The organism is Bacillus sp. MYb78, assembly GCF_002975115.1.
Taxonomy (GTDB): Bacteria; Bacillota; Bacilli; order Bacillales; family Bacillaceae_G; genus Bacillus_A; species Bacillus_A cereus.
Genome location: NZ_PCOB01000002.1, coordinates 57672 through 172338 on the forward strand (window position 1 = coordinate 57672; position 114667 = coordinate 172338).

The following is a 114667-nucleotide window of genomic DNA, read 5'->3' on the forward strand; positions in this document are numbered from 1 at the left end:
TGAGCTTGTCTAGCATCGCGCTTCGGAATATAAAACGGAATTTTAAAGATTATTTTATATACTTTGCTTCCATGATTTTTAGCATCGTCATTTATTTTACGTTTAAGGCGCTGCAATACAATTCACAAATAAGCGAAGCTGGAGATAATATTGGACGAGGATTCCAGCTTGCGAGTGTAATGCTCATTATTTTCGTTGCGATATTTATTATATATTCGAATGGTTTCTTTACACGAAAGCGTAAGAAAGAAATAGGTCTTTATTCTTTACTTGGTATTCGAAAAAAAGAAATAGGTAAAATGCTTTTTTATGAAAATATGTTAATGGGTTTATCATCGTTAGTAATCGGAATTGTAATTGGTAGTTTACTTTCAAAAGGATTCCTAAAGCTACTTTTAAATATGTTAGAGCTACATGTAAATGTTCATTTTGAAGTGCCAATTGGAGCGATTATAGATACAGCAGTTATTTTTTGTTTCATTATTTTATATACATCATTTAAAGGATACCGTGTTATTTATCAATTTAAGTTAATCGAGCTATTCCGTGCAGATAACGAAGGCAAAGTCATGCCAAAAGGTTCAAAAATAATGGCTATCATTTCTTTATTATTAATTGGTTCGGGTTATTTCTTGTCAGTAACGGCTATTAAAAATGTGAGCAGCGATAAATTTATGCCACTTGCACTTTATATTATATTGGCCACGGTACTTGGAACGTATTTATTATTTAAATTCTTTACTGTTTTTGTATTAAAAAGAGTGCGAAATAAAAAATCTTCATTTTATAACGGAATGAAAATTGTAACGACATCTCAGTTACTATACCGCATTAAAGGAAATGCAAAATCGTTAGCAACAATTGCAGTATTAAGCGCAGTAACGTTAACGGCAGTTGGCACTTCTGTAACAATGTATTACAACACATATATGCAAGCAAAAAAATATAAGCCAGTTAGTTATTCATATGAAAAGGCAGATATGGAATTGGATCGTAAAGTGAGTGAGATTTTAAAAGAAGGAAAGAATGAAGTCATTCATCAATATGAGTTAGAGACGGTAAAAGTGATAGGTGAATACGGGGATGATATTTCAAATAAAGATGGTTTACATTCAAGAACAACTGAAATTATCGCACAGTCATCATTTAATAAAATTGCAAAATATTTAAATGAAGAAACCGTTTCTTTAAAAAACAACGAATTGTATGCATTTGATGGTATGTACAGTGAAGGTAAGAGGGATAGCGGCGTATATAAAAATCGAAAAGCTATATTTCAAATTGGAGAAGTAGCACCAGTACAAGTGAAAGATGTACAAGCAAAAAACATTACAAACTTATATGAACTTCTAGTTGTCGTTCCGGATGAAGTGTATGAGCAAGCGAAGAAGACAATTGGAGCTCATACTGTGAAAAATATTGATGTGAAAGATGAAAGAAATAGTAAAGTATTAACAGAAAAACTAAAGAAATTAATACCGGAAGAAGATACAGAAGGTAAAGAACAATTCAGTGATTTCTATACTATTTTCCGTGATGGTATTGAAATATCAGGTTTAATGATGTTTAGTGGTATGTTCTTAGGGCTTGTATTTTTGCTCGCAACAGGGTCTATTATTTATTTCAAACAATTAACAGAAGCACATGCAGATCGTGAGCGTTACAGCGTTCTTCGAAAACTAGGTGTCACGAAAAAAGAAATGAAAAAAGCGATCGCAAAACAAATGAGATTTATTTTCTTCATTCCTTTAGTAGTTGGTATATTACACACTTTATTTGCGCTAACAGGATTAGCGACAGTACTTCCGTATGAAATTGCATTTCCGTTACTAATTAGCATCGGTGTGTATAGTGTTATTTATATTGGTTATTATTTGTTGACGGTTCGTTCTTATTTTAGGATTGTTAGTAAATAAAAATGGTAATAAGGTCTTTCGTTTTTATTAGTTAAAATTAGGTGTGCATAACTAGGGTTTGATAAGGGTAATTTGAAACAGAAAAGAGATGGCAAAACCATCTCTTTTCTGTTTCAATGTTCTACGCTATTATCTATTTTCTTTCGATTCACATATAGGAAATACATCTTGTAGATAAGGAGAAAGATAATCCTTTATTTTAATAATTAAAGTGGAGAAAAGTAGGAATTAGAGCTTTTGTAATAAACGCTCGCTACTATTCATATCATTTTTGCATAATGGACATTTTGGTTCTTCTTCTAATGAAAAATTTTTACGCATCCATCCAAGGCAGTCTTCTGCCGTACATTCCCATACAGCTATTGCTTCGGGATCTTCTACAGGCTTATCATTTTTTCTCCAATACATGTGATCGCTCCTCTAAAGTGAAAAGTTTTTTTAAAAAATAAAAAGGTTGTTAACGTTTTTTGTTAACAACCTTTTACTTATTAATTATACTGTATTTTTCGCAAAAATACGAAGTTTAGTAATTATTAAAGTATAATAAAGTGTTGATTATACAACCGCAGGATTATAAATCATCGTAAAGTGTCCTGGTAATAATTCAATGTGACAAGGTGTATGAAGCGAGCTTTCTCCATCTGTATCTACTTCTTTTTCTTCTTTCGTTTCAATATGAATGGATTTCGCTTTTACGTGGAAGATGTCATTTTCATTTGAGTCTTCAAATAGTTTCTTTCCGATGTAATCTTTAAATGCTTGAATACCTGTTGATTTGACTACGAAAATATCAAGTGTTCCATCATCACATTTTACGTTCGGAATAAAGGATGGAATACCACCAAGATATTCACCATTTCCAACCATGACAAGGACAGCTTCGTCTTCATATACTTGTCCGTCATAAGTAATTTTTACCGGGAATGTTTCAGCATTTTTTACAGTTCGAATTGTGCTTAAATAGTAACCGATTTTACCAAGCTTTGCTTTTTCTTCTGCATCGATATTGTTTGATACTTCAGATACGAGTCCAATGCCCCAGAAGTTTAAGAAATGTTGTTCATTTGCTTTTGCAACGTCAACTGGTTTTACGTGTTCCTTTGTGATAAGTTTTGCTGCTTCTGCAATGTTTTGCGGAACACCAAGTGTGCGAGAGAAGTCATTGCAAGTTCCACCTGGAATGATTGCAAGTGTAGGTCTAGTTTCGAGAGGTGCTAAGCCATTTGTGCATTCAAATACTGTTCCATCACCACCAAAGACGATAATTAAATCTACTTTACTAGCAAACTCTTGGCAATATTTTGTTGCATCACCTTGTTTTTTCGTATGAAGGATATGTAGATCAGGAAAAGCTGCGGCAAGAGGTGGTACGATTTTCGTTAAATTTGTATGTAAGTCACCTTGACCAGCTTTCGGATTTACGATGAGGAGTACTTTTTTAAATTTTTTCTTTGTCATATTTCATCTCTCCCTGTAGTTTGTAAATGGAAAGAAAGGAGCTGTTCCCATGTATTTTAGAACAGCTTCTCCCTATTAATTGGGTGCTAACATTGTCAGTTATTGTCGGTAAGTCGATATATTTAAAAAATCGCCGATATAATTTGAGTTACGGTCGATATATTTTGAAAATCGCCGATATACATTTTATGTACCATTTTATGTACTATCGATTTTTTAAGTTATACGATTATTCCGTTACAACTGAAGCAATGAATGGTAAGTTACGATATTTTTCCGCACAGTCGATACCGTATCCAACGATGAATTCGTCTGGAATTTGGAAGCCAACATACTCAGCTGTTAAGTCTACTTTACGACGTTCTGGCTTATCAAGTAATGTACAGAACTTGAGTGCCTTTGGTTTATGCATAAAGAAGTGGTCTTTTAGAAAATGAAGTGTTAAACCAGAATCGATAATATCTTCTACAACAATTACGTTTTTCCCAGTAATGTTTACGTCGATATCTTTTAGTAGTTTCACTTTTCCTGTTGTTTCTGTTTGATTTCCGTAGCTAGATGCAGAAATAAAGTCAATTGTTACATCATTTTTGATGTGACGAATTAAATCAGCAGCAAATACGAATGAACCTTTTAATACTGCGATAACTACGATTTCTTCTCCTTCAAAATCACGTTCGATTTGAAGTGCTAATTCTTTAACTTTTGCTTGTAATTGTTCTTCAGAAATTAAAGTGTCTTTTATTTTAATATTCATTGTAATCCTCCTACAGTGTAAAACTTGCGAACATTTCGACTGTAAAGGATAGAATAGAAAAAGTCAAAGGAGATAGTAATTTTTTACAAAGATAACGCCAAAATCATCTGATGATATGATATACTAAGTGTATTAAGAAAACGCTTCCATAAAGGGTGAATATGATGAAGAAGAAACAGTACACAAGTGTAACATTTATAAAAGCATTACTTTTAACAATTGTTCTTGGCCTGTTGGCTTACGTAATTGATGTACCTGCGATTCGTATTTCATTAATTGGAATGACTTTAGTGTTAGGAGCAATTTCGCACGGTATGATGTCGCAGCTAAAAGAAGCTGGACTTGATGATATGAGAGATCATATAGATAAAAAGTAAGAAACCTTCATTATATAGAGTGAAGGTTTTTTTGTTTCTTACAAAAATGTAAGGTAGTTGTAAGGCAAATCGATAGTTGCATAATAGCATTTTGGATAAACTATGGGTGTAAGGTAAAAGGCAAGCATATTTTAGGTAAATTAAGTTTTAGGCACTCTATATGTGAAAAAGGAGTAGGAGGGCATGGAGAAACGTTGGACGACCTTTTCTTTTTTAGCGACTAGTAACACCGTAATGCTAGATGGAAAAATGGATTTTTTGCACTTGTTTGATCGTGAAGATGATCATTCTTCTTCTAAATTTACAATGAAATGGAATAAATGGAGCGAGAGTTGTAGGTTTGAAGAAGAGACCCCTAACGAAGAGCAAAAGATTATTTTAACAAACCCTATTAAAGCGTGGGTTGTTCAACGTCGTAAGTGTAACGTCAAAAATCACTTCAAGAAAACTGAGCCGAGACAATTAGTTATCGCTCCGGCCCGTTCTACTTCCAAATCACGCGAAAGTAACATGTAAATAATTGAGACACACACCCGAAAAAACATCGTACATATTGCGATGTTTTTTTCTTTTTCTACAATGAAATCTTTAAATGAAATATATTTCATCTGCATCTTATATTTATATCTCTTGCTTATTCTAGTAATACATCCGATGCGAGTTGATGTGAATAAAATATAAGGAGAGAATGAAAATGAAAAAGAGACTATTACCAATTTGTGCAATGGCACTTTTAGCAGTAGGATATTCTTCAGTAGCGAGTGCAGATACTGGAACAGTAACAAAGGAAGAAGCGCAAGTGCAACAAGATAAAGCTAAAAAAGAAGAAGCAATTAAGGAACAGCAAAAAAGTGAAGTAGAGAAAAAGCAAGCGACACAAGTACAAGAAAAAAATGATATGGCTAAAAAAGAAGAAGCAATAAAAGCTGAGAAAAAAAGTGAAGAAGAGAAAAAGAGAATAGCGCAAGAACAGTTAAAAAACGATATGGCCAAAAAAGAAGCAGCGATAAAAGCCGAGCAAAAGAATGAAGTAGCTAAAAAAGAAGAAGCAAAGCCAGTTGTACAAGGTGAAAAATTACCAAATACAGCATCAAATAATGTAGCAATGATGGGATTAAGTGCATGTCTTGTAGCGGTAGGTACATTATTTGGTTTGAATCGTCGCAATAAGATTAAAGCGTAAATAAAATATTTCCCTATAAAGAATAGGATAATTTCATATATTAAAAATGGTAGGTTACTCCTACCATTTTTGGCATGGAGGAATGAAGAATGAAGTTACTCAATTATATCGGTATCATATTGATGGCTATAGGGCTATTCATGGGATCCTATTATGCTGTGGAATGGTATAAAGGAAGAAGCTCTGCCGGGCAATTAACGGCAGAAGAAATAAAGAGTCTTAAAAATATACAATATACTCAACTTTCTCGTGAAACACCTGTAACTTCTCAAGTGCCTTCTTCTCAAACAGAACATAAAGAAGGAGAAAAGGTAGCGATGTTAAACATACCAAAAATAAAGAAGAAGTTTTCTATATATTGGGGAGCGGATGATACGACTTTGAAAAAAGGAGTGGGTATGTTCGTTAGTAATTTAACGACAACCCCATCTGGAGGGGGACATACTGTACTGAGTGGACATCGAGATACTGTATTTACAGATTTAGGGGAGTTGAAAGAAAAGGATACCCTTGTTTTAGAGTATGATAATAAAACGTACACATATGAAATTCAAAAGACATGGATTACTCATGCGGATGATCGTACTGTTATTATAAAAAAAGAAGAACCGATATTAACACTGACAACTTGTTACCCATTTGATTATATAGGGGATGCACCAGATAGATATATTATCGAGGCGAAGTTAACTGGCAGTTATTCAAAATGAAATTATAGTTTTTGAAAGCAGGAGGGGGATATATCAGTTATGTCAAAAAACATTTTAATTGTTGAAGATGAAGACATATTACGTGAAATATTAAAAGATTATTTTTTAAGTGAACAATATGTAGTGTTTGAAGCGAGGGACGGGAAAGAGGCTTTAGTTGTATTTGAAGAAGAAGAGGTTGATTTGGTTATTTTAGATATTATGTTGCCAGAACTCGATGGATGGTCTGTTTGCCGAAGAATTAGGAAGACGTCTGAGGTGCCTATTATTATGCTGACGGCGCGCGTAGATGAAGACGATACGTTACTTGGTTTTGAACTTGGGGCAAATGACTATGTGACGAAGCCGTATAGTCCGCCAATTTTATTAGCAAGAGCGAAAAGGTTGTTAGAAAGCAGAAAAGTGACAAAGCAACTTTTAGAGAATGAAGATGATACATTATCAATCCACGATATTCACGTTCATTTTCCGTCGCGCACTGTTACGGTAAATCGAACTGATATTAATTTAACGCATACAGAATTTGAAATATTAGCGTATTTCATGAAAAATCAAGGAATCGTTTTAACGCGAGAACAACTCATTTCAAGAATTTGGGGATATGAATTTGCTGGCGATGATCGAACGGTTAATAGTCATATTCGTAATTTAAGAAATAAATTAGGAGAGAAAGCAAAGTATATTACAACTGTAGTACGAACTGGTTATAAATTTGAGGGGAATATATGAGAAAAGGAATTGTACTAAAATTATTTACTCTTACAACAGCATTATGTATGTTGATTTTAGCGACGATATTTATTGGACAAACGATATTTTTTAAACAATATTATGCGAATCGAAAAGTGGAAGATATTAAAGTAAATTTAAATTCCTTTGAGAAGAATTATTTAAACTACACAGGAAACGTAGAAGGAATTCAGAAACTTGAGCAAGACTTTTTAAGAGAAAATAATACGTGGATTACGACATTAGATAACAACGGGAATTTAAAACATGCAGATGATTTTTATTTTGAAGTAACGATAGATCGTAGGCAACAAAAGAGCTTTGGACAACAAATATTCAAAATTCCTTTATACAATCTCGTCAATATAGAAGAGATTGATAATAAATCATCAGATCAGTTTCTAGGCCAAGGAATTTATTTTTCTGGAGTGAAAAAAGGAGATAGTTTTATTCCATTCTCTTTCTCGTTATCTAAGCAGAATTTAAGTGGATCTAATAAACCGTTAGAAAAAGCATTTAAGGAGAAAATGAGTAAATTAGATGAGGAGAAAAAGAAAGCAGCTGAGGAACAAGTAAGTAAGGAAAAGAAGCCGGCTGTTCAGGAGCAAGCTGCCCAAGAACCAGATGCTTACATAGGTGGGTTTGTTACAAAAGTACAGTTTCCAGATGTAAAAGGTCCTGTGAATCCAATTTATAAAAATACTTTATTTTTGGATAGTATAAAAGAATTTCAAACGGATGTATTACTAAAAGAGAGTAATCAAATAGAGTATTCAACAAAGACAATGGACTATGAAAAGAATGATATAAAATATAAATTATTAATGAAACCAATAAAAGAAAAAGATGGATCAGTAACATATATTTATGCGATGGCTTCTTTACAGCCCGTAGATGAAGCTGTACAAATGGTGCAAGATTATTACATCTATATCATTGCATTTGTAGTCGTTCTTATTTTTTTAGCTTCGTTTTATTATTCAAAACAAATTGCAAAACCATTATTAAAAATAAATGATACGACGAAGAAAATAGCACAATTAGATTTTACAGAAAAAATACCCATTACTTCAAAAGATGAAATTGGAGATTTATCGAAAAATATTAATGTGCTATCAAATAAACTCCATTCGCATATTGGGCAGTTAGAAGAAGATATTGAAAAGGAAAGAAAGTTAGAAAAGACGCGAAAAGAATTCATTTCTGGTGTTTCACATGAATTAAAAACACCGCTAAGTATTATGAAAAGCTGTATTTCTATTTTAAAAGACGGGGTAGCTGAGCATAAAAAGGATTATTATTTTCAGGCGATGGAGAGAGAAGTAGACAAAATGGATACGTTAATTTTGGATATGCTTGAGTTAGCTAAATTTGAATCTGGTACATATAAAATGAAAAAGGATTCGTTTTATATTGATACAGTAATTGAAGACATATGTGAACATCTATCTGTGGAAATAGAGAAAAAAGAGCTTCGTGTTCATAAAAATATATGTTCATTTGAAGTGATTGCAAATCAAGGCCGGATTGAACAAGTCATCGTGAATTTCATTACGAATGCCATACGTTATACACCAAATAAAGAAGATATTATTATTTCTACAATAGATGAGAAGGATCGTATAAAAGTGTGCATTGAAAATAAAGGTACTCACATTGAAGAAGAACAATTAGATAAAATTTGGGATCGTTTTTATCGAGTGGATACAGCTCGTCAGCGTTCACAAGGTGGGACGGGGCTTGGGCTTGCCATTTCAAAGAATATTTTAGAACTACATGATACTGAATATGGGGCAGGAAATACAGAAGATGGTGTGTTATTTTATTTCTATTTACCGAAAAAAGCGTAGAAAATATGATCTACGTTTTTTTAAATTATTTTCATATTATCTTTACCTAATCTTTATTTTTAATCAGTATAATTTGTTTAGAATATGAGGTTATGTAAGGAGTCGATGAACCGTGCATAGCAATTGGCTAAGTATAATGGTATTTATTTTCTTTTGCGCATTTATTGTATTTTTAATTGATATTACGATATGAAAAAAGAGCGCTCATTAAGCGCCCTTTTTTTGTGTATTCATTTGATAAGCACTGATGCTTTTGAATAAGCGTGGTGAAGTGATAAATAAAAATATAAGTAAAACGGTACATAGAATATAGGAACCAATCATTGTACTACCGTTAAATATTAAAGAATATAGGAAAGCCGATTGGCCTTTTGGTGCATATTGTCCCCAGAAAATGATACCAGCGATAAAGTGACAGAAGTAACGAGCTAGACTACCGATAAAAGTAGCGACGATAATGTATCCAATTACTTTCTTTCCTTGGTTTGGTTTTGATGAAGGTTTGTCTTTACGGCTACCTAAATTTGATTGTTCTTCGCTATTTTCATTTGACGCTAAAAGCGCCTTTTGAATTGGACGATAGAATAAACCAGCAAATCCAATGAATGCGAAAGCAACAAAGTATTCAATTAATACTTGAATTGGTGTGACGATAATGGCATCGCCTACGACAATTTGTAATAATCCCCAAATTAAGCCTCCTAAGAAAGCCATTTTGAAGCCCCAGCGGTATGCGATAATAAAAATAGGAATCATAGCAAATGAAATGGAACCGCCTGTTGCTGATATTTTGATTGAAAGTGGTAAAATGTCGATGACCAAGGCGAAGGCTGCAAGAATAGCAGATTCGATCATCGCTTGTAAATTGGTGTTACGCATGTTGTCTCCCCCTAAATCCAAGTTGTACAAAAAAGAATAGATATCATAGGAGGATACGAAATACGTAAATAAAAATGAGGTATGTATTTCGGACGTTTGCACAATCCCTGCGTTAGCATTAACTAACAGGTTCGAAGGGTCGGAACGAAGTGTTCCCTCTCAGCGACATGGCTCCCCCAGTGATAACGAGATTCTTTATTTGCTATTGTTTATTGTAAGCGAAATGGATGAGAATGGCAAACAAATGCTGTATGACAATAATTGAAATAGAATTGTAGCGAAATGTTAATAAATATGAAGCAAAAGGGTATAGTACAAGAGAAATTGGGTGTGGTATAATTTTTTTGAAAATAATTATCATTCTCTTCTGAGGGGGAAGGTTATGAGCTTAGTAGATATTAAAATTGGAGAGAAAGTGTTAGTAAAAAGTATTCAGTCTTTAGATCAGCTATTAAAGCGTAGACTAGCTGCTTTCGGTCTTGCGGAAGGAAGCGAACTTCGCTTGAAACAGAAAGCGATGTTCAAAGGTCCTTGTACATTGGAGTGTCGTGGACAGTTAATTAGTATTCGTCATTGTGACGCGAAAATGATAAAGGTGGAATTAGCGTGAATAAGGTAGCTTTGCTAGGGAATCCGAATACAGGGAAGACATCATTATTTAATGCACTTACTGGTTCTTATGAATACGTAGGAAACTGGAGCGGTGTAACAGTAGAAAAAAAGGTTGGTAAATTAAAAGATAGACAAGGAACATTAATTGATTTACCAGGTGTGTATGATTTAAATCCAGTTTCACGTGATGAAGGTGTTGTAACAAACTTTCTATTAACAGAAGAATTTAATCATATGTTAAATATCGTAGATTCTTCGCAGTTTGAGAGAAATATGCATTTAACGTTGCAATTACTTGAATTTGGTAAGCCGGTCTCAATTGGTTTAAATATGGTTGATGTGGCGAAGCAAAGAGGAATTGTCATTGATGTAAAACGATTATCAGAACTATTAGGTGTAACAGTCGTTCCTGTCGTTGCAAGAAGTGGAAAAGGTTGTGAAGAACTACTTGCGACTCTTAAAGAAAATGACAAAAAGGAGAAAAAGCCATTCCTTATTTCATATGGTGTACAAATGGATGAAGGAATTGGAGAAGTAATTGCTCTTTTAGAGACAGCGAATTATGAGCATCCGAGATGGTTAGCACTTCAATTTTTAAGCAATAACGAAGTAGTAGAAAAAGAAATGAAAGCATTACCAATTTATAAGGAACTCATAGCCATTCGATCTCGCTTAGAAGGAAAACTTGATTGTACGTTAGAAGAGCACATTTACAAAACTCGTGAAGCGTATATTGAAAAGTTAAAAACAAATGTTATGAAGCATGAGAAAGAAGGAAAAATTCCTTTTTCAGAAAAAATTGATAGATTAATTACACATAAAATTTTAGGACTTCCAATCTTTTTAGCAGTTATGTTTTTTATTTTTCAGGTTACGTTTACGTGGATTGGTACACCTTTATCGGATATGTTAGATGAGTTTTTTGGTGGTCAGCTTACGGATTGGGTGACGGCTGGACTTACAAGTATTGGAGCTTCTGATTTTATTCAAGCACTCGTTACAGAAGGTATTATTGCCGGTGTTGGTGCTGTATTAGTATTCGTACCACAAATCTTTGCACTATTCTTTTTCATTTCATTATTAGAAGACTCAGGATATATGGCGCGAATTGCAGTTGTTATGGATAGAATTATGGAGTTCTTTGGCTTAAACGGTAAAGCTTTTATTCCGATGATTATTGGTTTTGGATGTAACGTTCCAGGTATTATGGCAGCGAGAACGATTGAACAGGAGAAAGAGCGCTTACTTACAATTTTAGTAACACCGTTTATGTCTTGTTCAGCACGATTACCTGTATATGCATTATTTGCGGGCGTATTCTTCCCTAATAGTCAGGCGACTGTTGTATTTTCTTTATATGTCGCAGGTATTGTTCTTGCGTTATTAGTTACAAAAATTATGTCTCTTACGATTTTGAAAGCGGAAAAGTCTATTTTCGTAATTGAATTACCGCCTTACCGTGTGCCACAAGCGAAAACATTATGGCTGAGCACGTGGGAGAAAGGAAAAGGATTTGTTCGTAAAGCTGGTACATTCATCTTTGGTGGTTCGGTTGTCATTTGGTTATTAAACTATGCAGGTCCATCAGGATTTGGTGTTGATATGGGAGACAGCTACTTAGCGATGATTGGTGGATTTATCGCACCGCTATTTGCACCGCTCGGCTTCGGAACGTGGCAAGCTGCAGCAGCCCTTTTAACAGGATTTTTAGCGAAGGAAGTTGTCGTTTCTACAATGGCAATTATTTATGCAGTTAAAGAAGATGTGCTTGGAAATGTAATGGGAGCACATTATTCAGCATTATCAGCTTATGCATTTATGTTCTTTATTTTATTATATGTTCCGTGTTTAGCCACGGTAGCTGTTATTAAACGTGAAACAGGATCAGCGAAGTGGACGATTTTCTCAGTCGTTTATCCACTCGTAGTTGCTTATGTATTAACGCTCATTATATACCAAGTTGGATCCTTACTCGGATTCTAGAAGGAGATGTATTGTGATGATGGTCAATATTATAATTGGAGCTATCATTTTTGGTTATGCAGCATACACGTTAGTTAATTTTGTAAAGAGAAGTAAAAAAGGAAAATGCGCAGCATGTTCTTTAAATAAGTCATGTCAGTCGAATACTTGTAGTCCGGATATGGAACAAGTTGCTCATAAATAGAAAAAAGCTTTGCGAATTTCGCAAAGCTTTTTTGTTTTACTTTTTAATTTTTACAAGTTGAGAAGCTTCTACGCCTTTGTAACCAGGGAATTCTTTACTCGGGTCTTTATCAAATTTTAATACACCTACAGATTTTTCATCACCTTTTACATTGCTGTAAGTTGCGTCATCAACAATCGCATACATATCTGTATATGCACGGCCACTTCCGATAATTGTGTTGCCTTCATATTTTAATCTCGCTCCGTCAAGTGTAGCATTTTCTACTTTCTCTTTTGCGAATAATACACCTTGTTCTGTTGTTACAGCTGGTAATTTATCAAGTGGTTTCGTGTTGTCTTTTTCATCAACTTTGCTAAGTAACTCTTTTTTCACTAGTTCTTCACCAGTTTTCTTATCCATTACAAGAACTTTTTTACCATCTAATGTTGTCATTTTCATTTTATAGAAGTCTTTTTCTTTCACTTCTTTTTTGTTTTTATCTGTAATTTGTTGAACTTGTTCTTCTGAGCCGTACAGTACAAAACCGTTCGCTTTCTCTCCTAATAAAGAACAACCTGATAATGCTCCAAATGAAATTGCTGCTGCTAATCCGATTCCTACTAATTTTTTCATGATGATTTCTCCTTTTATATGTTTTATAGTAAATACATTTTTGTATTAGTTCCGAAATGATGAGAAGCTTGTTTGCTGCTTCTGGTATTAGTGTATAAGAAATATGGAAACGTAACTATCGAGTTAGCTTACAGTAACATTACACTTATGTAATTTAGTGAAAGTGCGCAAAAGTAAGTTAATTTCAAAGAGGGATAATGAGAATATATTAGAAATACAATATTGTATATAGAATGTCATATTATAATGGATGTATTTTGGAAATAACATGTAAGGACATATTAGTTTTGTTATAATAAACACATAGCCTGTAAAATGAATATTCTTTACTGTAAAGGGAGATTTTTCAGTTTTCCAAGTAGTGAATTTGAAATATGAGGTATATCATAGGAGGAATTTAAATGTCTGTATTTAAACGATTAAGAGATTTAACAATGTCAAATGTGTATTCGTTAATTGAAAAAGCGGAAGATCCAGTTAAGATGACTGATCAATATTTACGTGATATGCAAGCGGATGTACAAGAAGCAGAGAAAAGTGTAGCGGCTCAAATCGCGCTTGAGAAGAAATTCAAAATATTATTTGAAGAGCAAGAAGCACTTGTGAAAAAACGTGAAGAGCAAGCTCATATGGCTGTTCAAGCTAATAACTTAGATCTTGCGCGTCGTGCTCTTGAAGAAAAACAAAACGCAGAACAAAAGATGAATGAGTATAAAGCAAGCTATGAGCAAAACAAAGCTGCTGCTGATAATCTGCGCCTTAAGCTAGAAGAAATGCGCAAGCAATTAAATGAGCTGAAAAATAAACGTGAAACACTTGTAGCACGTGTAAATGCAGCGAAAGCACAGAAAAATATTAATCAGGCGATGTCTGGATTTGATTCAAATTCAGCAAAAGCTGGTTTAAGCCGTATGGAAGAGAAAGCTCTTCAATTAGAGGCTGAAGCGGAAGCAAGCGGTGAAGTTTATAAGAAAGAAAAGTCATTAGATGATGAATTCGCAAGCTTAAACAAAAATTCTGCTGTTGACGATGAATTAGCTCGTATTATGAAGCAGTATGAGAAATAATATAGAATAGAGACAAATGAACCGACATGTCTAAATATATTCATGTCGGTTTTCTATTATATTTTAGAGGAGGTTTTGCAATGACATGGATGAATGTAGTTGCCATGCTTGTATGGACTGGAGCGAGTGCAGTACTTTTATTTGCAATTATGTGGGTTGATTCAATTTTTACAAAATACAATGATTTAAAAGAAATCAAAAATGGGAATACAGCTGTAACAACTCGTTTTATTATGAAATTATTTGCACAGGGGTACATTTTATCCCAATCGATAACGAAAGCAAATGATTTATGGCAAGCGCTACTTGCATCAGCAGTTTCTTTCGTTATTTTATTAGTGGTAGAAATGTTTATCGAATTTGTGTTAAAGAAAATGTCTGGCTTAGATTTAGAAGAAGGTACGAAAGAAGGCAGCGTTGCACATGCGATGTTAGCTGGATCATTACATATTGTTGGTGCACTAATTTTAGGTGCTTGTTTATAAAGAGAAAAGGAGGGGTAGATCATGAGTTTATTTAAACGAATTAAAAATATAATGAAAAGCCCAGAGCCACCGAAGCCGGAAAAGAGTCTTTTAACGTTAGCTCCTGGTGATATGATTGAAGTTTCATTAGTCATGTACGAATTAACTGGGAAAACGAGTATGCATTCTCGCAAGGAAATTGTTTTAACACTGCAAGACGGGAAAGACATTCGTTATTTAAAAATTGAAGATCGTGAAAATACGTATTACAAATTATATACACCAATTGATGGTCGCTTAGATTCAATTGAGGAAATTCCGACGACAATTGAAATGGATGATACTGAGTATCATATGGAAGAACAATATAACGGACGTGTTGTTGTGATGGGGAAAACACCATTCTCCGCTTCAGAGGAACAGTACGTATGGGAATTCCAATCAGATAATCGAAAATTATTGCGTATTGAATGGCAAAATGGTCGCACAATGATGTATGAGGGAGAAGCAATCATTCCTGCTGATGTACAAATTATAAGAGCAACGTAAGGGGGCGTAATCATGTCAAACCGATTGTTTACCATGATTAAATCGTTTGTGATCCCTATACTTGCTATCGTTATATTACTTGTTGTTGCTGGTTATGCCTTATCAGGTTGTCAAGGCGGGCAGACAAAGTCGATTCAAGACCGTTATCCGCTTGAGTCTGTCGCAAAGGAAGGTAAACAAGAATCTTACGTGTATAGGGCCGCCAATCGGTCAGTTCCTGAAGTCGCGAAGGAACTTATAGCCGAAAGGAAACCGAAACAAGCATCTAAAGAAGACGAAAATCAAATGTTTCTCGTTTATTCGGATAAAATGTATAACCTTCAAAAGGATAAAGAGAAACCATCCGATACGTTAATTGAAGTAAGTAATGAGGAATTTGTCCGTCAAAACTACCAACCGTCCTTCTTGCAAGGATATATTATGGGTAGCATATTAAACGATATATTCGGTTCACGAAAATCATCATACGGTGATTATCAAGGATATAACGACAGACAAAATCATAAACCAGTCATTCCAGAGAGACCACCTACGAAAGAAGAAAAGAAAACCCCACCTCCAATTACGAAGGAAGGGAAAGGGTCTATCATTAAGCGAGGCGATAATGTAGATTCGAAACCATCAGTAGGTGATAAGGGAAGTATTACTGAAAAAGGAAGTAATACGACGCCTCCACCTTCTACTGGAAGCAAAGGTACAATTACAAAAACACCAGGTGGTTCGAGTGGATCAGATGTGAAGCCGAAATCATCTATTAAAACTCCGCCAAAGAATACATCACCCCCGAAAACGAGGGTTGGTGGTTCAGGGAAAATTACGAAGAGAAGATAGTGTAGAGACCGAAAAGTGTAAATTGCTTTTTGGTCTTTTTCCTTGTTATAAGAACTAATTCCTTTCAGGTGGTGTAATTTAGGCATAAGGGGGCGAGTAAAAATATATCAGCGATTATTAGAATATATCGACCGTAATTCAAAATATATCAGCGATTATTGGAATATATCGACCACAGCTCAAAATATATCAGCGATTATTGAAATATATCGACTTACCGACAAAAACTGACAACGATAGCAACTTAATAATAAAAAGAGGGTGTGCCAAATTGTTGGCACACCCTCTTTTTCATAACGATTAATGAATATCGCGTTTCTTGAAATTACCGCCTTTTACTTCTGCTACATCATAAACGGTAATAAAGGCATTAGGATCGATTTCATTAATAAGTTCTTTCATTTTACTTTCTTCTAAACGGTTAATTACGCAAGAAATTTCTTTGAATTTCTCTCTTGAATAACCACCGTATACTTCGTTATATGTTGCACTTCGGCCTAAACGATCGCGAATTGTTTCTACCATTAATTCAGGCTCTTTTGTGATAATTTTAAATGCTTTTGAACCACTTAAACCAACTTCAACGATATGAATCACTTTCGAAGCGATAAAGTAAGCAATTGCCGAAAGGATAGCTCCTTGAAGACCGAATACCGTTGATACGAAAATAAATACGAACATGTTTAAGAATAAAATAAGGTCACTCGTTCCAAATGGTAACTTACGAGAAAGCAATACAGCAAGCATATCGATTCCATCTAATGCTCCACCGTTACGCAATGCTAGTCCCATACCAAAACCGATGATAATACCACCAACAACTGTAACTAATAATGTATCGCCTTCAATAATAGCTGGTATTCCGTGCATGACAACGGTACCTATTGCTAATGAAGCAATCCCGATAATAGAATAAATCGCGAAGCTTTTACCGATTTGCTTATATCCTAACCAAACGAAAGGAATGTTAATAACTGCGATTAGAGCTCCTAATGGCAATCCAAATAATCTTGAACTAACGATACTTAAACCAGTCACACCACCATCTGATACGTTATTTGGAATTAATACTGCTTCTAATCCGTACGCTGTGATAAATGCCCCAATAATAATCATCAAAGCTTTCGAAGCAAATTTTAGCTTATTGGGCTTGTTTTTGATACTTTTCTCCATATAATTTCCTCGTTTCAAACTAGTTTCTTGTTTGTTACATAATTTACACCTAAATTTTATTTTAACATTTAATTTGAAAAATTTCTCCTTTAATGGATGTATGCAGGGAATATTATGACCATATTATCTTTAAAATATTTTTGAAATAAGTATAAGAAATCCCATCCTTTCAAAGGATGGGATGCTATTAAGAAAATATAAAACTAAGTACTGATACGAATACAGCGAAGCCTAAAATAGTTCCACATATTTTCATATGGCGCTTACGTCCCATTACGACAATCGCAACATATTCACGGATCATTGCGTTAGGCCAGTAATAAAATGCAGTTTTTGATCCAATACCTTGGCTGTTAAGACCAGCTTGTCTTGCATATATACCAGCACGGAAAAGGTGGAAATTATTCGTTGTAAAAATACTTTTATATTTACCTTCTGGTTTTAAAGAATCCATAATTTCTTTAGAGAACAGCATATTTTGATATGTGTTTACAGAGCGATTTTCCTGGACTGTATGTTCAAGAGGAATTCCTTTTTCAACAGCGTAACTTTGCATCGCTTCCGCTTCTGGAAGACCTTCATCTGGACCTTGTCCACCAGAAAAAATAATTGTTGGTGGTGTATTCACAGCGGCTTGTTTCCAATAGAAGTCGATCGCTTTATTAATGCGGCTTGCAAGTAAAGGTGGTACTTTATCATTAATTAAGCCGCTACCAAGAACGATGATGAAATCTTGATTACGTCTTGGTCTGTTGAATTGGTATAAAAAATATGCGCTTAAGAAGTTAGATAAGTGTATAAAGAAATAGAAGCTTATAAGAGAAATAGCTGCAAAAATAGGCTCTAAATGCGATGAGACCAAACTTGCTGGGTTTATAATAGGGAGTAACATAAAGAATAACATCCCTAAAGCAGCAAGGAGTGTTAAACAGTTGGTGAACCGTCTTCCTTCTCGCTTCATTAAAATTCTAGCATTAAGAAATAGCCCAAACATTAAAGCAACAATACCGAAAGGAAGCATAATAAGAAGTGCTAAAATAGGTAAAATTATAATATAGCGTAGGACATCACTACTTGAATTCACAGATATAATCACACAAAAAAGAAGGAAAAAACAGACAAAGGCATTAAATAAAAAGCCGTTTATTATTTTCCGCGGATCTTTTAAATATGAGATAAGAAAAATAATAAACAATATAAGAGGAATAATTCCAAAATACAGCATAAATATAGTACACCTCAACTTGTATAAGAATTTGACATACCTTTTATATTACATGATTTTATAAGTAAAAATGAAAGAAAAAATGATTTTGAATTTTCTCAATAAAATATATAGATACGTATGTTACAATATATTCAAAGCGATATATTAAAAGTAAAATGGTTGAAAAGGCACTCAGTAGAGTGCTTTTTCTTTTTGTATGCAATTGTGCATATTATATTTTTTTTCAAATGAAGAGGATTACAATATAAGTTGTAGACAGACTTTATAAAGCAGAATTTCATACAAACATTTCCCTCTACTTTTTGTATCTAACAATCGTATAACAATAAATAATTCTGTTTTATAGTGTCTGTTTTTGAAAGGTGGCTTCTTTGAAGGCACCTTTTTTTATTAGTATAGATAGTTTTCACTGTTAGCATAGTGTAAACTATCTATACTAAACATTAGCAATCTTCCGTATAAATATTATCAATTTACTATATATTCCAGTGGTGTTAACCTACATATGAAAGGCTTTCTTTTTCAAAATATTACCCCTAATAAAATTTTGAAGAAGTCAACTGTCTCCAAACTTGTCTTTATGCTTAAAGAAAAAGCACTCAAATTGAGTGCTTTTTCTTATTGAAACATGCTATTTTTCTAGGCGATTTTCATAAAATAAAAGTAAAGAAATGAAAGTGGGTGACAAAATGCCAGCAGTTGTGGAAGGTGTTATTATTGAAAACTGCAATGGAACAATTAATGTAGGTGACAAGTATAACGTACAGCCGATTGAAAAGACGAAGGCTTATAATGGATCGGGATCATCAAATACAGGAATGAAAGTACAAACGTTTAGCGGGATTAGTACGGCGGATGTAAGGGATAATGATGCATATGATCAAGTTATTCAATCAACGTTATAATTTTAAAATGCAAAATTGAATAAAGTAACATGTTTGTTGTATGTTACACTTTAGCTGTGAGCTGTTAATGATTCTTCTGTAGTATAGTTGTTAGATTAGAAATATAACATCTTATCGAAAATCATACGTACAAGAAAGACACTTCAAACGAAGTGTCTTTTTCACTTTAGTGATACCCTTTAGCAGAGTCTTTATGAATTTTATTTTTAAAGATACTGTAGCTCCAAAGTTGATATCCAATAACGATTGGTACCATGACCATTGCAACGAAGAACATAATTTTTAAGTTTAATTGACTACCAGCTGCGTTGTATAACGTTGTACTGTATGCATCGTTAATACGAGATGGTAACATTCTTGGGAACATACCTGCAAAGCCAGTTGTCATAAACATTGCGATTGTTAGGCAAACGAATGTAAATGCAAGGCCAATTTTATGTTTGTACACCATAATTAGTGCGAGTACACTCATTAGCATTGCAAGTACTGGAAGAATGAATAGTACCGGATATTCCGTAAAGTTTTGGAATAAGTTTGTTCGATTAGCAGTTGCTACATAGAAGATAGCTAAAATAATAGCTGCTGCCATTGAAAATGGTCTTGCGATTTTATAAGCACGGTCGGATACTTCACCAGTCGTTTTAATCATGACCCAAAGGGCACCGGATACGACAAATATAGCAGTGAAGAACAACCCTCCTAAAATACCGTAATGGTTTAGTAAGCTAAGTAAATTTCCTTCATAACCATTTTTTCCGATTTGTAGTCCGTAATAAAGATTAGCGAACGTAACACCGAATAGGAAAGCAATTAAAAAACTGCCAATTGCAAATGCCCATTTACAAGTTTTTTGCCAAATCGGTGAATCATCTTTATGCATGAATTCCAGTCCAGCGGCACGAGCAAACAGTGCAAGTAATACTAAGAATAACGGTGTATATAGATAACTAAACATATTTGCATATGTGACTGGGAAGGCAGCAAATGTTGCGCCACCAGCTGTAATTAACCACACTTCATTACCGCCCCAGAATGGGCCAATTGCTTCTTGTAATTGATTTCGTTCTTGTCGATCTTTCGTAACGAAAGGAAAGATCATTCCGTTACCAAGTGCATACCCGTCAAGGATGAAGTAAACTGTCCAAATCACGCCCCATAAACCGAACCAGATGATTGCAAGCATATCATGAGACATGGGCCACGCCTCCCTCAGTAGCAGGATCTTCTAATGCTGCAGGTCCTTTTTTCGCGAACTTCAGCATTAAGTATACGTCTGCGATTAAAAGTAAAGTGTAGAACAAAATTAAACTAATTAATGAGAACCAAATTTGTGGAACAGATATAGGTGATACAGATTCTGCGGTACGCATTAGTTTATATACTGTCCAAGGTTGACGCCCTACTTCAGCGACAATCCAGCCAGCATTAATCGCAATGTATGGAAGTAAGACAGACCATATTGTAATTTTTAAATAACGTTTTGAGTTCTCTAGTTTTCCTTTTCGGTTTAAATAGAAGCCATACCAAGTTAATGCCATAAAGAACATACCAAGTGCAACCATTAAGCGGAAGCTATAATACACGAGGTTAACATTTGGACGTTCATCTTTTGGAATATCTTTTAAACCAACAATTTCGCCATCAAATGAGTTTGTATAGAAGAAGCTTCCGAGTTTTGGAATCGTAAGGAATTCAAAGTTTCTCTCATTTTTCACATCAGGAATTTGAACAATTGAGAAGCCTTGTCCTTTTCCAGTTTCCCAAACTGCTTCCATCGCAGCTCCTTTTGCTGGTTGATATTTAGCTGCTGATACACCAGATTGATGTCCCATAAACGGTGTAATTGTTGCGGCGAATAAGCCTAACATTAAACCAAACTTAAATGATTTTTTGAAGAATTCCACTTCATTTTTACGTAATAAGTGATAGGCACTAATTGCCATAACGAAGAAAGCACCTACGATATAACAACCAATGACAGTATGGAAGAACATATTCCAAGCATATGGATTTGTAACGAGTGCCCAGAAATCATTTAATTCAGCGCGGCCATTACGTACTACGTAGCCAACAGGGTTTTGCATAAATCCGTTTGCTGTAATAATCCAAAGTGCGGAAATGTTTGTTCCAAGTGCAACCATCCACATACAGAAGGCACGGAACTTTGGTGAAATTTTGTCTTTACCGAATAACCATATTCCCATGAAAGTAGATTCTAAGAAGAAGGCAACGAGTGCTTCGATTGCGAGAGGTGATCCGAAAATATCTCCCATATATTTGGAGTATTCAGACCAGTTCGTTCCAAATTGGAATTCCATCGTAATCCCAGTTATAATCCCCATTACGAAGTTAATTGTAAATAATTTACCCCAGAAATTTGCCATTTTACGGTATGTTGGATTCAATGTGCGGGCGTATTGAGTTTCCATACATGCTACTAAAATGACAAGTCCGATTGTCAAAGGTACAAATAAAAAGTGATAAAAAATAGTAATTGCAAATTGAAAACGACTCAGTAACAGAACGTCGGACATAATAAATATTCACTCCTTTTTTACATTATCTACAATCAGTTTATAGTGAAAATACGTTTAAAGTATGTGAGACTTGTAACAAAGCTGTGTGTATATTTTGAAAGAATTATGTCGATTATCTGAAAATATCTTATTTTTACTATAAAGCGATATCCTTTTTGAGTTTTTCATATTTTGGTACACTATATAAGTAATGTAAATGAGAGAAAAGAGGGTTTTTTACTATGAAGTCATTAGAAGAGATTTTACAATACAATGAAAAATTTGTTGAAGAGAAAAGATTCGAAGAGTATGAAACGGGAAAATTCCCGAATAAAAAAATGGTAATTATCTCTTGTATGGATACTCGTCTTGTTGAATTATTACCAAAAGCAATGAATATGCGTAACGGTGATGTGAAAATTATTAAAGTAGCAGGAGCTGTTATCTCACATCCATTCGGAAGTATTATGCGTAGTATTTTAGTTGCTGTATATGAACTTGGTGCTGATGAAGTTTGTGTAGTTGGTCACCACGATTGCGGTATGGCAAAAATTCAAGCAAGCAGTACAATTGAGAAGATGAAAGAGCGGGGGATAACAAATGAGAAATTAGATACACTCCGTTATTCTGGAATCGATTTAGAAAGATTCCTACAAGGGTTCTCTAGTGTAGAAGAAAGTGTAGAACATAGCGTATCGATACTTCGCAACCATCCATTACTTCCAGAAGAAGTACCTGTTCACGGTCTTGTTATAGATCCTGATACAGGAAAATTAGATTTAGTTGTGAATGGTTACGACAATTAAGAATTTACTTTGTCATCCTTTTTATCTGGGACAGGATCAAATCCTCCCGGGTGGAAAGGGTGACATTTTAATATACGCTTACAAGTAAGCCAAAAGCCTTTGAGGGCACCATGTTTTTGAAACGCCTCTAATCCGTAATGAGAACAAGTCGGATAAAAGCGGCAAGTTGGTGGTGTCATCGGAGAAATGAACTTTTGATAAAAGCGTATAATCCCAATAAAAATCTGTTTCATAATGGTCTCCTTTTCAGCATAGTCTTAAAGTATTATAGCACGACTGTACATAATACTTTACTAATGTGCATTTCCGTTATATCATATTGGATATAACGGAATTAAATTAAAAGCGGGAGAGATGTTGTATGCCATCAGTAGAAAGCTTTGAATTAGATCATACGATTGTAAAGGCACCTTATGTAAGACATTGCGGAGTTCACAATGTAGGTAGTGACGGTATTGTAAATAAATTTGATATTCGTTTTTGCCAACCGAATAAACAAGCAATGAAACCAGATGTTATTCATACGTTAGAACATTTATTAGCATTTAATTTACGTAAATATATTGATCGTTATCCGCATTTTGATATTATCGATATTTCACCGATGGGCTGCCAAACAGGATATTATCTTGTAGTAAGCGGAACACCGACAGTACGAGAAATCATTGATTTATTAGAATTAACATTAAAAGATGCGGTTCAAATTACAGAAATTCCAGCTGCAAATGAAACACAATGTGGTCAAGCGAAGCTTCACGACTTAGAAGGAGCACAACGCTTAATGAACTTCTGGTTAAGCCAAGATAAAGATGAACTTGAGAAAGTGTTTGGATAAGAAGAAAAACTGCCTGTGAAAGGGCAGTTTTTTTATTTGTAAAAGAGAAAAGTACAAGTTTTATAGAAAAACAATGAGTTTCACTTATGAGCATTTTTAAGAAATGAAAGGCAGTAGGTGAATATATTAATGAGAGCTCCTGTTTGAAAAACAGGAGTTTTTTGTGTGAATGGAGTATTGACTTTAACGTATACGTCAAAGTTTATAGTGAAGATAAATAAGGCGTGAGGAGGAAACGATGGATAAGTATAGCATTGGTGAAATTTCAAAAGAAACGAATGTAACGACGAGAACACTTAGATATTATGAGGAAATTGGATTATTAAAACCGTCGTACGTTGCTGAGTCAGGATATCGTTACTATTCAAAAGATGATGTAATTACATTGCAACAAATAACAACGTTTAAAAAGCTTGGTTTTAAGCTTTCGGAAATAAAAAAAGTGTTAAAAGAGGAAAAGGGGAATTCAGAAGAAAGATGGAAAAGTGCAATTCAAAATGAAATTCAAACAATACAAGCGGAAGTAAAAAGATTACAGGACTTAGAAAAACTATTATATACAGCATTTCATTCCATTGAATTAACTGGAGAGCTTAAAACAGAAGATTTAATGTTATTCATAAAATCAGTACAGGGAATTGAGCAGAGAGAAAATTTCCGACAAAAATATTTTACGGAGGAAGAACAGAAGGTTATAGAGGATTTACCAACACTTGAAGAAAACAATGAAAGAACAAAAGAATGGTTACAAGTATTAAGAGCAATTCGTCAGCGTATAAATGAACCAGTAGATTCACCGGAAATTCAAAAATTAGCGGAAAGGGTAGTGGCTTTTTCAATGCACGTATTTCATGAAGATGAACAATTAATAAATAAGTATTGGGATTTAATTAAACCTGAAGAGGGAGAGATTGCAAAAGTATATGGACTTGATTCGGAAACAATGAAGTATATAGATGAAATGGTGGAGTATTATTTGAAAAAGGAGGAAGATAAATGACAGCCACGCAAAAAGAAAAGCTATATGGAAAGGAGCACGCACGATTAGAGCGGCAATACTTTTATAAACATGTGGGGATTTTCATTTTTGCACAGCTTCTATTTATTTTTATAGTAGGGCTTGTACCAGCTCAAGAGTTGCCAAGCGGTTCCTATTTCCTTCATATGAAAGAGTGGATTTTAAATAAACAAATTGGATTTTATAAAAATGAAACGATTAATACGATTACAAGTGTCTGGACATCAGTGCTTATTATTCATTTTATATGGGCGATGTCTTACATTCTTTTTCCGAAAAAGAAGCGTAATTCTTCGAAACAAGAAACAAGAGAAGAGATAAAAGAAGAAGTGAAAAAGAAAAAGGAGATTAGCATAAATAGGGCGTGGATGTATTTAGTATTTGGGGGCTTAATTGAAATATATTGGGCGACAGGATTAAAAACAAATTCAATGAGTATTTTGACACTCATTGCAATTTTAGTGAGCTTTCAACTACTAATTGAAGCAACTAAAAAAATTCCAATTGGTACGGCATATGCAGTATTTACTGGAATTGGTACAGTTGGAACGATATTGGTAGATATTTTATATTTCAAAGAACCATTTTCGCTCATCAAAATTTTCCTCGTTTGCTTATTGGCACTATTTATTATCGGATTGAAATTTAGTGGGAATAAGGAAGAGGTGAAATAAAGTGGCATGGATCTATTTAATTATAGCTGGGCTCTTTGAAATTGTCGGTGTAATTGGGATAAAGAAAGTAGCCAAAAATAATAGTTGGACGAATAATATTATTTTAATAGGTGGTTTTATTATTAGTTTTCAATTTTTAACGATGGCGCTTCAAGAAATTCAGTTATCGATCGCATATGCAGTTTGGACTGGAATCGGAACGCTCGGGGCAGCAGTTGTCGGTATTTTATTTTTTCAAGAACCTAAAAACGCTTTTCGGATTATTTGTATTGTTGGGATTATGGGGACGATTATTGGATTGAAAGTAGTGAGTTAAAGAAGAGCACACAAGCTCTTCTTTTTTATGGAAGTATGTCAGAAATCCCAACGAAGAAAGTGATTATCCCAACTATAAAACAAAAGATAGCTTTCGATTTTTGCTTTTGTTGTATTTCAGCAACTCCCGAAAGAATAAATGTGATGCTTAAAAGGATAAATACATAAGAGAAAAGAATAGAAATTCGTGTAAAAAGACTAAAAAAAGAAAGAATAAAAGCAATAGCAGATAGTAAGATTCGAAGGTTTGTTAGCATAGTATCCTCCAATTTATTAACTGTTTAAAAAATCCAAATTAGTGAGAGGTAATGGTCAGTAGGTGATTGGAAATTATATGTTATCTTTAGTGAAAGTAGTTCGATATTACAATGAAGAGCATAAGACTAGAAACGAAAAAATGCGAGATACCCATTGATTTTCTTCCGGATTTCAGTTCATTAATTCCTAGAAGAATAAAGAAACAACTGAGAGCAAATTGCATGTATGGGAGAAGTGTGAAGTTGTCGGTAGCAAGAGAATAAGTGCAAAGAGAGAGTGTGAGAAGCATGAAAAAATAGCGTAATCCAGTTAGCATTGTATACCTCCTTTAAAGAGACTATTTATCGAAATATTTCTGAGAAGCCAAGAAATAAAGCACCAGCTCCCGCTAACAGAGCAAGTATACTACCACCTTTTTGCTGTTTTAAGATTTCCTCTATACTAATAACGAAAGCCATCATCCCTAAAAAGATGAACATATAAGGCATAATTTCTCTATTACTAGTAAAGAAACTATAGATTGCTATACATAAAGCAATAAGTGATAAAGTAATCCGTACTCCTTTTAGCATGCATGTACCTCCTTTTATTTGATATAGCTAATGATGAGAACAATCCAAATGAAAGCACCGGAAATAATACAAATAAATCCAGTTGCTGCCTCCTTTTTCTTTATTTGTTCAAATGCGATGAGAAACATTAAAGCCCCTAATAGAAATTGTGAAAGAGGTAAAAAATTATTTTGACCTGTATATAATCCAATTGCCGACATAACGATCACAGTGAGTGCTGCTATGATGCGGAGTATACGAAGCATATTAGGAATTCTCCTTATGCTTTTTTGTATAAGGATTGTCTTCTAGTTTATCGACGGAATGTTTATAAGCATAGCCTTTATTAATTGTCATGATGGAGAGTACGAGGATGATTAGGACGATGATAATACCGATAATTAATATTTTGAACATAAAATCCCTCCTTTTCTTTATTTTACATAATTTTGTAATTGATGAAAACAATAGAAAATAAAAGGATGAAAGAAGGGTGTTACATGGAGACGAAAAAAACATATTATATATCAATAGGAAATGGTCAAATTTCACAAGTGAAGACGGCGGATACGTATAATTTTGAGATTTCCGCAAATGATGAGGAAATTACGGAATTAAGAGAGCACTTTGATCAAGCATATGTAGAAGATTTAGGGTCATTTGTACGCTCCCACGTTCCATTTGTTGAGTATCATCACGATTCAAATAATGACCGATATGATGAACAACTACAAAAAGCATATAAAATGATTTACGATTTAGGAAATCATGAGACGAAAGAATTAGTCGCGCAAATGGGAATAATCAATGGATTGTAATTGGATAATATTATGCAGAAAAGCGAGAATATGCTACAATTTGTGGTAGGAAAAACTTGTAACCATCAATAGGGGAGTAATGGCATGTACAAATTTAAAGATTATTACCACAACACTGTACAATTATCGTTTGAACGTTATCCATTTTCTCCTGAGCCAAAGCATGTTTGGGTTGTATGCCGGTACGGGGATCAATGGTTATTAACACATCATTTACGTCGCGGTCTTGAATTTCCAGGTGGTAAAGTAGAAATAGGGGAAACACCGGAAGAAGCGGCAGTTCGAGAGGTTCATGAAGAAACCGGCGGCATAGTTTCTGATTTAACTTACTTAGGACAATACAAAGTATCTGGAAAAGACAAAATAATCATTAAAAACATTTATTTTGCAACAATTAGTGCGGTAGAAGAACATACGCATTACGAAGAAACGAAAGGGTCTGTTTTATTAAAAGACATTCCTGACAACATTAAAACGAATAGAAAATTTAGCTTTATAATGCGCGATGACGTATTAGCGCGTACGATGAAACATATAGAAGAAATCGGCTGTTTTACGAAGTAAAGTGGCCGGTTTCTTTTTTTTGTATGTAAGAATAAATGTAAATATATCTTTACATTTTAGGAGGGGGAAGATGGATAAAAGAAAAGAAACGACTGTTACTGTTTCGATGGTTAAATTAAACTTTTCTTTATTTTTTATAATAATTGCTTTGTCGTTTGGAATTGGTTATTTGCATATATTTCTTTCAGGTGGGGTTCAAGTTGAAGTTACATTATTAACGATGTTTCTTTTTATTATCGCAATGATTGTTCTCGTTTGTATTCATGAAGCGATACATTTAATTGGCTTTCGCTATATCGGAGGTGTTCCGTGGAGTGAACTAAAATGGGGCGTTAATTGGAAATTAGGTGTTGCATATGCTCATTCTAAACAGGCGGTTACAGTAAAGCAAATGAAGAAAGTGTTAATGCTTCCGTTTTTACCAACTGGAATTTTGCCAATTGTATTGGGATTAGCTATGAATCTGGAGCCACTCTCATTTTTAGGAATTCTACTAACAGGAGGTTGTATCGGTGACATTGCCGTATATCAAAAAGTTTCAAAGTTTCCAGATGATGCGCTAGTAAAAGATCATCCGAGTAAACCTCAGTTTACAGTGTATGAATAATAAAGGAAGAGGAGGCGTTTTTGAACAACTGCCTCCTCTTATTATTTTTTGTCGGTGAATCAAGATATCGTGAAAATTGTTGATATAATTTAATTACTATTATTGTGTTTTTATCTCCACCTCTAAAAACAAAAGCACCTCCAACAAATCATCTACGATACGTGAATGCTTAAAATCACCCCAAAACGAATCTTTTTTCCAAACACCAAGAATTCCTACTTGTTCAGAACCAAGCACATCGTTTTCTGGATGATCTCCAACATAAAGACATTCTTCTGCCTTAACATCTAGTCTTTGCAAAGCACGTTCGAAAATTTCAGGGTGAGGTTTTTTAATTCCTTCAGCTTCTGAAACGAGAATGGTGTTTGTATACGTATGTATATGTAGTGCTCGAAGGTTGCTCATCTGAAATTCAGTAAAACCATTTGTGATAATACCAATTTTAATGTTTCGCTGTTTTAACTGTTGAAGTAGTTCATGCGTGTTTTTGAAAGGAATACAATGATGTTGGAAGTTTGTAATATAGTCGTGTAGCAGTTGCTCTTGCGTTAAAGTAGTAATGTTGTATTCGGAAAGGAGAGTAGCATATACTTTATCCTTCCACGTATAGCCATTATTATCGAGTTCAAGAAATCGAGAACAATACTCTGATTTCTCTATACTCATCAAATGTGAGGAGAAGCGATTATATTGCTCACAAATAAATTGTTCTAAAGATTGGCGCCGATCTAATAGTGTTCCATCTAAGTCGAATAAGATTGCACGAATCATGAGAAGCCTCCTTGCAGTTTTTATAATTAATTATCGCATATTCGTAAAAAATGATTATGATATTTTGTAGAATGGAATAATGGGGGATTGTATGAAGAAATTGTATGGCAAGTTAGTGTGTTGTATTATAGCAAGCAGTTTAGTTGCAGGATGCGATAGTGCTATCGAGGTTACGAAAGAAAAAGAAAAAGAAATTTGTAAAACAGAAGAAGAGTGCACGCAAATAGGAGATAAAACATTACAAAAAGTATATAAAAAGATAGAGGGACTTTCAGAACTTGAAAAAGTAGAGGATTATGACATAGGAGAGTATGAAAGTATGAATATGAAAGAGGCGGAAAAGAAAAAAGAAGAGGATGACAATTATTTCTTTTTAGCTTCTTATTATATCGATGGTGATGGAATTGTAGATCCTTATTTTGAGAAATTGGATCGTAAGAGATTGAATAAAGCTTTTGCAGATGACGAAGTAGCAAAAGATGATTTGTTAAGCCAACGGCAAGATAGAGAGTATCATGAAACTTTATGGGATATGTATCGCACTCTCATTCCAGTGAAATATCGTGAGAATATAACAGGGTTTGATCTAATAACGGATGGTTATGATGGCGTTGTTGCTCATGTCATGCCAAGTATGGATGACCCGAGAGATTGGTTGCTTAGTTTAGACGTGCTCGATTCTGGGGTGAATATAGATGAAGTGATGAAAACATTAATTCATGAAACGGCTCACGTATTAACGATTGGGCATAAACAAGTACCAGTGGATAGGAAATATTTAGAGGCGTTTGATGAAGAGAAAGACATTTCATCATATCGAAATAAATGTAAAACGGTGTTCTTGAAAAATGGATGTGCGAGAAAAACTTCGTATATTAACCAATTTTATAATGAATTTTGGAAACCAATTGAGCAAGAGTGGACAGAAAAGAAAGTAGAAGAAAGTGAAGAGGCACAAATTAAATTTTATAAAGAAAAGCATGATGAGTTTGTATCGTTGTATGGAACAACAAATGTAACGGAAGATATCGCAGATACATTTACAGCGTTCATTTTACAAGATTCAAAAAAAGTGAAAGAAGGAACAGAGTTAAAATATAAGAAAATTGCTTTCTTCTATCAGTTCCCTGAGCTTGTAAAAATGAGAGCGGAAGTGCTGTCAGGATTATATGATGTTTCGAAAACGATAGAACAACAAAGTGGAGACTAATGTAAGTTATGTGTTCGATATAGTTTCGTTAAAGTAAAGCGTGAAGAATTTTTAATTCTTTGCGTTTTTTCATGTTGATAAAATTGAAAATTCTGTATTTTTCTTTAAAAGAAGAAGGAACTGGAGGTATAAAATAGAATTAGTATAAAAACGTCACAATTTAGACACAATTATAATGCGCGTGTTGTAGGGACTATAAGTTTACTCTCGAGGAGGTAATGAAACGTATGAAAACGATTCTTGCTGTTGCTGGTCTCATTTGGGTAATGTCTCACGGTTTTCCGATTTTTGAAGGGGAGCAAATTCGTAGTGCTTTGAATGAAAAGTTTAATGATTATCATGTGATAGATCGAAAAGATAATGTCGTTACAGTACGTGTGAAAGACTGTTTCCATACAGTTACGGTTGCGGATGGAAACATTACAAATGAAACGAAAATGTGTGATAAAAGGTAAAAGAAAGAAGCTGACTATAGCGCACTGTTTTGAGTCAGCTTCTTTTTCTTTTTCCAATTAGAATTTTTTCAAATGCCTCAACAAATACATACATAAGAGTTGCAAGAACACATGTGAGTAGTACGCTAAGTAAGACGAGTGTGAAGTTAAAGACTTGGAATCCGTAGCTAATTAAGTAGCCAAGTCCTTGTTTGGAAACGAGAAGTTCTCCGAAAATAACACCGACCCAGGATAAACCAACGTTTACTTTTAACGTTGAGATAATTGCTGGAAAGGATGCAGGGAGAACGACTTGCTTATAACATTGCCATTTATTTGCACCAAATGTGTCCATCACTTTTATATAGTTAGAATCGACTTCTTGAAATGCACTGTAAATAACGAGAATGGTAATGATGATGGAAATGATTACTCCCATTGCGATAGAAGATGAAATGTTTGGACCGAAAATAACGATGATGATTGGACCGAGTGCAACTTTTGGCATTGCATTTAGGACGACGAGATAAGGATCAAGTACGCGGGCTAGAAGTGGCATCCACCAAAGGAACGTGGCAATAATAGCACCAAGTACTGTTCCGAGAATGAAGCCTACTCCTGTTTCCAGTAATGTCGTCCATATGTGGACCCAAAGTGAACCATCGATCCATTTCGTTAAGAAGAGATCCCAAATACTCGAAGGAGAGCTAAAGAGTAAAGGATCAATCCATTCTTTTTTACTAGCTATTTCCCATAGTGCAAAGAAAAGAATAAGTAGTAAAAGTTGTAGCGAGCGAGCAATCCAAGCGCGTCTGCGTTCGTTCTTTCGAAATTGTTCATGTAGTTGTTTTATATTATCCAAGTCGTTCCAGCTCCTTCCATATATCTTGAAAGAGGGCTGGGAAATCGTAGTGGTGGCGTGCTTCTAACGGTGATAAAGAACGGATACTTTCCGGGACGATAAAGGTTTTTGCGATTTTTCCGGGATTCGCTTGCAGTAAATAAATACGATCACTCATCGCGATCGCTTCTTCAATATCATGAGTAACAAGTAGTGATGTTTTCTTATATTTATTTAGTAAGTTGAAAACGAGTTCTTCTAGTTTTAACTTCGTTTGATAATCGAGTGCGGAGAATGGTTCATCTAGTAATAAAATTTTCGGATCAGTCGCTAATGTTCGAACGAGAGCGGCACGTTGACGCATACCGCCGGATAGTTCACGAGGATATTGTTCTTCTACACCATGCAGACCGACTTGTTTTAAAAGGTTTAAAGTATGTTCTTTCATCTGCTCATCATAAATCTTTCGAATATGAAGTCCAAGCATAATATTTTCTTCAATCGTTTTCCAAGGGAATAAGTAATCTTGTTGCAACATATATCCCATAGATGATGTTTTCGTTGTAATCGGTTCACCATCTAAAAAGACGATACCGTCAATTGGATCAAGTAGTCCAGCAATGATTGAGAGGAGCGTTGTTTTACCGCAACCACTTGGACCGAGTATAGAAATAAATTCGCCTTCTTCCACTTGTAAGCTCATATCTTCGAGAATAAGTTTGGCATTCTCTTTTGCAAAAAAACAGTGAGAAACGTTACGTATTTGTAAAAAACTCATACCCTTCGCCTCTATTTCTTAATAACGCTTTCGGCAATTTTTGTATTGACGAGCGCTTCATGTGGGACTTCTTTTTGTAATTCGCCAGCGTCTTTCATAATAGTTTGGAGCTGTTTCCATTCTTCCGCATCTAATAGTGGATTTGTCGCATAAGAATGTTGCTTTTTGTACCGTTCAATTACTTTTACTGTTATGTCTTTTGAAGTGTCTTTAAATAGCGGAGAAACGGCATCAGCAATTTCTTCTGGACTATGTGTATCAACCCATTGCTGTGCTTTATAGAGAGCACGTGTGAACTTTTCGGCAGCAGCTTTATCTTTCTTTAAGAAACTTTCTTTTGCCATGAACGTTGTATAAGGAACAGTACCAGATTCATTTCCGAATGAAGCGACGATATAACCTTTACCTTCTTTCTCAAGTATACTTGCAGTCGGTTCAAAGAGCTGTACAAACTCTCCAGTACCAGATGCGAAGGCATTTGCAATATTAGCAAACTCGATATTTTGAATTAAGTTTGTATCTTTATGAGGATCAATGCCATTTTTCTTTAAAACGTATTCTCCAACCATTTGCGGCATGCCGCCTTTACGCTGTCCTAAAAATGTAACACCTTTTACGTCATTCCAATTAAAAGAGTCTAGTTTTTTACGTGAAACTAAAAATGTCCCATCTGTTTGTGTAAGCTGTGCAAAGTTAATGACAGGGTCTTTCGCTCCTTGTTGATGAACGTAAATAGACGTTTCAGAACCGACGAGAGCAATATCAATTCCGCCAGATAATAGGGCGGTCATCGTTTTATCGCCACCAGCTGTTGTTTGTAGGTCAATATTTAGTCCTTCATCTTTAAAAAATCCTTTTTCAATCCCAACATATAATGGGGCATAGAAGAGAGAATGGGTAACTTCGCCGACGCGAATGTTTTGAGTTTGTTCTTTCGTACCTTCTTTTTTACTACTACAAGCAGCAAAAGTAAAAACAGCTAGTAACATGATGCAAAAAATCGCGATTAATTTTTTCACTATATAACACCTCCTAGAAGTCACTCTACAAGCATGATATGTAGGTAATCGCCCATATGTGAGTGTAGATAGCAGGAATTTTTTTGGTGGTAAAGAAGTACAAATATAAGGGGTGATAAAATGGAGTACGAATACGATGATAGCGTACATTTACATCTTGATTATTTCGGGACAGAATGTGATATGGAATCGATTGCTTATAAGAGAAAGAATGAAGACGTATGGGATGTGTATTTTAATTTTGGAGTATACGGTATTCAGAAAGACGATGTAGAGTTAGGGAGATTTATGGACGAATATGCTGGTCATTACGTTTTTTCTGTACATGCTCGCGATCTTAGCTGGGAATTTGGAAGTGCCCAGTTTGAAGAGTGGGTTTTGAAAAATCGGATAGTAGAAAAAACGCTACAAAAATAGGAGGAATTTTGTGATTGGATTTCTCATCTTATTATTTATTTTTGTGGCCGGATTTTTTATCATGCAAATGCTTATTTACCGATTTGCAAAGAAAAACATCCATAAATATACAAAAATAAAGTGGTTTCATATGTGGCTACATATGAATATGAAAAAAGGTCCGAGATTAGATTTTTTTGATTTTGTAATTATAGTACTCGTATGTATCGTATGGAAAATATGGCTGCTTCCTTTTATATAATACACATGCTAATCATTTTCTCTTTTATCATAAAATAACGAAAAGAACCTGTCTTGTGGCAGGTTCTTTTCGTTATAGTAATAGTTGTAAAAAACTTGCATTTATACATAAAACAGTGAGTGGTGTTGTGAAAGATATTTTGACAAATACAGAAACACATACATACGGAATTAAAGTGTGGGGAATAAGAAAGAGGTCGTCCAACGGTGGACGACCTCTTTCTTATTATGCTTGGTTAGTGCGGAAGAATGGAAGTTTCTGCACAATGTGAATTAATCCGTATGCAAGAATTAAGCACATAAGAGGATTAATGAAAAATCCATAGCGATTAATTGCTAAGAATAAGTTTGAGAAGATAATGTAAATAATAGAACTTGCTACTAGCATCATAACGCGTTTATGTTTAAATGAATTTAGCATGAAGCAGAAGCTGCTCAAGAATGTACCGATGATAAACACTCTATGACATAGTTGCATAAAGTTGTGAATACGGTATTGGTCTACAGCAGGAGCTGTTTTGAATAATTCAATTGTTTTACCGACAGTGAACCAAGAGAACCAATAAGTGAAGTCCGTCTTAAATCCGTTCTTGATTAATTCTTTTGCGTATGCACCTTTGTCATCTAAGCCTTTAGCTCTCATTTCATTTACTATATTTTCATATCCAATTTTATTAAATGGATCTGCACCGGCAATTAGTGGATCTGCACCTTGGGTTGAGAATAAAATAAATTGGTTGAGTGCTAAGTAGTTACGAACAACCCATGCGCCAATAATAAAGAAAGGTCCGATAAACCATAACAATCCGATTCGAATGGAGTCTTTAAATCCATATGTAAATAACACAACAAGAACAGGAATGAGCATCATTGGAGCTGGATTTGGACGGAACATGAGTAAAATTGAAACGACAATTCCAAACCATATATGGAATTTCACTTTATTGTATTTCCATGCGAGAACAAATACATATACACATAACGCCAATAAGAATATGGATGGAACTTCTGTTAGCAATGTACGGAAGTATGTATAGTTACTTGGATAAATAGCATATAAAATACTTGCAACAATTCCATAAATGTTTTTTTCGAACAATTCTTTTCCTATTAAGAATACTAATAGCACTGTGCAAAGGTTCATGATCATGTTAATAACAGTTGCTACGTAATAGTAAGGAATTGATGTAATATCAGAAATAATCATAGCGCCAGCTAATAGTAATGGCTGACCTGGTGTAATATATGCATTTTTTCCTGGAACTTCACTAGGTTCTAAATACACATAACCAAATACACCATGTTTTAATAGTTGTTCAGCTGTTAACGAATAGTTAAAGGCATCATTTGCACCATATGTTACTTTGACTAACTCTCCATCTAATCCTGGCTGTTTTACTAAACAAAAAACGTGCAACAGGAAAGAAAGTGCCAAAATTACATATACCGCTTTAGGCAAACTCTTAAACTTAGTAAGCAAAAATGAGCAACTCCTTTTTTATTAATTCTTTCGTATTTTTATGTGAAATCTTTAATAGTATTAAGGATTTCCAAAACATAGTTATTATATCATAAAGTGGAGTGCTGAAATTAAGCTTTTCAAGAATGAGTAATTTGTATACCATAATTTAACGGTTGATTAAGGGAATATTAAGACAAAACATTTATGATAGAAGCAAGTATGCAGACGAAATATGTAATATATGTTATTTTAATAGAAATAGTTCTTTCGATGCGGGGGAAATTAAGACATAGAAACGAGGGAATGAATTGAAGTATGGTTCTACACTTTTTCATCTTCCAAAAAGAAATATATTAATTTCTAGCATTATAAGTAGTATGGTGACTTTATTAGTAATAACTATGCTGTTTATGATTTTAAAGGTTTTTAATTTAGACATGATGAAAGATCATTTAAATCAAAAGCTTGTTTTAAGTGTTATGATTATTTTCATATGGGGCATAACGTTTTATATTACGCATTTCAATAAAAAAGAGATGTCTATACTTAGAGCATCCCTGCGAGTGCATTTTATATTACTTTTACTAGCTCATACAGTAGCGTTATTTTATATTGTCATGCAAGTTAATATGAGTTTCATAGAGGCAATGAATTGGATTTACTTTTATAATATGCAGTTTATATTAAGTTTTGTAGTAATTTATGCAATATATATTCTTGTATATAATTTAATAGGTAAGGTTTTTCTAAGTATGGTTTTAACGAGCTGTACGTTAGTCATTTTAGGTATTGTGAATTATTTAAAGCTTATTTTCAGAGGCGATCCGTTATATCCTTCTGATTTCACACAAATTACGCATATGCAATCTGTTATACCGATGGTGATGGACTATTTTAGCTGGAGCTATATTTTTGTCATTATCTTAAGTATCGTAGCTTGTATTGCTGCAGGGATATATATGAGAAGCAATATTCAAAATGTAAAGATTCATCTAGGAATAAGAGCCTTATTAGTAGTAGGATCTATTTTTGTTCTATATGCGTATGGTAATTTTGCGAATACATTTATGAATAAAGTATTTCAAAAATCAGGTGTAGATTTTGTTTTGTGGAATCAAAATGAGAACTATGCTTCAAATGGTTTTGTACTTGGGTTTATTAGCAATTTAGATACAACAGTTATGGAAAAACCAAAAAATTATTCTAAAGAAAATATGCTTCAAATAGCAAACGATATAAAAAAACAATATAGTGGAAATATAGGGAGCCAAAAGAAAAAAGAGAAACCGAATATTATTTTTGTAATGAGTGAATCGTTTTGGGATCCGACGAAAGTAACTAACCTTTCTTTTAGTGAAGATCCTGTACCAAATTTACATCATTATATAGAAAACTTTCCTGGTGGACAAACTATTTCTCCTACATTTGGGGGAAATACGGCGAACGTTGAATTTGAGGCATTAACAAGTTATTCAATGAGTTTGTTAAAGCCAGGTTCTATACCATATCAGCAGGTTATTACAAATAAGAAAGAAATTCCATCAATCCCTACGGCATTGAAAAAAGAAGGTTATTATACAAGTGCAATTCATTCATTTGGTCGCACATTCTTTAAACGTGACGATGTATATAAGGTGTTAGGATTTGATAAGTTTAATGCAGAGGACACGATGGAAAATGTGGATATTGATGGAGATTATATTAGTGATTTAGCGATGAGTAAAGAGATAATTGCTGAGTTAGAGGAACAAAAACAGCCAACATTTATTCATGCAGTTACGATGCAAAATCATTTTCCATTTACAGAAGGCCGATTTGGTGAAAACCTAATAGAAATTAGCGGTCTAGAAAATGAAGAATCAAAGGGAGAATTAGAGACGTATACAGAAGGATTAAGACGTTCAGATGAGGCTCTTCAATATTTAATAGAGCAACTAGATAATTTAGATAGACCTACATTATTAGTATTCTTTGGAGATCATCTTCCATCATTAGGAACAAATAAATCTTTTTATAAAGAAAATGGGTATATAACGAATGAAAAAACACCGAGCGAACGTTTAGCGATGGCGCAAACGCCGTTATTAATGTATGCAAACTTTGATATGCCAAATGATAATTTAGGTTTAGTAAGCCCAATTCATTTTTCTAATCTTATTTTTGATTATGCAGGATTAAATAAATCCTTATTTTATCAATTTTTATCGGAACTTTACAAGGAAATACCAGTGCTTAGAGATGAATTAAAAGTTGATAAAAATGGAGAAGTAATCAATGATTTAACAAAGAAACAAAAAGAAATGTTAGAGCAATATAAAATGCTTCAATACGATTTACTCGTTGGAAATCAATATAGTAAAGATATCCTCTTTAAATAAAAGAAACAAAAAGAACTTGTATAACGATACAAGTTCTTTTTTCATAGTATTTAACGGGGTAACCAGACAAGCTGGGTTTAGGGAGTATTACTTGTACATTTAGTATATATGAAAATGTAATCGTTTTATTTGTGTATTTGTGAGAAATATGTGAATTTTATGTTTTGTGAAAAATCGATTATATTAACTTTCGTTCTTGTATTGCAGTTGTTATGTCTGTAAAAATTTTATCAGTTCTTTATTTAATTCATCCGCTTGATCGATTGGTGAACCATGACCACTATTTGTAAGAGCATGTAACTGAGAATTTTTAATTCGTTGTTGCGTAAGTTCAGCACTTTTGTAAGGAATTAGTTGGTCATGAACGCCGTGGAAGATTTTTGTTGGGACGTTAATTTTATTTAAATCTTTCGTTACATCTTCATTTGCAGCTGCTTGTAAAATTTTGATAAGGGCATAAGAAGCGGACTGCATACCGAGATAAGAAAACCATTCAAGGGTTGCAGCTCCTAAGTTTCTATTGAAAAAGGATAAAGATACATCATTTAAAAATTTTGGTAAATTAGCATACATTTGATTAATGAGAGCATCTGCTTGTTCTTTCGGTACACCGTAAGGGGACTCTTGATTTTTAACGAAAGAGGGAGAGACAGCGTCAATTAATGCGAGCTTAGAAATGCGGCGCCCATTATAGCGAGACATATATCGAATAGAAAGAGCACCACCAACTGAGAAACCGACTAACGTAGCGTTCTCTACTTGGAGTGCTTCTAGAACAATTGCGATATCATCGGCTAATCGATCATACGTGTAACCAGTCCATGGCTTATCAGATTGTCCATTCCCTCGTATATCCATGGCGATACAGCGAAAGCCATGCTCTGGTAAAAAATTGAGTTGATATTGATACATTTGATGATTTAAAGGCCATCCGTGAACGAAGAAAACAGTCTTACTACCTGGACCAGGATTAACGTCTTGCACAAAAATATGCACATCTTTCTCGACAGTAACAAACATAAATTCCCCCCTATTTTATGAATATGCTCTTTCCCAAAAGCGTTGTTTTGTCATAGCTTTAATAAATTCATTTGCTAGCCGCGTAGGGTCTTGTTCTATTAAAACACCAGGCTTTCCTTCGATATTTAAAGATTGAATAATAGAAGAGCCGTTTTGGAAGGAGCCAATCGGCTTAAAGTGATTATATGATTCTACGACAAATGAACTTGCTTTGTTAAGAAAATGATCATCCATCTTTCCGCCGATAAGAAGTAATCCATCATAAAGGAGTGGTGAGCCTGTTAAGAAAGTATCATTTACTTCCCATTGTCCATTTGGCGTTCCCTGCACTATGCCTAATCGTTCGGAAACGATCACTGGTTGAAGACCTACTTGTTTGAACTGATTTATTATATATTGTGCGCTTGGCCCATCATATCCATTTGCAACAATGACACCTACTCGTAATGTATTAGGGCTAAAGGTCGTATTTGCCATACTTAGTGCTGGAGATGATTTTGTAACGTTGGATTCTTGCACATTTGGGACTTTTGCTCCGAGAGCTTCTGCAACTAAAGTAGCCAATTCTGTACTAATATGTCCAATCATATCAACGACTTGTTGGCGGACAGATTTACTTTTGACTTTTCCTAATTCAAAGGAGAAAGCCTGCATAATGTGGATTTTTTCGACGTGACTCATACTATTCCAAAATAAACGAGCTTGAGAGAAGTGGTCTTTGAAGCTAGCGGCAGTTTCCCTTGTTTTATGACCAGATACAGTAGAAGGATATGTAACGAATCCCCCCTTTGTTCCAGGTACAGTATAAGGAGAATTATTTGCTAAGGAATTGTTATGGTAGGCAACTTTTCCTTTGTCGATTATATATTTAGACGCACCATCTCTTTGGTTGTTATGAAATGGGCATATTGGACGGTTAATCGGTAGTTCTTGATAATTTGTACCAACGCGTGCTAATTGTGTGTCTGTATAAGAAAAGAGTCTACCTTGTAAGAGAGGGTCATTGGTAAAGTCAATACCACGGACGATACTTCCAGGGTGTAGTGCCACTTGTTCAGTTTCAGCAAATACATTATCTACATTGCGATTTAAGGTCATTTTCCCAATGATTTTAACGGGGAAATCTTCTTCAGGCCAAATTTTCGTTGCATCTAATATATCGAAGTCGTATTTAAATTCGTCCTCTTCTTCTAAAATTTGAATGCCAAGTTCGTACTCAGGATAGTTTCCAGCATTAATATTTTCCCACAAATCACGGCGATGGTAATCTGGGTCAGCACCACCTAGTTTTTGTGCTTCATCCCAAATTAACGAATGAACGCCAAGCTTTGGCTTCCAGTGGAATTTCACGAATCGTGACTTTCCATTTTTATTAACTAGACGAAATGTATGAACGCCAAATCCTTGCATCATTCGAAAGCTTCTTGGAATTGCACGATCGGACATAATCCACATCATCATTGCAGCTGATTCTTGATTGTTGGCGATGAAGTCCCAAAAAGTATCATGTGCTGTTTGACCCTGTGGAATTTCATTATGTGGCTCTGGTTTAAGGGCGTGAATAAGATCAGGAAATTTAATGCCATCTTGAATAAAGAAAATGGGAATATTATTTCCTACTAAATCAAAATTTCCTTCTTCTGTATAAAATTTAACGGCGAATCCTCTTACATCTCGATTCGTTTCATTTGCTCCTTTTGATCCAGCTACTTCAGAGAAACGAATAAAAAGCGGTGTTTTTTTTGAAGGGTCTTGTAGAAAGTGGGTCATTGTTAGCTCTTCTAAAGATTCATATAACTCAAAAATGCCATGTGCTCCGTATCCTCGTGCGTGAACGACTCGTTCTGGAATTCGTTCACGGTCAAAGTGAGAAAGTTTTTCTCGCATAAGGAAATCTTCTAGAAGGGTAGGGCCACGATCACTGGCAGTTAAAGAGTTTTCATCATTTGAAATTTTAACACCTGTATTTGTTGTCATCTCCTTTCCTTCATTTTCACGCGTGAAAGATTGGAGTTGTTCTGTCTTTTTATTTTTTTTGCCGTCCATAAAAAACACCTCCCATAATATACGTATTATTGTTTATGTTTTTTATGCTTGTATATAGCATGAAGATGTTGCGTCGTTGGGATGATTTTCCTCAAATGTTCGATTTATCTTTGTTTGTCTATGAAAATCATTTATTATAATAAATGGTATTCTTCGAGATATTATTTTGAAGGGGTGTTGAAGTGAAAGAAAGTTTTCTATCATATAAAGAAGAAGAAAAGAATGCAAAAATCCTTTTATGGGTGTTATATGTCATTGTTATTGTATATCAAATTTTCTATGCAATCGTATTAGACGATAAATCAATAATGGATAAGGGATACAAAATAGTATGGCAAGTTATTTGCGGAGTAGCAATACTGTGCGTGAATATATATTTAATGAAAAAAGAGAAGGCAAAACTTGTTAAATATGCATGGATATTTGCATACATAGGGATAGAAATCGCTAATATATTTTCATATATTTTTTATAATAAGGCGGCGTTTGATGCGACAAATATAATAGAAATTATTCTCATTTTCTTTGTACCCATATTTTTAAATAAAAAATTCTATGTGTTTTTACTTTCCTCTATTGTAGGAAAATATTTAATTTATTTATTTGTATTAGAGGAAGTAAAAGCATTTATGTTCCTTATTATGTGTACACTTATGTTAATAGCTGCATATATCATTTTAAACCGATTTTTACAATATCTTTCAGCTGTAAAGGAAAGTATAGCGATTGCTAGTGAATCACAGAAATTAGCAGTAATCGGAAAAATGGCAGCGACGGTTGGACATGAAATTAAAAATCCACTCGCTTCATTAAAAGGATTTACGCAATTACAACGAGAGAAGCATGAAGAGGATCCTACTTATAAACGTATGATTTTTGAAATAGAAAATATGAATAATATGATAAGCGAGTTAATGGAAGTTGCTACATGCAAACCTTCTATTTATAAGAAACATGATGTAGGAAAAATTGTATTACAAGTAATAACAAGTCTTCGCGAAAAAATGAATGAATTAAACGTGCAGTTTATTTCGAATGTGGAAGAAAAAACAATAGAAGTTGAATGTGATGAACGAAAAATAAGAGGAGTCTTTTTATATACGATAAAAAATGCTTTAGAGGCAATGGAACAAGATGGCATATTACATGTAAGATTAGAAAATAAAGGGAAAGAGTATGTAATGATCAGCGTGATTGATAATGGTCATGGTATTAAGCAAGAAAACTTAATTCGTGTTACAGAGGCCTTTTATACAACGAAACAAGATAAAATTGGTCTGGGACTTACGGTAGCGAATCGAATTGTCGCCGAGCACCTTGGTGAGCTGCATATTTCAAGTGAAAGAGATACTGGAACGAGAATAGACATCATTCTCCCAAAGAAGTGTAGAAATACTGAAATCCAAGTGGAAGAAAAGCTAGGAGTTACCATATGAATAAAGGCTATATATTTAAAAACGAAGAAATAAAGGCGCTGAAAGCATTTTTAAGTTTATTTTTCATTATATTTTTTGTATATGATCTTGCCTATGAATGTATCGTACCGTTAATCGGTGGAGAGCAAGAAGGTGTAGGAGAGTTTGAAGATGGTTTAGGTTTATGGCTTTACTTTTTGATGGTAGTATTGTTTTGCGTTGGGATATACTTTATGAAATGGAAGAATGCTTTTGCGGTAAAGTATATTATTCTAATTGGCTATAATGTATTAGATTTTATCCATAACATTATGATTTATTATGGTAGCGATGCAGAATTTGACGGTGGAAATATAGTAGAAGGATTTTTTATTTTGTTTGCACCAATCTTTGTGAATAAAAGATATTTCTGGTTAGTTCCAGCGATACTTGTCGGAAAGTATGCTCTTACAGGAATCATTATTCAATCTTCTCTCGTTTTAATCCCAATGGCATTATATAGCGTATTTACTATCATATGTTGGATTATATTTTTGAGGGTTCAGTCTTATGTTCGTACGCTTGAGATGATGGACAAAGAAATAAAACAGACAGAAAAACTAGCAGCTGTTGGAAAGATGGCAACGGTTATTGGTTATAAGATTAGAAGACCTTTAGCAAACTTAAAAAAACTTGTGAATAAACAAGCAGACAAGCATCCAGAGGATAAAATTTATAGTGATATTATGAAACAAGAAGTAGATCGGATTCATATAATTGCTACAGAACTTAGTGGATTTGAGAAATCTAAATCACTAGAATCAGAAACTCATAACATACAAGAAATTATCTCTTATGTTATTCGAGTTATGGAAAAGCCTGCTTTAAAACAAGGAGTCTACATACAAGGTATTTACAGTAAAGACTTACCATCAATTTCATGTGATGAAAAACGATTAAAACAGGTCTTTTTTAATTTAATTAAAAATGCAATTGAAGCAATGTCAGTTGGCGGAACAATTACGATTAAAGTTACTGTAAAAGATGGAATCATCATTCAAGTGAAAGATGAGGGATGCGGCATTCCGAAAGATAAAATTCCAAAGTTAAATGAAGCCTTTTATACAACGAAAGAAACAGGAACTGGTCTAGGTTTAGTAGTTACAGAAAAAATTATTAAAGACCACGACGGTAAAATGAGTTTTGAAAGTGAAGTTGGGGTTGGAACGACGGTTGAGGTTATGTTACCACTGCATTAAATAGAAAAAACATCACTTCCAAATAAGTGATGTTTTTCTATTTTATCTTGCTATTTATGGATAGTAAAAATCTCATTTTATCGATAAAGAATGTATGATGTATTTCTAAGATCAAAATGTTTTTTTAAGTTTTTATTATGGATTTTCCAGTGGAAAATTTAGACTATAAAAATTAATTGTTTTTTTCTAAAAAAACTATTTTCTTTTTTGGGTTTTAATGGTATATTCAAAACACGATAAATAAATACCTATTTTTGGCACACTATTCGAAAGGATAGGTCGCAAAGCTAAGAGTCTAAAGTAATGAAAATTACTATGATAGTCTGGTTGCAGTTTGGATTTTCACACATAGTTGTATGTATGAAAATCGAAGAGGCAACCGGATTTTTTATTGTCTCAAAAAGAAAAAATAAATGGGCACACTATTCGAAAGGATAGGTCGCAAAGCTAAGAGTCTAAGGTAATGAAAATTACTATGATAGTCTGGTTGCAGTTTGGATTTTCACACATGTTGTGATGTATGAAAATCGAAAAGGCAACCAGATTTTTTATTGTCTCAAAAAGAAAAAATAAATGGGCACACTGTTCGAAAGGATAGGTCGCAAAGCTAAGAGTCTAAGGTAATGAAAATTACTATGATAGTCTGGTTGCAGTTTGGATTTTCACACATGTTGTGATGTATGAAAATCGAAAAGGCAACCAGGCTTTTTATTTTCTAGGAATACACATTATGATTGTAAATTTAGCTGAATAATAAATTTAATGTTCGAAATATTCGGTTCATAAGAAGTGAGGGAGGGAAGTACATTGCAAAATCAAATAGGTAAATTTGGGCGTATACTTCTCGCTGGAGGAATATTATTTACGCAAGTTGGTGTGCTAGATTACTCTGCAACGAAAGTTTATGCGGTTACAAACGACGAGCAAGGACGTTTTATCGTTCATATGGATAAACAAGAAATAAAAGTTGATGAAAATGTAGTATTAAAGATTACAAATACAAATAAACAAGATGCTAATATCGAGCTGAAATTATCTAATGAACAGCTGTTCAATGAAGCAGAAACGAAAAAAATGAACGAAAACAATAAAGCGATTCAAAACATTTCAGTAACAGAAGATCACATTGTAAAAATTGAAAAGAATGAACAAAGTAATTTTATCGGTGACGTATATGTAGTCATTCAAATGAAAAAAGCTGGAGAGTACAAATTTGAACCGATAGTGAAGTTTGAAGGGAATGAAAAGAAAATTGAATCTCCTTCTCTACATGTTGTAGAGAAAAAAGAGGCTTTAAATGTAGCTATTTCTGATGAAAATCCAAAGGCTTCAGAGGAAGTTATGAAAAAAGAAATAAGTGAAAAAGTGAAAGTATCGGAAGAAAATAAAAAACAAGAAATAAATTCTACTAATGCTGAAGTTCCAAAAGAAACGAAGACTTTAGCGAAAGAAAAGGTTAATGAAGAACTCGTATCAAAGGAAAATGAATTAAAAGAGAGCAATAAGGTAAACGAAAATAATCAGGAATTACCTGCTATTCAAGCTGAGAAGGTATTAAAGAGCCAATCTCTACTAGCTGCTAGTCCTGTTACAAGTATTCTTAAATATCCAAATGTAAAGGTAATAAATAATAGAACAGGTGAAGGGCCTTCTATCTCGGGTAAATATGCTTTTAGATTTGTTTGGAGCCCACAAGTAACATATGAGGTAAAGGGTAGTAGCAATGACAGAACTGGTCAAAGTCAATATACATTTAGAAATTCAAATAGAGAACAGTACGTATTAGTAAAAAAAGCTGGTGAATATCAAGGGAAATGGATTGATGTCCGTATTAATATTCACTCTATGACAGCTTCATCTGTAGATGTTAAAACACCAATAACTAAAGGTGATGCAAAAAACTTTTTACAATTATATGGGAACGGAAGGTCAGGACAAACTTATAATGCTTCCTTTGAATTTTATGAACACGGAACAAGTAAAAAAGTACCATTAACGGCAATGTGGAATTTCAAAAGGATAAATAGTTATAAAAATGTAACGTTACGTAATGATGGTAGTCATTTAACGAATTTATACGTGTATGATACGAGTTCAATTAGGTATCAAGACAAAGGGAATAATAAAATCGAGTTTTCTGGAACAGCAGGTCCAGTAGCTACTCCAGAAGCAGATATGACAATTACATTTGATAATTTAACAGAATTACCGCTAGAAGTTAGATTAAATGCTTCAGGTGTTAATGTATCATACGACCAATTAGCGATTGCACAAATTGAAATTCCAGCTCCAAGTGTAATAGGAGATATTGTGGAAGATAATTCCCGTCAACTTTCTTATAAGGTATATCAAAATATGCCTGCTCAATCGAAAGAGATTCACTATGCGAAATCTTTTGTATTAGAAAGTGAAGTGAATAAGGATTTTACTGTGAATGATGTTTCCATTCAAGATGTGGAGAGTGGAGATGATGTAAGTAGCTTCTTTGATATTAGCAGGACAAACAATAAAGTCACTGCGGTTGCGAAAGTAAATGCGCTAAAAACAGAAGAATTCAACGGGAAAATTTATGAAATGACAATTACAGGTTCTCCTGTAAAAGGTGCTAATGTAATGAAATATTATAAAGATGGTTATCTTGAAATACCGGTGTCAGCTAAAAATTATTTAGATGGCGATAAGAATGGACAAGATAGTAATCGAGATGGAATCGCAAAAATAAGGTATAAAGGTATTCCAACTGGGAAACCAGTCCCACAAAAAGTAGTGCAAGGAACAGATTTAACAAAAATGGATATTTCTAAATTTGTGACAGATTTATCTGTAGATACGAATTTGGATGTAGATAAACCAATATCAGTAGTGAAGTTAATCAATATTCCAGATACCAAAACAATAGGGAATCATACTGTAACGGTTGTAATTGAAACGAAGCAAGGTGTACAAGCGGAGATTCAAGTGCCGGTTACTGTCGTTGATGGGACTTTAAAGTTAGTAGACGTACCAAAAGAAATTACATTTGGAGATTTAACAATTCCATCGAAAACAACGACATACGCACCGAAGACGATTTCAAATCCTTTAAAGGTAACCGATGATCGTGTTAAAAAGCAAAAATGGAGTGTATATGTAAAGGAAATCACACCATTAACTTCAGCGCAAAATGACACATTGACAGGAGCATTGATTTACAAACGAAATGGAAAGGATACACCTTTAAGTACCTCTAGTATAGAAGCATTCTCGTATATTTCTAAAAACGATGAGGAGGTTTCACTAAATTGGAAGGAAAACGAAGGAATTCATTTACAAGTAAAACCAGGGCCGAATGTCAAAGCAAATACTAAATATGCTGGACAGCTAGAATGGACATTAACCGATGCTCCTCTCTAAAAACATATGAAATATATAAATTTTAGAAAGGAGAGAGTAATGAAAAAAATAGTTGGTATTATCGTTTCCACAGTTATATGTGTGCCGTTTCTTATGGCAAATGTAGTAACGGCTACAAGTACGAATTCAAAAGCGGGTATTACATTTTCGAATAGCTATACACCAAATACATCAACTGATCCGACAAAGATAAATACAAAAAAAGAGACAGTTGATAAAAATAAAAATGGAGATAAATATTTACCGAAAACAGGAGGCCAGACACGGGATTTCAAACAATATATAGGATTGTTTTCGATTGTTTTATCTCTATATGTATTCAAAAGAATTAGGGGAAAGCAAGTGTATTCAAAATAAAAAATAGATGAAAACAGAGAAAAGGGGAAGGTACATATGAAACTAGCAAAATTAGCATTAATCGGTGCAGTATCATTAACATCAGTTGCAGCAGTAGGAACTTCAGCATTTGCGGAAGAGAAAGCAAATATGAAATCAAAAACAGATGTAACGTTTATTGAAGATACAAGCACAACAGATCCAAACAATCCAGAAAATCCAAATGAAAAAGTTACACCAGAGAACCCTGGTGACCATGAAATAGGAACAAAAGGTCCATTAAGTATTAACTACGTTTCTAACTTACACTTCGGCGAGCAAGTTATCTCTGGTAATGATCAAACGTACTTTGCAAAATTGGATAAAGTGAAACAAGGGAGCAAAACAGTTGAAGTACCTAACTTCGTATCTGTAACAGATAACCGTGGTACAAATGCAGGATGGAAATTGAAAGTAAAGCAAAATGCACAATTTAAAAGTGGTAATAGTGAGTTAACAAATGCAGCTTTAAGCTTAAGTAACCCAGCTGTAAATTCTGTAACTGATGCACAATATGCACCTACAACATTTAAAAATAAAGTAACGCTAGCTCCAGGTGGAGATGCGGTGGAAATTACTACTGCCGCAAAGAATAAAGGTATGGGTGATTGGACGACTGCATTCGGTAAAGGAACAGAACAAGGTAAAAAGAGTGTGAGCTTATTCGTACCAGGTACGACAGCGAAAGAAAAAGGTGCGAAATATTCAGCTGAGTTAACTTGGACTTTAGAAGATACACCAAACTAAGCTTATACAAGATTGAAAATTAAGAATGACTGAATTTTAAAAATGATCATAAAGGGGTATAAAACTATGAAACTAGCAAAAATAGCATTAATTGGAGCGGTAACATTATCATCAGTATCAGTAGGAACGTCTGCATTTGCAGCTGAGAAAGATGGCGGGAAATTAGACTCAAAAGCATTCATTAAATTCGAGAAAAATACAGATAAAATTGATGTTGTTAATCCAGAGAATCCAGATGAAACTGTAGATCCAGTTGATCCAGATAAAAAAGGTACAGATGGTCCACTAAGTATTGATTATGTATCTAACTTCAACTTTAAAACACAAAAAGCATCAGGGAATAACGAAATCTACTTTGCAGAATTAGATAAAGTAAAGAAAAAAGTAGACGGTTCTGTAATTGACGTGCCGAACTACGTTCAAGTAACAGATAATCGTGGTACAAATGCTGGATGGCATTTAACAGTAAAACAAAATGGTCAATTCAAAACTGCAGATGATAAAGCGTTGGATGGCGCGGCATTAACATTAAAAAATTCAGCTTTGAAATCAAATGCAGGTAGCGACGTACCAACAGCAGAACAATCTATCACATTAAATCCAAGTGGTGCAGCATCTGATTTAATCGATGCAAAAGAAAACCAAGGTATAGGTACATGGGTAAATACGTTTGGTAAAGATGCAACAGAAGCGAAACAAAGCGTAGAGTTATCTGTACCAGGTAAAACGAAAAAAGAACAAACACAATACACAACTTCACTAACTTGGGAACTAACAGACGCTCCTATGTAAGTAAGAGGAATTTTAAGATAAAAGAGGAAAATGAGAAGAGATAAGGGAATGGCTTTAACCTTGTCTCTTTCTTGTCTATAAAATGGATATGAAGGGGATTACATAAGAGATGGTAAAAAAACTATTTACTAGCTTACTATTAATTACATTCTTCATGGTAAACGCTTTTTCAGTATATGCAGCTGAAATGAAATTCGCTGTGACAGCAGTTATACCAGAAAATCAAATTGATAAAAATCAAACGTATTTTGATTTGAAAATGCAACCTGGACAAAAGCAAACAATTCAAGTCCAAATGAAAAATGATACGAATAAAGAAGTTGTGGTAGAATCGTTTGCTAATACAGCAATTACGAATAGCAATGGTATTACAGATTATAGTACAGTAGAACCAAAAACGGATTCTACTTTGAAATATCCGTTTTCTAAAATTGCTAAAATGCCAAAAGAAACGAAAGTCCCAGCTAACAGCATAGTGACAGTTGATATAAACCTAGAAATGCCAAATGAGTCGTTTGATGGTGTTATTTTAGGTGGTTTATACTTTAAAGAAAAAGAAGATGAGAATGCAAAGAAAAAAGATGAAGGTGTGCAGATTGAAAATAAATATGCATACGCAATTGGTGTTGTTTTAAAAGAAACAGATGCTGAAGTAAAACCAGACATGAAATTAAACGAAGTAAAACCAACACAAATTAACGGGCGTAACGTTGTTACTACAAATTTACAAAACGTAAAGCCAGCAATGTTAAAAAATTTAAGTGTTGATGCAAAGATATATAAAGAAAAAGGTACAGACATTTTATTTGAAGCGAAAAAAGAAAATTTAAGAATGGCGCCAAACTCAAACTTTGATTACGCTATTAGCTGGGAAAACAAAGCATTTGATCCAGGAACGTACCGAGTAGAAGTGAAAGCCACTGATGGCAATCAAAAATGGGAATGGACGAAGAAATTTACAATTGAAGGAAAGACAGCTGATAAGTTAAATGATACAGCGGTAGAAGCGAAAAAAGACTACACACTATATTACATTATCGGCGGAGTACTACTGTTAATTATATTATTAGTTCTTGTATTCTTCTTAGGTAGACGTTCTAAAAAAGAGGACGATAACGAAAAAAAATATATTGATAGTGTAAAAAGAAATTAATGGATGTTTTACTAAGAAAAATATATAATGGCTTTGTCTGTTATTTGTTGTAGTTCATTTATATTTCTATTTGTTGACCCGAATCTCGGGTCTTTTTTTATGAAATGAATTGCTATATGTTAGTAATTAGAAAAACAGAATATACAGCACTTGCAGTATGAATATAAAGAGCGGTTGTATCCTCTCACAAAAATAGGTTTCCAGCTGTAATACTGGTAGCACCAGTAAAGTCGGTGCTACCAGTAGGTTCATTTTTCGGCACAACGAAAGCATTTACGTAGGTACATGTGCTTTCTCATTTATCTATTTTTCTGTGGTCGGTTGTATTGTGTATATAAATTAAAAAAATGATAGTGTTAGAGCCACCATTTCTCCTGCGGAAGCAAAATAACATCCACATCAAAATTCTCTTTAAACCAATCATACATCAATGTCTCTTTCACTAAATATTCAGAGGCAGAGTGTGACACCCCAATTAGAGACATATTCGTTTCTTTTACATAATCCATAATGAGAGAGTATTTATGTCGGCCGTAATCATTGTCGATATGGCAATGGATTTCTCCTGTAATATATGCTTCAGCACCTTTTTCTTCTGCTTCCTTCATTAAAGATACAACATCGCCACATCCAGCGATAATTGCGATTTTTTTGATGGAATCATGTCGTTTCCCTTCGAAGTCTGTGTAAGGAATCTGGAAGAGTTGTTTTAGATGTTTTTGGAGTGCTTCTGTTGATGTTTCATCTATTTCACAAATAAGGCCAACTGGTTCTTGTTCTGGACCTCCATATGCAAAGTGGTCCACTACAGTAGCGTTTAATGCTTTTGCAATTGAAATACTCGTTCCATGTGTTTGATGAAAATCCATTGGTACGTGACATGTATATATAGAAAGTTGTTTTTCTTTTATTTCTTGCAAATATTTTTCAGGGATTGGTATGAAACCGCGGCCTGATCTTCCAATTGGATCACCACACTCCATTACAAGGGGATGGTGCATAAAGAGTAAATCACCAGGTGTGGATTGTGAAATGAATGTTTCAAGAATGTCATTTGTAGGGAATACAGCTAAAAATACTTTGTTTACATTTTCAGATCCGTGCATCATAAGGCCGTTAAATAAATCTACAAAATTTGCTTCGAAAAATTGTTGCCAAGGAAATTTGATAGGATCATATACGGCTGGGATAAATCGACTAAAGGCACTATCTTTTCTGTATTTTTCAATTTGGAATAAGTGATCGAGTGATTGCTCTATTTTTTTTAAGGCTGGCATGTTTAATAATCCTCCTTAAGATGATTCTTGCTTTATGAGTTGTTTGTATTCTTCGTAGCAAAATAAGAAGCGGATAGGAAACAAATAAAACCTAGAATCCAGCCAATAGAAGGAGAATAGGGAAGTACATGCTGTAATAGCATTCCGCTAGAAATGAAGAAACTACTAAATAGACCTAATAACATAGGATATCGTTGTAGTTTGAACACAGATAGTAAACATCCTTTCTCCTGCATGAACTACTCATAAAAGCTCGATTGCTGAAACTTTATCACATACATTGTATATTAGTCTTAATTTTCTGTATATAACTTTTAAGAAAAATGGTGATACAATATATGAATGATAAGAGAAGAGAGGATGAAGATTAACATATGTACGTTACTGTAACAGAAGCAGCATATAAAAAGATTATGGATACGATTCCAAGTGAAGCGAAATATATAAAGTTATTTTACGATAATGAGGGTTGCGGTTGTGTCATGAGTGGAATCATCGATTTAGTAGCTGTAGCAGAAAAAGATGAGCGCGATGTGGATATTGAATCAAGCACAATGAATTTTATCGCTGATCGTACAAAGCTTGTATTTATGGACGATAAGTTAACGGTTGATTGGCATGAAGGTGGAGGAACTTTTCAGTTGAAGAGCCCAAGCCAGTTTTATAATCCAAATATGAAATTACACGTTCGAGTATAGTAAAGGAAATGTGAGTCCAAAATGTATTTTGGATTCACATTTTTTTATTTTATAAGGCGCTATTATTGTCGATTTTTGTTGATAAGTCGATATATTGAAAAAATCGCCGATATAATTTCATTTACCAAAACGTCCCAATAGTAAAAAGGTTTTTTCACATAATGAAATGTACATGTGATTGAATTTTCTGTATAATCTTATTTGCGGAGGGGATACGCATGAGAAGATGGGGAATTGAGTTATTAATTTTAAGTGTTGTTATTATTTGGGGGATTAACTATACGATTGCAAAGTATGGATTTTTAGAATTTACAGCAATTGAATTTACTGCACTTCGTATGATGGCGGCGGCACCGCTCCTGTTACTTCTTACCTTTTTTATTGAAAAATCGGTTTATATGGAGCGAAAGGATATACCTAGATTAATCATCGTTAGCGTTGTAGGTATTGTACTGTATCAAACGTTATTTATGGAAACTGTCAAATATACATCCGCTACAAATGCCTCTTTACTCATTTCTATTTCACCTATTTTTACAACTGTATTTGCGATTTTTCTGAAACAAGAAAATTTTTCTTCTCGAAAGTTAATCGGTTCTATGATTGCTTTTGTTGGTGCAGCATTAGTTTTAGTAGCAGGACATTCACTTACTAGTTCTTTTTATGGCAATGGAATTGGACTTATTACATCAATATGCTGGGGGCTTTATCCTGTTTTAGCAGGACCATTAATTAAAAAATATTCAGCATTACGTGTTACAGCATGGTCTGCATTAGTGGGTGCGATTCCGCTATTATTGTTAAGTGGTCCGCATGTGTTTGTCATGCCATTTCACATTACTCACGGAATGACACTATTTGCTTTACTATATTCTATTTTCTTTGTCACAGTATTTGGTCTAGTAATGTGGTATGTTGGTGTTCAAAAAATTGGGGCGTCACATACGATGGTATATATGTATATAACGCCGCTTGTAGCTGTTTTATTTGCAGCTGTCTGGGCAAATGAATATGTATCGTTTCAACAAATCATCGGTGGAATTATCATTTTTGTCGGTCTATGGTTTGTGAAATCGGAGAAAGTAAAAGTTCATTCTATTGCAGGGGAACCTATATCAAAATAGGAAAACAGATCACCTATGATCTGCTTTCCTATTTTTTTATTTTTGGTAAGAAGATGAGAAATAAGATAGCAGTAATAAGTGGAATTAAGTTTAAAAATGGAATACGGAAGAGTGTAATAAGAATAATACCTGGAAGAAGAACACCGAGGACAGCGTAAAAAATGCTATGGTTTTTCGTGTACCAATACAATGAAAGTCCGATAAGTGCAGGGATAATGAGGTGAATGAGAGCCATTAAAAAATAAATCATTAGACGCCCCCTTTATTTGTGTGCTTATTACATCATATCCGTATGTTCATAGATTGATATCATTTTTTTCATAAATGGACGAAAAAAGTTTGAAAAACCGTCACAAAATATGAGAATATGATGTTTGAAATCTTGTATAATATTATTTTCTAAAAGCATTTAAACAACATAAACATACTGTTTATGTTGTTTTTAATTTGAGTGAAATGGATGTAAGGAATATGGATTTGAAAGAAATTTTTTTTTGGATAGATAAGAACGAATGAAGAGAGGTACAGCATGATTAGTATGTCACTAAGATCATTTAAAATCCAATCGTATTATATACTAGGTATTTTGTTACTAGGTTGGATGTTAACACCGTTTTCAGCACACTTTTTAGGCGCTGGAATTGGGCTTATTGTAAGTATGTATTGCGTTTGGCTTCTAGGGAGAAGAATTGAGAAGCTTGGAGATAGTATTGTAAAGAAGACGAAAGCACCGACACTCGGTATGTTTAACCGTTTTGCAGCTGCCATTTTGGGTGCTATTATTATGTACGAAATTGAGCACCACATGGTTATGTGGGCATTTGCAGTAGGGATTATGGGTGGTTATTTCTTAATCGTTGTGAATTTAGGATACTATAGCATGAAAGATGAGAAAGAACTAACAAAGAGCTAAAAGAGATAAAAAGATAAAAGACTTCTTTTTAGATGGAATAGATGATCCAGCCACGAATAGAAGCGGTCAGGGCCTTTTTTAACCCCATATGATGTGAAACCCGAGAGATGTAGCGAGTAGGGATATAATGTATATATTCGAAGCTGTAATTTTATAATCTAGGTCACAGATGAAGAGATTAGCATTTCACTTTATATAAGATATAGAAAGAAGCTTACGTTTTCACGTAAGCTTCTTTTTTATGTAAGTGTGTGTAACCGTTAAGCCGCATTGGGTTTTGTCGGTGAGTACGCGAAACTTTACGGTTACAAGACACTTATTCATATGAGTAAAGGGTTATTCCAACAGAAAGTTTTAATTTAAGCGATTGGACCGCCTAAGTTAATAATATCTTCAGAAACGCTTTCGAACTTTTTGAAGTTCTCTTTGAATTCATTTGCAAGCTCGATTGCTTTTGCTTTGTAAGCAGCTTTATCAGCCCAAGTTTGTTCAGGCATTAACACTTCGTCAGGTACACCTGGTACGTGAAGTGGAACTTCAAGACCGAAGATATCATGTTTAGCTGTTTCAGTTTTTGCAAGTTCGCCGTTTAATGCTGCTTGAATCATTGCACGAGTATAACCTAAGTTCATACGTTTACCAACGCCGTATTCGCCGCCAGTCCAGCCAGTGTTTACTAGGAATACTTTCGCATCGTGTTTCTCGATTTTTTCACCAAGCATTTCAGCGTAGCGAGATGCATCAAGTGGTAAGAATGGTGAACCGAAGCAAGTTGAGAATGTAGCTTGCGGAGATGTAACGCCGCGCTCTGTTCCTGCTAGTTTACTAGTGTAACCACTTAAGAAATGATACATAGCTTGCTCTTTTGATAACTTACTGATTGGAGGCAATACGCCAGATGCATCAGCAGTTAAGAAAATAATTGTATTTGGGTGTCCAGCAACACTTGGCAGTACGATATTGTCGATCGCATGCATAGGGTATGCAGCACGAGTATTTTCTGTTAAAGTAGTATCGTTGTAGTCTGCGATACGCGTTTGGTCATTAATGATAACGTTTTCTAAAACAGATCCAAATTTGATTGCATCGAAAATTTGTGGTTCTTTCTCGTGAGAAAGGTTTACACATTTTGCATAGCAACCACCTTCAATATTGAATACACCGTTATCAGACCAACCGTGCTCATCATCACCGATTAATTTACGGTTTGGATCAGCAGATAATGTTGTTTTACCTGTTCCAGATAAACCGAAGAATAGTGCTACGTCGCCTTCTTCACCTACGTTTGCAGAGCAATGCATAGAAAGGATATCTTGTTCAGGTAATAAGAAGTTCATAATAGAGAAGATTGATTTTTTCATTTCTCCAGCGTATTCTGTACCACCAATTAGTACGATACGTTTTTCGAATGAAACCATAATGAATGCTTCAGAGTTTGTACCGTCAACAGCTGGATCAGCTTTGAAATTCGGTGCAGAAACAATTGTGAACTCTGATTCATGAGTTGTTAATTCTTCTTCAGTTGGACGAATGAATAATTGATGTACAAATAAATTGTGCCATGCATATTCGTTAATAACTTGAATTGGTAGGCGGTAATTGCGGTCAGCGCCTGCAAATCCTTTGAAGACGAATAACTCTTCTTTTTCTTTTAAGTATTCTAAAACTTTAGTATATAATTTATTAAAATGTTCTTCAGAAATCGGTTGGTTCACAGCTCCCCAAGCAATTTTGTCAGCAACCGATGCTTCTTTCACAATAAATTTATCTTTAGGAGAACGTCCTGTATATTTTCCAGTTGAAGCAGAAACGGCACCAGTCGAAGTTAATTTCCCTTCATTTCGCATTAATACTTTTTCCACTAATTGCGGAACACTTAGTTGAATCTGTGCATTGCTTCCGTTCAATAATTCGTGTAAACCAATTTGGACATTCACAGTACTCATATTTATATACCATCCTTTTCATTTAATGAAATATTTCTCGTAATCCCCAACAAGAGTATAACACAATTATATAAATAATGTATACTATTTATTTCTTTTTGTTTGTGTGAATGCATTATTTCCCTATTAATATTTCATTTCAGGCGTATTGAGAAAAACTTTCAGGAAAATGTGAATATTAATTGACAAATGAATATCATTTCTTTAGTATAGGTTGGGACGGATACTCTCTTATCCCGAGCTGGCGGAGGGACAGGCCCGATGAAGCCCAGCAACCTCACTTGTATTGATAAATGCAGGTGAATAGGTGCTAAAACCTGTGCGAGGCTACAGGTCTCGAACGATAAGAGCGAAGGGCAAAAAGCAGTATGCAAGTAGCAAATTAAACCTTTCCTCTATGTAAAGTAGGAAAGGTTTTTCTGTATGCTTGTGTGGGAGAATAAATGTATGTCGCAGTTTGTGGCAAATTAAGGATGAGTTCCGTACAATATATACAATTACTGTAGGGAGGTTTACCACATGACAAAAAAACGTCATCTGTTCACATCTGAGTCTGTAACTGAAGGACATCCAGATAAAATTTGTGACCAAATTTCTGATTCAATTTTAGATGCGATCTTATCAAAAGACGCAAATGCACGTGTAGCTTGTGAAACAACTGTAACAACTGGTTTAGTATTGGTAGCGGGGGAAATTACGACTTCTACTTACGTAGATATTCCAAAAATCGTTCGTGAAACAATTCAAGGCATTGGTTACACACGCGCAAAATACGGATTCGATGCAGAAACTTGTGCTGTTTTAACATCTATCGATGAGCAGTCTGCTGACATCGCTATGGGTGTTGACCAAGCGCTAGAAGCACGCGAAGGTCAAATGACTGACGCTGAGATTGAGGCAATTGGTGCAGGAGACCAAGGTTTAATGTTTGGTTTCGCATGTAATGAAACACAAGAGTTAATGCCACTTCCAATCTCGCTTGCTCACAAATTAGCTCGCCGTTTAACTGAAGTACGTAAAGATGATACATTATCATACTTACGTCCAGATGGAAAAACGCAAGTTACAGTTGAGTATGATGAAAATGGTAAACCAGTACGTGTTGATACTATCGTAATTTCTACACAACATCACCCAGATGTTACATGGGAAGAAATCGATCGCGACTTAAAAGAGCACGTAATTAAAGCTGTAGTACCAGCAGAATTAATGGATGGAGAAACAAAATTCTTCATTAATCCAACTGGCCGCTTTGTAATTGGTGGACCACAAGGTGATGCTGGTTTAACAGGACGTAAAATCATCGTTGATACTTACGGTGGATACGCTCGCCATGGCGGCGGTGCATTCTCTGGTAAAGATGCAACAAAAGTTGACCGTTCTGCAGCATATGCAGCTCGTTATGTTGCGAAAAACATCGTAGCAGCTGGTCTTGCTGACAAAGCAGAAGTACAACTTGCATACGCAATCGGTGTAGCACAACCAGTATCAATTTCAGTTGATACATTCGGCACAGGTAAAGTATCTGAAGACGTACTAGTAGAACTAGTTCGTAACAACTTCGATCTTCGCCCAGCTGGTATTATTAAAATGCTAGACTTACGTCGCCCAATTTACAAACAAACAGCAGCTTACGGCCACTTCGGACGTACTGATGTAGATCTTTCATGGGAACGTACAGACAAAGCTGCAGCTTTAAAAGAGCAAGCTGGTCTATAATATATGAAAAAAAGCTTTGCGCGGTGAGCGCAAAGCTTTTTTTATTTCGTTTTACTTACAATTTGAATGCATGATTTGCAATATACTTCGCCTTCTAGCTCAATATACTTTTTCGTATTAGTCATGCCTTTTCATACGTTTGTATTTCCTTTTTACATGATTTACAAAGGGTGGGTTTCTACTGGAACATATGCAATCAACCTTTCATTTGACGTGCTTTACCTGCGCAAAAGGCACTGCTTAGTAAAAATAGTGTCGCGAATATAATGCTTACTAATGTAGCGTATGGAATTGCACCTTTTAAGGAAAAGCCGACAGTGATTGAAGCGATGAATAAGAGGATGAATGTTGTTGTTAATTTTTTATAAAGTTCCATACCATGTAGACCTCCAATTTATTTTTTAGTACAAGTTTTAAAATTGAATTCTATTATGTAGAAAATATAAAGAGTAGCTAAAGATGTGTAGTCTAGGAGTATAAGAAAGTGCACTTTCCTTTTTGTGGGTTAGTATACTTATATTGTATCATGGCGCATTATTGGCTTCATACATAATTGTGTAAAGATATGTATGATAAAATGAAGAAAAGTCTTTAAGAAAGGAAAGATAAAAAATGAGTGTAACTGAACATAAAAAACAAGCTCCAAAAGAAGTGCGTTGCAAGATTGTTACGATTTCCGATACACGTACGGAAGAAACGGATAAGAGCGGACAACTATTACATGAATTGTTAAAAGAAGCGGGCCATACAGTAACTTCTTATGAAATTGTAAAAGATGATAAAGAAAGTATTCAGCAAGCAGTGTTAGCTGGTTATCATAAGGAAGATGTAGATGTTGTATTAACAAATGGCGGTACTGGTATTACGAAGCGTGATGTAACAATTGAAGCAGTGTCAGCTCTATTAGATAAAGAGATTGTCGGGTTTGGTGAGCTGTTCCGCATGATTAGTTATTTAGAAGATATCGGAAGCAGTGCAATGTTAAGTAGAGCGATTGGCGGTACAATTGGACGCAAAGTAGTTTTCTCGATGCCAGGGTCGAGCGGAGCGGTTCGTCTTGCGATGAATAAATTAATTTTACCGGAATTAGGCCATATTACATTTGAGCTGCATCGCCAATGAGTAAGTGGGTTGGAATTGTATTAGCGGGCGGTATGTCGAGTAGATTCGGTGAGCCAAAAGCGTTAGCGAGCTGGCAAGATAGTACTTTTATTGAGCATATTTTGAAAGAGATGACGAGTGTGCTCCAAGAAGTTGTAGTCATCAGTCATTCTGATATAAAAGAGCGAGTAGAGCAATTCGTACAAGTTCCTGTTATAGAAGATATTCCGCACTATAAAGGAAATGGGCCGCTTGCCGGCATTGTATCAGGAATGGAATACATAGAAGCAGATTGGTACGCTATTATGCCTTGCGATGCGCCAAATGTTTCGCATGAATGGTTTACCATTTTACTGGAGCAAACGAGCAATGAATATGATGCGGTTGTACCTATTATTAATGGAAGAAAACAGCCGCTACTTGCAGCGTATCATAACCGCGTGAAAGAAAAGATTTATGCTTTACTTCAGGAAGAAAAAAGAAGTATGGGGCAGCTTTTATCACAATGTAATGTGAAGTATGTTTCTGGAGAAGATGTACAAGTGAATGCGGGTTGGTTTATAAATGTAAATACGAAAGAAGAATATGTGCAGGCTCAAAAAGACCTTTCAAATGAATGAAAGGTTTTTTTGATATACAGAATTGGGGAACAATTGCTGTATAAAGGTATGTGAGTAAGTTGATTTTAAGGGGAATTCTTAAAATCATTATACAGCAAAAACACTGTATAACCATATATTAATTTTTATGGGTTTTTATTACAAGTCTGTTTAGTTATGTTTATTTTTGCTATAATGAATATGGAAATAAATGATATTTCACCTTATGTATCATTCATTCAACTAAAATTTACAAGTGTGTAATAAACTCCCTTCGTTTTTTGAAGGGAGTTTTTCTGTTCAAGCAAGTAACTCTGATGTGGTATGCTGAAGGACTTCTTCATACTGGTTAAGTAAGCCGCGAAAGATCTCATCCCAGCTTTTTGATTTCGCAAAAGATGAAGCTGCTATTCCCATTTGCTCAAGTTTTTCTTCATTTTGCAATAAAGAATAAATGGATGATAGAAATGCATCCACATTTTTAGGGGGACAAAGAATTCCCGTTTTTCCATCTGTAATAATATTTTTAACCCCGCCACTATTTGCACCAATAACAGGTGTACCGCATGCGAGTGATTCAAGTACGACATTTCCGAATGTTTCAGTAGCTGATGGAAATACCATTATGTTAGAACAAGCATATGCTTCAGCTAAATCCCCGCCTTGTAAATAGCCAGTAAAAGTGACATTTGTTTGCGGAACAGCTTCACGCAAATTTGTTGCTAGAGGGCCGTCTCCTGCGATGAGCCAATGAATGTCGTTTCGAGTATGCGATGTTTTAACGATAAGGTTTTGCAACGTATCAATATCTTTTTCAGGAGCAATTCGTCCTACATAGGAAAGAACATACTTCGCTGTAATATTATATTTTTTTCGGAATAGGTCTGTATTGTAAGCTGGATGAAAGAGTGTGCAATCTACACCACGTCCCCAAATGGAGAGGGCCTGAAAGCCTTTATTTTTTAATTGATGTAATGTTTCAGGGGAGGGAACGAAATTTTTTTGCATATGACTATGAAACCATTTTAAATAGTTCCAAAGCATATTGGAGAGAAATTCAATTTTGTAATAGCGTAAATACGCATCGAAATCAGTATGATAAGAACCGACAACTGGGATGTTTAATTTTTTTGCGTAATACAGTCCACAAAGTCCCATGTTGAAAGGTGTGGCAATGTGAATAATGTCAGGTTTAAAGGAATGAAGTTCCCGTTTAATACGCGGAGTAGGAAAAGAAAAGCGACATTCTGGATATAATATTGTTAACGGGATACTTCTCATCTTGTTCACATTAGCCACGAAATTATCTTCAGCTGTATGTTGAGGGGCGAAAACAGAATAGGCGATCTGTTCTTTCTGAAAGTAACTTGTTAATCGTTCTAACGTTTTCGCAACCCCGTTAACTTGTGGCGTAAAAGTATCGGTAAAAATGGCGACTCTCATCATATCACTCCTTTATGTGAAAAGTGGGATGAATTGATAAAAAGAGATGATGCCAGAGCAAGTGCCAAGGCACATGCCGACGAATACATCTGACGGATAGTGAAGCCCTAAATAAATACGAGAAATACCGACGCATAATGCTAACGGTAATAGGAAAGCAAGTAAGCTTGGATTATAGCAAATAAATGGAATGAAGACAGAGAAAACGGCTGTTGTATGACCAGACGGGAAAGAGTGGTCTTTTAATGGATGGACTGGATATTTCGCATCCTGAATTGTTAAATACGGACGTTTTCGTGGATACCACCTTTTTAATATTTGTACAGGAATATGGCTAATTGCTAAAGAAATAGCAGCAGCGATTGCCGCTTGGTGTAAAGTCCCTTTTGCAAAAATTAAAAAGAAAAGTGTAAGTGCAATGGAGAAAGTAGCACCACCGATATGGGTAATATTGCTGAAAAAGATATTTAATGTTTTTTGATCAAAGTAGCGATTAATTCCTTTAAAAATGTAACATTCTATTTTATATAATCCACTGACCTTCATGAAAATTCTCCTCCCTCGTTTACATATATATGGAGATATTAGCTTTTATTTTAATAAGATTTTGTTGAGGGAGTAATAATGTTTTGTAAAGAAAAAGTTAGTTTTTATATAAAAAAAGCTGCCAGTATTATGGCAGCAGTAAAATCATTTTTGTAGTGATTTATAATATTGACCTTTTTCAACATACTGCGTACGAATACGCTCCATATCTTTACGGTCTTCTTCTGTTAATTCACGAATGACTTTCGCGGGGCGACCGAAAGCTAACGTGTTTGGTGGAATTTTCTTTCCTTGTGAAACGAGGCTTCCAGCGCCGATAAAAGCTCCTTCGCCGATTTCAGCACCATCTAATATAATGGATCCCATTCCAATTAAAGCATCTTTTTTAATATGACAGCTATGTAAAATAACTTGATGCCCAACTGTAACATCATCTTCTAAAATAAGAGGATACTGAGGGCTTTGGTGGAGGGTGCATTGGTCTTGTACATTTACTCGGTCTCCAATGATTGTTGGTGACACATCACCACGGATGACCGTATTAAACCAAATACTTGATTCCTCTCCAACGGAAACATCGCCTGTAATCGTAACATAGTCAGCGATAAAAGCACTACTCGCAATTTTCGGATTTTTTTCTTTGTAAGGATATATCATGTAAAGTCTTCCTTTCCTAGAGACTAGTTTTAGTGTATCAAATTATGAGAAAGAGTGAAATGGAGGAGGTCCGTATGTGGAATTATGAAGCAGAGGAAGCGAAAGCTGTCATTGTTATTGTGCACGGCGCAATGGAATATCACGGACGTTACGAAGCCGTTGCGGAAATGTGGAATCATATCGGCTACCACGTCGTGATGGGGGACCTTCCGTCACATGGAACGACTTCAAGAAATAGAGGACATATTGATTCATTTGATGAATACATAGAGGAAGTTAAATTATGGGTGAAAGAAGCAAGAAAGTATAGGTTACCTATTTTTTTATTCGGTCATAGTATGGGTGGTCTTATTGTCATTCGTATGATGCAAGAAACGAAGAGAGAAGATGTAGAGGGTATTATTTTGAGTTCGCCTTGTTTAGGGGTAGTGACTGGACCCTCTGCTCCGCTTCAATTTGCTTCAAAAATATTAAATGTTGTGGCTCCAAAATTGCAATTTGCAACGAATCTTACGGTGGAAATGTCAACACGTAACCATGAAGTGAGAGATGCAATGGAGAATGATTCTTTGTTCTTGCGCAAAGTATCAGTACGTTGGTATAGTGAATTGATTAAGTCTATCGAAATTGCTCATAAAAAAATAGATGATTTTCCAGATGTTCCGCTCTTGCTAATGCAAGCTTGTGAGGATAAACTTGTAGATAAAACACGTGTCCGCACTTGGTTTGATAATGTTAAAATAAGTGATAAGGCTTTTAAAGAATGGCCGAATTGTTATCACGAGTTATTAAATGAGTATGAGCGTGATGAAATTTTGAGTTATATTCAGTCATTTACTGAAATGCATGTCAATAATATAGTAAAAACAAACAAATAAATCATTATTTGTACATTTAATAGAGGAGATGAAGGAAGAAGTGAACGTACCGAGTAATCCCATAACGCTCATGGCGAAAGTATACCGTGATGTGTTTCCGGTTGTACACCATGAGCTAGCGATGTGGAAAGAGCGTGCCTACCATATTCCGAATGATGAGCTTCATAGTCAGGCAATCGCAAGTATTGAGCATAAAACGTTTCATTGTGAGGGTGGTGGCATTTTATCACTGCTAGCAAATGAACACCGAGAGGAATGTATTCGTTTTATCGTAGCGTATCAAACAATCAGTGACTATCTAGATAATTTATGTGATCGCAGTACATCACTTGATCCGAATGATTTTGCCGCGCTACATGAATCAATGTTAATGGCACTATCACCTGAAGTGGAAGGTGGCGGTAATTATTATCGTTACCGTGATGATCAAGATGATGGTGGTTATTTAGATGAACTTGTTGAAACGTGCCAAGATGTTTTAAAGAAAACGAAGCACTATGACAAAATTGCTCCTGTTCTTCATGAACTTGCTTGTTATTATTGTGATTTACAAATTCATAAACACGTGAAGTTAGAAGAAAGAGAACCGCGCCTGAAAAATTGGTTTGAAGCACATAAAGAAAACTTACCTGAGATGAGCTGGTTTGAATTTTCAGCATGTGCCGGTTCTACACTTGGAATTTTCTGCCTTGTAGCATATGCATTTCATGATGAATTACATGATGAAGATATTGCGAAAATTAGACAAGGATACTTTCCTTACGTACAAGGACTTCACATTTTACTTGATTATTTCATCGATCAAGAAGAAGACCGCATAGGCGGGGATTTGAATTTCTGTAGTTATTATGAAAACGAGCAAGCTATATTAGATCGTATGAAACACTTTGTAGAAGAAGCAGAGAAGAGCATTGGTGATTTGCCTCATGCGAAGTTTCATCGTCTCATAAGCCGAGGGTTACTTGGTATTTATTTATCAGATCAAAAAGTATCAGCACAAAAGAATATGCACAAAATGGCACGGCGCATTGTAAAGTACGGAGGCCTCACTTCACGATTCTTCTATTGGAACGGGAAGATGTACCGAAAAAAAACAGCGCAGTGATGAAGAAAACCACTCATGTAGAGTGGTTTTTTGTTATAATATGGTAAAGTTGGTGGTGGAAATGAAGCGATTGTTTCAAAAGCTATATGACAATATTGAAGTAACATTACTTGTGCTACTTTCCATTTCATTTGTAACTGGAATGTATATGATGATGAATAGGCCAAGTGGTCCTACTGTGATGGATTACGTGCCACAAGTAATAATTGGCGCAATTATTATAGTAGATATTGTCTTTTTAATAAGTGGTAGAAAAAAAGAAAATAGTAAATAAAAAAGCATTTGTACACGATGGTACAAATGCTTTTTATTTATGATCGTATTTTTAAAAATACATATATAAGAAGTTCAATTGCAAAAATAACTAAAACAGATAGTCCGAATAAAGGCATGACAGCGCCTAATATAACCATCATGATAAAGAAAACGAATATACTTTTCTTATCTCTTTGCTTTGGAGGTGCTGCTAATTTTCCTTTTGGCTTTCTTGCTAACCACATTTTTACTCCGTAATAAATAAGAAGTAATAGAGATAATGTCGTTAGTAAGCATAATATTTTATTTGGCCATCCGAATAAATGTCCTTCATGAAGCGGGATACCGTAAGTGAACCATTGTGCAAGTAATCCATAATCACGGTAGTCCGTTTTTGAAATGAGTTCCCCGCTATATTGATCAAAGTAAGCTGTTATCTCTTCACTTGGTGCAACGTGCATCCCTGTAATACCAGAACCGCTCGATTTCGAAACAGTGAATACACCTTTCGGATCAGCTGGTAGTGAAATAACATATGGCTTCTTTATTTCAATTCCTTTTTGTAATTCATCGACAGAAATTGCTTTCGGTTCATTTGAATTCGATTCAGGAGGAGCTTCTTTTCTTGTTGCCCACGGCAGTTCTTTTACCTTTGATTCAGGCGGAGCCATGTACAATTTTGGATATCCGAGTGATTCATTTGACGATGCGATTTTATAAATTTGGTTCCCCATAAATCCTGACCATGGCAATCCAGATGCGATTAGCAGAAAGAGAGGAATTGTAAATATAATACCGATAATAGAATGACGTCTTTTTGCTTTTTCTCGCTTATTGGATGATGGTGTGTTTTTAAATTGGCGTATACTCATGTACAATCCGGTTACAATTAAAAAGATTGTCCAGCATGCTGCAAGTTCTACAGTATAGTTGACGACAGTGCCACCAACTAAAAGAGAACTATGTAATTCCCTCATTATATTGGCAAACGTTTCACTTGCATTTTGATCCCCAACAATTTGATTATTACTATCTAAATACACATATTTTTGTTGCCCAGTATACTCATTTGCAATGGTAAGTCTCGTATTATAATCCCCATTAAACTCACTAATTTTCGCCACGCTATAATGTGGATATTTTTTCTCTGTTAAGGAAATAGAATCAGACATCGAAATAGATTCTGTTTGAGCACTCTTCCCAAAATATAAATCTTTATAGATGAAATCTTCAACTTCCTCCCGAAATAAATACCCAATTCCACTCAGTGACAACGTAATAAGAAGCGGCGTAATAAAAAGCCCAGCATAAAAATGCCAACGCCAAAAAATGTAATGAAGCGAACGATTTTGTTTCATACTTTCAGTTCCCCTAACCTTCCCTATATGAATAACTACTTATTTAATATAGCGAGATTAAGTGTGATTACTTTGAAAGAATTGTGAAGAAAGTTAAAAGTTTTTAGGGGTTTCAACAAACATAAAACACATTTCAAAAGGAAGGTGTTCAATGTTTATAAATGTTTCTTCTTATTTGATAAATACATTTCAACAACCGCCTCAGCAAGACATTGAGCGGAATCAACAAAATCCTCATTTGCCACTACATTCAAATCGGTACATGCGATAATAGCGGTATCAACTTCATCTTTCAATTGTAAAACGAGCGCATTCCACAATTCGCGAGCTTCTTCAACCTCCCCAGATTTAATATAAGTAATGATTTGATTAATCATTTCCTGCCATTTTTCATGATGAATATACTCTATATTACGTTTTGCAATCCCGTTTTGGTAAATCCCAGCTTGAACAGTTGCTTCTGTTGCGAGAAGAGCGACTTTTTTTGTATTTTCAGGAATTGCTTGTAACGTTTCATCGACTATATTTAAAATCGGGATAGAAAGCGAACGCTGTAATTCTTCAAAATAAAGATGCGCTGTATTGCACGGCATAGCGATAAAGTCTACGCCAGTACTTTCAAGTTTTTGTGCCCCTTCAATAATCGCTTTTTTCATCGTCTCGTGATCAATAGGACGATCCATGTAAAACGGTGTTGGGCACGAATAAATCATCATATGAGGAAAGTCCATATCATGTTTTGCTCCGTATATTGTTTGGCACCTTGCTACAACTGTATCGACGAATGGACCAGTTGATTTTGGCCCCATTCCTGCTAGTATTCCGATCATTGGTTTGTCTCCTTTAATATGTAATTAAAAACGTTTTTTGCGAACGATAAAAAGAAATAAGATAAATAATAAAAATGAATATACGATAGCCCAAGCTGTGAGCCATAGCGTGTGAGTCAGTGTATTATATTTGTATTGTCCAAGTATTAGAAAACTTTTGACAGGTGGTAAAAACCATAGTAACTCTTTTTTTAACTGGATAGATGCAATCGTTATAAGCAATATAAATGTAAGGCTAAGCCAAGCTGTGCTTGCTTTTGGAATAATATTTCTAGTAAATAAAGTTGCGATTGAAATTCCTAGTATAGAGAAAGACATGTGAGCGAGAAATCCGATTAAAAATAAAGAAACTGTCATTTCTTCATTAAACATTTGCAAAATAATTGGGTAGATTACGGATATAAAAGATAAAACAGTACAAATGAGAAGAGCCGTAATATATTTACCCAAATATAGTGCGGAAATATTATTTGTGTGAGAAATAGTAATTTGTTCTTGTACAGGGTCTTCAGTATGAAAAATTGTGACCGTAATCCAGGCAGATAATAAATAAAGCGCGAGAGCTGTTTCTAAGTATGTCGGTACAATAGGAGTCGGTTTATATGTATATACAAAAAGTAAGCTCACAAAGTACATCGCAATAGGAGGGACGTACTTATACGATTTTGTATAGTCGAGAAAATGGTAACGAATAAGCGCGAACATAATAAACCTTCTTTCGATTTAAAAGTTAGGTTGTAGCAGTGTGATAGATGCTTTTTTATGTAATAAAAACTGAAGCATTTCGTTTGTATATTCTTTTTCGATTTGTAATTGAATAAGGTTTTGATTTGCATTGTGTGCAACGTGTATAAAACCGGATTGCTTTTTTAGTTCTATCGCTGAAAATGTTTCGTGAACGATTGCTTCAATATAGACTTGTTCTGCTCCTTTTTGTACAAAAATATCTTCTGTGATTGTATGATTTGCTAACGTCACAATTCTATCGGCGAAGTTTTCTAATAGTTGTTTTTCATGACATGTGAAGAGTATGGATATGCCGTGTTGTTTTAATGAGAGTAAAATATGTTCTAATTCTTGCTGAAAGTGAGGATCGAGTCCAGAAAGCGGTTCGTCTAAAACTAATAAATGGACGTCTGTAAGTAATGCTTGCATAATACCAGTTTTTTGTTTCATACCTTTTGAAAAGTTTCGTACAACAGAATGTCTTGCATGCTGTAAATGAAAAGATTCAAGAAGCATCGGGATTTTATCTTTTAAATATTTTGTTGATAAACCGTGAATGTGGCCGAGATGATATAAATAATCCTCTAATGTAAAACGAATCCCTTCAGGAAAATATTCAGGTACATAGCCAATTTGTATATGTTCTTTTCTTTGAAGTGCTCCTGCCGTAGGTGAAACAAATCCTGCAATTATTTTGAGTAGAGTACTTTTTCCAGTCCCGTTTCCGCCAACAATGGCGAGTGCTTCTCCTTCTGAAATGGATAAATCAATGTTGTCTAGTATAAGTGATTTGTCGTACTTCTTTTGAATTCCCCGTAGTTCTACTAGCAAAGTTCTATCCTTCTTTCTTTAAATAGTGTATATATCCATTATATAGGAGAATAAAAAAAGACGTGCAGTGAATGCACGTCTTTTTTTGTTATGTTTTGTCGAACAATCGATATATCCGAGAAATCGTTGATATATTGTAAGTTATGATAGATATATCGAAAAAATCGTTGATATATCCCGAGTTACGATAGATATAATTGAAAAATCGTTGATATATTATCGCTTCTCAATCGCCACAATAAATGGCGGGTTATTTTGTTGATTAATGAAGCCGTATCGCAGTACGTGTGCTTGTTTTTGGTCTAGTTCTTCGGCAAATGTAAGTACAGCGTCGCGTTCTACTTGTCCTTCTGGGTGTCCGTGGTAAATAACAAGGACGATGATACCTTCAGGTGCCATTACTTCTAATAATTGTTCGATCGCTGAGATTGTTGAGTTCGGTTTTGTAACGATATGCTTGTCTCCGCCTGGAAGGTAACCTAAGTTGAAAATTGCGCCTGTTACTTTTCCTTTTGCATCTTCTGGTAATACGGATAGAAGTGTATCGTGACTATCGTGAACTAAAACAGTACGTTCGAAAAGTTCTTTTTCTTTTAGACGAGTTGTTGAGCTTTCAATTGCCTCTTTTTGAATATCAAATCCAAATACTTTTCCGTTATCTCCAACGATTTCAGCTAGGAAGCAAGTGTCATGCCCATTGCCGAGTGTTGCATCTACAGCGTAATCGCCTTCTTTTACTGCTGTTTGCAAGAGAGTGCGAGCAAACGGTAATACACGTTCTAATTTCATTTTTGTTTCTCCTCATTTGCATATTTTCCTTGCCAGCTTCCGCGGCGTACAAATTCTGCATCGATGGAATTTAATACTTCCCATTTATTTAAGCTCCACATTGGGCCAATCATTAAATCAGGTGGACCGTCACCTGTGATACGGTGCACAATTACGTCTTCTGGAATAATTTCAAGTTGGTCAACAACGAGACTTACGTAATCCTCAAGAGAAAGGAACTCGAGTTGTCCTTTTTCATATTGCTTCACCATTGGCGTTCCTTTTAATAAGTGAAGTAAGTGGATTTTAATTCCTTGTACGTCAAGCTTCGCTACTTCACGAGCTGTTTCCATCATCATGTCGTAATCTTCAAGTGGAAGGCCGTTAATAATATGAGAACAAACTCGAATGCCGTGCTTACGTAATTTATTTACACCTTCCACATAAGACGGATAATCGTGAGCGCGATTAATAAGATTTGCAGTACGTTCATGAACAGTCTGTAGTCCGAGTTCAACCCAAAGGTAAGTGCGTTTATTTAAGTCCGCTAAATATTCAACAACATCGTCCGGTAAACAATCTGGACGAGTCGCAATAGAAAGACCGACAACGTCTTTTTCTGCTAGAAGCGGTTCGAATTTTTCTTTTAACACTTCAAGTGGTGCATGTGTATTTGTGTACGCCTGGAAATAAGCGATACATTTTCCGTCTTTCCACTTTGAGCGCATTTTTTCTTTCATTTCATGATATTGCGTTATAACATCATCGCGGCGATCGCCAGCGAAGTCACCAGATCCAGCAGCACTGCAAAATGTACAACCGCCATAAGCAACTGTACCGTCACGGTTCGGGCAATCGAAGCCAGCATCTAATGAAACTTTAAAGATTTTTTCACCAAATTCATTTCGTAAATGATAATTCCATGTATGATAACGTTTATTGTCGTTTGTATATGGAAAAGGGTTTTGAACCTTCATTACTTTCCCTCCTAAGCCGAGTCAAAATAACACAAAATCCATTATAACATACTCATAAGGTTCATAAGGAAGGGACACACTAAAGGGGAATTGAAGCAAGGAGGGACAATTATGGCAGAGCGTCAATCACTTGAATCGTATATTACACAAGCGGAACAAGCGGTGGAATATGCGAAAGAACAATTAGACCAAGGTATGAGACAAGAGCATTATAATACGATGGAGTATTCGGATGCGCAGTTGCAATTAGAACAAGCATATAACGATTTACAAACGATGCAACAACATGCGAATGATGAGCAACGTGAGCAATTAAATAGAGCACGTATGGCAATTCGCCAATTGCAACATCAAATGATTATTACACCGCACTAATAAGGAGTGAATGTAATGGCGAAACGTTCAGATCAAAATAACCCAGAACAAAAAACACAAAATGGACATAACGCTGAGTTTTCGAATGAACTTGATCCGATTGTTCAAGTAAAACAGCGTAATAGTAAAAAAGGACAACCTCAAAAATCGAAACAATCAGAGTAGACCAGGTCGCAATATGACCTGGTTTTATTTTGCTATATGACAATAATGTAAGATTCCTGTAAGGTTTGCCGATAGTTGTAATTGTCCTTTTCCAGTAGAGTAAGGGAGGATTAAATTTTGGACAAGGAGAAAGAAACAGTAAACAAAAACATAGACAAAAGTAGGCAAAGTAGTTATTCAAATCCAGGTCAGAAAGATGATTTAGAAAATCAGGTTGAGTTTCGCAAATACACGAGGGATAATTGTAGATGAAGTTATCAAAGATATTGGTAGCGGATTAAACTACAAAAGAAAACAGTGGAATAAACTGATTGACAGTTGTATGGAAAGAAACATTTCGACGATCATCATTGCACACAAAGATAGATTTGTACGTTTTGGATATGATTGGTTTGAAAAGTTTCTTCATAAAATGGAAGTGGAAATTATGATTGTTAACAATGAAAAACTATCTCCTCAAGAAGAACTTGTTCAGGATTTAATATCTATCATTCATGTATTTAGCTGTAGAATATATGGGTTGAGAAAATACAAAAAGAAAATGTCGGAGGATGGAGACTTATGAAAAGAGCATATTTAATAGAAATCAAACCGACAACTGAACAAATTAGTAAAATCCGACAAACTATTGGGGTGTGTCGATATGTATATAACCTGTATATCTCTAAAAATAAAGAGGCATATGAGTCGGAGGGGAAATTTCTTAGTGGCTATGACTTTTCCAAATGGCTAAACAACATTCATACAAAAGAGTGTGACCAGTGGATTAAAGAAGTGTCGAGCAAAGCGGTAAAACAAGCGATTATGAATGGAGATAAAGCTTTTAAGCGATTTTTTAAAGGTTTATCTAAGTTTCCGCAATATAAAAAAAAGAAGAAGCAAGATGTGAAGTGCTACTTCCCTAAAAACAACAAAACAGATTGGACAGTAGAAAGACATAGGGTCAAAGTTCCTACAATTGGTTGGGTAAGGTTAAAAGAATATGGATATATCCCTAAAAATGCAACTGTAAAAAGTGGCACAGTATATCAAAGAGCAGGAAGATATTTTGTATCTGTACTTTGCGAATTGGAAGAAATGGCAACAAAGTTAGCACTCAATAAAATAGGTCTAGGGATTGATTTAGGAGTGAAGGATTTTGCTACACGTAGCGATGGTATCGTTCATGAAAACATCAACAAAACAATAAAGGTAAAAAAGATAGAAAAACGGTTAAAACGTGAACAACGCTCTTTAGCACGTAAATTTGAAAATCTAAAAAAGAGAGGTGAAAAATCTGTTACTAATAAAAGAGTGAATATAGATAAAAATGTTCTTAGAGTGCAAAAGTTGCATGCTCGATTAGCGAATATTCGAATAGAGTATGTAAAGTCTATTGTAACGAATGTGGTGAAAACCAAGCCAACGTTTATTACAGTGGAAGATTTGAATGTGAAAGGTATGATGAAGAATAAACATTTATCTAAAACAATTGCCAAGCAGTCTTTTTTTGCTTTTAAAACGTGGCTTTTGACGAAATGTGAGGAATATGGAATTGAATTACGTCAAGTAGACCGGTTTTATCCATCGTCAAAGTTATGCTCATGTTGCAGTCAAAAGAAAGCGGATTTAAAGCTATCTGACCGAGTATATACATGTGAATGTGGCAATGTAATGGATAGAGATTTGAACGCAGCGATCAACCTTTTACAAGCAAAAGAATATATAATACTAACGTAAATAGATTGTATATATGTACGGTGGGCTACATCGGAATTTACGCCTGTGGAGTGTCACAGCAAACTGTAGTAGCAAGTGATTAGCGAGGCAGGGCACGTAGAAGCAGGAATACTCTAAGAATATACATTTGTTTATATTTTTAGTAGCAGTTGCTTTATGGGGAACAATATTACAAACAAGCGAATTGATGAATTAGATTACATTCGTGGCTTTGCATTACTGGGGATTATTTTAGTAAATATTCTTGCACTACTTCATATTAAAATCCCAGATCCTAATACAGTGGATGCGAGCTATCAAAGGTTTCTATACTTATTTGTAGAAGGTCGTTTCTTCTCAATCTTCTCATTCTTATTTGGAGTGGGATTCTATATCTTCATTACAAGAGCAATTGCGAAAGGGAAAAATGGCTATGTTTTATTTTTACGTCGCTTAGTAGCATTATTTATTTTTGGTTTAATTCATCAAATGTTTCAGCCTGGAGAAGCACTAGCGTTATACGCAATTTGTGGGTTAATCGTTTTACCGTTTTATAAAGCGAAAAAAGAAGTGAACCTAGTACTAGGACTTATTTTGACAATTGCCTTCAGTGTAATGGGAGTTAAAGAACTATTACCACTTGGCTTAATTTTATTAGGGCTTGCTGCAGGACAATATCGTGTATTTGAAAACCTTGCGCAAAATATAAAGAAAGTCGCTGTTTTTACAGGTATTATGTTTGTTTTAAGTGTCATAGCTGTATGGTATCAATATGGGCACGTTCCTGCTGAACCATTTATAAATATGATACTTGAGAATGAGGATGGAACAATGAATGCTGCAAGCCAATTTTTAAAAATTGGTGTTACAGTTGGACCGATTATTTCAGCTTTCTATGTTGGAGCATTAATTTTATTACTTCAATTAAAATCAGTTCAAACATTGTTAGCACCACTGAAGTATTATGGCCGAATGGCTTTAACGAATTATATTGGACAAACTGCAATGATTTTAATCGCAGGAAGTGTATTTAACTTTGCAGAAAACTTAACTTACATGCAGACGTTATATGTGTGTATTGCAATTTATGTAATTCAAATTGTATGTAGCGTAATTTGGATGAAAATCTTTAAAATGGGTCCATTAGAATGGATTTGGCGTGTTATTACGTACTGGACGGTAACACCTTTAAAGAAATAAAGAGAGAAGTAGGCTGTTCCTTTTGTGGAACAGCCTATTTTTATTTTCAGCTTTTGTAGTTGTGCCGATATATTTTGAAAATCGCTGATATAATTTCATTTGCCGACTCAATATGTCACTAATATTAAAAGTAGTAAAAGCCAAACTTACAAGCACACCTTTTTTATATTACAAAAGTGTAAGGTAAATGTAATGTTAACAAATAGCAGTTCACCTCCAAAAGGCGCAAAATAGGTAATGGAAAAACAAGCGTAGGAGGATATATATGACGAAACCAGTTGTAGACGTGAAAAACGTTCAAAAAGTGTACGGTAAAAAAGGTGAGAACCAATCACACGCGTTAAAAGGTGTGTCATTCTCAATTCAAGAGGGTGAGTTTGTTGGAATTATGGGACCATCTGGTTCTGGTAAAACGACATTATTAAATGTAATTTCAACGCTTGATAAAGCAACGGGCGGCGTTGTTGAAATTGCGGGTACGGATATTACGAAAATGAAGCAAGGTGAGCTTTCTGATTTCCGTTCACAAAAATTAGGATTCATCTTCCAAGACTTTAACTTATTAGAGAACTTATCTATTTATGAAAACATCGCACTTCCATTATCTCTTCAAGGTGTCGCGTCACGTAATATTGGACCGAAAGTAGAAAAAGTAGCGGATATGTTAGGGATTACAGAAATTCTTCAAAAGTATCCATCTGAAGTATCTGGTGGACAGAAACAACGTTCAGCAGCAGCACGTGCGTTAGTACATGAGCCTGCAATTATTTTAGGGGACGAGCCAACAGGAGCGCTTGATTCTAAAAATGCAACGAGTTTACTTGATGCGATGACAAACTTAAATAAAGATCAAGGCGTATCTATTATGATGGTTACACATGATCCGTATAGTGCAAGTTACTGTCAGCGCATTTTATTCATTCAAGATGGTGAGCTATATAAAGAAATTCACCGCGGCGGTACACGTGAAGAGTTTTATAAAGAAATTTTAGATGTGCTTGCGGACTTAGGTACACAAAAAGCGTAAGAAAGGAGGTTCTAGAGCATGTTATTCAAACTTTCCATGTCAGGGCTGAAAAGTAAGCTGAAAGATTATATCGTATTACTTGTCGGTCTTGTCATGTCTATCTCAATTTTTTATATGTTTCAAACGTTAGCGCTGAATAAAACGTTTATCGAATCTAACTCAGTTATTCAATCAATTGGATTTGTATTCCAAGCAGGTTCATTTTTACTCGCTATTATAACGTTCTTCTATATTTTATATGCGAACTCTTTCTTACTATCTCTTCGTCAAAAAGAGTTTGGTATGTATATGATGTTAGGAGCAAAAAAGCATAAAGTTACATTACTTATGTTTATTGAAACAATCGTATTAGGCGCTGCGTCTCTTGCGATTGGTATTATAGTTGGTGTAGGACTTGCAGAGGGTATCGGACAATTATTAATGAAACAATTAGAATTTGCTGGTGAAGGCTATAAATCGTTTTACCTTCCATCTATGACAGTTACTTGCATTTTCTTCTTTGCACTATTTGTATTATCAGCAATTATGAATAGTATTAAATTATCTCGTATTTCTGTATTGCAACTTGTACATGCAGATGCACAAACAGAACGTGTTGCAGTAAAAGGAAAAATGACAGGTTTAGTTGCATTCCTAGCGGTTATTTTATTAGGAATTGGCTATGCATCAATGATTTATATGGAAAAATTAAGAGAGATGGGAATCCTTATTGCATTAATTACAACAACAGCTGGTACTTACATGCTATTTGGATCACTTCTTCCAGTCATTATTAAAAAGTTAAAAAGTAATAAAAAGCGTAGTGAAAAAGGACTTAATGCTTTTACATTTGCACAATTAAATTTCCGTATTAATAGCTTAACGAAAGTACTTGCAACAGTAGCGATGTTAGTTGCTCTTGGAGCTGGTGCGATTTCAGGTGGTATGGCGTTTAAAAATAACGTTATCAAAACGGTTGATGGATTTGAAATTTATGATTCGATTGTTCATAATCCTACGGCTGAAGAGAAGAAAATTTTAGATGGTATATCATTCAAAAATAAATCTGAGTACCGTTATAAAGTAGACGACAAATATATTTATTATATAAAAGAAGATTTAGAGAAACATAAGCCATTTATTCGAGATGGTGTGGGTAAAGAAAGTTTCGGTAAATATAAAGAAGTTTCAGGAGAAGCTCCAGTAGGTACAGTAGCAGGAGTGAGATCAGAGCAAGATCAAAATGAAAAAGCAATGCCTGAAGAATGGGATGAGGTATTTAGAACAATCCAACCATATTATATATACCAAGATCGTGCTATTAAAATTGTGGATCAAAAAATGTACGATACTGTAAATGGTAAAGAGGGAATCGTATTTACTGGAAAAACAGACGATTTCGTAGCATACACAAAAGAATGGAAAAAAATTGACGAGTTGCAGCTAGTTAAATATAAAAATGTAAAAGCTGAGCAAATGAATAGTAAATATCAAGTGTATGACATGTTCTACGGTATTGCGAGTGGAACAGTATTTATGGGCTTCTTCCTTGGAATTGCTTTCTTAGCAATGATGGCAAGTTGTCTTATGTTTAAAATTCTTTCTGGTGCATCAAAAGATATTACGCGTTATCAAATGCTCCGTAAAATCGGTGTACGCCGTGAATTATTAACGAAATCAATTTATAAAGAGTTATTCTTAGTATTCTTATTCCCAGCAATTGTGGGTATCGCTCACGTATTAGTTGGTATGAATATTTTCGGATTTATTTTAGTCGATCCGTACTTCCGTATTTGGATACCAATCGTAATTTTCGTAGTTATTTACACGATTTATTACCTTATTACAGTTCAATTGTATAAAGGAATTGTTCTTCCGAAAGAAGATTAATAATAAAAACCGAGCAAAAACGCTCGGTTTTTATTATTTTCAGAAAAAACACTTTAATGTTACTGAAATATATAATATAATGTAAATAAGTAACGTAATATAAAAGTAGAAGTAGCTGTATAAGGAAAGGAGGAATCCAATCTGTAGAAAGAAGCTGAACTTTTATCCCCACATTTTTTTACCGCAACGTATTTATACAATCGTAAGTTTCCACATTGAAAGTTTTCAGAACCACCTGAGTATATTGTGAAAATAATGGATAACACATGGAAATCTCATAGCATGATAAGGTAAAATGGACAACATAATGAGAAAATTACCGTTCATAAGATGAGGAGAATACATGTATGGAAGTTGTAGAGGCATTAAAAGATATAAGCCAAATTGAGGCTATGAAAAAATATTTAAAAGAGCACTCCCAGCGAGATTATCTTTTATTTGTTATTGGAATTAACACAGGATTAAAAATTACAGAACTACTTAGTATGAAATTTGAAGAGGTATTAAATGAAGACGGGACTGTTAAAGAGTTTTATACTCTTCCTGTGAAAGATGAAAAATTTAAACAAGATATTTATTTAAATACAAAAGTAAAAGAAGCGCTTTTAGATTACGTACAATCTATTGGCGTTAAAAGAGAAAATTACGTATTTCAATCTAATAAAACGCCAAATTCAATTACGCGCCAACAAGCGTATCGTGTAATTCATAATGCTGCAGAAGCAGTTGGAGTTGTTGGTAAGATCGGAACAAATTCAATGCGAAAAACGTTTGGATTTCATGCGTACAAAAGAGGGATAGCGATTGCGTTATTGCAAAAACATTTCCATCACGCGACTCCATCAGAGACGCTAAAGTATTTAGGCATCTCAAAGGATGAGACCTTTAAAACGGAGATTGATGTCGATTTATAAAAGCCGTAACTAAAAAAATTAGGAGGCGGAAAATATGAATATTAGAGAGAGTGAACTGCCGGGTATTGGATGTAAGTTTGAAGTGATTACAAAAGGTAATGAAAAGATGGTTATCGTTATTCATGATGATGGCCGAAGAGAAATGTACCATTTTGATGCTGATCATGAGGAGAGTATTTCAAGCGTCTCTCTTCGTGATTCCGAAGCGAGACAAATTGCAGCTATATTGGGCGGAATGGTATATAGGCCACAAGCTTTAGATACGATTGAAATGGCCTTTGAAGGATTATCAATTGAGTGGTTTAAGGTGGAAAATAATGCACCAGTCGTACAAAAAACAATTGGTAGTTTACATGTCCGAAACACATATAATGTAACGATCATTGCCATTTTGAAAAAGAATATGAAGAAGTTCTTTAATCCAGGCCCAGATTCTATCATTGAAGCTGGCGATATGCTCGTATTATCAGGCGAAAGACATGAAGTAAAAAGAATTATTAATGAGTTGCTTTCAGTAGGAGGGGATTCATAATCGATGGATACTTTAATCTTTGAAGTTGGGACTGCGTTAGTATTAGTCGCTTTTGCAGCTATTCTCGCTGCAAAGTTAAAGTTCTCGATTATTCCGTTTCTCATTATACTCGGTATGCTAGTGGGGCCACATGCGCCAGATTTAGGGCTTATCGATTTAAGATTTATTGAAAGCGGAGAAGTTATTTCCTTCCTCGGCCGTGTTGGCGTTATATTCCTCTTATTCTATTTAGGCTTAGAATTCTCAATTAAAAAATTAATTAAATCAGGAAAATCAATTGCTTTTGGGGGAACTGTTCATATATCGCTTAATTTTATATTAGGTTTACTTTACGGATATATAATGGGTTTCCCCTTATTAGAAACATTAATTATTGCTGGGATCATAACAATTTCATCGAGTGCAATTGTTGCGAAAGTAATTGTTGATTTAAGAAGATCTGGTAATAAAGAGACGGAGCTAATTTTAGGAATCATTATGTTTGATGATATCTTTTTAGCAGTATATTTATCAGTCGTTTCAGGATTAGTACTCGGAGGGGCAACGTCATTTGTAGGTGCTCTTACATCTATTTTAATCGCAGTAGGGTATATGCTACTATTCTTTGTAGTTGCTAGAAAAGCTACACGATTCTTAAATAAAATGTTAGATATTTCGTCCAATGAAATTTTCATTATCGTAATATTCGCTATTTTATTCTTTGTAGCAGGATTTTCAGAAACGATTCATGTCGCGGAGGCAATTGGAGCATTATTATTGGGGCTCGTCTTTTCTGAAACAGAGCATAGTGATCGAATTGAACAGCTCGTTGTTCCATTTCGTGATTTCTTTGGAGCTATATTCTTTTTCAGCTTCGGTTTAAGTATAGACCCATTTTCGCTTGGGGGAGCAGTGTGGTTGGCATTAGGAGCAGTTTTCATTACTCTTATCGGTAATTTTACTGCTGGAATGGTAGCGGGGCGTAAAGCTGGGTTATCGCATAAGGCTTCTACGAATATCGGTTTAACACTTGTATCACGCGGAGAATTTTCCATTATCGTCGCGAATATTGGAATTGCGGGCGGCTTAATGGCAACGATTAAACCATTCTCAGCTTTGTATGTTTTAATATTAGCATCGTTAGGACCTTTGTTAACGAAAGAATCTGGGAGAATATATTCCTTATTAGATAAAATATTTAAATGGAGCGCTAAAGAAAGTGCGAAGCGAGAAAAAGAAGTTGGATAGTATAAATAAGGGTAGACTGCATGAAAATTTCATGCAGTCTACCCTTTTATATATTGTTACTGTTGTCGCTTTTTGTCGGTAAGTTGATATATTTTAATAATCGCTGATATATTTCAAGTTGTGGTCGATATAATTGAAAAATCGCTGATCTATTTTGAGTTGCGGTCGATATATTTCCAAAATCGCTGATATATTTTCAAGCAGGGATAAATATAATTTCATTTACCGTCAAACCATTATCTGAATTTCATCAACTATTAATCAGTTGCCTTCCTATTTAAAAACGACTACAATTTTACTGTTATATATATGAACGAAAAAAATAGAATAGGAGGGGAAACTATGCCAAGGAAAGTATGGCTATTAGTAGCTGGGATGATTATTAATGTCACGGGTGCTTCTTTTTTATGGCCTTTTAATACAATTTATTTGCATGATCACCTAGGCAAATCTTTATCTGTGGCCGGAATGGTATTAATGATCAACTCGCTTACTGGTGTAATCGGAAACTTGCTCGGCGGTGTTTTATTTGATAAATGGGGCGGTTATAAATCAATTTTAGTAGGGATTGTCATTACACTTGTATCGATTTTAGGTCTTGTGTTCTTCCACGGTTGGCCGTTATATGTTGTGTGGCTAGCGTTAATCGGCTTCGGTTCTGGGATGGTCTTCCCATCGATGTACGCGATGGTTGGTACGGTTTGGCCAGAGGGCGGAAGACGAGCGTTTAATGCGATGTATGTTGGACAAAACGTTGGTATTGCGATTGGAACAGCGTGCGGTGGTTTAGTTGCTTCATATCGTTTTGATTATATTTTCTTAGCGAACTTTATTTTATACTTTGTTTTCTTCTTAATTGCTTTTATCGGATTCCGTGGTATGGAAGACAAGAAAGAGCCAGGAGTGCAAAAAGAAGTCGAAACGAAAAAAGGGTGGTCACTTACACCTGGATTTAAAGCACTTCTTATCGTGTGTGTAGCATATGCTTTATGCTGGGTTACATACGTACAGTGGCAAGGAGCGATTGCAACACATATGCAAGAATTGAATATTAGCCTTCGTCACTATAGTTTATTATGGACGATAAACGGAGCGATGATTGTTTGTGCGCAGCCACTTGTTAGTATGCTAATTCGTTGGATGAAGCGTTCTTTAAAACAGCAAATTATGATTGGAATCTTCATTTTTGCGGCGTCATTCATTGTGTTAAGTCAAGCGCAGCAATTTACGATGTTCCTCGTTGCGATGGTAACATTAACAATTGGTGAGCTATTTGTATGGCCTGCGGTTCCAACGATTGCAAATATACTTGCACCAAAAGATAAATTAGGGTTTTATCAAGGGGTCGTAAATAGTGCGGCGACTGTAGGGAAAATGTTCGGGCCGGTCGTTGGCGGAGCAATTGTGGATTTATACAATATGGAAGTATTGTTTATAGCAATCATGGTAATGCTTGTAGTAGCGCTTATAGCAACGAGTATTTATGATAAACGAGTAAAAGTAGAAGAAACAGTTGAAGAAAAAATTGCAGTTTAGTTTGACGGAACATGTTCACATGTTTTAGAATATATTTAAATAAAACAACCTTTAGAACAAGGGAGATAGCTCGGCTGTCTTAAGATGAATTCGTTAGTTATTAAGAGTAACGATTAACCGAGAAGTCCTCGCTTTAAGTAAGCTCTTAAGAGATACTAGGTGAAGGATAGTTCACTTAACTTATATGTGTAATAACAGTGAGAAGGAGTAGTAGTAATAGAAGCTGGTTTAGAGAGTTGACGGTCGGTGCAAGTCAATCCACGTTTCGTTATGAACTCGCCTTTGAGTTGCAGTTGTGAAACTAATAGTAGCAATTGCCGTTAATCCACGTTACGGATCTAAGCGAATGTATATTTTTACATTAATTTAGGGTGGTACCGCGGGAATCTATAACCTCTCGTCCCTTTCTAGGGATGAGAGGTTTTTTGTATTTTGGGCGGTGAAAATAAACAGAATTTCAAGGAGGGTATCTCATGAGCTTTAATCATCAAGAAATTGAGAAGAAGTGGCAAGGGTACTGGGAAGAGAATAAAACATTCCGTACGCCAGATGAGACAGAAAAACCAAAATTTTATGCACTAGATATGTTCCCATATCCATCAGGTGCAGGCTTACACGTAGGACATCCAGAAGGTTATACAGCGACAGATATTTTATCTCGTATGAAGCGTATGCAAGGGTATAACGTTCTTCATCCAATGGGATGGGATGCATTTGGTCTTCCAGCAGAGCAATATGCACTTGATACTGGAAACAGCCCAGCAGAATTTACAGAGCATAATATTAATACATTCCGTAATCAAATTAAATCATTAGGTTTCTCTTACGATTGGGACCGTGAAGTAAATACAACAGATCCAAACTACTATAAGTGGACACAATGGATCTTCCTGAAATTATTTGAAAAAGGTTTAGCTTACGTTGATGAAGTACCTGTAAACTGGTGCCCAGCACTTGGTACAGTACTTGCAAACGAAGAGATCATTGACGGTAAGAGTGAGCGCGGTGGACATCCAGTTGAGCGTCGTCCGATGAGACAGTGGATGTTAAAAATTACAGCTTACGGAGATCGCCTATTAGAAGATCTAGATGAGCTTGATTGGCCTGAAAGCTTAAAAGATATGCAACGTAACTGGATCGGTCGTTCTGAAGGTGCAGAAGTACACTTCAATATCGACGGTACAGACGAGAAGTTCACGGTGTTCACAACGCGCCCTGATACACTATTTGGTGCAACATACTGTGTACTTGCTCCGGAACATGCACTTGTTGCAGAAATTACAACAGCAGAACAAAAAGAAGCGGTAGAAGCTTACATTAACGCTGTAAAAATGAAGAGTGACCTAGAGCGTACAGAACTTGCGAAAGAGAAAACTGGTGTATTCACTGGTGCTTACGCAGTTAACCCAGTAAACGGTGAGAAATTACCAATCTGGATCGCTGACTATGTTCTTGCAACTTACGGAACAGGTGCTGTAATGGCAGTTCCAGCTCACGATGAGCGTGACTATGAATTCGCATCAGTATTTAATCTTCCAATGAAGGAAGTTGTAAAAGGCGGAGATATTACGAAAGAAGTGTACACAGGTGATGGTGCACACGTAAACTCAGCATTCCTTGATGGATTAAATAAAGAAGAAGCAATCGCAAAAATGATTGAATGGCTTGAAGCAACGAGCGCAGGAAATCAAAAAGTAACGTACCGTCTACGTGACTGGTTATTCAGCCGTCAACGTTACTGGGGTGAGCCAATTCCAGTAATTCACTGGGAAGATGGCACAATGACAGCTGTGAAAGAAGAAGAATTGCCATTAGTTCTTCCGAAAACAGAAAACATCCGTCCTTCAGGTACAGGTGAATCACCACTTGCTAACATTGACGAGTGGGTAAATGTTGTAGATCCTGAGACTGGTAAAAAAGGTCGTCGTGAAACAAATACAATGCCGCAATGGGCTGGTAGCTGTTGGTATTACCTACGTTACATCGATCCAAACAATAGCGAAGCACTTGTAGATCCTGAAAAAGTAAAACAATGGCTTCCAGTTGATATTTATATCGGCGGGGCGGAGCACGCTGTACTTCACTTACTATATGCTCGTTTCTGGCATAAAGTATTATACGATATCGGTGTAGTTCCAACGAAAGAACCGTTCCAACAATTATTCAACCAAGGTATGATTCTAGGTGAAAACAACGAGAAAATGAGTAAATCAAAAGGTAACGTTGTAAATCCTGATGATATCGTAGCAAGCCACGGTGCAGATACACTTCGTCTATACGAAATGTTCATGGGCCCATTAGATGCTTCAATCGCTTGGTCTGAAAATGGTCTTGACGGAGCTCGTCGTTTCCTAGACCGCGTATGGCGTCTATTCGTTCAAGATAACGGTGAATTAAGTGAGAAAATTACTGATGCACCAAATAAAGAACTTGAAAAAGCTTACCACCAAACAGTGAAGAAAGTAACAGAAGACTATGCAGAACTTCGCTTCAACACAGCGATTTCTCAAATGATGGTATTCATCAACGATGCATACAAAGCTGAAACACTTCCGAAAGAATATGTAGAAGGTTTCGTAAAAATGATTGCACCAGTTGCACCTCACATCGGGGAAGAGCTATGGAGCAAACTTGGATACAATGAAACAATCACATATGCAAGCTGGCCAACATTTGATGAGTCTAAACTTGTAGAAGATGAAGTTGAAATCGTTGTTCAAGTTATGGGTAAAGTTCGCGCAAAACTAACAATGAGTAAAGACGCATCAAAAGAAGAAATGGAACAACTTGCACTTGAAGCAATTCAAGACCAAATTGAAGGGAAAACAGTTCGTAAAGTAATTGTTGTTCCTGGAAAACTTGTTAACGTTGTTGCAAACTAATTTATTCTAAATGAAAGCTCAGAGTATGTATACTCTGAGCTTTTTTGTGTAAAAAATAATCTTTGGATCACTTTTATATAAGTTTTCAATTTATAAAAAATTTTACTTTAAAGACGTTTCGCATCTTTTCCTTTAATTTGTTTGTTGAGGAATTCTTATAAAGACAAACACCTATTCTTCACTAGGAAATATGATAAAAAAGGTAGGTAAAATTGAGTAGAAGAGGTGAAAGGAATGAAAGGGATCGACAATAATGCACCACATGGTTTCTTTGGGGGTGGATCGGATAGTTATGAACAAATGATGTTAATGGGAGGAGGACAACAAGGGTACGGTGGAATTCCGAGCTGGATGGGCGGAACACCTGGAGGTTTTTCTACATCAGTAGCTGGTGTACAAACTGGAATTCCAACATTAACAGGAGGATTTCCATCATCGGTAGCCGGAGTGCAAACTGGAATCCCGACATTTGTTGGCGGAGCAGCAGGAGGAGTACCAGTAGGCGTACCAACTGCATTTCCATCTTTCGTTGGAGGAGTACAGACAGGATTTCCTGTACCGGGAGTAGGTGTTGTAGCAGGAGGAGTAGGTGGATATCCGCAAGTAGTACACGGCCACCATGGACATCACCACCATCAAGGTCAACACGGCCACCATGGACATCACCACCATCAAGGTCAACATGGCCACCATGGACATCACCACCATCAAGGTCAACATGGCCACCATGGACATCACCACCATCAAGGGCAACACGGTCACCAAGGCCATCATCACCAGCAAGGTCATCACCAACAACAAGTACATCACCACGGACACCACCACATTCATCCGCAAGCTGTTCTTTATCAAACGCATCAAGGCCAACATGGTCACCATGGTCAACACCATCATCAAGGTCAACATGGCCACCATGGTCATCAGGGGCAACAAGTACATCACCACCAAGGTCAACACCATCACCAAGGCCAACACAGTCAACACAGTCAACACGGTCAACACGGTCATCAAGGCCACCAACAGCACCAACAATATCAGCAATATCAACAACAGCAACAATCTTCTCCTTGGACAGGTGGAATTGGAGCAGGAGGAGCAGGGGCAGCAGCAGGAGCAGCTAGTATTAGTGGAGCGGCAGGACACGCGGGGCACGTGGGTCATTAATGATTGGCAGAAAAAAGACATAATAAAAAACTGCTAGGAAATCCTAGCAGTTTTTTTCAGCTTCTTGACGCTGACGTTCAATTTCAGCACGAAGTTGCGGCTCTGGTGCCTGCCAGCCTTCTGGTTTTAGAATTTTGCCATCGCCTTCACGGAATCGAGGCTTCCCATCAGGGAATAGTTTTGCCATGTTGGCGTTGTTTACAATTTCGAATCCTTTATCTGGACGTACGCCCATTTCTGCAAACGTGCCGAATGCAAAGTAAATAAGGTCAATCAGTGCATCGTATTGATCTTCAACAGTCGTAGCCTCTAGAAATTCTTCTAGTTCTTCCTGCATAAAACTTGCACGGATTTTTGCACGCTCTTCTGTTAATTTTGTTGGAGTATTTGTCACAGGATGTCCGAATACTTCATGCATTTTCGCAACAAGTTCGTATCCTTTATCTAAACCTTTTTCGTTTGTCATGTTGTTTCATCCTTTCTTACGTTATGCCGAAGTTTATTGTAACATAAGGTGATTATGAAATGAAAAGAACATCTTATCGAAATAAGATGTTCGCTCGTTATTCTTCTTTTTTTATTAAAAGGGATGAAATAAGATCGATGCCAAAAATACCGACCAGTAACATTGGTATAACGACAAGCAAGTAACGTGTGAAGGAAACATTTTTTAAGTATGTATGAGCAAATAAAAAGACGCCGAGAAATAAAATACCATTTAAAATAGGCTTTACTAATTTTTTAGACATAAGCTCCCCCATAAATATCTTCTCTCTCTATTTGATAATAAAAAAACTCCTCTCTCCGTTGTATCATGCTGGAGAGAGGAGTTCAATCATTTCTCATTCAATGACACCAGAATTTGTAATATTTACGGTGTATTTTATATGAACCGGAACATCTTTATACATTTGTCTCCATTCTTCTAATTTGAATGGGCGATAATGTTGCTTATACTTTGCACCTAGCCCGAGAGGATCGACGCCTAAAGATTTAAGTTGCTTAATTAACTTAGCAGCTTGTTTATCTAATTGTTTTTGGACATCTTTTTCAATGTTTTTTGTGTTCTTGTTATTTTCTAAGTTAATTTGTTTTGATAGTTCTTGAATACGTGCATCAAGACGAACGTTAATGAAAAAAGAAGGCTTTCCGTTTTTAATTTTTATATCGTAAGTTGGAACAGAACGAATATTATTAATCATTACGTACGCAGAATCTGTTTTAAATTCATGTGAATCTAATTTATGTTTCTCTAATAGTCCTTTAAATATGAACATATCTTTTTCCGCAATTTTACCGATATATTTATCCTTTTTAAAAAGGCCAATTCCGGTAATTTTTATTTTATCACCATGCTTCTTTAGAATGGGAATATAGTAGTCTTTTCCTTCTTGATAATAGCGAAATGCTCCTATATGTAGATTATCCGCTGGTAAAGGTCCGGTCTCCATGTTATGTTCTAGCAATTTTTTTATATAAATTGCAACGTTGTATGAAGTCGAATATTTGCCTTTTAAAAGTTCAGTACCATTCCCATCTAATAAAGCAGCATATAAAGCGTTCCCTATATTCACATCTCGAAGTAATGTATCGAATGAAGTAGACATTCCTGTTTTGGCAAGTCTTATTGTATATAGAGCGACACGCATTTGTCCGCTAGCAAATGGTTGAGAAGACTCTAAAGATGTGTCTGCTTTTACTTGTTTTACCGCATTTGCACTGCCTTCAAAAACTTGAACTTTATTTCCTTTTTTCTGAATGGGACAAACGAATGTCACTTTTACTTTATTATCTTTTGCGACATCAAAAACGCTTCCTTGAATAAGTTGTACATCATCGATAATATTTTTTTGTAAACATCCAGTTAGACTGAAGAATGTTATACAAGAAATAAGTATTAATTTACTTGTGCTTTTGATTTTTTCCATTTTCTTTTCACCCACACAATAATAAATAGGATTGGGATGTATACATAAATGAGCCAAAAACTAACTTTTGATACATTACTAATAAAGTTATTAATATCGTGTCTGTTTGTTAAAAGTTGCGAAACAATGAGAGTGATAAAGATAAAAGCAATTAAAACACCCCTTTGTTTTACACGGAATATTTCATGAGTTCCTCTCATTGACGCCCATAAAGGGAGGATAAAACTTGAAATAATAACGAGTGCATAGCCTGAAATTGCAATATATTCGAGTCTTTCTATAAATGGTAATTGAATGACTTGGGTCATAGAAAGTTGTGCCCATATTGTTTTTAACAATTGCTTCTCACTAAAAAATGCAAAGGCTAAAAGGGTACTAAATAGATATAGAAGATTTGAAAATAGTGCTCCAAGCTGAGCGTATTTATGAGATTGCATAGGCTTTTTCACAAATGGATACACCATGAGGTAAATCTCAAAACCGGTCATACTGTAGATTGACAGTTGAGCGGATTTTAAAATGTCTGAAAAAGAATGTGTGAATATAGGTAGTAAATTATCCCAATGTGAATATTTCAAAACGAATAAGCTTAGAAATAAATATCCTAATGTACCACCAACAGAGATGACGCAAATACCGGTAATGACACGAAATCCAGAAGAGATAATGTAATAGCTAACTAAGCATAAAAAGAGTGTTAACATAAAGGTGGAAGCGGTAGGAAACATCCATACTTGAATAATTTCAACATATGTTCGGATGACTGAAATACTAACGATTAAAAAATAAGCCATAAAGATGATGCTAATGCCATTTCCTAGCCATTTTCCAAATGTTTGCCGATGTAAATCAACTAAATTCCCATTTGTTTCTTTTAATAAGACATACATCATCCATATAATAATATGGATGAAAATTCCTGTGATTATAACTCCCATCCAGCCGTCGTATCCAGCGGCTTTTGCGATAATTCGAGCGAATCCGAGAACTCCAGCACCGAACTGTGCACCGTGAATTAAGAAGAAAACAAAGACAGGAGATATTTGATATTTTTCTTGAACTTTACTCATCGAATGCACCTCATTTCTTAATCATCAAAGTCTGATCTATGTTTTGTTGAAATTCCTTTCGCTGCTTTTTTTACATGCTGTGGCCTTGCTTGTACATCTCTTGTATCAATCATTGTTAAAGGAAAACGAATCCAAGAATCTTTAACAGATTGTTGTCTTGTTGGATAAAACAAAGCGTACGGCTTGCGTAAAGAAGTAAGCCTGAATAGATGAGTAAATAAGAAGATAAATCCAAGAGAAATCCCGAACAATCCGCCTATTTCTGCAAACATAAGAAAAGGAAAGCGTAGTAATCGAACAGCGTTACCCATTTTATAAATAGGTGTAATAAAGGAAGCAAGTGCTGATAAGGCAACGATAATTAATAAAATATTGCTCGTTAAACCAGCTTGTACAGATGCTTGCCCGATTACGATACCGCCTACAATACCGAGCGTTTGACCAACTTTCATTGGTAACCTTGCGCCGGCTTCTCTTAATAAATCAATTGCAAGTTCTAAAAAGAGCGCTTCAATTAAAGGTGGGAATGGTACTTGTGCCCTTGATAAAATCAAAGTTTCAAGTAAATCACTTGGAATAAGTTCATAATGATAATTTAAAACTGCAACGTATAACGGTGTAGCGCAAATTGAAAATAGAACGGCAATTAATCTTAAAATCCTTGAAAATGTAGCGTACATCCAGGAGACGTTATAGTCTTCTGGTGAAATGAAAAAATCGAAATAGGATACAGGTGTTAGTAAAACACTTGGAGAACCATCAACGAAAATAGCGATTTTTCCATCAATTAGTGCTTTTGTAACTCTATCAGTGCGTTCTGTATTGATATAGAGAGGGAAGATTGATTTTTCACCCATCAATTCTTGTATATAAGCACTATCATTAATTTGATCATACTCAAGAGCGCGTAATGATTCTTCTAGAAAATCTACATTATCTTTTTCAGCGAGGTTGTCTAAATACATCATGACAACTTTTGTTTTGGAAAACTCGCCGATAATCATTTCTTTTGTTTGTAAATCCAAAACAGGAAGACGTTTTCGAACTAAATTAATGTTTGTATCAATATCCTCTACGAAACCTTCTTGCGGACCAATAACAGTTGATTCGTTTAAAGGAGGGGTTGGCGCACGATAATTATCAATTGCAATGTTTGCAAGCATACATTTTTGATCTTGCTGATTTAATTGAATGATTGCATGCCCCTTTAAAACCATATCCTCAATTTTTTGTAAATCGTTCGTAATTGTAATGCCGCTCATCGGAATATGTTCTTTTAGTTGTTCTAGAGAAGCACAAGGTTTCTCTAAAAGAGTAGGCATTAAATATTTCTGTAATTTCTCTCCATCAAGTGAAGGGCGATAGTAAGAAATCCAATAAGGCATCGTTTCATCGTCAGATGTATGGTAATTAATAAAATCACTAGACTTTTTAAGTTTCTCTATTAAATCTTGTAGGGAATGAATACGGTCTTTTTCTGGTTTTGTAAAGTCATAAATACTATTACCTCCAGAGCTTTGTTGCTTACTTTGAGAAGGTTCATCTTGCTTAGTATTTTGTTTTTTATCTTGAGAAGAATCACCTTGCTTAGCGCTTTGTTGCTTATCCTGAGAGGAATCACCTTGCTTAGCGCTTTGTTGCTTATCCTGAGAGGAATTCTCTTGCTTAGCGCTTTGTTGCTTATCCTGAGAGGAATCTTTTTGCTCGTTATTTTTACCCTTATTATGTTTCATACTTCTAGTCTGTTCTTCGTTATCACCCTCTTGATTGTTAGAATGCTGCTCCCAGTTATCTGTTTCGTTTGCTTCTGGTGTATTTGATTTTTTTTTCTTACGTAACCAATTCCAAATCATATGTACGCCCTCTTTAATCTTGTAATATAGTGCTATTTTGTGGCTAATTTTGTATATTATTCATTTATTTATGAAAAGAAGAAGGAGATTAGTTTGCACAGAAAAAAGTCTTTAGTAAGCAGTTCATACTATAACGGGGAGAGGGAGAGTCTGTGCAAATTGTAAAAAAAGAGAAATTTGTTTTAAAAGAGTTTGCGTTTGAAAATGGCAGAGAAATTCCTGTTCAAATGGGATACGAGACATATGGTACGTTAAATAGAGAAAGGTCAAATGTGATTTTGGTTTGTCATTATTTTAGTGCAACAAGTCATGCGGCAGGAAAATATACAGTGCATGATGAGGAGTCTGGTTGGTGGGATGGGCTCATTGGACCTGGGAAAGCAATTGATACAAATAAGTATTTTGTTATATGTACGGATAACCTTTGTAATGTGCAGGCGAGGAATCCATATGTGATTACAACAGGACCGAAATCGATTAATCTAGAAACTGGAGAAGAATATGCTATGGATTTTCCGGTTTTTACATTTCTTGATGTAGCTCGTATGCAATATGAGTTAATAAAAGGTATGGGAATTTCAAGGTTACACGCTGTAATCGGACCGTCGGCGGGGGGAATGATTGCACAACAATGGGCGGTTCACTATCCACATATGGTAGAGCGGATGATTGGCGTTATTACGAACCCACAAAATCCAATTATTACGTCAGTAAACGTAGCGCAAAATGCGATTGAGGCAATTCAACTGGATCCAAGTTGGAAAGATGGAAAATATGGAGAAGAGCAGCCTATAAAGGGGCTTCATTTAGCGAGTAGAATGATGTTTATGAATGCGTTTGATGAGCATTTTTATGAAATGGCATTTCCTCGTAATAGTATCGAGATAGAACCTTATGAAAAGTTTTCTACATTAACATCATTTGAAAAAGAGATAAATACAGCGACATATAGAAGTATAGAGTTAGTAGATGCAAATTCATGGATGTATACCGCGAAGGCAGTTTTATTGCATGATATTGCACAGGGGTTTTCTTCACTAGAAGAATCTCTTTCTAACATAGAAGCGAATGTACTTATGATTCCGTGTAAACAAGATTTGCTTCAGCCGTCTCGTTATAATTATAAAATGGTAGATATTTTACAAAAACAAGGGAAGTATGCGGAAGTGTATGAGATAGAAAGTATAAATGGGCATATGGCAGGAGCATTTGATATTCATTTATTTGAAAAGAAAGTTTATGAATTTTTGAATCGGAAAGTATCTAGTTTTGTGTAGAAGACAAATGATGGGGAAAAGGTGCAATGTTTGTAGTAGGCACCTTTTTTTACATGATTTGTAGACGGAAAATATATGTAGCGATTGCTATACCGAAAAACGCTATGCTAAGCAATAGAAATAAGAATGACATTTCTTGTGGGGATTTTATTTTTCTATTATTTTTCATACTAAGAGCAATAATTGCAGCGAGTAAGAACACAATGCCCATAATGAAAAGAAAAAGTGTCATTTTAATCGACTCCTTTCATAAAACAAGTATATTGAGGATACAATGTGCTAGTTATGTTTGTAAAGAATAAGTTTTGCGAGAAAATTGAGAAATAGTTTTTCGATTCTTTGCGTTCTTTCTTTTGCGTGCTAAAATTGGTAGAGAATGTTTGTGAAAAAGAAACTAAAGGTTTTATTGTATATAAGGAGGAACTACATATGACAGAAGTTAAAACAATTACTACAGAAGAGGTACAAGAGCGTTTAGAAAATGGAGAAACGTTATTTTTAGTAGACGTAAGAGAAGATGAAGAAGTAGCAGCAGGAAAGATTCCAGAAGCTGTACATATTAAAATGGGCGATATCCCACATAAAGTAGATTTCTTTAATAAAGAGAATGAATATATCTTTATTTGTCGTTCAGGAATGCGCAGTGAAAATGTATGTCATTATTTAAATGAGCAAGGATTTAAAACAGTGAACATGGTTGGCGGTATGCTTCAATATGAAGGTGAAACGAAATAGTTAATAGCTAAAAACTTGAAACGAGTCTGTTTCAAGTTTTTTTCTTTTGCATACAGTATAAAAAAGGAGGAGGGGGAAATGGGGATTAATTTGCGTCAAGTAAAAATTATTAATAATACAGGAGCTGTTAATGTCGGTGACTGTTATGATCTCTCACCTTTAGCTGTGGCAAAATTATATGCAGGTGCTGGGGGATCGAGTGCGGCTATTTTTTTAAATGGGAAAAGACAGCCAGAAGCAGTCATTAGAACATCAGTGTTTCTTCCGCCATTAGCAACGAGCACACGTACATTAGGTTCATAGAGGAAAGGTAGAGTGTAATTATGCCTGCTCATATAAAAGAATTTGTTATTGTGAATAACACTGGAAATATATTTACCGGTGATAATTTGAGTGATACTTCATTTACTGCTTCGAAATCATATAGTGGTTCAATGGGGTGCACTTGGATTGATGTTGTTACAGTAATAGGGACGGAGACGAAGCTTTGTTTACAGCCGGGCGATTCGGTGACGACAACATATACAAGAGGCACTCCTGCTGGTACTGTAACAGGAACAAATATGGGGCAAAGTGTAAATACATCGGGTATAGCACAAGCTGTCCCTAATACAGATAATATGGATTCAATTGCAGGACTCCCTTAAGGAATTAAGGGAGTTTTTATTATTTAAAATAAAAATAGTCTTGGAAATTATTTTTGTAAATAGATTAAGAAGAGGTTTATTTATTATGAAAAAGAAGGTTTGTAGGTGGTGAAAGTGTGAAGAATCGTGATAATAATCGGAAGCAAAATTCGTTAAGCTCTAATTTTAGAATTCCACCCGAACTTATTGGGCCTACTTTCCCCCCTGTTCCAACTGGATTTACAGGTATAGGGATTACTGGTCCAACCGGTCCACAAGGCCCAACAGGACCTCAAGGTGTGCAAGGGATACAAGGACCAGTTGGGCCAATAGGTGCAACTGGACCAGAAGGACAGCAGGGGCCACAAGGATTGAGAGGACCACAAGGAGAAACTGGAGCGACAGGACCTCAAGGGGTGCAAGGGTTACAAGGTCCGATTGGTCCAACGGGAGCGACTGGGGCACAAGGTATACAAGGGATACAGGGATTACAGGGGCCAATTGGAGCTACAGGACCTGAGGGACCTCAAGGAATTCAAGGCGTCCAAGGGTTACCGGGTGCAACTGGTCCACAAGGAATACAAGGAGCACAAGGGGTACAAGGAACACAAGGACCGAGTGGAAATACAGGTGCAACCGGAGCGACTGGTCAGGGGATAACAGGCCCGACTGGAATAACAGGTCCAACTGGAATAACTGGACCATCTGGAGGACCTCCTGGTCCGACGGGGCCGACTGGTGCGACAGGTCCGGGTGGTGGACCGAGTGGAAGTACAGGTGCGACTGGAGCAACGGGGAGTACTGGGGCTACAGGAAGTACAGGGGTAACAGGAGCAACGGGAACTACAGGTCCGACTGGAAGTACGGGAGCACAGGGCTTGCAAGGAATACAAGGAATTCAAGGGCCAATTGGCCCAACAGGTCCAGAAGGACCGCAGGGGATTCAAGGTATTCCTGGTCCTACAGGAATAACTGGTGAACAAGGAATTCAAGGAGTTCAAGGTATTCAAGGGATAATGGGAGCAACAGGAGATCAAGGTCCGCAAGGGATACAGGGGGCTATAGGTCCTCAAGGGGCCACAGGAGCAACAGGAGATCAAGGTCCACAAGGAATACAAGGAGTACCAGGGCCATCAGGAGCAACAGGACCACAAGGAGTTCAAGGGATACAAGGTCCAATGGGCGATATAGGACCAACAGGTCCAGAAGGCCCAGAGGGACTTCAGGGTCCGCAAGGAATACAAGGAGTACCGGGGCCAGCTGGAGCAACGGGTCCAGAGGGGCCACAGGGGATACAAGGCATTCAAGGACCGGTAGGAGCAACAGGCTCACAAGGTCCCCAAGGAATTCAGGGAATTCAAGGTGTGCAAGGGATAACGGGAGCAACAGGAGTACAAGGAGCAACTGGAATTCAAGGTATACAAGGGGAAATAGGAGCAACGGGTCCAGAGGGTCCCCAAGGAGTGCAAGGTGCTCAAGGGGCGATTGGTCCAACAGGTCCAATGGGCGCACAAGGAGTGCAAGGAATACAAGGGATTCAAGGCCCAACAGGTGCACAAGGAGTGCAAGGTGCTCAAGGAATACAAGGAATTCAAGGTCCGACGGGTGCAACAGGAGATATGGGAGCAACTGGGGCGACAGGGGAAGGCACTACAGGCCCAACAGGAGTAACTGGTCCGACAGGGGTAACAGGCCCATCTGGAGGACCAGCAGGACCGACCGGCCCAACGGGGCCATCAGGTCCGGCGGGAGTGACTGGTCCATCGGGTGGACCACCTGGCCCGACAGGAGCAACTGGTTCGACAGGAGTAACAGGAGATACTGGGGCGACAGGCTCAACTGGAGTGACAGGAGCGACAGGAGAAACGGGAGCAACCGGAGTGACGGGTTTGCAAGGTCCGCAAGGAATCCAAGGAGTGCAGGGAGAGATAGGTCCGACGGGTCCCCAAGGTGTTCAAGGTCCCCAAGGAATTCAAGGGGTAACGGGGGCCACTGGAGATCAAGGTCCGCAAGGGATTCAAGGTCCACAAGGCGACATAGGTCCAACCGGCCCACAAGGAATTCAAGGTCTACAAGGTTCTCAAGGAATCCAAGGAGCGACAGGGGGAACAGGAGCACAAGGCCCACAGGGTATCCAAGGTCCGCAAGGTGACATAGGTCCGACTGGGCCACAAGGTCCAACTGGAATCCAAGGGATACAAGGAGAGATAGGTCCAACCGGTCCAGAAGGCCCAGAGGGACTTCAGGGCCCGCAAGGAATACAAGGTGTTCAAGGGCCAGTTGGAGCAACGGGTCCAGAGGGTCCTCAGGGGATACAAGGCATTCAAGGACCGGTAGGAGCAACCGGCCCACAAGGTCCACAAGGAATACAGGGAATACAAGGTGTGCAAGGGATAACGGGAGCAACTGGAGCACAAGGAGCAACTGGAATTCAAGGGATACAAGGGGAAATAGGAGCAACCGGTCCAGAGGGGCCCCAAGGAGTGCAAGGTGTACAAGGGGCGATTGGTCCAACGGGTCCGATGGGGACACAGGGAGTGCAAGGAATTCAAGGGATTCAAGGAGCAACAGGTGCGCAAGGAGTGCAAGGACCACAAGGAATTCAAGGGATACAAGGTCCGACGGGAGTAACAGGAGATACGGGGGCAACCGGAGCGACGGGAGAAGGAACTACCGGTCCAACAGGAGTAACCGGTCCAACAGGGGTGACTGGCCCATCCGGAGGACCAGCAGGACCGACCGGGCCAACGGGGCCATCAGGTCCGGCAGGAGTGACAGGTCCATCAGGTGGACCACCTGGCCCGACAGGAGCAACAGGTGCGACAGGAGTAACAGGAGATACCGGGGCGACAGGCTCAACTGGAGTGACAGGAGCGACAGGAGCAACGGGAGCAACCGGAGTGACGGGTTTACAGGGTCCGCAAGGAATCCAAGGTGTTCAAGGAGAGATAGGTCCAACCGGTCCACAGGGTATTCAAGGTCCACAAGGAATACAAGGAGTAACGGGGGCAACCGGAGCACAAGGTCCCCAAGGAATTCAAGGCCCACAAGGCGACATAGGTCCAACCGGCCCACAAGGAATTCAAGGTCCACAAGGTCCTCAAGGAATCCAAGGAACGACGGGGGCAACCGGAGCACAAGGCCCACAGGGAATCCAAGGTCCGCAAGGTGACATAGGTCCGACCGGCCCACAAGGCCCACAAGGAATTCAAGGCCCGCAAGGAATTCAAGGTCCAACGGGAGCTACAGGAGCAACCGGAGCGACAGGTCCACAAGGAATTCAAGGCCCGCAAGGAATCCAAGGTCCAACGGGGGCTACAGGAGCAACCGGTTCACAAGGTCCAACTGGAGATACAGGTCCAACTGGAGCTGGAGCCACTGGAGCGACCGGGGGGACTGGAGTTAGTACAACTGCAACGTATGCGTTTGCGAATAATACATCAGGAACCGCTATTTCGGTTTTATTAGGTGGTACGAACGTACCATTACCGAACAATCAAAATATTGGCCCAGGAATAACCGTTAGTGGTGGAAATACTGTATTTACAGTTGCGAATGCAGGAAACTATTATATAGCCTATACAATTAATTTAACGGCAGGTTTACTTGTAAGTTCTCGTATAACTGTAAATGGCAGTCCGCTTGCGGGAACGATAAATGCCCCGACAGTCGCTACTGGTTCATTTAGTGCAACAATAATCGCTAACTTGCCTGCTGGAGCTGCTGTTAGCTTACAGTTATTTGGAGTAGTTGCAGTAGCTACATTATCTACGGCAACGCCAGGGGCTACTCTAACTATTATTAGATTAAGTTAATAAGCAGAAAACCTTGAAACTTTTATGTTTCAAGGTTTTTTATCCTTGTATTTGTAAGTAAACCTCGTTAACCAGGGGGAGTGGATACCCTCTAATTATTTAAAGTTTCACTTTATTCACTTGAGCAAAAACATCGCAGTTCGAAAATATATTATAATAGAATGAAAAGAAAGAAATTTGGCAGAAAGGGAGGGTGGCGATGCAGGAGATGGTTAAAGATTTTTTTGGACGCCCACTTCAAGATTTACGTATATCTGTCATTGATCGTTGCAATTTTAGATGTACATATTGTATGCCGGCGGAAATATTTGGGCCAGATTATGCTTTTTTGAAAGATGAGTTTTTACTAACTTTTGATGAAATTGAGCGTTTGGCAAAATTATTTGTTAACATCGGTGTACGAAAAATTAGAATTACTGGCGGTGAGCCACTACTTCGTAAAGATTTAGCAAAACTTATTGCACGTCTTGTGAAAATTGATGGGCTAATAGATATAGGGTTAACGACAAATGCTATCCATTTAACGAAACAAGCAAAGGCATTAAAAGAAGCCGGATTACATAGAGTGAATGTTAGTTTAGATGCGATAGATGACGACATATTTAGGAATATTAATGGTCGAAATATTAATACGAAACCGGTGATTAAGGGAATTATAGCAGCTAAAGAGGCGGGGCTGGAAGTCAAGGTAAATATGGTTGTGAAAAAAGGGATGAACGATCATCAAGTACTTCCGATGGCTGCGTATTTTAAAGAGCAAGGAATCACGCTTAGGTTTATTGAGTTTATGGATGTTGGTAGTACAAATGGGTGGAATTTTGATCAAGTGGTTACAAAACGAGAATTGATTGAGATGATTCATAAGGTGTATCCGCTTGAGCCAGCTGAAGCCCATTACTTTGGTGAAGTTGCGAAGCGATATCGGTATGTTGGAACAAATGTTGAAGTTGGTTTTATTACATCTGTTTCTGAGTCATTTTGTGCCTCTTGTACGAGGGCGAGAATTTCGGCAGATGGAAAGTTTTATACGTGCTTATTTGCGACAGAAGGTTTGAATGTAAGAGAACTTCTTAGAGGAAATCTTTCGGATGAGGAGTTATTAAGTGTTATACAAGATGTATGGATGAATAGAAAAGATAGGTATTCGGATGAACGGACAGAAGAAAGTGCAAAAAATCGTCCGAAAATCGAAATGTCTTATATAGGAGGATAAGAAAGGGGGCTATCGCATGCAGGAGCGATATTCAAGACAAATATTATTTTCTGGTGTTGGAGAAGAAGGACAGAGAAAAATAAGAGAGAAGCATGTGCTTATTATTGGTGCTGGTGCTCTCGGTGCGGCAAATGCAGAAGCGATTGTTAGAGCAGGGGTTGGAAAAGTAACGATTGCTGATCGTGATTATGTAGAATGGAGTAATTTACAAAGACAACAACTATATACGGAAGAAGATGCAAATCAGTATAAACCGAAGGCGATAGCGGCTGCAGAACATTTACAAGCGATTAATTCTGAGGTGGAAATAAATCCGGTTGTGACGGATGTAACGGTGCAAGAAATGGAAGAGCTAGTGCGTGATGTAGATTTAATATTAGATGCGACAGATAATTTTGAAACGCGTCTTCTCATTAATGATATTTCACAAAAGTATAATATTCCGTGGATATATGGTGGTTGCGTCGGGAGTTACGGAGTAACGTATACAATTTTACCAGGGAAAACACCGTGTTTTCGCTGTTTAATGGAGCATCCAGCGAGCGGAGCAACATGTGACACAGCTGGTATTATACAACCAGCAGTACAATTAGTAGTTGCGCATCAAATTACGGAAGCGCTGAAAATATTAGTAGAAGACTTTGGGGCGCTTCGTGAAACGATGTTATCGTTTGATCTTTGGAATAATCAACAGATGGCATTTAAAGTGAATAGACAGAAAAAAGATACTTGTTTATCTTGCGGAAGGTTACGTACATATCCGAGTTTAACATTTGAAGCACAAACAAAAACAGAAGTGCTATGTGGGCGAAATACAGTACAAATTCGCCCGGGTGTGCGGAAGAACTTTAATTTAGAAGAAATTAAAAAGCGCTTACAAAGAAGCGTAGAGATAAAGGCGACACCTTATTTATTATCATTTCCGGTAGAAGAATATCGTTTTGTTTTATTTACAGATGGCAGGGCGTTCATTCATGGGACGAATGATATGAATGTAGCGAAAAGTTTATATGCAAGATATATAGGTTGAACCTAAAGGGAATCCTTTAGGTTCAACGGAGAGAGGATTATGAATTTCTCGTATAATCTCCACTTTTTCCACCTGTTTTTTCAAGTAAGTACGTTTCGCCGATAATCATACCTTTATCGACAGCTTTACACATATCATACACAGTAAGAGCGGTAGCGGAAGCAGCTGTTAAAGCTTCCATTTCAACACCGGTGCTACCTTCTGTTTTAACTTTTACTTCAATGAGTAAACGATATTGTTCTTCTGATTGTTTCCAATCGAAAGAAACGTCAACACCTTTTAATAATAAAGGATGGCACATTGGGATAATATCAGAAGTTCGTTTCGCAGCCATAATGCCTGCGATTTGCGCAACTGCTAATACGTCACCTTTCCCAATTTCATTATGAGAGATTTTATCGTAAATTTCTTTCGTAACGACAATGCTAGAGCACGCAATTGCTGTTCGAACGGTTGCTTTTTTGTCGCTTATATCAACCATTTTTGCGCGTCCTTGGTCATTAAAATGTGTAAATGAAGACATGGAATTCCTCCTTGAAGTAATTTCTATTGAATACATAAAGTTTAATCGAGATAAAAAAAATTGCAAATATGAGGTGAGAAACGATGGTAGAAAAACGAATTCCAATTCAAGTTGCTGAGGCAGTAGAACGGGTAATGAAATATGCGAAACATGGTGAAGTAGAAGAAATTTCTATTACGGAAAGTTACGGGAGAATTCTCGGGGAAGATGTTGTCTCAGATCATGACGTTCCTCATTTTGATCGTTCCCCTTACGACGGTTTCGCCATTCGAGCAGAAGATACGAAAGGAGCAACCCAAGAGAATCCAATTGAATTTGAAGTAATAGGAGAAATCGGGGCGGGTTCTGTTTTTTTAGAAGAAGTAGGAGCTTTTAAGGCGATTCGCATTATGACAGGAGCAGCTATTCCAGAAGAATGTAATGCAGTCGTAATGCTCGAGCTGACAGAAGGGTTTGAGAAGAACGGGAAAACATATATGAAGTTAAAACGCCCTTTTAATAACGGTGACAATGTGTCGTTTAAAGGAGAAGACATAAAAAAAAATCAAGTTCTCGTTAAGAAAGGTGTTGCAATTAACCCAGGGATTGCAGCCTTACTAGCAACGTTTGGATATAGCACTGTGAAAGTTGTAAAACAGCCTGTTGTCGGTATTGTAACGACAGGAAGTGAATTATTAGAAGTACATGAGCCTTTAGAACCGGGGAAAATTAGAAATAGTAACTCGTATATGATCGCAGCTCAAATTATGAAAGCTGGCGGGAAAGTTCGTTATTATGGTCAACTCGCGGATGAGTTAGATGCATGTTTTACAGCTGTTCAATTAGCGATGGATGAGGTCGACATTTTAATTACAACAGGCGGTGTATCAGTAGGAGATTATGACTACTTACCAGCTATTTATGAAAGGTTACAGGCGAATGTACTCTTTAATAAAATAGCCATGAGGCCCGGAAGTGTAACGACAGTAGCTGAAGTTGATGGAAAGTTACTCTTCGGTTTATCAGGAAATCCGTCTGCTTGTTATGTAGGCTTTGAATTATTTGTGCATCCAATTATAAAAACATATTTGTATGCGAAGGAACCTCACGTATATAGAGCGGATGCTATTTTACAAAAAGATTTTTCGAAGCCAAATCCATTTACTCGTTTCGTAAGAGCGAACGTAACAATTGTGGACGGGGCGTTACAAGCGATGCCGGTTGGTTTAGATAAATCGAGTGCAGTATCTTCACTTGCAGATGCGAATGCTTTTATCGTGTTACCTGGAGGAACGAGAGGATTTGAGACTGGGATGAAAGTATCCGTATTATTGTTAGAGCACTCTGAGGGATGTGATTGGCCATGGGCAAAGCCCCTTCAATCTTACAAATAGTAGGATATCAAAATAGCGGAAAAACGACACTTGTAGAGAAAATTGTGCATGTGTTAGCTGAAAGTGAAATGAAAGTTGCTACAATTAAACATCACGGGCACGGAGGTTTTCCAGAAGTAGCGCAAAAAGATAGCGAAAGACACCGTAAAGCTGGTGCTGTCGTAAGTAGTGTAGAAGGTGCTGGATTGCTTTCACTTTCTTCACTAAGAAAGAAATGGTCCTTGCAAGAAATTATTCGCTTATATGAGTTTTTTGAAGTGGATACAATTTTAATAGAGGGCTATAAAAAAGAGAACTACCCGAAAGTAGTGTTACTTCGTTCTGCGGAAGACGTTGAACTTGTACATAAAGTAGAAAATATAGTGGCGATTATTACGTGGTATGATGTCCCGGCAAATATACGAGAAGAATATAAAGTATTTCATATAACAGAAGAAGAGTTGTACATAGACTGGTTTTTACAAACGGTTAGGAGTGCGAAATGACAAATACATATTATGAAGTAATTGATACAGAAATCTCGATTGAAGAGGTAACGAAGAAAGTGATTCGACGTGAATGCGGTGCTGTTACAACATTTATTGGAACGGTTAGAGAGTTTACGAAAGGGCGTCGTACATTATACTTAGAGTATGTTGCTTATAAGACGATGGCAGAAAAGATGCTAGAGAAAATTGGTCTGGAAGTGAAAGAGAAATGGCCGGGTACATATGTTGCGATTACACATCGCATCGGTACGTTGCAAATTTCTGATATAGCGGTTGTTGTTGCTGTTTCAACACCACACCGTAAAGCGGCTTATGAAGCAAATGAATATATTATGGAACGCATAAAACAAATTGTTCCGATTTGGAAAAAGGAGTTTTGGGAAGATGGTGACTCATGGATTGGTGATCAATTAGAAAAAACACCATATCCGGCGGGAGAGCCTGGGAAGGAGCTATAAGTATGATTCGAGTATTGTTATTTGCGCACTTGCAAGAAGAGGCAGGAACAAGTGAATTACAAATAGAGAAAGAAAATATTACGGTTGCAGAGTTAAAAGATGTTGTTGCGAAAGAATATAATGTACCAGTTTCAGAGCCAATTATGGTTGCGATTAATGAAGAATACGCAAATGAAGATGACAGGGTCCAAGATGGTGATGTGGTTGCACTTATACCACCAGTGAGTGGTGGTTAATATTGGATTCATTAAAACGACTTTCCTAAGTAGGGGAAGTCGTTTTTTTATGGCGTTTTTGAGAACACTAACTTATAGGATAAGGAGGACGTTATGAAAAAAATATGTGTAATTATTACAGCGATATGTTCTATCTTTTTCTCTTCTCCAAGCGATTCTTTCGCGAAAGAATCAAGAGAACAGCTTTTAGAGAGTGCGTTATTGAATAGGTACTATTCGGTTATTAGACAAGTGACAGAAGATCAATATGAATGTGATGCAGTTATAAATATAAAGCGTCTCGGCAGGAAAGATGAATTTGTTCCTAGATTTGAAGTGACACTACAATTTCTTACATTTCAAGGGGCGCATAATCCGCCAAATGACAAAGTTACACTTACTTTGGAGGATTATTTAGATCATATAAAGGTAAAAAATGTGGAGCGAGAAAAAAATGTTTCTAATGATGTTGTAGAAAAGATTTGTGCTCGCAAAAAAGAAAAAATGAAAGCTCATTCTAATGATTGAGAGCGGTAACTTATTCCGCTATTTGCGGGGTGATTAAAGTTTCAATTTATGACATTTTACAGAGAAAGGTAATGGGCGATGGATATATTTTTAGCAATTTTACCAGCTATATTTTGGGGGAGTATTGTGTTATTTAACGTAAAACTGGGCGGGGGACCGTATAGTCAAACGCTTGGAACAACGTTTGGAGCACTTATTTTCTCAATTGTTGTTTATATTTTTATGAAGCCAGTATTAACACCTACTGTGATTGGGGTTGGAGTTGTGTCAGGTTTATTTTGGGCGCTTGGTCAGGCGAATCAATTGAAAAGTATTGATTTAATGGGCGTTTCGAGGACGATGCCAATTTCAACAGGACTTCAATTAGTTGCGACGACTTTATTTGGCGTTATCGTATTTCATGAATGGTCCACGACAATATCGGTCGTCCTTGGGATTTTAGCGCTCGTTTGTATTATTGTCGGTGTTATTTTAACATCACTTCAAAGTGAAGAAGAAAAGAATGCAGAGCAAGCAGCAAATTTTAAAAGAGGTATCATAATTTTATTAATTTCAACAGTCGGTTATTTAGTTTACGTAGTAGTGATTAGACTATTTAACGTAGATGGTTGGTCAGCTTTATTACCACAAGCAGTTGGTATGGTATTAGGAGGGATTTTGCTTACCTTTAAACATCATCCATTCAATAAATATGCAATCCGAAATATTATTCCAGGATTAATTTGGGCAGCTGGAAATATGTTTTTATTCATTTCGCAGCCGCGTGTTGGAGTCGCAACAAGTTTCTCGCTATCGCAAATGGGGATTATTATTTCCACGCTTGGTGGGATCCTTATATTAGGTGAAAAGAAAACGAAACGCCAATTAACGGGTATCGTTGTCGGTATCGTTTTTATTATTGCAGCTGGAATTATGTTAGGTATAGCAAAAAGTTAAAGGAGGTATTGAAATGTATAGTGATTTAGAAGGAAAAGTGGTCGTTATTACAGGATCAGCAACTGGTCTTGGTAGGGCGATGGGAGTAAGGTTTGCTAAGGAAAAAGCGAAAGTGGTTATTAATTATCGCTCACGAGAATCAGAAGCAAATGATGTGTTAGAAGAAATTAAAAAGGTAGGCGGAGAAGCGATTGCTGTAAAAGGTGATGTAACCGTCGAATCAGATGTTGTGAATCTCATTCAATCTGCTGTGAAAGAATTTGGTACGCTCGACGTTATGATTAATAATGCAGGGATAGAAAATGCAGTACCATCGCATGAAATGCCACTTGAAGATTGGAATAAAGTAATCAATACAAATTTAACAGGTGCTTTCTTAGGAAGTAGAGAAGCGATTAAATATTTTGTAGAACATGACATTAAAGGGTCTGTCATTAATATGTCTAGTGTTCATGAGAAAATTCCGTGGCCACTATTTGTGCACTATGCAGCGAGTAAGGGTGGCATTAAACTGATGACAGAAACGTTAGCGCTAGAATATGCGCCAAAAGGTATTCGAGTAAATAATATAGGACCAGGTGCAATTAATACGCCGATCAATGCAGAAAAATTTGCTGATCCTAAAAAACGTGCTGACGTAGAAAGTATGATACCGATGGGCTACATTGGAAAACCAGAAGAAATTGCAGCAGTAGCAACTTGGCTCGCTTCTTCAGAGGCGAGTTATGTAACGGGAATTACGCTATTTGCAGATGGTGGAATGACGTTATATCCATCGTTTCAAGCTGGGCGTGGGTAATATAAAAGGACGAAGAGATAAAACTCTTCGTCCTTTTTTTACAAAAAAAATAGCGGCCAGCTATTTTAAATTTAGTGATTAATTGTATCTTGAAGAAATTCTGTTGCTTGATGTTCAGTAACATTTTGTACGAGCGCGACTTCGCTGATCATCATTTTTCGTGCATTATCTAGCATTTGTTTTTCGCTCGCATTTAATGCTCTCTCTTTATTACGGCGAAGTAAATCCCGAACAACTTCTGCGCTATCTTGTAAATTGCCGTTTTTCATTTTTTCCATATTCATTGTATATCTTTGTTTCCATGAGAGTGATGGGTCTGACTCCCCGTTTTGAAATTCAAGAAGTATATCATCTAACGTACCTCGATCAACGATATAACGAATACCCGATTTTTTTAATTGATTCATCGGAAGCATTACTTGCATATCTTTACTAATGATGCGTATCACACAATATTGACGTGAAGTACCTAATATTTCTTTCTCTTCAATTGCTTCAATGATTCCTGCACCGTGCATTGGATAAACGATTTTATCACCAATTTGAAACAAATCATCCACCTCCATATGTGGTAACCACTTTTAATGATAGCATACGTATGTAAAAATGTCAAATTTTATATAATAACATAATATTTATATTCGAGTCAATAAGATGAAGTGCTTTTTTATGTTTTTTTGGGGGACCTTATTTATAGTGATTTTTTTAGAAAAATAGTACAGGTGAAGAAAGAAGGCATATCCACTTATTTTTAAGCATAAAATGTAAAAGCGCTAATACAATATACCTAAATCCGTTCTTTGCAAAGGAGGGAGAGAAGGTGGGGCGCACAATAAAAATTGATATTACAAATAAAGTTGTAGCTAAATTTAGACCAAATTATTTGGAATTATATACGAGTAAATTTATGATAGGTAAGTTTTATGTCTATACTGAAGATAAAGAATATGTGTTAGAAGACGGATATATATATGAGAATGGAAAGTTTTATCGCATCATAGATACGCACCGTGGCAATAATCAAGCGGCGGAGGGCTGCGATCTAGGACGGTGTTAACATGATTCGTGTGAAAGTGTTTGATGAAAGTCACGAAAAAGACTTAGAAGATGCTGTAAATGTTTTTTTGAAAAAGATTGATGATAGCAACTTTGTAGATATTAAATATCAAGTTGGTGTTTCCATTAACGACGATGAAAACCAAATTTATTGTTTTTCAGCAATGATCGTTTATAAAACATAAAAAAGAGCTGGCTCACCCAGCTCTTTTTTATGTTTTATGTTGGGACAACATGTGTCGGTAATACGTTCATAATAGAATGGGGTGTGCCTAATTTCTTTGTCGTTAAAAGAGGCTCCCCTGTTTCATGATTTTGGGCATCTTTACACATACCAAGGTGATAACGATCACCTAAAAATGGATCAATATAAAAACCGTTTTTAAATACTTTATCATTCGGATGTTTTTCATGGTGAATATCAGAGCAGTTAATGCAATAGAACATAGCGTTCAACCCCTTTTTATTTTGTTTGAAAAAAGTGAGTCGGTAGTCATTTCGCTCCTAAGGAAATGTTGAGGAGAAGAGAAATAACTACCTACTCAAATGGTGGGCATATTCCTTCTGATTTGTCATATCTCGCGTATTGTCCCTGAGGGAAGGAGGAGAGACGAAGTACGCATGATATAAGTAAGGCGCTTCTTTCAATATGGATGATGGAGTTTCATGTTGAGAGAAGTTTTTATTTTGTATTGCCTTTGTAAGTATATTATGAGGAAATGCTAAGAGGGTGTTTGTCCTGTTGAAAAAATGTTGAGAATTTCTCAACAGTAAAAGAATTAGCGTTGACATGAAACCAAAAGGTGTTATATTATCGAGGTGAAACCAAAAGGTGTTATGTTATAACGCCGAGTAAAGGAGAATGAACATGGAACAACAAAATACATTAAATGATATTAAACAAACAATCGTTTTTAACGCGTCTATTCAAAAGGTATGGAGTGTAGTATCAACTGCAGAAGGAATTGCGTCATGGTTTATGCCAAATGATTTTGTATTAGAAGTAGGACATGAATTTCATGTGCAATCGCCATTTGGGCCATCACCATGTAAAGTGTTAGAAATTGATGAGCCAAACTATTTATCTTTCTCATGGGATACAGATGGCTGGGTTGTTTCATTTAATTTGAAAGACTTAGGAGATAACAAAACAGAATTTACGTTAATTCACGGCGGCTGGAAACATCCTGATGAAATTCTTCCGAAAGCGAATGCGAAGAGCTCTATTATTCGCGATAGAATGAGCGGTGGTTGGGTAGCGATTGTAAATGAAAAACTGAAAAAGGTTGTCGAAGGCTAAGTGTCCTCGTCAGCAGCGAAATATGATGTATTTCAAGCAATTGCTGATCCAACCCGCCGAGAAGTAATACGGTTATTAAGTGACAAAGAGTTACCGATTTCCAAAATAACGGATCATTTTCCGATGAGTCGTACTGCGGTTGTAAAGCACCTTCATATTCTTTCGGAAGCGAATTTAGTAAGTGGAAGAAAAAGCGGAAGAGAGAAGATATATCGTTTGCATCCAGAACCATTAGAAGAATTACAACAGTGGCTCTCGTATTATGAACGTTTTTGGGATAATAAATTATCCATGCTGAAACATATTGTGGAGAATGAAGAATAAAAAGGATGACCAAAATGGTCATCCTTTTTATTGTTGCTCACTTGTTTGTGTAGCTGGCTTTAATAAAAGCCAAGCAATAATTAATGTAAATACTGCTAATACGAAAGTGCTCATATAAATGACGTGTACGCTTGATGCTAATGCGGATTGTGATTCGGTTACTACGTTTGCTGTAGTACCGCCGTGTCCGCCAGATACAAGATCAAGATTTTTAATACCACGTGCGTGAATCATCGTATTAAAGATTGTACCGAATATTGCAGCACCTAACGTTTGACTAAATGTATTAATAAATGTATTTAAACCAACAGCTGTTCCGCGTGTATGAGCTGGTACGGCTGCTTGAATTGTTACCATGTAAATCGGTGTCACAAGCCCCATTCCTAAGCCGAATAATCCGACTGCTATATAAATGAGGAACGATGGTGAATTGGTTGATAGTGTAAATAATAAGAACGTAGCGACTGATAAAATGCTAGCTCCAAGTAAAATGATTTGTTTCGTTTTTAATTTGCCTACTAAGTTACCAGAGAAAATAGCGCCAAATGTCCACATAACAGGGATTGGCATTAAAATAAGTCCAGCTTCTGTTGCATTTTTCCCTAATACACCTTGACTCCAAATTGGAAGGTACATTGTAATACTAATAATCATTGCGCCAGCAATAAGAGTTAATATATTTATCGTAGATAATGTACGGTTAGAGAAAAGTGCTAGCGGAATTAATGGTTCCGGAGATTTTTTCTCGATGAATAAGAAAATAATAAATGAAACGACGGCGAAGATTAATAGGCCGATAATTGTTATGTCTCCCCAGTTTTGCTTACTGCTACCTGTTAATAATGCATATAGTAGAGCGATTGTACTTAATGAAAAAACTGTTGCACCAAGATAATCGATATGATGTTTAGCAGGTTTAATAGATTCTTTGTAGTAAATTACAATCATTAAGCAAGCGATAATTCCGAATGGAACGTTTAAGAAGAAGATATAACGCCAAGAAAGGGAATCAACTAAAAATCCACCTACTAACGGTCCGATAACACCGGATACACCCCAAACGGCACTCATCCAACCTTGTGCTTTCGCGCGGTCTTTCGCTTCGCTATATAAGTCTCCAATAATCGTCATTGTGATTGGCATAACAGCACCAGCACCGATACCTTGAAGCGCGCGGAAGAAAATTAATTGTTCCATCGATGTAACGACTCCGCAAAGTGCAGAACCGACTAAAAAGATTGTAGCCCCGATCAGTAAAACCTTTTTACGACCGAATAAATCAGCGAGCTTTCCGTATATTGGAGTCGAAACAGCTGTTGCAAGCATATAAATTGCATATACCCAACTAACAAGTTCGACGCCTGACAAATCACTCGTTATACGAGGGATTGCTGTACTAACAATCGTTCCTTCTACCGCAGAAAGAAACGTCATTAACATTAAAGACATCATGACTTTTTTTCTCATTTGTTTTCCCCTTACCCTTTTTTAAATATTCAACAATATAAAATATAAAGGTACTAAGGTATATAAAGCAACAAAAAAGCAATGGAAAGTTACATGGAGCAGATGTTTGTCGCTTCTTGTCGGTAAGTCGATATATTTGAGAAATCGCCGATATAAGTTGTAGAATCGCTGATAAATTTGGAAAATCGCCGATAATGATTTCATGGCAATATTAAAAAAAGAAACAGGAATCCCTGTTTCTTTTTTTAATATTGCATTTTCGCGTTTTCTCCAGCTGTCGTTCCAGCAATTCTACCAGTAACAAGGGCTGATGTAATATTATAGCCACCAGTATAACCATGGATATCAAGAACTTCTCCGCAGAAATATAAGCCGTTCGTGAATTTAGAAGACATTTCTTTCGGATTAATTTCTTTCACGGATACACCTCCGCCAGTAACGAATGCTTTTTCAATTGACTGCGTACCATTTACATTTACAGTAAACTCTTTAAAGTCTTTCACAAGTGCACGAATCTTTTCGTGAGAAACTTGTCCAGCTTGTTCACTACCGTCAATTTCATTTTTTTCTAATAAGAATAGGAAGTAACGTTCAGGGACATAACCTTTTAAAACGTTTTTAATTCCTTTTTTCGGATCTTCTTTCATTTGTTTCAGCATGCGCTGAAATAATTGCTCACTATTTTCCTCTGGCAATGCATCAATACTCATTTGTATTGTGTTCGTTTTAAACTTTTTCAGTGCTTTCACGACGAATTGACTACAGCGAAGAGCAGCAGGACCAGATAGGCCAAAATGAGTGAAGAGCATGTCCATTTTGTGAGAAATGATAGCTTTTCCTTTCGGGTTTAATACGCTTAAGTTTATATCACGTAAAGCAAGACCTTGTAATGAGCGATCACGTATAAACGGCTCGTTTGACAGGATAGGTACTTCTGTTGGGAATAATTCTGTAATTGTATGACCTGCTTTTTCAGCCCAAGCGTATCCGTCTCCAGTGGAACCAGTTTGAGGAACGGATTTTCCGCCAACAGCGATAACGACGTGATTTGTTTCTAACACTTCGCCTGTTTGCAGTACAACTGCCTTCGTTTGACCATTTTCATATTCAATCGTTTCAACAGGCGTATTTGTACGGATTTTTACACCTAAGTCTTTTAATCGTGTTAAAAGTGCGTCTACAACAGATTGTGCTTTGTTTGACACAGGGAACATGCGACCGTGGTCTTCTTCTTTCAATTTAACACCGAGATTTTCGAAGAATGTAATAATATCTTCATTATTAAAAATAGAAAAAGCGCTGTATAAGAAGCGACCGTTTCCTGGTATATGTTTAACAATTTCATCAAGTGGTAGACGGTTTGTTACGTTGCAGCGTCCGCCGCCAGAAATCGCAAGTTTACGCCCAAGTTTATTTCCTTTATCAAGAAGTAAGACATTTGCGCCTTCTTCTGCAGCACCAATTGCAGCCATTAGCCCAGAAGGACCGCCGCCGATGACAATAACATCATAATGCATAATATATCGACCTCATTTTCTACATTTCCTGCCTAAAAGAATAGCATGTTTTCCCTTAAAAGAAAAATAGAGTGAAGTACTGCTTAATGAGAGAATTGTGGTACAATACAAAAGTTAGAGTTCAGCACTATCCTGCTATTTGTAGGCGATAAGACTAAAACCTCAAGATTTAGGAGAAGTAAATAGGGAGTCTGTTAGCCTGTAAATGCTCGAATGGTTCAACTAATAAGGAGTAGGAGAGAAGTCTCCAACTAATTATAGTTTCACTTTATGTAGATGTAGGAGGATTTTTGTATGTCCGATTCGAAATTTCTGCGCGGAACGCTTATTGTTACGCTAGGGACATTTTTAGTAAAGTTCTTAGGCATGATTTACGTCTTTCCGTTTCATGCATTAGTAGGCACAGAAGGCGGAACGCTCTATACATATGGATACATTCCATATACGATCTTTTTAAGTATCGCAACGGCAGGTGTGCCGCTTGCTGTTTCAAAATTTGTTTCCAAATATAATGCGCTTGGCGATTATAAAACGAGCCGGAGAATGTTCCGCTCGGGAATGGTTATGATGATAGTAACAGGAGTTCTTTCGTTCCTAGTACTGTACATGACGGCGCCACTGTTTGCAGAAGCGATGCTTGGTAAACAAAGTATACACAATAATGTAGGAGAAGTTACGACGATCATTCGTCTTGTAAGTTTCGCACTTATTGTTGTACCAGCAGCGAGTTTAATTCGTGGTTATTTCCAAGGTCACCAGTCTATGGGACCAACTACCGTTTCACAAATTATTGAACAAATTATTCGTATCGTCTTTTTATTAGCTGGTAGTTTTATCGTTATTAAAGTACTTGGCGGTACAGTTGCAACAGCAGTTGGAGTAGCGACGTTTGCTGCGTTCGTTTCAGCGGTTGGAGCACTCGGTGTGTTAATTTGGTACTGGTTAAAACGTAAAAAATATTTGGATCAATATTTAATTGAACAAACTGTACCAGAATCAACAGTAAGTACCGTTCAGTTGTTTAAAGAGTTATTCGCATATGCGATTCCTTACGTTGTAATTGGGTTAACAATTCCTTTATATCAACAAATTGATACATTGACATTTAACTCAATTATGCAGGCGATTGGTCAAGGTGATATCGCAGAGCGAGCGCTTGGTATTTTCACAATGTGGACGCATAAGTTAATTATGATTCCTGTATCACTTGCAACAGCGTTTAGTTTAACGCTTGTACCAGCAATTACAAAATCATTTACTGAAAAACAATACCGCTATTTGAAATTACAAATTACACAAACATTCCAAGCAAATATGTTTTTAACATTGCCAGCAGTTATCGGTATTTCAACACTTGCATATCCAATTTACACTGCTTTCTATGACTCAGATCCATTAGGTGGACAAGTATTAATGTGGTATGCACCAGTTGCATTGTTATTTGCTTTATTTACAGTAACAGCGGCAATTCTTCAAGGGATTAATCAGCAAAAGCATGCGATTGTCGCGCTTATTATGGGTGTTATTTTGAAATTTGTATGTAACGTAATCTTTATTCGTTATTTCGGTACAGTAGGAGCAATTCTAGCGACCGCAGTTGGTTTCTTAGCTTCTGTTTGGTATACAAATCGACAAATTAAAAAATACGCACACTATTCATTCGGTGTTGTATATAAAAGAACATTCCAAATTGCAGTACTGACACTTATAATGGTCGTTGCTGTAAAACTATCACAATGGCTTCTATCCTTCATGATTTCGCCTGATGGCCGTATTGGTGCTCTTATAACAGTTGCGATTTGTGCAGGTATTGGCGGTCTTGTTTACGGATTGTTAGCAATTCGCACAGGAGTACTTGAAAGAGTATTTGGCGGAGAAGCATTAGATAAAATTCAACGTAAACTTGGTAGTAGATTTAAAATAAAGTTGAAATCAAGAGGGGCGTAATTACGTCCCCTTTTCTATGATAAATAAAGAAGGTGAAAAACGTGAGATTAGATAAATTATTAGCGAATATGGGATATGGGAGTAGAAAAGAAGTAAAGAAATTATTGAAAGATGGCGTTGTGAAAATTGATGGAACGCCAGTAAAAGATGCGAAAGTTCATGTAAATGTAGAAGAGCAAGAAGTTATGATTCACGGTGAAGTTGTGGAATACAAAGAGTTTGTTTACTTAATGATGCATAAGCCACAAGGTGTTATTTCAGCGACGGAAGATGATAATCATGAAACAGTAATAGATTTATTAGAATTAGAAGATGCAATCTTTGATCCGTTCCCAGTTGGACGACTTGATATCGATACGGAAGGTTTCTTATTGATAACAAATGATGGCAAGTTATCACATCAATTATTATCTCCGAAAAAGCATGTGCCGAAAAAATATTATGCACACGTTGCAGGAGTAGTAACAGAAGAGGATGTAAAAGAGTTTGCTAAAGGTGTTATTTTAGACGATGGCTATGAAACAAAGCCAGGTGCGCTTACAATATTGAAAAGCGATGATATTTCTGAAATTGAGCTTGTGATTACGGAAGGAAAATTCCATCAAGTGAAGCGTATGTTTGAAGCGGTAGGGAAAAAAGTAGTCTACCTAAAGAGAACAGAGATGGGTCCGTTAGTATTAGATGAAGAACTAGAACTTGGACAATACCGAGAGCTAACAGATGAAGAAGTAGAAATGTTAAGAACATACCAAGTAGATACTGAAAAGTAGTACCTTTATAGGTGCAGAAAAAACCCCTTTCTAATAGTTAGAAAGGGGTATGTATTTATTTACATACAATTATTTTTCGTTATGAGGTCATTCTCACTTTCTTTCCTGTTGTTGTCCACTTACCGCGGCAAGGGCTATACACGAGTTCATTAAACTGCAACACATTTAGATCACGTTGTATCGTTCGCGGTGTGATCCCGAACTCATCTACAAGGTCTTTCGTCGTTACCGTTCCGTTTTCATTGATGTACATATAAATTGATTTAATGCGTGTTAGCATACGAGTAGTTGTAGGTTTCAAGAGAAAACCACTCCTCTACTAGTTTTTTTGACCCCATTCAGGAAAGAAGGTCGTTACTACCATTGTACTCTACATGATAAAATTCATGCTTTAATCTACTTAAATTTTACAAAAGTTTAACAAATATTTATATAGAAAAATATTGGTAGTTGACATTGTATATATGGTCAGTCAACTAACACATAAAATTCTACGTAAAACGCCAAATTCCTGCAAATTTTTTTGAAAAAATAAAAGAAAAACTAATAAGAAATGTCTGAAATATTACAATTGTTCGGTATTTAGTTTTCGTGTATGGCATAAGGGATTTCGGTTTGCTATGATGAAAGAGATAATATAGTGAAGGATGGATGCGTGATGTCAGCGATTAATTGGACTGAAGAAGTTGCAAAACGAAAAGATGATTTAATTCGTGATACACAACAATTTTTACAAATTAAAAGTGTATGGGAAGAAGAATCGGCGAAAGAAGGCACACCATTCGGTGAAGGTGTAGAAAAAGCGCTATCTTTCATGTTACATAAAGGAGAAGCTGAAGGTTTTGCTTCTAAAAATTTAGAAGGATATGCAGGTCATCTTGAAATGGGACAAGGAGAAGAGTTAGTAGGTATTCTTTGTCACGTTGATGTTGTACCAGAAGGAGATGGCTGGACGACTCCTGCGTATAGTGCGGATATTCGCGACGGAAAGATTTTTGCACGTGGTGCAATTGACGATAAAGGCCCAACGATGGCAGCATATTATGCGATGAAAATTGTGAAAGAATTAGGCTTACCTCTTTCAAAACGTGTTCGTATGATTATAGGAACAGATGAGGAAAGCAATTGGAAATGTGTAGATCACTACTTTAAAAACGAAGAAATGCCAACAATCGGTTTTGCACCAGATGCAGACTTTCCAATTATTAATGCAGAAAAAGGAATTTCTGATATACAAGTTGTGCAAAATGGTAGTGAAGAGAAAAAAGGTACATATGAACTTGTTTCATTTGATTCAGGGCGTCGTTTAAATATGGTTCCTGATTTTGCAGAAGCGGTTATTACAGGAGAAGATGTAAATGCACTTACAGTAGCATATGAAGAGTATTTACAAACTGCTAAAAAAATAGGGAAATCGACTATAGAAGGCAATACAGTAACGTTGCAAATAGAAGGAATTTCAGCGCACGGATCTACTCCTGAAAAAGGAGAAAATGCAGGTTTATTATTAGCAAACTTCTTAACTACAGTTTCACTTGATGGAAAAGCAACTGCATTTGCGACATTTGCAACAGAAACATTTACTGGTGATATTTTTGGTGAAAAAGCTACTATTGCTTATAAAGATGAAATTAGCGGTCCATTAACAGTGAATGTTGGTCGCCTTTCTTATAAGAAAGAGAATGGTGGTAATTTAGGATTAAACGTACGTTACCCAGTTACGACTAACTTTGAAGAAATGATTGCAAAGTTAAAAGAATATGTAGGTACGTATGGATTTGCAGTAGCAGACTATTCTAACTCTCGTCCGCATCACGTTGATAAAGATCACGAGTTAATTCGTACGTTGCAACGTGTATATGAGGAACAAACAGGTGAAAAAGCTGAATTGTTAGCAATCGGCGGAGGTACTTATGCTCGCTCATTAAAAGCTGGTGTGGCATTTGGACCGCTATTCCCTGGAAAAGAAGAACTTGCGCATCAAAAAGATGAGTACATTGAAATTGAAGACTTATTAAAAGCAACAGCAATTTATGCGCAAGCAATTCATGAACTAGCGAAGTAAAGTGAAACTTTAATCGCCGATATATGAATAATGACCGCTCTCTACTTTAGAGGGCGGCTTCTTTTTAATTGAATGAGATAAGAAAGAAAAGAAACAATAGAAAGAAGGAGACGGTGTACATGGATAGGCATTATTTTGTCGCAATTACGTTACCAAATCATATAAAAGAAGTGCTGTCTAACTATAAAGAGGATACGAATGAGGAATTACCATTTCGCTCGTGGGTACATAAGGAAGATTATCATATTACCCTTTCCTTTTTAGGAGGTGCGACAGAAGAACAGTTAAAAGGGATAAAGAATGGATTACAAACACTTACAAAAACAAAAGAACTATCGTTCACGTTACAAGGTTTTTCAACGTTTGGTAGAGAAGATCAGCCCCGTATTTTTTGGGCGAAGGTAAGTGAGAATCACGATTTGTTTCAGTTGCAAAAGCAAGTACATGTCATTTGTGAAGAAAATGGATTTTCTCTAGAAACACGCCCGTATCATCCACATATTACTGTTGCTCGTAAATGGATAGGAGAAGAAAAGTTTCATTTAGAAAGTATAAAAGAAGTACCTGAAATATCATTTCAAGCAGATACAATTACTTTATACGAATCCCACGTGAAAGAAACCCCGAAGTATAAATCGATTGCTGAAATAAAATTACAAAAATAGAATGGTGAAAACGTTTTTTATGCAGGTGAATATACTATAGAGAAGAATGGAGTTACTGTATAGAGTCTTGTTGATAAGAAAAGCCTTATCATTTGCAGCTCATTTTATCTCGCTCATTAAAGTTTCACTTTATTTTAATTTTGAGAATGATGGTGATTTTTTTATGTTGAAAGTAAAACGTCCATTTG

At 36.1% G+C, this 114667-nt stretch carries 127 protein-coding genes, 2 pseudogenes, 5 riboswitches and 1 other annotated feature (3 of these 135 cut by a window edge); of the genes and pseudogenes, 82 read left to right on the top strand and 47 right to left on the bottom strand.

Features of this window, described 5'->3' with window-relative positions:
- On the top strand, positions 1-13 hold the 3' portion of the coding sequence (locus CQ064_RS04115; protein WP_000855627.1) for an ABC transporter ATP-binding protein. Its footprint begins 758 nt before the window's first position; the window shows 13 of its 771 coding nt (coding positions 759-771); the start codon falls outside the window, past its left edge; its stop codon occupies positions 11-13.
- Positions 1-1916, top strand: partial view of an ABC transporter permease gene (locus CQ064_RS04120; protein WP_000059443.1) — the 3' portion only. It extends 1 nt beyond the left edge of the window; 1916 of the gene's 1917 nt are visible here — the last part of the coding sequence; its start codon straddles the left edge of the window (only 2 of its three bases are visible, at positions 1-2); it ends in the stop codon at positions 1914-1916. The genes CQ064_RS04115 and CQ064_RS04120 overlap by 14 nt, the downstream gene beginning before the upstream one ends.
- Before the next feature lie 228 nt (positions 1917-2144).
- On the opposite strand, the gene CQ064_RS04125 is transcribed toward CQ064_RS04120, so the two are convergent.
- From CQ064_RS04125 to hpt, 3 genes are all read right to left on the bottom strand, one after another.
- Positions 2145-2324: a cold-inducible protein YdjO-related protein gene (locus CQ064_RS04125; protein ID WP_000289925.1), complete on the bottom strand. Its 180-nt coding sequence runs from the start codon at positions 2322-2324 to the stop codon at positions 2145-2147.
- A gap of 147 nt (positions 2325-2471) precedes the next feature.
- A complete protein-coding gene (locus CQ064_RS04130) occupies positions 2472-3374 on the bottom strand; it encodes a diacylglycerol/lipid kinase family protein (RefSeq protein ID WP_000162590.1) in 903 nt (300 codons plus the stop codon).
- 229 nt (positions 3375-3603) lie between these two features.
- Complete coding sequence (gene hpt, locus CQ064_RS04135) at positions 3604-4131, bottom strand: hypoxanthine phosphoribosyltransferase (protein ID WP_001022028.1); 528 nt, start codon at positions 4129-4131, stop codon at positions 3604-3606.
- A gap of 161 nt (positions 4132-4292) precedes the next feature.
- On the opposite strand from hpt, the gene CQ064_RS04140 reads away from it, so the two are divergent.
- The 6 genes from CQ064_RS04140 (at position 4293) to CQ064_RS04165 (ending at position 8980) form a co-directional block, all read left to right on the top strand.
- Positions 4293-4508, top strand: a complete 216-nt coding sequence (locus CQ064_RS04140; protein ID WP_002001286.1) for a hypothetical protein — start codon at positions 4293-4295, stop codon at positions 4506-4508.
- 183 nt (positions 4509-4691) lie between these two features.
- On the top strand, positions 4692-5024 hold the full coding sequence (locus tag CQ064_RS04145; protein ID WP_000415617.1) for a hypothetical protein: 333 nt from the start codon (positions 4692-4694) through the stop codon (positions 5022-5024).
- Between the two features lie 178 nt (positions 5025-5202).
- Entirely contained in the window at positions 5203-5691 is a 489-nt protein-coding gene (locus tag CQ064_RS04150; protein WP_000746706.1) for an LPXTG cell wall anchor domain-containing protein, read from the top strand.
- Positions 5692-5780: 89 nt separating this feature from the next.
- Positions 5781-6401 (top strand): class D sortase, encoded by a 621-nt coding sequence (locus tag CQ064_RS04155; RefSeq protein WP_000771598.1) that lies wholly within the window; start codon positions 5781-5783, stop codon positions 6399-6401.
- Positions 6402-6440: 39 nt separating this feature from the next.
- Positions 6441-7130 (top strand): response regulator transcription factor, encoded by a 690-nt coding sequence (locus CQ064_RS04160; protein WP_000041862.1) that lies wholly within the window; start codon positions 6441-6443, stop codon positions 7128-7130.
- Positions 7127-8980, top strand: coding sequence for a sensor histidine kinase (locus CQ064_RS04165; protein ID WP_001225360.1), 1854 nt, complete (start codon positions 7127-7129; stop codon positions 8978-8980). Before CQ064_RS04160 ends, CQ064_RS04165 begins: the two co-directional genes overlap by 4 nt.
- Before the next feature lie 207 nt (positions 8981-9187).
- On the opposite strand, the gene CQ064_RS04170 is transcribed toward CQ064_RS04165, so the two are convergent.
- Complete coding sequence (locus tag CQ064_RS04170; RefSeq protein WP_001246567.1) at positions 9188-9859, bottom strand: energy-coupled thiamine transporter ThiT; 672 nt, start codon at positions 9857-9859, stop codon at positions 9188-9190.
- A gap of 86 nt (positions 9860-9945) precedes the next feature.
- A riboswitch (TPP riboswitch) is annotated at positions 9946-10047 on the bottom strand.
- 194 nt (positions 10048-10241) lie between these two features.
- Between CQ064_RS04170 and CQ064_RS04175 the strand changes: the two genes are divergently transcribed.
- The 3 genes from CQ064_RS04175 to CQ064_RS04185 are packed head-to-tail and all read left to right on the top strand — an operon-like array spanning position 10242 to position 12638.
- Positions 10242-10469, top strand: coding sequence for a FeoA family protein (locus CQ064_RS04175; protein ID WP_000060512.1), 228 nt, complete (start codon positions 10242-10244; stop codon positions 10467-10469).
- Positions 10466-12454, top strand: coding sequence for a ferrous iron transport protein B (gene feoB, locus CQ064_RS04180; RefSeq protein WP_001044838.1), 1989 nt, complete (start codon positions 10466-10468; stop codon positions 12452-12454). Before CQ064_RS04175 ends, feoB begins: the two co-directional genes overlap by 4 nt.
- A gap of 16 nt (positions 12455-12470) precedes the next feature.
- Positions 12471-12638: a FeoB-associated Cys-rich membrane protein gene (locus tag CQ064_RS04185; protein ID WP_000989596.1), complete on the top strand. Its 168-nt coding sequence runs from the start codon at positions 12471-12473 to the stop codon at positions 12636-12638.
- A gap of 36 nt (positions 12639-12674) precedes the next feature.
- On the opposite strand, the gene CQ064_RS04190 is transcribed toward CQ064_RS04185, so the two are convergent.
- A complete protein-coding gene (locus CQ064_RS04190) occupies positions 12675-13253 on the bottom strand; it encodes a lipoprotein BA_5634 family protein (protein ID WP_000737470.1) in 579 nt (192 codons plus the stop codon).
- Positions 13254-13654: 401 nt separating this feature from the next.
- Here CQ064_RS04190 and CQ064_RS04195 point away from each other — a divergent pair, with 401 nt between their 5' ends.
- The 4 genes from CQ064_RS04195 to CQ064_RS04210 all read left to right on the top strand — a co-directional run bounded on the left by CQ064_RS04195 (position 13655) and on the right by CQ064_RS04210 (position 16164).
- A complete protein-coding gene (locus tag CQ064_RS04195; RefSeq protein WP_000110280.1) occupies positions 13655-14320 on the top strand; it encodes a PspA/IM30 family protein in 666 nt (221 codons plus the stop codon).
- A gap of 80 nt (positions 14321-14400) precedes the next feature.
- Positions 14401-14805: a DUF350 domain-containing protein gene (locus tag CQ064_RS04200; RefSeq protein ID WP_000220087.1), complete on the top strand. Its 405-nt coding sequence runs from the start codon at positions 14401-14403 to the stop codon at positions 14803-14805.
- Positions 14806-14826: 21 nt separating this feature from the next.
- A complete protein-coding gene (locus CQ064_RS04205; protein ID WP_000051755.1) occupies positions 14827-15333 on the top strand; it encodes a DUF4178 domain-containing protein in 507 nt (168 codons plus the stop codon).
- 12 nt (positions 15334-15345) lie between these two features.
- Positions 15346-16164 (top strand): DUF4247 domain-containing protein, encoded by an 819-nt coding sequence (locus tag CQ064_RS04210; protein WP_000071182.1) that lies wholly within the window; start codon positions 15346-15348, stop codon positions 16162-16164.
- A 300-nt stretch (positions 16165-16464) separates the two neighbouring features.
- On the opposite strand, the gene CQ064_RS04215 is transcribed toward CQ064_RS04210, so the two are convergent.
- Together CQ064_RS04215 and CQ064_RS04220 are read right to left on the bottom strand one after the other, a co-directional pair.
- On the bottom strand, positions 16465-17337 hold the full coding sequence (locus CQ064_RS04215; protein WP_000415677.1) for a YitT family protein: 873 nt from the start codon (positions 17335-17337) through the stop codon (positions 16465-16467).
- 187 nt (positions 17338-17524) lie between these two features.
- Positions 17525-18562, bottom strand: a complete 1038-nt coding sequence (locus CQ064_RS04220; RefSeq protein ID WP_000965216.1) for a YdcF family protein — start codon at positions 18560-18562, stop codon at positions 17525-17527.
- Positions 18563-19236: 674 nt separating this feature from the next.
- On the opposite strand from CQ064_RS04220, the gene CQ064_RS04225 reads away from it, so the two are divergent.
- The gene (locus CQ064_RS04225; RefSeq protein WP_002062565.1) at positions 19237-19470 is read left to right on the top strand and encodes a spore germination protein; all 234 of its coding nucleotides are present in this window, start codon (positions 19237-19239) and stop codon (positions 19468-19470) included.
- Between the two features lie 166 nt (positions 19471-19636).
- Here CQ064_RS04225 and cydB read toward each other — a convergent pair whose 3' ends face one another.
- A complete protein-coding gene (gene cydB, locus CQ064_RS04230) occupies positions 19637-20665 on the bottom strand; it encodes a cytochrome d ubiquinol oxidase subunit II (protein WP_000017662.1) in 1029 nt (342 codons plus the stop codon).
- Positions 20655-22004 (bottom strand): cytochrome ubiquinol oxidase subunit I, encoded by a 1350-nt coding sequence (cydA, locus tag CQ064_RS04235; protein ID WP_001286168.1) that lies wholly within the window; start codon positions 22002-22004, stop codon positions 20655-20657. The genes cydB and cydA overlap by 11 nt, the downstream gene beginning before the upstream one ends.
- A 224-nt stretch (positions 22005-22228) precedes the next feature.
- On the opposite strand from cydA, the gene CQ064_RS04240 reads away from it, so the two are divergent.
- Positions 22229-22792 carry a beta-class carbonic anhydrase gene (locus CQ064_RS04240; protein WP_000838172.1) on the top strand — a complete coding sequence of 188 codons (564 nt, stop codon included), beginning with the start codon at positions 22229-22231 and terminating at the stop codon, positions 22790-22792.
- Here CQ064_RS04240 and yidD read toward each other — a convergent pair.
- Positions 22789-23025: a membrane protein insertion efficiency factor YidD gene (gene yidD, locus CQ064_RS04245; RefSeq protein ID WP_000809334.1), complete on the bottom strand. Its 237-nt coding sequence runs from the start codon at positions 23023-23025 to the stop codon at positions 22789-22791. The genes CQ064_RS04240 and yidD overlap by 4 nt on opposite strands.
- Positions 23026-23153: 128 nt before the next feature.
- Here yidD and luxS point away from each other — a divergent pair, with 128 nt between their 5' ends.
- The 4 genes from luxS (at position 23154) to CQ064_RS04265 (ending at position 25635) form a co-directional block, all read left to right on the top strand.
- Positions 23154-23627, top strand: coding sequence for an S-ribosylhomocysteine lyase LuxS (luxS, locus tag CQ064_RS04250; protein ID WP_001141371.1), 474 nt, complete (start codon positions 23154-23156; stop codon positions 23625-23627).
- Between the two features lie 238 nt (positions 23628-23865).
- Positions 23866-24627, top strand: coding sequence for a MerR family transcriptional regulator (locus CQ064_RS04255; protein ID WP_000362246.1), 762 nt, complete (start codon positions 23866-23868; stop codon positions 24625-24627).
- Positions 24624-25319, top strand: a complete 696-nt coding sequence (locus CQ064_RS04260; RefSeq protein ID WP_000127524.1) for a DMT family transporter — start codon at positions 24624-24626, stop codon at positions 25317-25319. The genes CQ064_RS04255 and CQ064_RS04260 overlap by 4 nt, the downstream gene beginning before the upstream one ends.
- Before the next feature lies 1 nt (position 25320).
- Positions 25321-25635, top strand: coding sequence for a DMT family transporter (locus CQ064_RS04265; protein ID WP_000312334.1), 315 nt, complete (start codon positions 25321-25323; stop codon positions 25633-25635).
- 25 nt (positions 25636-25660) lie between these two features.
- Here CQ064_RS04265 and CQ064_RS04270 read toward each other — a convergent pair whose 3' ends face one another.
- From CQ064_RS04270 to ytzI, 4 genes are all read right to left on the bottom strand, one after another.
- Positions 25661-25891 (bottom strand): DUF3953 domain-containing protein, encoded by a 231-nt coding sequence (locus tag CQ064_RS04270; RefSeq protein WP_000957188.1) that lies wholly within the window; start codon positions 25889-25891, stop codon positions 25661-25663.
- Between the two features lie 342 nt (positions 25892-26233).
- A complete protein-coding gene (locus CQ064_RS04280; RefSeq protein WP_000912056.1) occupies positions 26234-26464 on the bottom strand; it encodes a DUF3953 domain-containing protein in 231 nt (76 codons plus the stop codon).
- 14 nt (positions 26465-26478) lie between these two features.
- Positions 26479-26709, bottom strand: a complete 231-nt coding sequence (locus tag CQ064_RS04285) for a DUF3953 domain-containing protein (protein ID WP_000944451.1) — start codon at positions 26707-26709, stop codon at positions 26479-26481.
- Position 26710: 1 nt separating this feature from the next.
- On the bottom strand, positions 26711-26860 hold the full coding sequence (gene ytzI / locus CQ064_RS04290) for a YtzI protein (protein WP_000472788.1): 150 nt from the start codon (positions 26858-26860) through the stop codon (positions 26711-26713).
- 83 nt (positions 26861-26943) lie between these two features.
- Here ytzI and CQ064_RS04295 point away from each other — a divergent pair, with 83 nt between their 5' ends.
- The 3 genes from CQ064_RS04295 (at position 26944) to CQ064_RS04305 (ending at position 28432) form a co-directional block, all read left to right on the top strand.
- A complete protein-coding gene (locus CQ064_RS04295) occupies positions 26944-27261 on the top strand; it encodes a hypothetical protein (RefSeq protein ID WP_000448409.1) in 318 nt (105 codons plus the stop codon).
- A gap of 84 nt (positions 27262-27345) precedes the next feature.
- A complete protein-coding gene (gene mutTA, locus CQ064_RS04300) occupies positions 27346-27825 on the top strand; it encodes an antimutator 8-oxo-(dGTP/GTP)ase (RefSeq protein WP_000276382.1) in 480 nt (159 codons plus the stop codon).
- A 70-nt stretch (positions 27826-27895) separates the two neighbouring features.
- A complete protein-coding gene (locus CQ064_RS04305) occupies positions 27896-28432 on the top strand; it encodes a DUF3267 domain-containing protein (RefSeq protein WP_000361289.1) in 537 nt (178 codons plus the stop codon).
- Between the two features lie 99 nt (positions 28433-28531).
- Here the strand turns inward: CQ064_RS04305 and CQ064_RS04310 are convergent, their stop codons facing one another.
- Complete coding sequence (locus CQ064_RS04310; RefSeq protein ID WP_000617258.1) at positions 28532-29203, bottom strand: HAD family hydrolase; 672 nt, start codon at positions 29201-29203, stop codon at positions 28532-28534.
- A 91-nt stretch (positions 29204-29294) separates the two neighbouring features.
- Here CQ064_RS04310 and CQ064_RS04315 point away from each other — a divergent pair, with 91 nt between their 5' ends.
- The gene (locus tag CQ064_RS04315; protein ID WP_000737826.1) at positions 29295-30413 is read left to right on the top strand and encodes a hypothetical protein; all 1119 of its coding nucleotides are present in this window, start codon (positions 29295-29297) and stop codon (positions 30411-30413) included.
- A gap of 227 nt (positions 30414-30640) precedes the next feature.
- Positions 30641-30868 (top strand): hypothetical protein, encoded by a 228-nt coding sequence (locus CQ064_RS04320; RefSeq protein ID WP_000849112.1) that lies wholly within the window; start codon positions 30641-30643, stop codon positions 30866-30868.
- A gap of 34 nt (positions 30869-30902) precedes the next feature.
- Here CQ064_RS04320 and CQ064_RS04325 read toward each other — a convergent pair whose 3' ends face one another.
- The 3 genes from CQ064_RS04325 to CQ064_RS04335 are packed head-to-tail and all read right to left on the bottom strand — an operon-like array spanning position 30903 to position 33485.
- Entirely contained in the window at positions 30903-31709 is an 807-nt protein-coding gene (locus CQ064_RS04325; protein WP_000368798.1) for an ABC transporter permease, read from the bottom strand.
- Entirely contained in the window at positions 31702-32466 is a 765-nt protein-coding gene (locus CQ064_RS04330; RefSeq protein ID WP_000009022.1) for an ABC transporter ATP-binding protein, read from the bottom strand. The genes CQ064_RS04325 and CQ064_RS04330 overlap by 8 nt, the downstream gene beginning before the upstream one ends.
- 11 nt (positions 32467-32477) lie before the next feature.
- Positions 32478-33485, bottom strand: coding sequence for an ABC transporter substrate-binding protein (locus tag CQ064_RS04335; RefSeq protein WP_000733140.1), 1008 nt, complete (start codon positions 33483-33485; stop codon positions 32478-32480).
- 120 nt (positions 33486-33605) lie between these two features.
- Between CQ064_RS04335 and CQ064_RS04340 the strand changes: the two genes are divergently transcribed.
- From CQ064_RS04340 to CQ064_RS33990, 3 genes and pseudogenes are all read left to right on the top strand, one after another.
- Positions 33606-33902, top strand: a complete 297-nt coding sequence (locus CQ064_RS04340; RefSeq protein WP_000455579.1) for a DUF3986 family protein — start codon at positions 33606-33608, stop codon at positions 33900-33902.
- Positions 33903-33912: 10 nt separating this feature from the next.
- A complete protein-coding gene (locus CQ064_RS04345) occupies positions 33913-34143 on the top strand; it encodes a hypothetical protein (RefSeq protein WP_000578980.1) in 231 nt (76 codons plus the stop codon).
- Between the two features lie 109 nt (positions 34144-34252).
- Positions 34253-34414, top strand: a pseudogene (locus CQ064_RS33990) (DUF2196 domain-containing protein); the annotation flags it as partial.
- On the opposite strand, the gene CQ064_RS04355 reads toward CQ064_RS33990, so the two are convergent.
- Positions 34369-35622 carry a glycosyltransferase family 39 protein gene (locus tag CQ064_RS04355; RefSeq protein ID WP_000956221.1) on the bottom strand — a complete coding sequence of 418 codons (1254 nt, stop codon included), beginning with the start codon at positions 35620-35622 and terminating at the stop codon, positions 34369-34371. The pseudogene CQ064_RS33990 and the gene CQ064_RS04355 overlap by 46 nt on opposite strands.
- A gap of 290 nt (positions 35623-35912) precedes the next feature.
- Here CQ064_RS04355 and CQ064_RS04360 point away from each other — a divergent pair, with 290 nt between their 5' ends.
- Positions 35913-37982 (top strand): LTA synthase family protein, encoded by a 2070-nt coding sequence (locus tag CQ064_RS04360; RefSeq protein WP_000873623.1) that lies wholly within the window; start codon positions 35913-35915, stop codon positions 37980-37982.
- 210 nt (positions 37983-38192) lie between these two features.
- On the opposite strand, the gene CQ064_RS04365 is transcribed toward CQ064_RS04360, so the two are convergent.
- Positions 38193-39002, bottom strand: coding sequence for an alpha/beta fold hydrolase (locus CQ064_RS04365; RefSeq protein ID WP_000498271.1), 810 nt, complete (start codon positions 39000-39002; stop codon positions 38193-38195).
- 15 nt (positions 39003-39017) lie between these two features.
- Positions 39018-41048, bottom strand: coding sequence for a catalase (locus tag CQ064_RS04370; protein WP_000348767.1), 2031 nt, complete (start codon positions 41046-41048; stop codon positions 39018-39020).
- Positions 41049-41230: 182 nt separating this feature from the next.
- Between CQ064_RS04370 and CQ064_RS04375 the strand changes: the two genes are divergently transcribed.
- The 7 genes from CQ064_RS04375 to CQ064_RS04405 all read left to right on the top strand — a co-directional run bounded on the left by CQ064_RS04375 (position 41231) and on the right by CQ064_RS04405 (position 50161).
- Positions 41231-42484, top strand: a complete 1254-nt coding sequence (locus tag CQ064_RS04375) for an ATP-binding protein (RefSeq protein ID WP_000664860.1) — start codon at positions 41231-41233, stop codon at positions 42482-42484.
- A complete protein-coding gene (locus CQ064_RS04380; protein WP_001032625.1) occupies positions 42481-43701 on the top strand; it encodes an ATP-binding protein in 1221 nt (406 codons plus the stop codon). Before CQ064_RS04375 ends, CQ064_RS04380 begins: the two co-directional genes overlap by 4 nt.
- Before the next feature lie 246 nt (positions 43702-43947).
- A riboswitch (cyclic di-GMP riboswitch) is annotated at positions 43948-44036 on the top strand.
- A 71-nt stretch (positions 44037-44107) separates the two neighbouring features.
- Positions 44108-44196, top strand: a riboswitch (cyclic di-GMP riboswitch).
- Between the two features lie 71 nt (positions 44197-44267).
- A riboswitch (cyclic di-GMP riboswitch) is annotated at positions 44268-44356 on the top strand.
- Between the two features lie 152 nt (positions 44357-44508).
- Positions 44509-47094 carry a WxL domain-containing protein gene (locus tag CQ064_RS04385; RefSeq protein ID WP_001180904.1) on the top strand — a complete coding sequence of 862 codons (2586 nt, stop codon included), beginning with the start codon at positions 44509-44511 and terminating at the stop codon, positions 47092-47094.
- A gap of 39 nt (positions 47095-47133) precedes the next feature.
- Positions 47134-47451: an EF2685/EF0750 family sortase-dependent surface protein gene (locus CQ064_RS04390; protein ID WP_000724871.1), complete on the top strand. Its 318-nt coding sequence runs from the start codon at positions 47134-47136 to the stop codon at positions 47449-47451.
- Positions 47452-47487: 36 nt separating this feature from the next.
- Positions 47488-48216, top strand: coding sequence for a WxL domain-containing protein (locus tag CQ064_RS04395; protein WP_000761531.1), 729 nt, complete (start codon positions 47488-47490; stop codon positions 48214-48216).
- Positions 48217-48282: 66 nt separating this feature from the next.
- Positions 48283-49008 (top strand): WxL domain-containing protein, encoded by a 726-nt coding sequence (locus CQ064_RS04400; RefSeq protein WP_000761507.1) that lies wholly within the window; start codon positions 48283-48285, stop codon positions 49006-49008.
- A gap of 109 nt (positions 49009-49117) precedes the next feature.
- Positions 49118-50161, top strand: a complete 1044-nt coding sequence (locus CQ064_RS04405; protein ID WP_000239424.1) for a WxLIP family cell surface protein — start codon at positions 49118-49120, stop codon at positions 50159-50161.
- 356 nt (positions 50162-50517) lie between these two features.
- Here CQ064_RS04405 and CQ064_RS04410 read toward each other — a convergent pair whose 3' ends face one another.
- Together CQ064_RS04410 and CQ064_RS33335 are read right to left on the bottom strand one after the other, a co-directional pair.
- A complete protein-coding gene (locus tag CQ064_RS04410) occupies positions 50518-51438 on the bottom strand; it encodes a Nif3-like dinuclear metal center hexameric protein (protein ID WP_001111128.1) in 921 nt (306 codons plus the stop codon).
- Between the two features lie 32 nt (positions 51439-51470).
- Positions 51471-51647, bottom strand: coding sequence for a hypothetical protein (locus CQ064_RS33335; protein WP_015406513.1), 177 nt, complete (start codon positions 51645-51647; stop codon positions 51471-51473).
- Positions 51648-51812: 165 nt separating this feature from the next.
- Between CQ064_RS33335 and CQ064_RS04420 the strand changes: the two genes are divergently transcribed.
- Positions 51813-52136 (top strand): iron-sulfur cluster biosynthesis family protein, encoded by a 324-nt coding sequence (locus tag CQ064_RS04420; RefSeq protein ID WP_000289570.1) that lies wholly within the window; start codon positions 51813-51815, stop codon positions 52134-52136.
- Positions 52137-52354: 218 nt separating this feature from the next.
- Positions 52355-53260: a DMT family transporter gene (locus tag CQ064_RS04425; RefSeq protein WP_001255404.1), complete on the top strand. Its 906-nt coding sequence runs from the start codon at positions 52355-52357 to the stop codon at positions 53258-53260.
- A gap of 28 nt (positions 53261-53288) precedes the next feature.
- Here the strand turns inward: CQ064_RS04425 and CQ064_RS04430 are convergent, their stop codons facing one another.
- Positions 53289-53510 (bottom strand): hypothetical protein, encoded by a 222-nt coding sequence (locus CQ064_RS04430; RefSeq protein ID WP_000639042.1) that lies wholly within the window; start codon positions 53508-53510, stop codon positions 53289-53291.
- 279 nt (positions 53511-53789) lie between these two features.
- On the opposite strand from CQ064_RS04430, the gene CQ064_RS04435 reads away from it, so the two are divergent.
- Complete coding sequence (locus CQ064_RS04435) at positions 53790-54173, top strand: ATP synthase subunit I (RefSeq protein ID WP_000624926.1); 384 nt, start codon at positions 53790-53792, stop codon at positions 54171-54173.
- 359 nt (positions 54174-54532) lie between these two features.
- Here the strand turns inward: CQ064_RS04435 and pckA are convergent, their stop codons facing one another.
- Positions 54533-56119 (bottom strand): phosphoenolpyruvate carboxykinase (ATP), encoded by a 1587-nt coding sequence (pckA, locus tag CQ064_RS04440; RefSeq protein WP_000108799.1) that lies wholly within the window; start codon positions 56117-56119, stop codon positions 54533-54535.
- A gap of 228 nt (positions 56120-56347) precedes the next feature.
- Positions 56348-56469, top strand: a riboswitch (SAM riboswitch).
- A 169-nt stretch (positions 56470-56638) separates the two neighbouring features.
- Between pckA and metK the strand changes: the two genes are divergently transcribed.
- Positions 56639-57838, top strand: a complete 1200-nt coding sequence (metK, locus tag CQ064_RS04450) for a methionine adenosyltransferase (RefSeq protein WP_000163117.1) — start codon at positions 56639-56641, stop codon at positions 57836-57838.
- 196 nt (positions 57839-58034) lie between these two features.
- Here the strand turns inward: metK and CQ064_RS04460 are convergent, their stop codons facing one another.
- Positions 58035-58214, bottom strand: coding sequence for a hypothetical protein (locus CQ064_RS04460; protein ID WP_000424797.1), 180 nt, complete (start codon positions 58212-58214; stop codon positions 58035-58037).
- Between the two features lie 236 nt (positions 58215-58450).
- On the opposite strand from CQ064_RS04460, the gene CQ064_RS04465 reads away from it, so the two are divergent.
- Both CQ064_RS04465 and CQ064_RS04470 read left to right on the top strand, forming a co-directional pair.
- Positions 58451-58960, top strand: coding sequence for a MogA/MoaB family molybdenum cofactor biosynthesis protein (locus CQ064_RS04465; protein WP_000117130.1), 510 nt, complete (start codon positions 58451-58453; stop codon positions 58958-58960).
- The gene (locus CQ064_RS04470) at positions 58957-59559 is read left to right on the top strand and encodes a molybdenum cofactor guanylyltransferase (protein WP_000049580.1); all 603 of its coding nucleotides are present in this window, start codon (positions 58957-58959) and stop codon (positions 59557-59559) included. Before CQ064_RS04465 ends, CQ064_RS04470 begins: the two co-directional genes overlap by 4 nt.
- 279 nt (positions 59560-59838) lie before the next feature.
- On the opposite strand, the gene CQ064_RS04475 is transcribed toward CQ064_RS04470, so the two are convergent.
- The 3 genes from CQ064_RS04475 to CQ064_RS04485 form a co-directional block, all read right to left on the bottom strand.
- Entirely contained in the window at positions 59839-60981 is a 1143-nt protein-coding gene (locus CQ064_RS04475; protein WP_001261649.1) for a glycosyltransferase family 4 protein, read from the bottom strand.
- A 12-nt stretch (positions 60982-60993) separates the two neighbouring features.
- Positions 60994-61527, bottom strand: coding sequence for a phosphatase PAP2 family protein (locus CQ064_RS04480; protein ID WP_000868578.1), 534 nt, complete (start codon positions 61525-61527; stop codon positions 60994-60996).
- Between the two features lie 144 nt (positions 61528-61671).
- A complete protein-coding gene (locus CQ064_RS04485) occupies positions 61672-62184 on the bottom strand; it encodes a gamma carbonic anhydrase (RefSeq protein WP_000640208.1) in 513 nt (170 codons plus the stop codon).
- Between the two features lie 74 nt (positions 62185-62258).
- Here CQ064_RS04485 and CQ064_RS04490 point away from each other — a divergent pair, with 74 nt between their 5' ends.
- From CQ064_RS04490 to CQ064_RS04500, 3 genes are all read left to right on the top strand, one after another.
- Entirely contained in the window at positions 62259-63062 is an 804-nt protein-coding gene (locus CQ064_RS04490; protein ID WP_000267421.1) for an alpha/beta hydrolase, read from the top strand.
- A gap of 40 nt (positions 63063-63102) precedes the next feature.
- A complete protein-coding gene (locus CQ064_RS04495) occupies positions 63103-64167 on the top strand; it encodes a tetraprenyl-beta-curcumene synthase family protein (RefSeq protein WP_001102474.1) in 1065 nt (354 codons plus the stop codon).
- Positions 64168-64228: 61 nt separating this feature from the next.
- On the top strand, positions 64229-64441 hold the full coding sequence (locus CQ064_RS04500) for a hypothetical protein (protein WP_000825356.1): 213 nt from the start codon (positions 64229-64231) through the stop codon (positions 64439-64441).
- A gap of 37 nt (positions 64442-64478) precedes the next feature.
- On the opposite strand, the gene CQ064_RS04505 is transcribed toward CQ064_RS04500, so the two are convergent.
- The 6 genes from CQ064_RS04505 to mnmL all read right to left on the bottom strand — a co-directional run bounded on the left by CQ064_RS04505 (position 64479) and on the right by mnmL (position 69912).
- Positions 64479-65780, bottom strand: coding sequence for a PepSY-associated TM helix domain-containing protein (locus CQ064_RS04505; RefSeq protein ID WP_000812669.1), 1302 nt, complete (start codon positions 65778-65780; stop codon positions 64479-64481).
- 155 nt (positions 65781-65935) lie between these two features.
- On the bottom strand, positions 65936-66610 hold the full coding sequence (locus tag CQ064_RS04515) for an aspartate/glutamate racemase family protein (protein ID WP_000579344.1): 675 nt from the start codon (positions 66608-66610) through the stop codon (positions 65936-65938).
- Positions 66611-66634: 24 nt separating this feature from the next.
- Positions 66635-67315, bottom strand: coding sequence for a hypothetical protein (locus CQ064_RS04520; protein ID WP_000457770.1), 681 nt, complete (start codon positions 67313-67315; stop codon positions 66635-66637).
- Positions 67316-67333: 18 nt separating this feature from the next.
- Positions 67334-68167 carry an ABC transporter ATP-binding protein gene (locus CQ064_RS04525; protein ID WP_000959717.1) on the bottom strand — a complete coding sequence of 278 codons (834 nt, stop codon included), beginning with the start codon at positions 68165-68167 and terminating at the stop codon, positions 67334-67336.
- A 216-nt stretch (positions 68168-68383) separates the two neighbouring features.
- Positions 68384-68956, bottom strand: coding sequence for a tRNA 5-(aminomethyl)-2-thiouridylate-methyltransferase MnmM (gene mnmM / locus CQ064_RS04530; RefSeq protein WP_000764492.1), 573 nt, complete (start codon positions 68954-68956; stop codon positions 68384-68386).
- Positions 68953-69912: a tRNA modification radical SAM protein MnmL/YtqA gene (gene mnmL, locus CQ064_RS04535; RefSeq protein WP_000868033.1), complete on the bottom strand. Its 960-nt coding sequence runs from the start codon at positions 69910-69912 to the stop codon at positions 68953-68955. The genes mnmM and mnmL overlap by 4 nt, the downstream gene beginning before the upstream one ends.
- 111 nt (positions 69913-70023) lie before the next feature.
- Here mnmL and CQ064_RS04540 point away from each other — a divergent pair, with 111 nt between their 5' ends.
- The 13 genes and pseudogenes from CQ064_RS04540 to CQ064_RS04610 all read left to right on the top strand — a co-directional run bounded on the left by CQ064_RS04540 (position 70024) and on the right by CQ064_RS04610 (position 84501).
- Entirely contained in the window at positions 70024-70287 is a 264-nt protein-coding gene (locus CQ064_RS04540; protein ID WP_000840869.1) for a YtzC family protein, read from the top strand.
- Between the two features lie 15 nt (positions 70288-70302).
- The gene (locus CQ064_RS04545) at positions 70303-70452 is read left to right on the top strand and encodes a hypothetical protein (protein WP_001129340.1); all 150 of its coding nucleotides are present in this window, start codon (positions 70303-70305) and stop codon (positions 70450-70452) included.
- Between the two features lie 114 nt (positions 70453-70566).
- Positions 70567-71017: pseudogene (locus CQ064_RS04550) on the top strand (IS607 family transposase); the annotation flags it as partial.
- Complete coding sequence (locus tag CQ064_RS04555) at positions 71014-72171, top strand: RNA-guided endonuclease InsQ/TnpB family protein (protein ID WP_000817275.1); 1158 nt, start codon at positions 71014-71016, stop codon at positions 72169-72171. The pseudogene CQ064_RS04550 and the gene CQ064_RS04555, both read left to right, overlap by 4 nt.
- 156 nt (positions 72172-72327) lie before the next feature.
- Positions 72328-73350 carry a DUF418 domain-containing protein gene (locus tag CQ064_RS04565; protein ID WP_000527699.1) on the top strand — a complete coding sequence of 341 codons (1023 nt, stop codon included), beginning with the start codon at positions 72328-72330 and terminating at the stop codon, positions 73348-73350.
- Positions 73351-73615: 265 nt separating this feature from the next.
- Complete coding sequence (locus CQ064_RS04570; RefSeq protein ID WP_000165837.1) at positions 73616-74377, top strand: ABC transporter ATP-binding protein; 762 nt, start codon at positions 73616-73618, stop codon at positions 74375-74377.
- A gap of 18 nt (positions 74378-74395) precedes the next feature.
- Positions 74396-76246, top strand: a complete 1851-nt coding sequence (locus CQ064_RS04575) for an FtsX-like permease family protein (RefSeq protein ID WP_000897806.1) — start codon at positions 74396-74398, stop codon at positions 76244-76246.
- Positions 76247-76593: 347 nt separating this feature from the next.
- Positions 76594-77160 carry a tyrosine-type recombinase/integrase gene (locus CQ064_RS04585; RefSeq protein ID WP_000454224.1) on the top strand — a complete coding sequence of 189 codons (567 nt, stop codon included), beginning with the start codon at positions 76594-76596 and terminating at the stop codon, positions 77158-77160.
- A gap of 34 nt (positions 77161-77194) precedes the next feature.
- Positions 77195-77692, top strand: coding sequence for a cation:proton antiporter regulatory subunit (locus tag CQ064_RS04590; RefSeq protein WP_001026053.1), 498 nt, complete (start codon positions 77195-77197; stop codon positions 77690-77692).
- Between the two features lie 3 nt (positions 77693-77695).
- The gene (locus tag CQ064_RS04595; RefSeq protein ID WP_000380176.1) at positions 77696-78919 is read left to right on the top strand and encodes a cation:proton antiporter; all 1224 of its coding nucleotides are present in this window, start codon (positions 77696-77698) and stop codon (positions 78917-78919) included.
- Positions 78920-79261: 342 nt separating this feature from the next.
- On the top strand, positions 79262-80455 hold the full coding sequence (locus tag CQ064_RS04600) for an MDR family MFS transporter (RefSeq protein WP_001137538.1): 1194 nt from the start codon (positions 79262-79264) through the stop codon (positions 80453-80455).
- Positions 80456-80643: 188 nt separating this feature from the next.
- Positions 80644-80863 (top strand) — a binding site (T-box leader).
- Between the two features lie 65 nt (positions 80864-80928).
- Complete coding sequence (gene leuS / locus CQ064_RS04605) at positions 80929-83337, top strand: leucine--tRNA ligase (protein ID WP_000009460.1); 2409 nt, start codon at positions 80929-80931, stop codon at positions 83335-83337.
- Between the two features lie 234 nt (positions 83338-83571).
- Positions 83572-84501 carry a hypothetical protein gene (locus CQ064_RS04610; protein WP_103568107.1) on the top strand — a complete coding sequence of 310 codons (930 nt, stop codon included), beginning with the start codon at positions 83572-83574 and terminating at the stop codon, positions 84499-84501.
- Between the two features lie 43 nt (positions 84502-84544).
- Here the strand turns inward: CQ064_RS04610 and CQ064_RS04615 are convergent, their stop codons facing one another.
- From CQ064_RS04615 to CQ064_RS04635, 5 genes are all read right to left on the bottom strand, one after another.
- Entirely contained in the window at positions 84545-84967 is a 423-nt protein-coding gene (locus tag CQ064_RS04615) for a pyrophosphohydrolase domain-containing protein (RefSeq protein ID WP_000180554.1), read from the bottom strand.
- Between the two features lie 97 nt (positions 84968-85064).
- Positions 85065-85250 carry a hypothetical protein gene (locus CQ064_RS04620; RefSeq protein WP_000038781.1) on the bottom strand — a complete coding sequence of 62 codons (186 nt, stop codon included), beginning with the start codon at positions 85248-85250 and terminating at the stop codon, positions 85065-85067.
- Between the two features lie 93 nt (positions 85251-85343).
- Positions 85344-86429 carry a spore germination protein GerHC gene (gerHC, locus tag CQ064_RS04625; protein WP_000411392.1) on the bottom strand — a complete coding sequence of 362 codons (1086 nt, stop codon included), beginning with the start codon at positions 86427-86429 and terminating at the stop codon, positions 85344-85346.
- Complete coding sequence (locus tag CQ064_RS04630) at positions 86399-87499, bottom strand: spore germination protein (RefSeq protein WP_000049082.1); 1101 nt, start codon at positions 87497-87499, stop codon at positions 86399-86401. The genes gerHC and CQ064_RS04630 overlap by 31 nt, the downstream gene beginning before the upstream one ends.
- Positions 87500-87516: 17 nt before the next feature.
- Positions 87517-89352: a spore germination protein gene (locus tag CQ064_RS04635; RefSeq protein WP_105559638.1), complete on the bottom strand. Its 1836-nt coding sequence runs from the start codon at positions 89350-89352 to the stop codon at positions 87517-87519.
- A 152-nt stretch (positions 89353-89504) separates the two neighbouring features.
- Between CQ064_RS04635 and CQ064_RS04640 the strand changes: the two genes are divergently transcribed.
- Positions 89505-90629 (top strand): homoserine O-acetyltransferase family protein, encoded by a 1125-nt coding sequence (locus tag CQ064_RS04640; protein WP_001167615.1) that lies wholly within the window; start codon positions 89505-89507, stop codon positions 90627-90629.
- Between the two features lie 49 nt (positions 90630-90678).
- On the opposite strand, the gene CQ064_RS04645 is transcribed toward CQ064_RS04640, so the two are convergent.
- Positions 90679-90861, bottom strand: coding sequence for a hypothetical protein (locus CQ064_RS04645; RefSeq protein WP_000171888.1), 183 nt, complete (start codon positions 90859-90861; stop codon positions 90679-90681).
- 197 nt (positions 90862-91058) lie between these two features.
- Between CQ064_RS04645 and CQ064_RS04650 the strand changes: the two genes are divergently transcribed.
- From CQ064_RS04650 to CQ064_RS04680, 6 genes are all read left to right on the top strand, one after another.
- Complete coding sequence (locus CQ064_RS04650; RefSeq protein WP_000141207.1) at positions 91059-91364, top strand: rhodanese-like domain-containing protein; 306 nt, start codon at positions 91059-91061, stop codon at positions 91362-91364.
- Between the two features lie 78 nt (positions 91365-91442).
- Entirely contained in the window at positions 91443-91667 is a 225-nt protein-coding gene (locus CQ064_RS04655) for a spore germination protein (protein ID WP_000512472.1), read from the top strand.
- Positions 91668-91687: 20 nt separating this feature from the next.
- The gene (locus tag CQ064_RS04660; protein WP_001110855.1) at positions 91688-92011 is read left to right on the top strand and encodes a hypothetical protein; all 324 of its coding nucleotides are present in this window, start codon (positions 91688-91690) and stop codon (positions 92009-92011) included.
- A 116-nt stretch (positions 92012-92127) separates the two neighbouring features.
- On the top strand, positions 92128-95805 hold the full coding sequence (locus tag CQ064_RS04665) for a BclA-related collagen-like exosporium protein (protein WP_000796094.1): 3678 nt from the start codon (positions 92128-92130) through the stop codon (positions 95803-95805).
- A gap of 199 nt (positions 95806-96004) precedes the next feature.
- Entirely contained in the window at positions 96005-97018 is a 1014-nt protein-coding gene (gene moaA, locus CQ064_RS04675) for a GTP 3',8-cyclase MoaA (RefSeq protein WP_001157111.1), read from the top strand.
- Between the two features lie 16 nt (positions 97019-97034).
- Positions 97035-98048 carry a molybdopterin-synthase adenylyltransferase MoeB gene (locus CQ064_RS04680; protein WP_001158110.1) on the top strand — a complete coding sequence of 338 codons (1014 nt, stop codon included), beginning with the start codon at positions 97035-97037 and terminating at the stop codon, positions 98046-98048.
- Between the two features lie 37 nt (positions 98049-98085).
- Here the strand turns inward: CQ064_RS04680 and moaC are convergent, their stop codons facing one another.
- Entirely contained in the window at positions 98086-98571 is a 486-nt protein-coding gene (gene moaC / locus CQ064_RS04685; RefSeq protein WP_000094146.1) for a cyclic pyranopterin monophosphate synthase MoaC, read from the bottom strand.
- A gap of 83 nt (positions 98572-98654) precedes the next feature.
- On the opposite strand from moaC, the gene CQ064_RS04690 reads away from it, so the two are divergent.
- From CQ064_RS04690 to CQ064_RS04720, 7 genes are all read left to right on the top strand, one after another.
- Positions 98655-99944: a molybdopterin molybdotransferase MoeA gene (locus CQ064_RS04690; protein ID WP_000229699.1), complete on the top strand. Its 1290-nt coding sequence runs from the start codon at positions 98655-98657 to the stop codon at positions 99942-99944.
- Positions 99914-100429 (top strand): molybdopterin-guanine dinucleotide biosynthesis protein B, encoded by a 516-nt coding sequence (gene mobB / locus CQ064_RS04695; RefSeq protein ID WP_000513628.1) that lies wholly within the window; start codon positions 99914-99916, stop codon positions 100427-100429. Before CQ064_RS04690 ends, mobB begins: the two co-directional genes overlap by 31 nt.
- Positions 100426-100890, top strand: a complete 465-nt coding sequence (moaE, locus tag CQ064_RS04700) for a molybdopterin synthase catalytic subunit MoaE (RefSeq protein WP_000185943.1) — start codon at positions 100426-100428, stop codon at positions 100888-100890. The genes mobB and moaE overlap by 4 nt, the downstream gene beginning before the upstream one ends.
- A 2-nt stretch (positions 100891-100892) precedes the next feature.
- The gene (gene moaD, locus CQ064_RS04705; protein WP_000621772.1) at positions 100893-101126 is read left to right on the top strand and encodes a molybdopterin converting factor subunit 1; all 234 of its coding nucleotides are present in this window, start codon (positions 100893-100895) and stop codon (positions 101124-101126) included.
- A gap of 93 nt (positions 101127-101219) precedes the next feature.
- The gene (locus CQ064_RS04710) at positions 101220-101633 is read left to right on the top strand and encodes a DUF3888 domain-containing protein (RefSeq protein ID WP_000717656.1); all 414 of its coding nucleotides are present in this window, start codon (positions 101220-101222) and stop codon (positions 101631-101633) included.
- A 78-nt stretch (positions 101634-101711) separates the two neighbouring features.
- Complete coding sequence (gene glcU / locus CQ064_RS04715; protein WP_000350865.1) at positions 101712-102569, top strand: glucose uptake protein GlcU; 858 nt, start codon at positions 101712-101714, stop codon at positions 102567-102569.
- A 13-nt stretch (positions 102570-102582) separates the two neighbouring features.
- Entirely contained in the window at positions 102583-103368 is a 786-nt protein-coding gene (locus CQ064_RS04720) for a glucose 1-dehydrogenase (RefSeq protein ID WP_000286698.1), read from the top strand.
- Positions 103369-103439: 71 nt separating this feature from the next.
- Here the strand turns inward: CQ064_RS04720 and CQ064_RS04725 are convergent, their stop codons facing one another.
- Positions 103440-103934, bottom strand: coding sequence for a CarD family transcriptional regulator (locus CQ064_RS04725; protein WP_000451447.1), 495 nt, complete (start codon positions 103932-103934; stop codon positions 103440-103442).
- A gap of 254 nt (positions 103935-104188) precedes the next feature.
- On the opposite strand from CQ064_RS04725, the gene CQ064_RS04730 reads away from it, so the two are divergent.
- Together CQ064_RS04730 and CQ064_RS04735 are read left to right on the top strand one after the other, a co-directional pair.
- Positions 104189-104425, top strand: coding sequence for a DUF2553 family protein (locus tag CQ064_RS04730; protein ID WP_000533803.1), 237 nt, complete (start codon positions 104189-104191; stop codon positions 104423-104425).
- Between the two features lies 1 nt (position 104426).
- Complete coding sequence (locus CQ064_RS04735; protein ID WP_000621752.1) at positions 104427-104609, top strand: sporulation protein Cse60; 183 nt, start codon at positions 104427-104429, stop codon at positions 104607-104609.
- A gap of 34 nt (positions 104610-104643) precedes the next feature.
- Here CQ064_RS04735 and CQ064_RS04740 read toward each other — a convergent pair whose 3' ends face one another.
- Positions 104644-104871, bottom strand: a complete 228-nt coding sequence (locus tag CQ064_RS04740; RefSeq protein WP_000498986.1) for a DUF3973 domain-containing protein — start codon at positions 104869-104871, stop codon at positions 104644-104646.
- Positions 104872-105292: 421 nt separating this feature from the next.
- Here CQ064_RS04740 and CQ064_RS04750 point away from each other — a divergent pair, with 421 nt between their 5' ends.
- Positions 105293-105724, top strand: a complete 432-nt coding sequence (locus CQ064_RS04750) for an SRPBCC family protein (RefSeq protein ID WP_000437770.1) — start codon at positions 105293-105295, stop codon at positions 105722-105724.
- Positions 105725-106048, top strand: coding sequence for an ArsR/SmtB family transcription factor (locus CQ064_RS04755; RefSeq protein ID WP_000098837.1), 324 nt, complete (start codon positions 105725-105727; stop codon positions 106046-106048).
- A 27-nt stretch (positions 106049-106075) separates the two neighbouring features.
- Here CQ064_RS04755 and CQ064_RS04760 read toward each other — a convergent pair whose 3' ends face one another.
- Both CQ064_RS04760 and CQ064_RS04765 read right to left on the bottom strand, forming a co-directional pair.
- A complete protein-coding gene (locus CQ064_RS04760; protein ID WP_001228029.1) occupies positions 106076-107515 on the bottom strand; it encodes an MDR family MFS transporter in 1440 nt (479 codons plus the stop codon).
- Positions 107516-107760: 245 nt separating this feature from the next.
- A complete protein-coding gene (locus CQ064_RS04765) occupies positions 107761-109032 on the bottom strand; it encodes a BaiN/RdsA family NAD(P)/FAD-dependent oxidoreductase (protein WP_000558864.1) in 1272 nt (423 codons plus the stop codon).
- A 294-nt stretch (positions 109033-109326) separates the two neighbouring features.
- On the opposite strand from CQ064_RS04765, the gene CQ064_RS04770 reads away from it, so the two are divergent.
- Together CQ064_RS04770 and CQ064_RS04775 are read left to right on the top strand one after the other, a co-directional pair.
- The gene (locus tag CQ064_RS04770; RefSeq protein ID WP_001284026.1) at positions 109327-110979 is read left to right on the top strand and encodes a putative polysaccharide biosynthesis protein; all 1653 of its coding nucleotides are present in this window, start codon (positions 109327-109329) and stop codon (positions 110977-110979) included.
- A gap of 41 nt (positions 110980-111020) precedes the next feature.
- The gene (locus tag CQ064_RS04775) at positions 111021-111749 is read left to right on the top strand and encodes a pseudouridine synthase (protein WP_001234948.1); all 729 of its coding nucleotides are present in this window, start codon (positions 111021-111023) and stop codon (positions 111747-111749) included.
- Between the two features lie 79 nt (positions 111750-111828).
- On the opposite strand, the gene CQ064_RS04780 is transcribed toward CQ064_RS04775, so the two are convergent.
- On the bottom strand, positions 111829-112050 hold the full coding sequence (locus tag CQ064_RS04780) for a DeoR family transcriptional regulator (RefSeq protein WP_000805512.1): 222 nt from the start codon (positions 112048-112050) through the stop codon (positions 111829-111831).
- A gap of 357 nt (positions 112051-112407) precedes the next feature.
- Between CQ064_RS04780 and pepV the strand changes: the two genes are divergently transcribed.
- From pepV to pulA, 3 genes are all read left to right on the top strand, one after another.
- Positions 112408-113814, top strand: coding sequence for a dipeptidase PepV (gene pepV, locus CQ064_RS04785; protein ID WP_001274280.1), 1407 nt, complete (start codon positions 112408-112410; stop codon positions 113812-113814).
- Positions 113815-113933: 119 nt separating this feature from the next.
- Positions 113934-114479: an RNA 2',3'-cyclic phosphodiesterase gene (gene thpR, locus CQ064_RS04790; RefSeq protein WP_000373843.1), complete on the top strand. Its 546-nt coding sequence runs from the start codon at positions 113934-113936 to the stop codon at positions 114477-114479.
- A 163-nt stretch (positions 114480-114642) separates the two neighbouring features.
- A protein-coding gene (gene pulA, locus CQ064_RS04795) for a type I pullulanase (RefSeq protein WP_000921757.1) crosses the window boundary here: on the top strand, positions 114643-114667 show its 5' end (the start). It continues 2117 nt past the right edge of the window; only the first 25 of its 2142 coding nucleotides appear in the window; it begins with the start codon at positions 114643-114645; its stop codon lies beyond the right edge, outside the window.

Coding starts and splice junctions, on each gene's coding strand:
- CQ064_RS04150 (WP_000746706.1), top strand. CDS start 5,203: ATGAAAAAGAGACTATTACCAATTTGTGCAATGGCACTTTTAGCAGTA.
- CQ064_RS04600 (WP_001137538.1), top strand. CDS start 79,262: ATGCCAAGGAAAGTATGGCTATTAGTAGCTGGGATGATTATTAATGTC.
- CQ064_RS04545 (WP_001129340.1), top strand. CDS start 70,303: ATGGCGAAACGTTCAGATCAAAATAACCCAGAACAAAAAACACAAAAT.
- CQ064_RS04575 (WP_000897806.1), top strand. CDS start 74,396: ATGTTATTCAAACTTTCCATGTCAGGGCTGAAAAGTAAGCTGAAAGAT.
- gerHC (WP_000411392.1), bottom strand. CDS start 86,429: ATGGAAAAAATCAAAAGCACAAGTAAATTAATACTTATTTCTTGTATA.
- CQ064_RS04540 (WP_000840869.1), top strand. CDS start 70,024: ATGGCAGAGCGTCAATCACTTGAATCGTATATTACACAAGCGGAACAA.
- CQ064_RS04340 (WP_000455579.1), top strand. CDS start 33,606: ATGGAGTACGAATACGATGATAGCGTACATTTACATCTTGATTATTTC.
- CQ064_RS04770 (WP_001284026.1), top strand. CDS start 109,327: ATGTCCGATTCGAAATTTCTGCGCGGAACGCTTATTGTTACGCTAGGG.
- CQ064_RS04500 (WP_000825356.1), top strand. CDS start 64,229: ATGAAGCGATTGTTTCAAAAGCTATATGACAATATTGAAGTAACATTA.
- CQ064_RS04470 (WP_000049580.1), top strand. CDS start 58,957: ATGAGTAAGTGGGTTGGAATTGTATTAGCGGGCGGTATGTCGAGTAGA.
- CQ064_RS04270 (WP_000957188.1), bottom strand. CDS start 25,891: ATGCTAACAAACCTTCGAATCTTACTATCTGCTATTGCTTTTATTCTT.
- CQ064_RS04175 (WP_000060512.1), top strand. CDS start 10,242: ATGAGCTTAGTAGATATTAAAATTGGAGAGAAAGTGTTAGTAAAAAGT.
- CQ064_RS04260 (WP_000127524.1), top strand. CDS start 24,624: ATGACAGCCACGCAAAAAGAAAAGCTATATGGAAAGGAGCACGCACGA.
- CQ064_RS04200 (WP_000220087.1), top strand. CDS start 14,401: ATGACATGGATGAATGTAGTTGCCATGCTTGTATGGACTGGAGCGAGT.
- CQ064_RS04740 (WP_000498986.1), bottom strand. CDS start 104,871: ATGTTCTATTGCATTAACTGCTCTGATATTCACCATGAAAAACATCCG.
- CQ064_RS04190 (WP_000737470.1), bottom strand. CDS start 13,253: ATGAAAAAATTAGTAGGAATCGGATTAGCAGCAGCAATTTCATTTGGA.
- CQ064_RS04295 (WP_000448409.1), top strand. CDS start 26,944: ATGGAGACGAAAAAAACATATTATATATCAATAGGAAATGGTCAAATT.
- CQ064_RS04315 (WP_000737826.1), top strand. CDS start 29,295: ATGAAGAAATTGTATGGCAAGTTAGTGTGTTGTATTATAGCAAGCAGT.
- pepV (WP_001274280.1), top strand. CDS start 112,408: ATGTCAGCGATTAATTGGACTGAAGAAGTTGCAAAACGAAAAGATGAT.
- CQ064_RS04435 (WP_000624926.1), top strand. CDS start 53,790: ATGATTAGTATGTCACTAAGATCATTTAAAATCCAATCGTATTATATA.
- CQ064_RS04660 (WP_001110855.1), top strand. CDS start 91,688: ATGCCTGCTCATATAAAAGAATTTGTTATTGTGAATAACACTGGAAAT.
- CQ064_RS04595 (WP_000380176.1), top strand. CDS start 77,696: ATGGATACTTTAATCTTTGAAGTTGGGACTGCGTTAGTATTAGTCGCT.
- CQ064_RS04485 (WP_000640208.1), bottom strand. CDS start 62,184: ATGATATATCCTTACAAAGAAAAAAATCCGAAAATTGCGAGTAGTGCT.
- CQ064_RS04215 (WP_000415677.1), bottom strand. CDS start 17,337: ATGGAGAAAAGTATCAAAAACAAGCCCAATAAGCTAAAATTTGCTTCG.
- CQ064_RS04365 (WP_000498271.1), bottom strand. CDS start 39,002: ATGTTTGTTACTGTCGAGAAAGATGTGCATATTTTTGTGCAAGACGTT.
- mobB (WP_000513628.1), top strand. CDS start 99,914: ATGGGCAAAGCCCCTTCAATCTTACAAATAGTAGGATATCAAAATAGC.
- CQ064_RS04590 (WP_001026053.1), top strand. CDS start 77,195: ATGAATATTAGAGAGAGTGAACTGCCGGGTATTGGATGTAAGTTTGAA.
- moaE (WP_000185943.1), top strand. CDS start 100,426: ATGACAAATACATATTATGAAGTAATTGATACAGAAATCTCGATTGAA.
- CQ064_RS04240 (WP_000838172.1), top strand. CDS start 22,229: ATGAAGTCATTAGAAGAGATTTTACAATACAATGAAAAATTTGTTGAA.
- CQ064_RS04225 (WP_002062565.1), top strand. CDS start 19,237: ATGAAAGTGGGTGACAAAATGCCAGCAGTTGTGGAAGGTGTTATTATT.
- CQ064_RS04620 (WP_000038781.1), bottom strand. CDS start 85,250: ATGTCTAAAAAATTAGTAAAGCCTATTTTAAATGGTATTTTATTTCTC.
- CQ064_RS04165 (WP_001225360.1), top strand. CDS start 7,127: ATGAGAAAAGGAATTGTACTAAAATTATTTACTCTTACAACAGCATTA.
- CQ064_RS04735 (WP_000621752.1), top strand. CDS start 104,427: ATGATTCGTGTGAAAGTGTTTGATGAAAGTCACGAAAAAGACTTAGAA.
- CQ064_RS04480 (WP_000868578.1), bottom strand. CDS start 61,527: ATGAAGGTCAGTGGATTATATAAAATAGAATGTTACATTTTTAAAGGA.
- CQ064_RS04155 (WP_000771598.1), top strand. CDS start 5,781: ATGAAGTTACTCAATTATATCGGTATCATATTGATGGCTATAGGGCTA.
- metK (WP_000163117.1), top strand. CDS start 56,639: ATGACAAAAAAACGTCATCTGTTCACATCTGAGTCTGTAACTGAAGGA.
- mnmM (WP_000764492.1), bottom strand. CDS start 68,956: ATGAAATTAGAACGTGTATTACCGTTTGCTCGCACTCTCTTGCAAACA.
- CQ064_RS04645 (WP_000171888.1), bottom strand. CDS start 90,861: ATGACACTTTTTCTTTTCATTATGGGCATTGTGTTCTTACTCGCTGCA.
- CQ064_RS04255 (WP_000362246.1), top strand. CDS start 23,866: ATGGATAAGTATAGCATTGGTGAAATTTCAAAAGAAACGAATGTAACG.
- CQ064_RS04425 (WP_001255404.1), top strand. CDS start 52,355: ATGAGAAGATGGGGAATTGAGTTATTAATTTTAAGTGTTGTTATTATT.
- CQ064_RS04490 (WP_000267421.1), top strand. CDS start 62,259: ATGTGGAATTATGAAGCAGAGGAAGCGAAAGCTGTCATTGTTATTGTG.
- moaC (WP_000094146.1), bottom strand. CDS start 98,571: ATGTCTTCATTTACACATTTTAATGACCAAGGACGCGCAAAAATGGTT.
- cydA (WP_001286168.1), bottom strand. CDS start 22,004: ATGTCCGACGTTCTGTTACTGAGTCGTTTTCAATTTGCAATTACTATT.
- CQ064_RS04185 (WP_000989596.1), top strand. CDS start 12,471: ATGATGGTCAATATTATAATTGGAGCTATCATTTTTGGTTATGCAGCA.
- CQ064_RS04615 (WP_000180554.1), bottom strand. CDS start 84,967: ATGACAAACGAAAAAGGTTTAGATAAAGGATACGAACTTGTTGCGAAA.
- mutTA (WP_000276382.1), top strand. CDS start 27,346: ATGTACAAATTTAAAGATTATTACCACAACACTGTACAATTATCGTTT.
- CQ064_RS04680 (WP_001158110.1), top strand. CDS start 97,035: ATGCAGGAGCGATATTCAAGACAAATATTATTTTCTGGTGTTGGAGAA.
- CQ064_RS04585 (WP_000454224.1), top strand. CDS start 76,594: ATGGAAGTTGTAGAGGCATTAAAAGATATAAGCCAAATTGAGGCTATG.
- moaA (WP_001157111.1), top strand. CDS start 96,005: ATGCAGGAGATGGTTAAAGATTTTTTTGGACGCCCACTTCAAGATTTA.
- CQ064_RS04170 (WP_001246567.1), bottom strand. CDS start 9,859: ATGCGTAACACCAATTTACAAGCGATGATCGAATCTGCTATTCTTGCA.
- CQ064_RS04310 (WP_000617258.1), bottom strand. CDS start 29,203: ATGATTCGTGCAATCTTATTCGACTTAGATGGAACACTATTAGATCGG.
- CQ064_RS04650 (WP_000141207.1), top strand. CDS start 91,059: ATGACAGAAGTTAAAACAATTACTACAGAAGAGGTACAAGAGCGTTTA.
- CQ064_RS04220 (WP_000965216.1), bottom strand. CDS start 18,562: ATGCTGTATTTTGGAATTATTCCTCTTATATTGTTTATTATTTTTCTT.
- cydB (WP_000017662.1), bottom strand. CDS start 20,665: ATGTCTCATGATATGCTTGCAATCATCTGGTTCGGTTTATGGGGCGTG.
- CQ064_RS04285 (WP_000944451.1), bottom strand. CDS start 26,709: ATGCTTCGTATACTCCGCATCATAGCAGCACTCACTGTGATCGTTATG.
- CQ064_RS04140 (WP_002001286.1), top strand. CDS start 4,293: ATGATGAAGAAGAAACAGTACACAAGTGTAACATTTATAAAAGCATTA.
- CQ064_RS04430 (WP_000639042.1), bottom strand. CDS start 53,510: ATGATTTATTTTTTAATGGCTCTCATTCACCTCATTATCCCTGCACTT.
- CQ064_RS04130 (WP_000162590.1), bottom strand. CDS start 3,374: ATGACAAAGAAAAAATTTAAAAAAGTACTCCTCATCGTAAATCCGAAA.
- ytzI (WP_000472788.1), bottom strand. CDS start 26,860: ATGTTCAAAATATTAATTATCGGTATTATCATCGTCCTAATCATCCTC.
- CQ064_RS04330 (WP_000009022.1), bottom strand. CDS start 32,466: ATGAGTTTTTTACAAATACGTAACGTTTCTCACTGTTTTTTTGCAAAA.
- CQ064_RS04635 (WP_105559638.1), bottom strand. CDS start 89,352: ATGATTTGGAATTGGTTACGTAAGAAAAAAAAATCAAATACACCAGAA.
- CQ064_RS04210 (WP_000071182.1), top strand. CDS start 15,346: ATGTCAAACCGATTGTTTACCATGATTAAATCGTTTGTGATCCCTATA.
- CQ064_RS04630 (WP_000049082.1), bottom strand. CDS start 87,499: ATGAGTAAAGTTCAAGAAAAATATCAAATATCTCCTGTCTTTGTTTTC.
- mnmL (WP_000868033.1), bottom strand. CDS start 69,912: ATGAAGGTTCAAAACCCTTTTCCATATACAAACGACAATAAACGTTAT.
- leuS (WP_000009460.1), top strand. CDS start 80,929: ATGAGCTTTAATCATCAAGAAATTGAGAAGAAGTGGCAAGGGTACTGG.
- glcU (WP_000350865.1), top strand. CDS start 101,712: ATGGATATATTTTTAGCAATTTTACCAGCTATATTTTGGGGGAGTATT.
- CQ064_RS04160 (WP_000041862.1), top strand. CDS start 6,441: ATGTCAAAAAACATTTTAATTGTTGAAGATGAAGACATATTACGTGAA.
- CQ064_RS04570 (WP_000165837.1), top strand. CDS start 73,616: ATGACGAAACCAGTTGTAGACGTGAAAAACGTTCAAAAAGTGTACGGT.
- thpR (WP_000373843.1), top strand. CDS start 113,934: ATGGATAGGCATTATTTTGTCGCAATTACGTTACCAAATCATATAAAA.
- CQ064_RS04370 (WP_000348767.1), bottom strand. CDS start 41,048: ATGGACGGCAAAAAAAATAAAAAGACAGAACAACTCCAATCTTTCACG.
- CQ064_RS04465 (WP_000117130.1), top strand. CDS start 58,451: ATGAGTGTAACTGAACATAAAAAACAAGCTCCAAAAGAAGTGCGTTGC.
- CQ064_RS04405 (WP_000239424.1), top strand. CDS start 49,118: ATGGTAAAAAAACTATTTACTAGCTTACTATTAATTACATTCTTCATG.
- yidD (WP_000809334.1), bottom strand. CDS start 23,025: ATGAAACAGATTTTTATTGGGATTATACGCTTTTATCAAAAGTTCATT.
- CQ064_RS04390 (WP_000724871.1), top strand. CDS start 47,134: ATGAAAAAAATAGTTGGTATTATCGTTTCCACAGTTATATGTGTGCCG.
- CQ064_RS04460 (WP_000424797.1), bottom strand. CDS start 58,214: ATGGAACTTTATAAAAAATTAACAACAACATTCATCCTCTTATTCATC.
- CQ064_RS04555 (WP_000817275.1), top strand. CDS start 71,014: ATGAAAAGAGCATATTTAATAGAAATCAAACCGACAACTGAACAAATT.
- CQ064_RS04750 (WP_000437770.1), top strand. CDS start 105,293: ATGGAACAACAAAATACATTAAATGATATTAAACAAACAATCGTTTTT.
- CQ064_RS04565 (WP_000527699.1), top strand. CDS start 72,328: ATGGGGAACAATATTACAAACAAGCGAATTGATGAATTAGATTACATT.
- CQ064_RS04760 (WP_001228029.1), bottom strand. CDS start 107,515: ATGAGAAAAAAAGTCATGATGTCTTTAATGTTAATGACGTTTCTTTCT.
- CQ064_RS04400 (WP_000761507.1), top strand. CDS start 48,283: ATGAAACTAGCAAAAATAGCATTAATTGGAGCGGTAACATTATCATCA.
- CQ064_RS04280 (WP_000912056.1), bottom strand. CDS start 26,464: ATGCTAAAAGGAGTACGGATTACTTTATCACTTATTGCTTTATGTATA.
- CQ064_RS04125 (WP_000289925.1), bottom strand. CDS start 2,324: ATGTATTGGAGAAAAAATGATAAGCCTGTAGAAGATCCCGAAGCAATA.
- CQ064_RS04145 (WP_000415617.1), top strand. CDS start 4,692: ATGGAGAAACGTTGGACGACCTTTTCTTTTTTAGCGACTAGTAACACC.
- pckA (WP_000108799.1), bottom strand. CDS start 56,119: ATGAGTACTGTGAATGTCCAAATTGGTTTACACGAATTATTGAACGGA.
- CQ064_RS04765 (WP_000558864.1), bottom strand. CDS start 109,032: ATGCATTATGATGTTATTGTCATCGGCGGCGGTCCTTCTGGGCTAATG.
- CQ064_RS04420 (WP_000289570.1), top strand. CDS start 51,813: ATGTACGTTACTGTAACAGAAGCAGCATATAAAAAGATTATGGATACG.
- CQ064_RS04395 (WP_000761531.1), top strand. CDS start 47,488: ATGAAACTAGCAAAATTAGCATTAATCGGTGCAGTATCATTAACATCA.
- CQ064_RS04410 (WP_001111128.1), bottom strand. CDS start 51,438: ATGCCAGCCTTAAAAAAAATAGAGCAATCACTCGATCACTTATTCCAA.
- hpt (WP_001022028.1), bottom strand. CDS start 4,131: ATGAATATTAAAATAAAAGACACTTTAATTTCTGAAGAACAATTACAA.
- CQ064_RS04520 (WP_000457770.1), bottom strand. CDS start 67,315: ATGTTCGCGCTTATTCGTTACCATTTTCTCGACTATACAAAATCGTAT.
- CQ064_RS04655 (WP_000512472.1), top strand. CDS start 91,443: ATGGGGATTAATTTGCGTCAAGTAAAAATTATTAATAATACAGGAGCT.
- CQ064_RS04475 (WP_001261649.1), bottom strand. CDS start 60,981: ATGAGAGTCGCCATTTTTACCGATACTTTTACGCCACAAGTTAACGGG.
- moaD (WP_000621772.1), top strand. CDS start 100,893: ATGATTCGAGTATTGTTATTTGCGCACTTGCAAGAAGAGGCAGGAACA.
- CQ064_RS04515 (WP_000579344.1), bottom strand. CDS start 66,610: ATGATCGGAATACTAGCAGGAATGGGGCCAAAATCAACTGGTCCATTC.
- CQ064_RS04380 (WP_001032625.1), top strand. CDS start 42,481: ATGAATAAAGGCTATATATTTAAAAACGAAGAAATAAAGGCGCTGAAA.
- CQ064_RS04195 (WP_000110280.1), top strand. CDS start 13,655: ATGTCTGTATTTAAACGATTAAGAGATTTAACAATGTCAAATGTGTAT.
- CQ064_RS04710 (WP_000717656.1), top strand. CDS start 101,220: ATGAAAAAAATATGTGTAATTATTACAGCGATATGTTCTATCTTTTTC.
- CQ064_RS04725 (WP_000451447.1), bottom strand. CDS start 103,934: ATGGAGGTGGATGATTTGTTTCAAATTGGTGATAAAATCGTTTATCCA.
- CQ064_RS04205 (WP_000051755.1), top strand. CDS start 14,827: ATGAGTTTATTTAAACGAATTAAAAATATAATGAAAAGCCCAGAGCCA.
- CQ064_RS04610 (WP_103568107.1), top strand. CDS start 83,572: ATGAAAGGGATCGACAATAATGCACCACATGGTTTCTTTGGGGGTGGA.
- CQ064_RS04690 (WP_000229699.1), top strand. CDS start 98,655: ATGGTAGAAAAACGAATTCCAATTCAAGTTGCTGAGGCAGTAGAACGG.
- luxS (WP_001141371.1), top strand. CDS start 23,154: ATGCCATCAGTAGAAAGCTTTGAATTAGATCATACGATTGTAAAGGCA.
- CQ064_RS04320 (WP_000849112.1), top strand. CDS start 30,641: ATGAAAACGATTCTTGCTGTTGCTGGTCTCATTTGGGTAATGTCTCAC.
- CQ064_RS04505 (WP_000812669.1), bottom strand. CDS start 65,780: ATGAAACAAAATCGTTCGCTTCATTACATTTTTTGGCGTTGGCATTTT.
- CQ064_RS04720 (WP_000286698.1), top strand. CDS start 102,583: ATGTATAGTGATTTAGAAGGAAAAGTGGTCGTTATTACAGGATCAGCA.
- CQ064_RS04305 (WP_000361289.1), top strand. CDS start 27,896: ATGGATAAAAGAAAAGAAACGACTGTTACTGTTTCGATGGTTAAATTA.